The following is a 113,133-nucleotide window of genomic DNA, read 5'->3' as shown; positions in this document are numbered from 1 at the left end:
TCGCGCGCCTCCAGCGCGGGCAGCGCAACGCGCGCGGCGGTGAGCGCATCGACCATGTCCTTGGACTGCTGGTCGGCCACGAGGTAGGGGTGGTAACCGAGCCGCGAGCGGTCGTAGCCCGCATAGTTGGGCGCCACGACGATATAGCCGTGGGCGGCAAACGTCGCCGCCAGCTGCAGCCCGGCCGCCGCGCCCGGCCGCGTCAGGTCGGAAATCTCGGCCTGGTTGTAGGCGCGCTCTGGATCGGTGCCATGGCCGTAGAGCAGGATCGGGCGTGGACCCGTACAGGCGGCGCCACTGCCGCGCGGCAGCATCAACGCCGCCGTGGCATTGGTCTGCTCGCCGCGGGCTCCCACCGTGGCGTATTCGATCGAATGCACCTGCACGCCGCAGACCGGTGCGCCGGCCTGCGCCAGCAGCTCCCGCCCCGCAGGTGTGGTGCCGAGCCGGGCCTGCAACTCGGGCGCTGACGCATCGAGCGTGCGCGGCGGCGGAGACTGCAGCAGCAGGCCGCGCTGCGTGCCCGGTTGAACCCCGGGTTCATCGTCCTCGCCACCGCAGGCCGCAAGCGCCAGGACCGCCGGGATGACACCCAGCTGCCAGATGGACCTCCAATGCATCCTCATGCCGTACCTCCCTCGTCTGGTGTGATGGGCCAGGCGTGGCGCCGGCCTCGAAACACCTTATCGGGCGGCGAGGTCGCCGGCCACCCATTCCACCAATGCCTCCAAGGTCGGACGTGCGGCCGCCGCGCGCGGGTCGTTGACCAGCGCCACCAGCACATAGCGCCGGCCGCTGGCCGCATGCACGAAGCCGGCAATGGCCGAGGCGTCGCGCAAGGTGCCGGTCTTGAGGTGGGCCTGGCCGCTGGCACGTGCCTGGCTGCGACGCAGCGTGCCATCCACGCCCAGCACCGGCATCGAGGCCAGGAATTCGGGCATCACCGGCGAGGCCCAGGCGAGCTGCAGCATGCGCGCCAGGCCCTGCGCCGTGACCCGCTCCTCGCGGCTCAGGCCCGCGCCGTTCTCCACCACGGGCACGGCCTGAGCGCCGACCCGCTGCTGCCACCACTGGCGCAGCGCGGCCTGCGCGCTGTCCCAGCTCCCCACCCCGCTGCGCTGCCAGCCCATGGTCAGGAAAACCTGCTGCGCCATGACGTTGTTGCTATATTTATTGATATCCCTGACCACCTGGGCGAGGGTTTCCGACTCGATCACCAGCGCCGGCGCGAGCCCGGCCGGCACCCGGCCGTCGCGCACCACGCCGCCGAACTGGCCGCCGAGTTCGCGCCACATGCCTTCGATGGCGCGCGCCGCGAAGCGTGCGCCGTCGACCGGCGCCACCGACCAGTTGCGCTCGCCGCAGGCCGCGGGATAGCTGCCGGCGAAATCCATGCGCCCGGGCAGCTCCAGCGAAGCCTGCAGGCGCGTATGCCAGTCGCCGCAGGGCGTGCCTTCGGGCGCCAGCGGCACGCTGGCCTGCAGTGCCATGCCGGCCAGCGGCGGGTCGTACTGGATGCGCGCCAGGCCCCCCTTCACGTCCGGCAGAAAACCCATCACCAGCGACTTGTAGTTGACCAGCAGTGCATCGGGTGCAACGTTGTAGGGCCGCAACGGCTCGCCATCGAACAGCCCCGGGTCGTGCGCGGCCAGCGCAAAGGCCGAACGGTCGAGAACGATGTCGCCCTCGATGCTCCGCACGCCCATCGCCTGCAGCCGGCGCAGGGCGAGCCACAAGCGCTCCATCACCAGCCGCGGATCGCCCTGGCCCTGGATGTAGAGCGGGCCGCGCAGCACGCCGGCCTGCACCGGTCCGCCAAAGTAAAAGGGCGTGCGCCAGGTGTAGGCCGGGCCCAGCTGGTCGAGCGCCGCAAACGTGGTCACCAGCTTCATGACCGATGCCGGATTCATCGGCCGCTCGGGCTGCCACGACAGGCGCGGCTTGGCACCCCTGGGTTCGGCTTCGACGACCAGCACCGACAGCGCGTCGGCGGGCAGCTGGGCCCGCGCCAGCGCGGCGGTCACGGCCGGCGGCAGGGCCGGGGCCGCGGACGGCGGCAGCGCCTCGGCGGCCAGGACCGCCGGGGCGCACAGCGCCATCGACAAAGGGATGCCCACGAGGGCAAGGAAGCGGGCGCGCAGGCGCGCCGGGACTGACGGCAGAGGCATGCGTCCAGTTTAGGGCCCGGCCGACGGATGCGTGCGCACCGGGCTTTCCCGGCTTGGCGCACAAGCCGCGCCGCGGGCACCGATAATCAAGGACTTGCGCATCTGCGGCCGCCCGGCCGCCGCCCAGCCGCCTCTTCCGGCCCCCTCCATGAACCTGCTTGCCTTCGACACCAGCACCGACATCCTTTGCATTGCCGTCCAGCGCGGCGATGCGCTCTGGCAGCACCGCGGGCCTGGCGGTGCCCAGTCATCGGCCCAGTTGCTGCCGGCCATCCGCCGGCTGATGGACGAAGCCGGTCTCGAGTTCAAGCAACTCGATGCCATCGTCTTCGGCCGCGGCCCGGGATCGTTCACCGGCCTGCGCACCGCCTGCGCCATCGCCCAGGGCCTGGCCTTTGGCGCCGATGTGCCGGTGCTGCCGGTCGACACGCTGCTGGCCGTGGCCGAGACCGCGCGCGCCGAACATGGCTGCACCGAGCTCGTGGCCGTGCTCGATGCGCGCATGAACGAGGTCTATCACGCCGCCTACCGCTGGCACGACGGCGCCTGGCAGTCCGCAGGCGAAGCCGGGGTCTGCGCCCCCGAACTGCTGCAAGTGCCGGCGGGCTGGAGCGTGGCGGGCAATGCCCAGGCCGCCTATGGCGAACGCCTCGCGCCCGAAGCCCGGCACCTCGTGGCGCTGCCGACTTCTGCGGCATTGCTGCGCCTCGCGCCCGCACTGCTCGCAGCCCAGGGCAGCCTGCCGGCGGCCGCGGCCCTGCCTTTGTATATCCGCGATAAAGTCGCGCAGACCACCGCCGAACGTGCCGCCGCACGCCTTGCCGCCACGCCATGAGCCCTGCCCGCCTGCCCGCCGACCAGCAAGCCATCCGCTTCGTGCCGCTGACCGAAGCCTGGCTGGACACGCTGCTGCCTGTGGAACAGCAGGCCTACAGCCATCCCTGGACGCGCGGCAACTTCATCGACGCGCTGGCCGCGGGCTATGAAGCGCAGCTGCTGGTTGATTCGGAGCAGCAGTTGCTGGGCTACTTCGTGGCCATGACGGTGCTCGACGAAGTCCATCTGCTGAACCTCACCGTGGCCCCCGCGCACCAGCACCGGGGCTGGGCCCGCGTCATTCTTGACGGCCTGGCACTGTGGTCGCGCCAGCGCCAGGCCGCCTGGCTGTGGCTTGAAGTGCGCACCAGCAACGCGCGCGCGCGTTCGATCTACGAAAAGCATGGCTTCCAGCAGATTGCCGAGCGCAAGAACTATTACCCGGCGGCCGATGGCCAACGCGAGCACGCCATCATCATGAGCCTCAACCTATGGCCCTGAATCTCGACCTCCGCCAGCGCGCCATGCTGCAGGAAATGGGCATCACGGTCTGGCAACCCGAACCGCGGCCAGAAGCCCCCGAGCCCATGGCCGCGGCCACCGCGGCGCCGCCGCAGCGGCCCGCGCGCGCCGAACCGCCGCCGGCCCAGCCGGCGCCGCGCGCCGCGCCCGCCATGCCCGCCCCGGCCGCGCCCCGTCCCCAGCCTTCGGCAGCTGTCCAGCCCGCCGAAGGCGCTGCGGCCATGGGCTGGCGCCTGCATCCCGCGCGCCCGGTATATGCGCCCTTGGCGGATGCTTCGGCCACGGCCGATGGCGGCTGGCTGATCCTGCTGGAGCATCCCACGGCCCAGGGTGTATCCGCGCCGGCATCCGCTGCGGCGACCGGCACGGCCCTCGAGGGCGATGCCGCGCGCCTGCTGGACAACATGCTGCGCGCGCTGCGCCTGCACCGGCACCCGCGCGTCTGGAGCGCGGCGCTGGAGCGCGAAGGCGCCCAGGCCTCGGCAGCGGCCGCGGACTGTCCGCCGCTCGACGCCGGCCTGCAGGCCATGGTGCAGGAGTTGCAGCCCGCGCGCATCCTGGTGCTGGGCCTGGCCGCGGCACGCGCCGTGCTCGGCCGCAGCGACGCGCTGGGCCGGCTGCGCGCCGAGCCGCACCGCGTGGCGGGCCGCCCCGCCGTGGTCACCTACGATCCCGGCTACCTGCTGCGCGCCGCGCACGCCAAGCCCGCGGCCTGGGCCGACCTGTGCCGAGCCCAGGCGCTCGCACATCCGCCCGAGACACGCTGATGACAACCCGGATAACCGGTGCGCGCAGCCCTCGTGCCGCGCGCCCGGTGCGTCCAATGCCATAATTGCGGACTTCAAGAACAACTGGAGATTGCTCCGTGGAAACCTACCCTAGTTGGTAGCTTTCAACTCCCATTGCGCTGCTGCGGGGGTTGAAAGCAAGACCTCATTCACCGCCGCACGTAAAAAAAGATATGGGAGTGAGCAATGCTCAACATCTTTACGCTGACCAATGGCCGCCTGGTCCAGGGAGAAATCGACTCGCTGGAAGACCTGGCACGGTTTCAGCCCATCTGGGTCGACCTGGAGTCGCCCACGCTCGAGGAAAAGCGCTGGATCAAGCAGCACTACGGCCTGTCGATCCCCGAAGACGCGATGGACGAGGACATCGAGGAATCGGCGCGTTTCTATGAAGAAGACAATGGCGAGCTGCACATCCGCAGCGACTTCCTGATCGACGATGACGACGACCCGCGCTCGGTGCGCGTGGCCTTCATCCTGAACCAGCACAACGCCGAGCTCAAGAGCCGCGGCGTGCTGTTTTCCATCCACGACGAGGACGTGCCGGTGTTCCGCCTGCTGCGCATGCGCGCGCGCCGCGCACCGGGCCTGCTCGAGGATGCGAAGGAAGTGCTGCTCAAGCTGTTCGATGCCGACGCCGAGTACTCGGCCGACACGCTCGAGCGCATCTACGACGCGCTGGAAAAAGTCAGCACCCAGGTGCTGTCCGGCGAGGTCGACGATGCGCGCGCCAGCGACGTGCTGTCGGCCATTGCGCGCCAGGAAGACATGAACTCGCGCATCCGCCGCAACGTGATGGACACGCGCCGCGCGGTAAGCTTCATGATGCGCAGCAAGATGCTCAACGCCGAGCAGTTCGAGGAGGCGCGCCAGATCCTGCGCGACATCGAATCGCTCGACAGCCACACCGCCTTCCTGTTCGAGAAGATCAACTTCCTGATGGATGCGACCGTTGGTTTCATCAACATCAACCAGAACAAGATCATCCGCATCTTCTCGGTGGCCAGCGTCGCGCTGCTGCCGCCGACGCTGGTGGCCAGCGCCTACGGCATGAACTTCAAGTTCATGCCCGAGCTTGAATGGACGCTGGGCTACCCGTTCGCGCTGCTGCTGATGGCGGCCAGCGCGGTCGGTCCCATGCTCTACTTCCGCAAGCGCGGCTGGTTGAAATAGGAAGCACCCCCTGAGCGCCTGCGGCGCTTCCCCCTCTCATCCTTCGGTGGAGGGGGACGGCAGCCTCGGTGCGGGGCGGCCCTTCCTCGCTGCCCCTGACCTGGGACAGGCCAGTTGCATAGATAGCGATCAGCTGGGCAGATGGTATTTCATGTCAGGTGTGAAGAAGCCGCTGCAGGAATCCTGTGAGGATCTGCTGCGCATACCGGCTCGCGACATCGCGCACGAATTCCGTGAAGTCGACCGCGGCGCTGTCGTCGGCGCCATCGGAAATGGTGCGCATCGCGGCAAACGGCACGCCATAGTCGTGGCAGGTCTGCGCCACGGCGGCACCCTCCATCTCCACCGCGAGCACCGCGTGGCCCGCGGCCTCGAGGCGGTGGCGCAACGCCTGCGAAGCCTGGGCGGTGCCGACGAACTGGTCGCCGCTGGCCACCAGCCCATGGTGCGCGCGCAGCGGGTTGCCCACGCAGTCCCGGCTGGCCGCATGCAGCGCCGCGCTCATGCCCGGATTGCAGGCCAGGCGCGCACGGCCATAGCCGGGTAGCTCCCAGCGCGGGAACAGCGGCGAGGCATCGAAATCATGCTGCAGGTATTCGCTGGCGACAACCACATCGCCGACGCGCACGCCCGGGCCCACGCCCCCGGCGACGCCGGTGAAGACAATGCGCGTGGCGCCGAAGCGCTCGATCAGCGCCGCGGCCGTGGTCGCCGCGGCCACCTTGCCTATGCCCGACAGCGCGCAGACCAGTTCATGCTCCACGCCCTGGCCCTGCCAGCGCCCCTGCCAGAACTGCCGGCCGGCGTGCCGCGTGGCGCGCAGGCCATGCAAGCCCTCGACCCAACCCGCCTGCTCTTCGGGCAGGGCACTCAAAATCGCAATCGTCATCTGCTTTTCACGCTGAAAGATAAAACCGCCGCACAGGGCGGCGGTTGCCATTGTGCGGCGATTGCAGGAAGCAGGTGCGGCACGGGCCTATGTCGCTCAGCTGCTGCGCAGCTCGCGGCGCAGGATCTTGCCCACCGGGGTTTTCGGCAGCTCGGTGCGGAATTCAATGATGCGCGGCTGCTTGTAGCCGGTGAGATGCGAGCGGCAGAAGTCGCGCACCGCCTGCTCGGTCAGCGCCGGATCCTTCTTCACGATCACCAGCTTCACCGACTCGCCGGTCTTTTCGTCGGGCACACCGACCACCGCGCATTCGAGCACGCCCGGGCATTTGGCGACCACATCCTCGACTTCGTTGGGGTAGACGTTGAAGCCGCTGACCAGCACCATGTCCTTCTTGCGGTCGACGACCTTGAAGAAGCCGTTTTCATCGATGGTGCCGATGTCGCCGGACTTGAAGAAGCCATCGGCCGTGAAGGCACGCGCGGTTTCATCGGGCAGCTGCCAGTAGCCGGCCATCACTTGCGGTCCCTTGATGGCGATCTCGCCGGGCTGGCCGGGCTGCGTCACATCGTTGCCCGCATCGTCGATCAGCTTCATGTAGGTGCTGGGCAGCGGCACGCCGATGGTGCCGGTGAACCGGCTCACGGTGACCGGGTTGCAGCTGACCGACGGACTGGTTTCCGACAGGCCGTAGCCCTCGCAGATCGCACAGCCGGTCTTCTCGAGCCACAGCTGCGCGACCGCGCTTTGCACCGCCATGCCGCCACCGACCGACACCTTGAGGTGCGTCCAGTCGACGGTGTTGAAGTCCGGGTGGTGGGCCAGGCCGTTGAACAGCGTGCTCACGGCCGGGAAGCTGTGGAAGCGGTGCTTGGACAGTTCGGCCAGCGTGGCCTTGAGGTCGCGCGGATTGGGGATGAGCAAGGTCTTGCCGCCGGTGCGCATCGACAGCATCATGTTCACCGTGAACGCGAAGATATGGTAGAGCGGCAGCGCACAGACGCTGGTCGGCTGCTCGCCGCTCGGGATCTTGTCCATGACCGGCGCATTCCAGGCTTCGGACTGCAGCACGTTGGCGATGATGTTGCGGTGCAGCAGCACCGCGCCCTTGCTCACGCCCGTGGTGCCGCCGGTGTATTGCAGCAGCGCGATGTCGTCGGGCAGCAGCTGGGGCGCCTGGAAAGTGGCCCCCGCGCCCTTGGCCAGCGCATCGTTGAAGCGCACCGCGCCCGGCAGCTGAAATGCCGGCACCATCTTCTTGACCTTGCGCACCACATAGTTCACCAATGCGCCCTTGAACAGGCCCAGCTGGTCGCCCATCGCGCAGAGCACCACATGCTTGACGGCCGTGGCGGCAATGCAGGCCTGCAGCGTGGTGGCGAAGTTCTCGATGATGATGATGGCCTTGGCGCCCGAGTCCCGCAGCTGGTGCTCGAGTTCGCGGGCGGTGTAGAGCGGGTTCACATTGACCACCACGAAGCCCGCGCGCAGCACCGCGGCCACGGCCACCGGATACTGCGGCACGTTGGGCATCATCAGCGCCACGCGGTCGCCTTTGACCAGGCCCAGCCCCTGCAGGTACGCCGCCAGGGCCCGGCTCTGTGCATCGGTCTGGGCGAAGGTCAGTTCCTTGCCCATGAAGCTGTACGCCACCCGGTCGCGGTATTTCGTGAAGGCCTCTTCCATCAGGGCCACCAGCGACGGATATTGCGTCGCGTCGATTTCCGCAGGCACCCCTTGGGGGTATGCGCTCAGCCAGGGACGATCACTCATGGTCTAGAAACCTCCAGTAGTTGTTGCCAATGCTCGAAGCATTGTCAGCCGAGCCCTGGAAGCTCGCAGTCTGTAGTTACCCTAGGACCAAACGCACAGCGCCGCTCAGACCGAACCGGGAAACGGCGGCAGCACCAGCGCACCATCGATGGATGACAGGCTGTCGCGCGCGGCGCTGGCCACGGCCTGCGCCCAGTCGCGCAACTGCCGGCCCTGGCTGCCCTTTTCCGGCTGCAGCAGGCGCTGGTCGGCAAGGATCTGCAGTTCCACCATGCCGCCGTCCTCGGTGGCAAAGCGGTAGCTCAGGTGGCTGTAGGGCAGCTGCGGCAACTGGCGGCGCTGCTCGAGCCAGGCCTGGGTCTCGGGCTTGGTGCGCTTGAGCCACTGCTGGGCCTGCGCGTTGCGCCGCAGGCGCAGGCAATCCATGCGATCGGGGCTGCCTGCGGCCTCGTCGAACATGAGTACATCGAGTTCGCGCGGGCAACTCACGCCCCACGACACGGAACGCCAGAACAGGTTGGAGGCATTGCTGCGCACCAGCACCACCGCCAGAGGCTCCTGTTTTGCGCCTTGCAGCACCAGTGCCCGGCTCTTCAGCGCCACCTGGGCACCGGCGCTGGGCAACGGCGCCCAGGCCTCGTCGGCTGCGCCCAGGTCGGCCCAGGCTCCGGCAGGCAGCGCCAGCTGCGCACGACCTGCGGCGTAATGGCCGGCGGACGGCACGGAGGATGTCTGTGTGGCGCATCCCGCCAAAACCAGCAAGACCCCTGCTCCCAAAAGCGCAAAACGCGCTCCCATTCTCTTCATTGCGAGTCTCCCTGCGCAAGGCACAGGCGCATCGCCTGCCCCATGGATTTTTCAGCCAACCGCCATGCTGCACGCAGGCCGGCAAAAAGGCAACGGATACCCGTCACGCAAATGAAAAAAGCCCCCGGGCTGGAAGGCCAGGAGGCTATTGGATTGGCATGCGCGGTGAGATCAGTTCACGACCTGCTTGAGCGTGCCGTCGGCATACATGCCGGCGATGACCTGCAGGTTGTGGCCCTTGATCTTGCCGGCCTGGCCTTCGCAGCCGAATTCAATGTAGCGCTGCTTGCAGATCTGCTTGGCGGCTTCGCGCGCGGGCTTGAGCCATTCGCGCGCATCGAACTTCTCGGGGTTCTCGAACAGGAACTTGCGCACCGCGCCGGTCATGGCCAGGCGGATGTCGGTGTCGATGTTGATCTTGCGCACGCCGTACTTGATGGCTTCCTGGATTTCCTCGACCGGCACGCCGTAGGTTTCCTTCATGTTGCCGCCGTACTGGCGGATGATGGCCAGCAGTTCCTGGGGCACCGACGACGAGCCGTGCATCACCAGGTGGGTATTGGGCAGGCGGGCGTGGATTTCCTTGACGCGCTGGATCGACAGGATGTCGCCCGTGGGCTTGCGCGTGAACTTGTAGGCGCCGTGGCTGGTGCCGATGGCGATGGCCAGCGCGTCGAGCTGCGTGGCCTTGACGAACTGCGCGGCTTCCTCGGGGTCGGTCAGCATCTGGCTGTGGTCCAGCTTGCCGACGGCGCCGATGCCGTCTTCCTCACCGGCTTCGCCGGTTTCCAGCGAACCCAGGCAGCCGAGTTCGCCCTCGACCGTGACGCCCACGCGGTGCGCCATCTCGACGACCTTGCGCGTCACGTCGACGTTGTAGTCGAACGAAGCCGGGGTCTTGCCGTCTTCCATCAGCGAGCCGTCCATCATCACCGACGAGAAGCCCAGGTCGATCGCGCCCTGGCAGATCGCGGGCGACTGGCCGTGGTCCTGGTGCATGACCAGCGGGATGTGCGGATATTGTTCGACCGCGGCCTGGATCAGGTGCTTGATGAAGGCTTCGCCCGCATACTTGCGCGCGCCGGCGCTGGCTTGCAGGATCACGGGTGCGCCGACCTCATCGGCGGCAGCCATCACCGCCTGGACTTGCTCCAGGTTGTTGACGTTGAAAGCAGGAATGCCATAGCCGTTTTCGGCAGCATGGTCGAGCAGTTCGCGCATCGAGACGAGGGACATGTCGTGGATCCAATTCAGGGTGGTAAACAGCCCGCGCAGCACATTTGCCGTACGCGGCCCACCCGCGCCGCGGCGTGAGTCCGGGCCCAGCGGCGGTAACCGCTGTGTAACCCGGGATTTTAGCCCGACTCAAAAGCCCGCACCAGCACCATCCATGCGCCACTGCACTTACCACCAATCGCTGGTGAATGAGTGAGAACGTTGGAAACTGGCGCAGCCCAGCATGGGGGCGGATGGCCGCCCCGCAGCGAGGAAGGGCCGCCCCTAGGCGGGCCGCCCCCCGCACCGAGGCTGCCGTCCCCCTCCACCGAAGGTTGAGAGGGGGAAGCCGGGGCGGCCCCGCCGCGTAGCGGCTCAGGGGGTGCTTTAGCTTGCCCTGCAGATCTGCAGCATATTGGTGCCGCCGGGCTGGCCCATCGGCAGGCCGCAGGTGATTGCATAGACATCGCCCTGCTGCACGATGCCGCGGGCCTTGAGATGGGCTTCGGCCTGCTCGAGGGCGGTGTCGCGGTCGGCCGAGGTGTCCATCAGCAGCGGGCGCACATTGCGGTACAGCGCCATGCGGCGCTGGGTCTGGACCTTGGGCGTGAGCGCGTAGATGGGGATATGGATGCGCCGGCGGCTCATCCACAGCGCGGTCGAGCCGCTGTCGGTCATGGCCACGAGGGCCTTGGCGCCCAGGTGGTGGGCCGTGAACAGCGCGCCCATGGCAATGCTCTGGTCGATGCGGCCAAAGGTGCGGCCCGTGAAATCGGCGTCGCGCTCGACATCCTCGGCGGCTTCGGCGGCGGTGCAGATGCGCGCCATTTCCTCGACGGTCTCCAGCGGATACTTGCCGGCCGCGGTCTCGGCGCTGAGCATCACGGCATCGGTGCCGTCGAGCACCGCATTGGCGACGTCGCTGACCTCGGCGCGCGTGGGCACCGGGTTGGTGATCATGCTTTCCATCATCTGCGTCGCGGTGATGACCACCTTGTCCATGTCGCGCGCCATGCGGATCATCTTCTTTTGCAGCGCCGGCACGGCAGCATTGCCGACTTCGACCGCCAGATCGCCGCGCGCCACCATGATGCCGTCCGAGACGCGCAGGATGTCTTCCAGATGCGGAATCGCCTCGGCGCGCTCGATCTTGGCAATCAGGCCGGGCTTGTGGCGCCACGGCGTGCCGGCGACGTTGCACAGCTGGCGCGCCATTTCCATGTCGGTGGCGTTCTTCGGGAAGCTCACCGCGACGTAGTCGGCCTGCAGGCCCATCGCGGTCTTGATGTCTTCCATGTCCTTGGCGGTGAGCGCGGGCGCGGTCAGGCCGCCGCCCTGCTTGTTGATGCCCTTGTTGTTGGACAGCTCGCCGCCGAGCTTGACGGTGGTGTGCACCTCCTCGCCCAGCACCGCATTGACGGTCAGCACGATCAGGCCGTCATTGAGCAGCAGCAGGTCGCCGGCCTTGACGTCGCGCGGAAGTTCCTTGTAATCCAGGCCCACGCCCTGCAGGTCGCCGGGTTCGGTGCGCGAGGCATCCAGCACGAAGGGCGCGCCCGCGACCAGCATCACGCGGCCTTCGGCGAACTTGCCGACGCGGATCTTCGGGCCCTGCAGGTCGGCCATGATGGCCACCTCGCGGCCGGCGCGCTGCGCGGCGGCGCGCACCATGGCGGCGCGGTCGATATGGTCCTGCGCCGTGCCATGGCTGAAGTTGAGCCGCACGACGTTGACGCCGGCGCGCACCATCTGTTCCAGCAATTGCGGGTCGCTCGAGGCGGGACCCAGGGTGGCAACAATCTTCGTGGCGCGGGACAAGGGCTTGGTCATGAGGCTTTCGCGAGAGAGGAATCGGAATTCAATTCTCACACGGAAGCAGTTACAAACCGGGTACGAAATTAGCACCCCCACGCTCGCCCACTGCGTGTGGCTCGCTGCCCCTAAGCGGGCCTCCCCCCAGGGGGCCGTCCGCCGCCTTGGGACGGCCCGGCGGCGGCGGCAACCACCACCCTCCCTCACCGCGTGTGGTCGCGCCGGGGGGAGCAGCCCCCCAGTGCCTCCCTACAGCACTGGCCCAATCAACCCATGCGACAGCAGGAAGGTCACCATGTGCGCCAGGATGGCCGCTTCGAGGCCGAAGCGCCAGCACAGGAAGCCGGACAGCAGCCCGTAGACCACCTTGCCCAGCACCACATGCAGCTGCAGCAGGCCGGGCAACGGGCCCAGCAGCCAGTAGGTCAGCAGCCAATGCAGCGCCGCCCAGAGCAGCGCGCACAGCACGATGGCGGTCCAGCCCATGGTCGGCGATGGCGGCAACTTGCCGCCGGCCAAGCGCCAGAGCGCCCAGAACACGCAGGCCAGCAGGCCCCAGCGCACCAGCAGCTCGTTGGTCAGGCTGCCATACAGCAGCTTGGACAGCAGCGGCATGGTGTAGAGCGGTTCGGCGGCCTTGAGGCTTTCGGGCCAGACGATGGCCAGGGTCACCAGGCAGGCGGCGCCGGCCACGCCCCCGGCCACGCCCGGCAGCCAGACGCGGCGGAAAGCTTCGCGCGGCGAGCGACCGGCGATCCAGGTGGTCAGGACCGGCGCCGCCATGCCCACGCGCGGCGCAAGCAGCACACCGATGCCCACCGCCAGCGCCAGCACCATCGACAGCCCCGCCATCTGCAGCAGCGGCAAGTGGCCTGGCAGCGGCGCCAGCGCATGGCTGTAGCGCCAGTCGGGAATGATGGACCAGACCAGGGCCGAGATGCCCGGCATTCCCAGCAGCCAGAGCACCGTGAAAATGCGCCACTGCAGGCGCGGTGGCGCGGAAGTCAGGCTGGAGGCGTCGGGCATGGAGAACAGTCAGGAAGGAAGAAGACGCAGGCTGCCGCGGGCGCCGTGGCTGGCGCGGCTCACGCCAGGTCGCGCATCAGCGCCTCGATCTCGTCGGCCTTGACCGGAACGTCGCGCGTGATCAGCTCGCAGCCCTGCTCGGTGACGATGGCGTCATCCTCGATGCGGATGCCGATGTTGTGGAACGCCTCGGGCACATCGGCGCTGGCGCGCAGATAGAGGCCCGGCTCGATGGTGGTGCACATGCCCGCGCGCAGGATGCGGCTCGGACGCTGGCGCAGGCTTTCCCCCGTGGCCGGATCGCTGCGCGGCGGGGCGGTGTCCTCCGCATTGGGCTCGACATAGCTGCCGCAATCGTGCACGTCCATGCCCAGCCAGTGGCCGGTGCGGTGCATGTAGAACGGGAAATAGGCACGCGTGTCGATCACGTCCTGGGCCGTGCCGACGCGGTCGGCATCGAGGATGCGCAGATCGAGCAGGCCCTGCGCCAGCACCGCGAGCGTCGCGTCGTGCGCATCGCTGAAGCGCGCGCCGGCGCGCGTGGCGGCAATTGCCGCATCCTGGCTGGCCAGCACCAGGTCGTACACCGCGCGCTGCGGGCCGGTGAACTTGCCGTCGGCCGGGAAGGTGCGCGTGATGTCGCTGGCATAGCCATCGAGTTCGCAGCCGGCATCGATCAGCACCAGTTCGCCAGGGCGCACCAGCGCCTTGTCGGCCTGGTAATGCAGCACGCAGGCGTTGGCACCCGCGGCAACGATAGAACCATAAGCCGGATATTGCGAGCCCTGCTGGCGGAATTCATGCAGCAGTTCGGCGTCGAGGTGGTACTCGCGCACCTCCTCGCCCGCGCGCAGCATGCGTGCCGAACGCTGCATGGCACGCACATGCGCCTTGGCGCTGATGCGCGCGGCGCGGCGCATGATGTCCTGCTCGTGTGCATCCTTGACCAGGCGCATCTCGTCCAGCAGCGCACACAGGTCGCCCTGGTGGATCGGCGACTGCACGCCCATGCGCACGCGGTTGCGCACCTGGGCCAGCCAGGTTTCCACCTGAGCGGCCAGCCCGGCGTGGGTGGCAAATGGAAACCACACGCACTCGGTGTTTTCAAGCAGCCGCGGCAGCCGGGCGTTGATGTCGGCGCTGGAGAAGGCCTGGTGGACACCCAGCGTGGCCACGGCCGCCTCGGGACCCAGCCGGTAGCCGTCCCAGATCTCGCGCTCGAGGTCCTTGGGCTGGCAGAACAGCGTGCTCTGCCCATCGCCCTTGAGCACCAGGCACGCGTCGGGCTCGGTGAAACCGGTCAGGTAATAGAAGTAGCTGTCATGCCGGTAAAGGAAATCCGTGTCGCGGTTGCGCTGGCGCAGCGGCGCCGTGGGGATGATGGCCACGGCCTGGGGTCCCAGTTGGGCAGCCAGGCGCGCGCGGCGTTGGGCATAAACAGAGGTCATGCCGGCTATCGTACTGCGCACTTGCTTGCAAATGTATCCCCCGATTTATTGGATTGACCACTATTTGCAATCTTCTCTGCGGTGCGTTCAGTAAGCGCCCCTGTCCTACAGGGGCAGCGAGGTGTTCAACAACTGCAGCCGCTCGGGCGTGCCGACGTCGGTCCAGCGCCCTGAATAGACCGATGCGCCGACCCGGCCCGAGGCCATGGCGCGGCGCAGCAGCGGCCCGAGCGCGGCGCGTACGCCCTGCGGATTGCCGGCCGGAATATCGCACCAAGGGGTGGCAAACAGCTCGGCACGCAGCAGTGCGATGGTGCTGTAGGTCCAGCGCGGGCGCGGATCGCCGGCGGGCAGATCGAGCGCCAGGCCTTCGGCGCTGAGACCGAAGTCGCCCAGTGGATGGTGCTCGGGGTTGGGCACCAGCCACAGATGCGCCAGCTGCTCGCTGGCGGCGAACGCCGCGGCTGCGGCAGCATCGAACGTGAAATCGGGCGCGAACACATCGCCCGCGGCCAGCCAGAACACCGGCCCGAGCTGCGGCAGCGCGCGCGCGATGCCGCCCGCGGTTTCCAGCGCCGATCCCTGGCCCGACGGATCTTCATCCGAATAAGCCAGCGGCAGGGCCGCACCCGCGGCCTCGAACACCGAACCCAGGCGCGCGGGAATCTGCGCGCCAAGCCAGCCGGTATTGATCACCGCGCGCGGCACGCCGGCCGCCGCCAGCGCCTGCAGATGCCATTGCAGCAGCGGCTGCCCCTGCACTTCGAGCAGCGGCTTGGGGCAATGGTCGGTGAGCGGGCGCATGCGCTCGCCGCGGCCTGCGGCCAGCAGCATTGCCGGCGGCTGGAGCAGCGCCGATGGCGCGAAAACAGGGGCAGAAGACATGCGCGGGGAACTCCGAAAAAGGCAGGCTGGCCAGGGGTTTGACCATGGGCTGCACTGTAGTGCATTGCCCCGCGTTGCCGGGCAAAACCAGCCGCCGCTTAAAATGCCGGGCTTCCCCTGACAAATACTCTCCTTTTTGGAGCGCCCAGATGGCCAACACTCAACAAATGGCGAATGCAATCCGTGCACTCGCAATGGATGCCGTTCAACAAGCCAACTCCGGTCATCCCGGCGCCCCGATGGGCATGGCCGACATGGCCGTGGCTCTGTGGAGCCGCCACCTGCAGCACAACCCGGTCAACCCGCACTGGGCCGACCGCGACCGTTTCATCCTGTCGAACGGCCATGGCTCGATGCTGATCTATGCGCTGCTGCACCTCACCGGCTACGACCTGCCGATGTCCGAGCTGAAGAACTTCCGCCAGCTGCACAGCAAGACTGCCGGCCACCCCGAAGTGGGCATCACCCCCGGTGTCGAAACCACCACCGGCCCGCTGGGCCAGGGCATCACCAATGCCGTCGGCTTCGCGCTGGCCGAGAAGCTGCTGGCTTCGGAGTTCAACCGCAAGGGACACGAGATCGTCAACCACCACACCTATGTGTTCATGGGTGACGGCTGCCTGATGGAAGGCATCTCGCACGAAGCCGCCGCGCTCGCCGGTGCCTGGAAGCTCAACAAGCTGATCGCGCTGTACGACGACAACGGCATCTCCATCGACGGCCAGGTCGCGCCCTGGTTCATCGACAACACCGCCCAGCGTTTCGAAGCCTACGGCTGGAACGTGGTCGGCCCGGTCGACGGCCATGACGTCGACGCCATCGACGCCGCCATTGCGCACGCCAAGCAAAGCGCCACCAAGCCCACGCTGGTGATCTGCAAGACCAGCATCGGCAAGGGCTCGCCCAACCGCCAGGACACCGCCAAGGCCCACGGCGAACCCCTGGGCGGCGAGGAAATCGGCCTGACGCGCGCCGCGCTGGGCTGGACGCACACGCCGTTCGAGATTCCGGCCGACGTCTACGGCGACTGGGACGCCAAGTCCACCGGCGCCAAGACCGAAGCCGCCTGGAACAAGAAGTTCGCGTCGTACGCCAAGGCCTTCCCCGAACTCGCCTCCGAGTTCACGCGCCGCATGGCGGGCGACCTGCCGAAGAACTTCGCCCAGGTCGCGGTCAACACCGTGGTCGACACCATCGCCAAGGGCGAGACCGTGGCCAGCCGCAAGGCCAGCCAGATGGCGCTCGAAGCCTTCACCGCGGCCCTGCCCGAAATGCTGGGCGGCTCGGCCGATCTGACCGGCTCGAACCTCACCAACACCAAGAGCACGCCAGCGCTGCGCTTCGACGAAGCCGGCGCCGTGGTGAAGAACGAATACGGCGTGGGCGGCCGCCACATCAACTACGGCGTGCGCGAGTTCGGCATGGCGGCGATCATGAACGGCATCGCGCTGCACGGCGGTTTCATTCCTTACGCCGGCACCTTCCTGACGTTCAGCGACTACAGCCGCAACGCCATCCGCATGGCCGCGCTGATGAAGCAGCGCGTGATCCACGTGTTCACGCACGACTCCATCGGCCTGGGTGAAGACGGCCCGACGCACCAGTCGATCGAGCACGCCGCCAGCCTGCGCCTGATCCCCGGCCTCGACGTGTGGCGCCCCGCCGACACCACCGAAACCGCTGTCGCCTGGAGCGCCGCGCTGTCGCAGCGCGACAAGCCCACGGCCCTGCTGCTGAGCCGCCAGAACCTGGCCTATGCGCACAAGCGCGACGCCGGCGACATCAGCCGCGGCGCCTATGTGCTCAGCGAACCCGCCGACATCGGCCTCAAGCAGGCCGCCCAGGCCGTGATCATCGCCACCGGCTCGGAAGTGCAGCTGGCCCTGGCCGCGCAGAAGCTGCTGGCCATCAAGAAGATCGCCGTGCGCGTGGTCTCCATGCCCAGCACCACGAGCTTCGACCGCGAAGACGTCAAGTACAAGACCAAGGTGCTGCCCGCCAACCTGCCGCGCATCGCGGTGGAAATGGGCGTGACCGACTTCTGGTGGAAGTACGGCTGCGCGGCCGTGGTCGGCATCGACACTTACGGCGAATCGGCGCCGGCCAACGTGCTGTTCAAGCACTTCGGCTTCACCGAGGACAATGTCGCCGCCACGGTCCAGGCCGTGCTGCGCCAGCAGAAGAAAAAGTAAGCAGGTTTCGTCATTTCACTTCAAGAGGCAAATATGACCATCAAAGTAGGTATCAACGGGTTCGGCCGCATCGGCCGCATGGTGTTCCGCGCAGCGGTGCAGAACTTCGGCAGCGACATTGAAATCGTGGCCATCAACGACCTGCTGGAACCCGACTACCTGGCTTACATGCTCAAGTACGACAGCGTGCATGGCCGCTTCCAGGGCACCGTGGCCGTCGAAGGCAACACCCTGGTGGTCAATGGCAAGTCGATCCGCCTGACGCAGGAACGCGACCCTGCGGCCCTGAAGTGGAACGAAGTCGGCGCCGACATCGTGATCGAAGCCACGGGCCTGTTCCTGACCAAGGAAACCGCACAGAAGCACATCGACGCAGGCGCGAAGAAGGTGATCATGTCGGCTCCTTCCAAGGACGACACCCCGATGTTCGTGTTCGGCGTGAACTGCAAGACCTACGCCGGCGAAGCCATCATCTCCAACGCTTCGTGCACCACCAACTGCCTGGCCCCCGTGGCCAAGGTGCTCAACGACAAGTGGGGCATCAAGCGCGGCCTGATGACCACGGTGCACGCCGCCACGGCGACGCAAAAGACCGTCGACGGCCCGTCGAACAAGGACTGGCGCGGCGGCCGCGGCATCCTGGAAAACATCATTCCCTCGAGCACGGGCGCGGCCAAGGCCGTGGGCGTGGTGATTCCCGAGCTGAACAAGAAGCTCACGGGCATGTCCTTCCGCGTGCCGACCTCCGACGTGTCGGTGGTCGACCTGACGGTGGAACTCAACAGCGAAGCCTCGTACGCCGAGATCTGCGCTGAAATGAAGGCCCAGTCCGAAGGCGCGCTCAAGGGCGTGCTGGGCTACACCGAGGACAAGGTGGTGGCCACCGACTTCCGCGGCGAGTCCTGCACCTCGGTGTTCGACGCCGAAGCCGGCATTGCGCTGGACAAGACCTTCGTCAAGGTCGTGAGCTGGTACGACAACGAATGGGGCTACTCGAACAAGTGCCTGGAAATGGTGCGTGTTGTAGCAGCCAAGTAAGCAGGTTCTGCGCTGACGAGCGCAGGGTGACTGTAGAGCGCCAGTTCCGCAAGGGCTGGCGCTTTTTTCTTGCCTGACGCTCAAGCATGAAATCCTCATAACTTCATGCGAAAGAATGCGTTGGCCGCATAAGCATGGGTCCCTAGACTGGCTGATTCACAGGCGCCTGCGCCTGACGTTCACACCGCCTTTCTCATCCCATGCATCTGCCTGCCCTGACCCGCCGCCGCCTTCTGGCCTCCACCGCCCTTGCCTGGGGCCTCGCTGCCAGCGGCCTGGCCCAGGCCGCCGACCGCACCATCCATATCGTCGTGCCGTTTGGCGCGGGCGCTGTGCAAGACACCGTGCTGCGCGCATTCAGCAATGAACTGGGCCAGGCGCTGCAGGCGAGCATCGTGATTGAGAACAAGCCCGGCGCGGGCGGCACGCTGGGCACGCAGGGCGTGGCGCGCGCCAAGCCCGACGGCAACACGCTGGTCATGGCCGCGGCAAGCCACAACTTCACGGGCCACATGTACCCGCGGCTGGGATTTCACCCGGTCAATGATTTCGAGCCCGTGGCGCTGGTCGCCTCGTCGGGCTATGTGATTGCCGCGCCTGCGGGCCAGGCACGCAATCTGGCGCAATGGGTGGCGGCTGCCAAGGCCAGCCCCACGCCCTGGAACTACGCTTCGGCCGGCAATGGCAGCGCCTCGCATCTGGGCATGGCGTCGTTCCTGGCACAAGCCAAGCTCGAGCAGCAGCACATTCCCTATAAATCCACAGGCGACGCCGTGCGTGAACTGCTGGCCGGCCGCGTCCAGGGCGTGACGGCAGCGACCACCGGGCTGATTGCCTTCAAAGACGATCCGCGCGTGCAGCTGCTGGCCTACACCGGACCGAAGCGCTCGCCCTTCCTGCCCGACCTGCCCACGGTCGCGGAATCGGGTTTCCCGGGCTTTCAGTTCGACACCTGGTACGGACTGCTGGCACCGGCCGGTACGCCGGCAGCCGAAATCGGCAAGCTCAACGCCGCGGTCAACAAGGTGCTGGCCGATCCCGTGGTGCAGGAGCGCGTGCGCAAGCTGGGCGCGGAAACCGCCACCGACACGCCCGCAGGCTTCAAGGCGCTGCTGGCCAAGGACTGGGTGACGGCGGGGAACGTGGTGAAGGTTTCAGGCGCGCGCGTGGAGTAAGGACCGCGGGCCCCTGAAATCCTGCGCCGGGGCCGGCCCGCAAAGGGCCGGGCCCGGCCTCAAAGTTGGATCGTCTTGTGCTCGCCCATGCCCTTGGGCGGTTCGCCAGTGATGGCGGCCTTGGCCATCTTGAACAGCTGGACCAGCTGGTTTTCCTTGACGTCCCAGTACTCGGCCGAGGACACGGGCGCTACCAGCACCGTCAGGTCGGGGTCTTCGACACCGCCCGGGAACCAGGCCTGGGCCGCAGTGGACCAGAGCTTTTCCTTCAGCGCGCGGTCTTCGCTCAGATGCGCGGCGCTGCTGACCGACACATAGCTGTCTTCGCCCGGATCGGCAAAGCTGATCTGGATCTGGTTGTCCTTGGTCACGCATTGCGCCAGATCGGTTTTCTTGTCCAGCAGGAAATAGAAGCTCACATGCTCGTCCATGCCTTCCTTGTTGGCCATGGTCATGGGGCAGGCATGCAGTGCGCCGTCGGGGTGGCGGTGGGTGATCATTGCGAAGCGGATTCCCTTGACCAGTTTCCAAAGGGTTTCGCGTGGATTGTTGTCGGCCATGTGCATCTCCTGGTGAACGCTTGAAAGGGTGATGCACCGACTCTATTCATCCTCCCGCGCGGGGTCTGTCGGAGAACGGCCCCTGCGCTTGTCCCGGCCGCGCAGCCATGAAAAAAGCCCCTTGCGGGGCTTTGCGGGGTGGTGCGGAGAGCATGGCGGCCTCACGCGGAGGCGGCAGCGGTGTTGGCATCGGAATGGAGCAGCTCGATATCACCCTGGCTCACATACAGCTCGAATTCGTCCTTGGCCAGGGTCACGGTGATGGGCTGACCTTCGGATTCCCACGACAGCACCAGGCTGGCGATGGCGGTGGCGACATCCACCGTCTGCCCCGCGGGAATGTCCTCGAGCGGGCCGTCGCCAACGCGGTGCTGCACACGACCCTTGATGCGGGCCTGGAATTTCTCGGGATAAGCGGCGCGAGGCTCAGTGCTGGGAGTGGTCATGTAAATCTCCTGAAAGATGGAAAAGCGCTGGGTCCGCGGACAAGGCACCGATAAGCCAGAGTCTGCCAGCGCGGCAGCAGGCCCGGGCCGGGGATATGGATGCATCTGTTAATTTAACGTCTGTGCGCCATCCTGTTTGTCAGCCATGCGCTTTTTAACGTCCCTGAAGGAAAATGTCCATGTCCGCTGCCTCCTCCTCTCCCCAGCGCCTGAGCACCCGCATGGCCGATGTCGGCGGCCTGCCCGTGCACCGCGCCGTGCCGCAGCGCGCGCTGCGCAAGGTCGGTGCCTGGTGCTTTCTCGACCATCTCGGGCCCGCAGTGCAGCGCGGCGACCACAGCCTGCAGGTCGGTCCGCATCCGCATATCGGGCTGCAGACTTTCACCTGGATGATCGAAGGCGAGGTGCTGCACCGCGACAGCCTGGGTTCGGAGCAGGTGATCCGCCCGGGCCAAGTCAACCTGATGACCGCCGGCCATGGCATTGCCCACTCCGAGGAAAGCCTGGGCAGCCCGCACATCCATGCGGCCCAGCTCTGGATCGCGCTGCCGGGCGGCGAGCGCGGCATGCGGCCGCGCTTTCAGCACTACCCCGACATTCCGCGCTGCAGCCAGGACGGGCTGGAGATCCGCGTGCTGGCCGGTGAAGCGCTGGGCGCGGTGTCGCCGGTACAGGTGCACAGCCCGCTGGTGGCGCTCGATCTGCACCTGCCCGCCGATGCGCCCGCCCCGGTGGCCACCGAACTGGCGCTGCGCGCGGATTTCGAATACGCGGTGCTGGGGCTCACCGGAGAGATCAATGCCGACGGCATGGCGGCAGTGCCCGACGAACTGCTGTTCCTTCCCGCGGGCCGCGGCATCCTGCGCCTGGAATGCACGCCCGGCACGCGGCTGCTGCTGGTCGGCGGCGCGCCCATGCACGAAGACGTTTTGGTGTGGTGGAATTTCGTTGGCCGCACGCAGGAAGAGATCGCCCAGGCGCTGGCCGACTGGCAGGCCGGGCCCGGGCCGGACGGCAAGGGCCGCTTCGGCCCAGCCGTGGCCTCGCCACTGGCGCCGCTCAAGGCGCCGCCCCTCGAAGGCCGGCTGCGCGCCGGCTGAGGGTCCGCTACTCGTCGAGAGGCTCTTGCGTGCGGATGGTTTCGCGGCCGTTCTTGTCCTTGAGGCGGCCCAGATCGGTTTCCAGCGCGCGCATCAGCTTCTCGGTGGCGGCCGTAACAGCGTCCGCCATCTTCTCGGCTTCGGCATTCACCGCGATCGGCTGGCGGCCGTTGACCCGGGTCTCGAGGACGCAGCGCTTGAGGCCGCCCTGGGTCTTGCGCGCATCGGTGTCCGAGAGGAACGCTTCGACCCGCGTGGTGTACTCCTTGAACCGCGACAGGCGCGACTGAAGCTCGCCCTGTACCCATTTCGCCAGTGATTCCCCGCCTTCGACGAGATGGTCCGTGTGCACCTGGATCTGCATGCTCTCTCCTTTGGCTGATTGGTCCGGTACCCATCCTAGCCCAAAAAGCGCGCGCGTCATTGCCCTGACATCGCGTAATGGTTGGACACGCAACCTCGGTTGGCCTACACGCAAGCAGCCCGGGCCGCAAGCATAATCCCAACCATCCGCAGCGAACCGGCGCCCTGCGCCCGCCACCCCGCCATGTCCCTGCCCGCATCGCGACGCCTCAAGATCGGCCTGTCGGCCTGCTTTTCCCACGCCGACCCCGACCGCTCCCTGTTCACCGGCAAGACCCTGCAATACGTCGAGCAGTCGATCGCCCACTGGATCATGTCGGCGGGTGCGATGGTGGTCATGGTGCCCTGCCCCACGGGCGAGACCGCGCGCGGCGACGTGACGCTCGCGCATTACGCCGACTGGCTCGACGGCGTGGTCATGCATGGCGGCGCCGATGTCTGGCCCGGCAGCTATGGCGAGGAGCCGCTGCGCCCCGAATGGCTTGGAGACCGCGTGCGCGACCTGTACGACCTGGCGCTGGTCGAGGCCTTCTCGCAGGCCGGCAAGCCGATCTTCGGCGTCTGCCGCGGGCTGCAACTGATCAACGTGGCGTTTGGCGGCACGCTCTACCAGGACCTGCTGACCCAGGTGCCGGGCGCGCAGGTGCACCGCGATGCCAAGCAATACGACCGCCATGCGCATGACATCGCGCTGGTGTCCGGCTCACGCCTGTCCCAGCTCTACCCGGGCCAGCTGCGCGCACGCGTCAACAGCATCCACCACCAGGGCATCAAGCAGATCGCGCCGAATTTCGAGGTCGAGGCCTGGAGCATTCCCGACCATATCCCCGAAGCCATCCGCCGCGCCCCGCGCCCGGGCGGCGGCTACATCGCGGCCACGCAGTGGCATCCGGAATTCCGCAGCGAGGACGGCAGCACGCTGGACGACTCGGCGCTGCTGGACGACTTCCTGCAGGCCTGCAGCCGCACGCGCACCTTCCCGTTTCCGGGCCACAGCCCGTTCCAGATCCGGGACCGGGCCGCGCGCTTGCTCAAAAGAGCCTTGCTGCGCAGGAGATAACCCCCCACGCTCCCTCACTTCGTGGGGTCGCTGCCTCTATCCCGGCCCCCAAGGGGAGGCACGCCCGCAAATCAATGATGGTGGCCATGGCCGCCATGCACATGGCGGTGGGCGATTTCCTCGGAGGTCGCGGCGCGCACCTCGGTGACCTTGCAGCTGAAGCGCAGCGCGAGACCGGCCAGCGGATGGTTGCCGTCCAGCAGCACCACCGGACCCTTGATCTTCATCACGTGGTAGATCTGTGGCTGGCCCTGGTCATCGGTGCCGCGCAGCTGGCCGCCAACCTTGACGCCTGGCGGGAACTCGGCCTTGGGGATGGTGCGCTGCAGGCTTTCGTCGCGCGCGCCGAACGCGTCCTCGACGGCCAGGTCCACGGTCAGCGCGTCGCCCACGGACTTGCCTTCGAGCGCTTCTTCGACCTTGGCAAACAGGTTGTCATAGCCGCCATGCAGATAGGCCACATCGCCGTCGTCGAGGCGCTTGCCCTGGGGATCGGTGATGGTGTAGTGGATGGTGACCGCAGTGTCTTTGCTGATGTTCATGAATAAGTGTCCGTTCAAGGGCTGCGTCCAGCCCGGCGCCTGAATTGTCCCCGATTGCGGCGCCGTCTGGACGGCCCTGGTCAGTTCCCGTTGCCGCTGGGAGGAACTTCATCCTCGCTCTGGCCCGGATACCGCGCGAACCGGCGTGGCGTATTGCCATGCACCGGGTCCTGCTCGGGCCAGGGCCAGCCGCCGAACTGGGTGCTGCGGTAGTCCTGCAGCGCCTGCATGATCTCCTGCTCGGTATTCATCACGAACGGGCCGTAGCGCGCCACCGGCTCGTTCAGCGGCTGGCCCTGCAGCAGCAGGCATTCGACCGGCGTGCTGCCGGTGTTCGCCAGCTGCCAGTCCTGGCCCGCGACGATTTCCAGCGCCGCATGCCGGTCCGCCAGCGCATTGCCGATCTGCAGTTGCTCGCCGCCAAAGAAGTACAGCATGCGGCGCGTGCCCTTGCCACGCGCCGCCGGCAGCGTCCAGGTCGCGCCGGGTTCAAGCAGCAGCGTCCAGATCGCCAGGTCCGATGCGTCCTTTGCCGCCCAGGATTCGGGCGGCGGCGGCAGCGCGGCAGCGGCGCCTTCGAGCGCGCCGGCCACCACCGTGACCGTCGTGCACTTGCCGCCCGCGTCGGTGTGCACCAGGCGCGGAATGCGCTCGTCCCAGAACATGGTGAAGTGCGGCGCCACCATCTTCGAGGCCGCGGGCAGGTTCAGCCAGATCTGGAACAGTTCCAGCGGATTGGGCTGGTCGGTATTGAGCAGCGGGAACATTTCCGAGTGCACCACGCCCTTGCCGGCCGTGAGCCACTGCACGTCGCCGCGGCCGAAGCGCGCGGCCGCGCCCAGCGAATCGGAATGGTCGATCAGTCCCTTGCGCACCAGCGTCACGGTCTCGAAGCCGCGGTGCGGGTGGCCTGGGAAACCGGGCACGCTGTCGCCGTGGTACATGCTCCAGCCGTCCTTGCGGCTGAAGTCGCTGCCCATCTGCCGGCCTTCGAATTCCACCGACTGCACGCCCATGCGGCCGTCGCCGGCCGGGTAGCTGTCGTCATGGTGGGCACAGAACAGAAAGGGATCGAGCGTGGGCCATTGCGGGCCCAGGGGCTGGGCGCGCAGTACGGGTTGGGTGGCGGTGGTCATTGGCGGCTCCTTGCAATGGCCGGCCCAGGGCGCATGCGCCACGGGCCGAAACGAAAAAGATATGCCCATTAGATGCGACCATCCGCCGCAAAGAGAAGTTCCACGCGTGGGACGGTGTGTCGCGCCAGGCCGGTCGCGGCAGGTCTAGCCGCGCGGCGCTACCCGCGCGGCGGAATCTCCAACCCGCGCTGCACCGCCGGGCGCTGCTGCCATTTTTCCAGCACGCGGCGCAACTCGCCGAAGTTCTCCCAGCCAACGATGTCGGCGGCCCCATAGAAGCCCACCAGGTTGCGCACCCAGGGCAGGATGGCGATGTCGGCAATGGTGTAGTCGCGGCCCATGATCCAGTCGCGGCCTTCGAGGCGCTGGTCCAGCACCTTCAGCAGGCGCTGCGCCTCGGCCACGTAGCGGTCGCGCGGGCGCTTGTCCTCGTAGTCCTTGCCGGCAAAGCGGTGGAAGAAGCCGAGTTGGCCGAACATCGGGCCGACGCCCCCCATCTGGAACATCAGCCACTGCAGCGTCTCGTAGCGCGCCACCGCGTCCAGCGGCATGAACTGCCCGGTCTTCTCCGCCAGGTAGACCAGGATCGCGCCCGACTCGAACAGCGCCAGCGGCTTGCCGCCCGGGCCATGCGGATCGAGGATCGCGGGAATCTTGTTGTTCGGGTTCAGCGACAGGAACGCGGGCGACAACTGGTCCTGCTGGTCGAAACGCACCGTATGCGCCTCGTACGGCAGGCCGGTCTCCTCGAGCATGATCGACACCTTGACGCCGTTGGGCGTGGGCAGCGAGTACAGCTGCAGGCGTTCCGGGTGTTGGGCCGGCCATTTGCGGGTGATGGGAAACTGGGACAGATCGGTCATGGACATCAAGGCAGGGTTGCTGTGGACAAACGACTGCCGCAGGCACGGCAGTCCCCGACGGCCAGTGCGTGGCGCCGGCCTTGCTGCATGGTACGCGCCCTTCAGCGTGGCTGCTGCGCCTTGCGCTCGAGCGCAATCTCCAGGCCCTGGGGCGTGACGCGCATCGCGCCGGGTTGCATGTCGAGCGCATCCATCAGCGCCAGGTCCTTTTCCTGCATCTGGTAGAGCACCAGATCACCCAGCGCCTGCTCGGCAATAGACGGGCCGTAGGTGTTGAGCATCTCGGTCAGGGCCGGCGGCAGGCCATCGAGCGCCAGGCTGTGGACCTTGACGCGCTGCGCGCGCACGGTGCGGTCCGACGCTTCATAGCGCAGCGCAAAGTCGGCTTCCATGCGGCCGTCGTAGCTCTGCTTGAGCACCGGCCCCGACAGCGTGGCCGTGAGCTGCGCCTTGAGCAGGTCGGAGGCCGGCAGCAGTTGCAGGCGCGGTGCCTGCAGCTGCATCTGCAGCAGCCCCGCCACTGGATAGGGGCGCGGGAAATGCGCGGCCACGGCCTGCTGCAGTTTTTCGGGCGACACCATCACATGGCGCGGCAGCGACTTGCCCGAACAGGCAGTGGACAGCAAGGCGGTGGACACCAGGGAACCCAGCAGAAAACAGCGGCGAAGCATGGCAGACAGACTTGTGAGAGATCAACAAAAGGCAACAAGGATAGCGCCTGCACGCGCAGGCCGCTGTCTGTGGCTTTTGGTGCGCCCCCTGCGCACAAAGTTCCCGCTGTCGGCCCGGCCCCGCGGTCCGGCGCCTCAGCCGGTCACTGGGGCGCGATCTTGGCCGCGCGTATCACCTCGCCCCAGCGCTTGACTTCCGACGCCAGCAGCGTTGCGGCCTCCTGCGGGGTACTCGACTGCGGATCGACATTCAGATCCTGCAGCTTCTTCTTCACGTCAGGCGAGTTCAGCGCGGCAACCACCACCTGGTTCAAGCGTGCGATCACTGCCGGCGGCGTCTTCGCGGGCGCGGCCAGGCCATTCCAGCTGCGCGCCACGTACCCAGGCAGGCCGGCTTCCTTGGTCGTCGGCACATCGGGCAGCACCGGCGCACGCCGGTCGCTGGTCACCGCAAGTGCGCGCAAGGCCTTGGACTGGATCTGCGTAAGCACGGGCGCGACGATTTCCACGGCGGCGTCGATCTGACCACCGCGCAGCGCCGTGACCACGGCCGGAGTGCCGTTGAACGGAACGATCTGCACCTCGGCGCCCGAGGCCGACTTGAACATTTCCGCCGTGAGATGCTGGGTGCTGCCGACATTGATCGAGCCCAGGTTCAACCGGCCCGGATTGGCCTTCGCGAACGCCAGCAGTTCGCCAAAGGTCTTGAAGCGTGAATTCGCCGCTGTGACCACGGCCAGATCGAAGTAGCCAATGGTCGATATCGGCGCGAAGTCCTGCAGCGTCTTGAACGGCAGGGTCTTGAACAGGCCTTCGCTCACGGCCGTGCCATTGGACATCAGCAGCAGCGTATGGCCGTCGGGCTCGGCCTTGGCCACGGAGTCGCCCGCGACGATGCCGCCCGCGCCCGGCTTGTTCTCGATCACCACGGCCTGGCCCAGGGACTCGGCCATCTTCTGCGCCACCACGCGTGCGGTCACATCGGCCACGCCGCCCGCCCCGAACGGCACCACGATGCGTACCGGCTTGGTGGGAAAGCTCTGGGCGATAGCCATGGGCGAGAGGAACGCGGCAGCCATCAGGGTGCCGAGGAGATGTTTGATTTTCATGGCGGTATGTGCAGTCGAAGAGGTTCTGCCAGGGGCCCGGGCCCTGCGCTGGCAAAGCACGCTTAGATATGCCAGAACCGCATATCTAGCGCACTGCATTATTGACCCTGCGCGTGCAGCATTGGGCAATTTCCAACAGGGGTAAACCCTAGGCTTCTCGCAACATCGCACCGCTTCCCCGAGGCATCCTCCGTCTTCATTCGGCATTTCTCCCTATGCAGATAGTCCAATGCCGACACCACAACAGATCAAAAACGCCATAGCCATATATCAGCTATGCCTTTCAAGCATAAGTCGTGACCAAAAACCCAAAGAAACTCGGCGCTGCGTTTTACCCACAATTACATCGAGGAGACACAAATGCACAAAATTTCAGCACTTGCCATCGCGGCTTTGAGCGCAAGCCTGCCCGCACTGGCACAGGCCCAGCAAGCTCCGGCGCAGAGCAGCCTCACCATCTATGGCATCGTGGACGTCGCCATGCGCTCCCAGACCGGCTTCACCGCAAGCTATGCGAACGCGCCAGACAACTCCAGGGTCATCAACAGCGGTGTGGGTCCCACCAGCCGCTGGGGACTGCGTGGCCAGGAAGACCTGGGCGGCGGCCTCAAGGCCACCTTCAACCTGGAATCCACGCTCGGCGTCGACACGGGCACTTCCGGCTCGGCCGCGGGCTTTTTTGATCGTGCAGCCATCGTCGGCCTGACCGGCAACTGGGGCGCGGTCACCGCGGGCCGCCAGAACACCTTGGTCGCGGACTCGGTGACGCTCATCGATGCGATCGGGCTGCGCTTTGCCTCCCTGAACCCCAACATCCAGGTCACAAGCCTGACCGGCCACCGCCTGGGCATCGAGTACGGCACGACCAACAGCACGGGCGCATCCAACCGCGTCAACAACTCGGTCAAATACTCGGGCACGTTTGGCGGCGTGACCGCGCGCGCAATGTACAGCTTCGGCGAGTCCGCGATATCGAGCCGGCGCCAGGAGTCCCGGGGCCTGGGCCTGAACTATGCAAACGGCGGCCTGGTGCTGGTCAGCGCCTATACCCAGTTCCAGGACGCCAACGGACTGGAGCTCGATGCGGCCAACATCGGCGCGGCGTGGAAGACCGGCGACCTGCGTCTCACGCTGAACTTCGGCCGCAACCAGGGCGACACCAGCACCACGGCGCAGACCACGAACAAGGTGCTGGCACTGGGCGGCACCTACCCTCTGACCCAGCAGCTCAGCCTCAACGGCGGCTACTACAAGGTGGACCGCGAGCGCACCGGCCTGAACAAGGATGGCTACACGCGCGTCATCGGTTTTGTCGACTACCAGCTGTCGCGCCGCAGCAGCCTCTACCTCGAACTCGACACCACGAAGTGGAAGGCCGGCTACCAGGGCGTGGGCAACAAGGACCGTTCAAACGGCATCAGCCTGGGCATCACGCACTTTTTCTGAAGACCGCAGCGGGGCCCGCCGGCGCTGGCGCCGGCGACCTACGCGGCTGCGCGTGGCGCAGCGGCACAATGAAACTTTGCCGCTTCCGGAACACTGTCCATGCCCCAAGCCCTGCCCACAGACCCGCGCATCGCCGAACTGTTCACCTACTGGTTCGGTGCTGCCGCCCCCACCGATGCCGATGCGCTCGCGCGCCAGGCGCTGTGGTTCACCAAATCGGCCGCCACCGATGCCGAGATCGGCTCGCGCTTCGGCCCGCTGGTCGAGCAGGCGCTGTCGGGCGCGCTCGACGGCTGGGCCGGCACGCCAAAGGGGCGCCTGGCGTTGATCCTGCTGCTGGACCAGTTCACGCGCAACCTGTTCCGCGGCACGCCAAAAAGCTTTGCCGGCGATGCGCAGGCGCTGCAACTGGCGCTGGACGGCATTCTCGAAGGCCACGACACCGACCCGGACGTGCCCAGCGTGGCACGCATCTTCTTCTACCTGCCGCTGGAGCATGCCGAAGACGGGCCGCTGCAGGCGCAGAGCGTGGGCCTGTTCGGCAAGCTGCACGAGTTGGCCACCCCTGACACGCGCAGCTTCTTTGCCGGCACGCTGGATTACGCGCACAAGCACCAGGACGTGATCACGCGCTTTGGCCGCTTTCCGCACCGCAATCCGATCCTGGGCCGGCCCAGCACGCCCGAGGAACAGGAATACCTGGCCCAGCCTGGCGCGGGGTTCTAGCCTTCAGCCGGCGGTGGCCGGCACGCGGCGCTCGTCGGGCGCGCGCTTGGGCCGGTCGCGCCAGCGCAGGGCCCAGCGTTCGATGGTGTAGAACGACAGTGCCGAAAGCGCAATCGAGATGGCCAGCCCGGCCACCACGACCACGGGCCAGGAATACTCGGCCCGCAGATAGCGCACCACCGGGTAATGCCACAGATAGACGCCATACGAGAGCCGGCCCAGTTGCACCAGCAGCGGCGCGCGCAGCATCTCGTAGACCAGGCCGCGCTGCTGCTGCACCGCCACCAGCAGCACCAGCGCCGCGCATTCGACCACCGTCAGGCCCCAGACCATCACCGCCTGGTTGTCCCATTCGAGGCGCATCAGCAGCGGAATTGCAAGCGGCAGCCACATCACGTGCGGCATGCGCTTTTGCAGCGCCTGGATCCACACCGGCTTCTCGATCACCAGCGCGGCCAGCAGGCTGCCTGCCAGCAGGCCCGAAGCGCGGGTATCGAAACGGAAGAAGATTTCATAGAAATGCTGGTCCTGGCCGACCCAGAACAGGCGCCACAGCGTGCTCAGCAGCCACAGCAGCAGCACGGGCCGCCACAGCTGCCCCGGCTGGACCTTGCGCAGCAGCAGCACCAACAGTGGCGGCCACACCAGATAGAAGTGTTCCTCGACCGATAGCGACCACATGTGCAGCAGCGTTTCGGGACTGTCGAAGAAGGCGATGCCGTAATCGGCGAGATAAAGCGCAGAAACCAGCGCGTCCTGGTGGACATCGTCCAGGTCGGGCCAGAGCAGCGGGGCAATCAGGACATAGGCCGCCAGGAACAGCAGCAGCGCCGGCATCAGCCGGAAGAAGCGCCGGCGGTAGAAGCGCCAGTAGTCCAGGCGGTCATTGCTCTGGAACTCCTGCAGCAGCAACGAGGTGATCAAAAACCCGCTGAGCACGAAGAACAGGTCGACGCCCAGGAACGCGCCCTCGAACATCGGCACATGGGCATGCGACAGCAGCACCAGCACGATGGCCACGCCGCGCAGCCCGTCAAGGGCTGGGTTGTAGCGCAGTTTGAAGTCTTGCAAAGCCAAACCCGGGGAACCTTTCATTCGACGGGCACGGCCCGGCTGACAACAGGGGAAAAGCAGATGCACGGCAGGCGTAGCCTGCGCACGCTCGGCCAGCACTGGCTCCATTCATCGGCAGCAGTGCGAACAACGGCACACGACGCAAAAGCGGGTGAATTGGACGCCTATGACCCAGGTCTTGCAGATGCTGCGGCCCGCCGGAAGCGGTGGCACAGCGTTGCGGCTGGTAGGCGCCGAGAAAGCTGAAAAAGATCAGCTGTGTTTCATTCTAACCACGGTTTCAGCTCAAGTCCGTGCTATGAAATTTAAAGGCAATCAAAAGGACCAACAAGGGAAAAAAGCCTACAGCGCCTGTAAGCAATAGTAGAAAGCTGGGTGCTTGCGGCGCGAGGGAAACGCCAAATGCTGCAGGCTCCGGGAGAGCCGGTGCAGCAGGACTTGTATCGAATGAAAAATGATGCAACGTGGCCTGGCAGCCACCGGCGCCGGCAGGTGCCGTGGGGCTTGGCGGCGCGGGCGGCTGCCGCTTTGCCGGGGCCCTGCGCTCAGCGCTTGACGATGGACCAGCCTGCGTGCTGGTTCTGCTTGTCGTTCTCGTAGTCCCAGATCGTGCCGCACTGGTCGCACTGGTAGCGCGTGACGGTCACCAGGCCCGAAGCGCGTTCTTCCTTGCGGTTGCCATGCTGCTGCAGCTCGACATGGCCAGGCGCGCGGCGCCAGTTGCGCTGGATGCCCGCGCAGGAGGCGCACAGTTCAGGCGATTGGTCGGACGTGGCGGAGCGGTTCTGGGTCATGGCGGTCGGGAGCGTAAGTGGCAGGTATCGGCGCGGCACACGAACACCGCAAGGGGCGTGATTGTGCCGCAAGCCCTGCGGCGCAGCATCCTGCAGGGTGAAAGCGCCTGGCGTTCAGGCTGCCGGCCGGGCCGCTGCCAGCGCCTGCAGCTGCCGGTGCGGCGCGCTTTCCAGGTCCGGCGGCAGCTGGTGCTTGGCCTGCAGGTAGTGGTGGGTGAACACGTCGAAATAGGCTTCGAGCGCCTGCGCCGCACGCGTGTCGCCACCCAGCTCCAGGCACAGCGCCGCGACCTCGGCGGTGCAGAAATGGTCGCCGCGGCGGGAGCGGCGCAGCTGGTAGCGCGACACCTGTTCGGCCAGCAGGCTCAGCACCGGAAAACGGTTCAGGTAGGGACTCTTGCGGAACATCTTGCGCGCTTCGGGCCAGGTCGCGTCCAGCAGCACGAACAGCGGGCGCCGGCCTGCGCGCGCCGCGGGCTCGACCGCATGCACCACGCGCGCCTGCTCCGCATACTCGCCGGGAAACACCACCAACGGCTGCCATTGCGGATCGTCCAGCAGCGCCAGCAGCGCCGGGTCGACCTCGGTACGCGACCAGCCGAACGCAAACGTGTCCTGCACCACATCCGCCACGAGCCAGCCGGTGTTGCTGGGCTTGAGCGGCTCGGTATCGGCCATCAGCAGGCAGACGCCAGCCTGCGTGGCCTGCGTGGGACGCAGCGCGCACAGGCAATGGCTCGGACGCAGCCGGCAACCCGCGCAGCGCTCGCCGCGCGGCCCGCCGCGCGCCAGGAAGGGCTTGACGCTGCGCGCCAGGCGTGCCGTGCGCAGCCGCGATACCGCGTGGGGCGGGGTGTGCTGGTCCATCAGCGGGCTGCGCATTCGAGCTCGAACAGCGGCACCTCGGCAGCGCGGCTCAGCCAGATGCCGCCGCCCAGCTCGATGAAGCCCTGCGACAGTCCACGCCGGTAGAGCGCCGCGCGGTGGCGGAACAGCCGCGGGTCGGTCAGCGTCTCGTCGAGGATGTCGCGCTCCCAATCCTCGTGCGATACCGCCTCGATATACAGGGCGCCGCGGCTCAGGCGGGAGAAATTGTGCAGTGCGTGCTTGAGGTCGGCAGCGCTCAGATAGGGCAGCACGCCCTGACAGATGACGAAGTCGAAGGGTTCATCGGCGCGGTAGTCGACCACCGATCCGCGCTCCCAGCCAAAGCGCTCGCACAGATAGGCGCTGTATTCGACGCCGTGGAACGTGGCGTCGGGGAAATGCCGCGCGATGATGTCGCGCCACAGTCCGATGCCGCAGCCGACGTCGAGCACGCGTTGTACCGGCACGCGCAGGTACTTGAGGTAGCTGCAGACGAAGTTGCCCAGGCGCTCCATGTGCTGGGGGTCGACCACGCTGGTCTTCTTGTCGAAGTAATAGCGCTCGTAGTACGCCTCGTCGAACCAACTGTCACTTGCAGATTTCACGCCCACTCCTTGCGCCATGGCGGCGCCTCTTCCCAAGCAGCCGAGTATCGCCCAGCACCCGGCCCTGGCGCCGGCCCCGGGTCTTTACGCTGCGCCCGGGCGGCTGCATCGCGCCTTTTTCACGGTTGGCCATGCGCGGTTTTCCCACACCCGGTGCGCCTGCCCCCGTCTACGCTCTAGAGACTCCCCTGCGGGGACGGAGAGACGGCCATGAAACACTCCAGAGCGCACCTCGATGCCGCTGCAGCGCGCGAGCGCCTGGCCCTGAACCAGGCTGGCCTCGAAGCCGCCAGGAGCGATCTGCAGACCGGCGCCGTGACCCCGCATTTCGGCCTCTGGCGCGAGGAAATCATTGCCCTGCTCAACGATGCGCTGGCCACCGAATGGGTCTGCGTGCTGCGCTACAGGCGCCACCATTTCACCGCCGTCGGGCTGGCGTCGCCCGCCATTGCCAGCGAGTTCATGGTGCATGCCAACGACGAGGCCCGTCACGCCGACCGGCTTGCGCGGCGCATCGTGCAGCTCGGCGGCGAGCCCGACTTCAACCCCGACACGCTGACCCAGCGCAGCCACGCCGCCTACAGCCCGGTGCGCGACCTGCAGGCCATGCTGCGCGCCAACCTGATTGCCGAGCGCGTGGCCGTCGAGGCCTACAGCCAGATGGTGGCCTTGATCGGCGACAAGGATCCGACCACGCGCCGGCTGCTGGAGTCCATCCTCGAACAGGAACAGCACCACGCCGAGCAACTAGCCGACTGGCTGGCGCCCGCATAACGCCACGCGGCACAGGGCCAAACGGCCGCTGCCAGAGGCAAGGCGGCGGCGCCTGAGCAGCTTCGGGCGTTTTCAGCCACACTGCGCGCTTTGGATTTTCAGCAGCCTGGCCTGCTCAGCACCGTGCGCTTTTCCGTGAATGACTTGAAGCTGCCCGCCCGCGTGGCGGCCGCATGGCAACATGCGCAGGCCCGGCCCTGGTTCCCGACGCGCGCGCGCCTTGCCGCGCTGCGCCGCCCCACGCGGCGCCAGTGGCTGTGGGGCCTGGCGGCGCTGCCCGCTCTGGGCTTGCTGTATGTGCTGGTGCTGATTCCCTTCACCCCGGGCATCCGCGACATCCGCAAGGCCCGGCTCGAGCAGCCGGCGCAGATCCTGAGCCAGGACGGCAAGGAACTGGCCGTGTTCAAGCGCAGCAACCGCGACTGGGTGGCGCTCGAACAGATCGCGCCGGCCGTGGTCAAGGCGCTGATTGCCACCGAGGACCACCGCTTCTACCAGCACCATGGGCTCGACTGGCGGCGTACGGCCTCGTCGCTGGTCTACACGCTGAGCGGCGACCGCCAGGGCGGCTCGACCATCACGCAGCAGCTCGCGCGCAACCTCTACCCCGAGGAAATCGGCCGCGCGCCGACGCTCACGCGCAAGCTCAAGGAAGCCATCACCGCGTTCAAGATCGAGGCGCTCTACTCCAAGGACGAAATCCTCGAGACCTACCTCAACACCGTTCCCTTCCTCTACAACGCCTATGGCATCGAGATGGCGGCGCGCACCTATTTCGACAAGCCGGCGAAGCAGTTGAACGTGATCGAATCGGCAACGCTGGTCGGCATGCTCAAGGGCACGAGCTACTACAACCCGGTACTCAATCCCGAGCGCTCGGTGGCGCGGCGCAACACCGTGCTGTCGCAGATGGTCAAACGCGACGAACTCGATGCCGCCACGTTCGAGCAGTTGAAGAAGCGCCCGCTGCGCATCGACTTCGAACGCCAGGAAGAACCGACGGGCCCGGCGCCGCATTTCACGCAGCAGCTGCGCAAATGGCTCATCGCCTGGGCCGACAGCAACGGCTACAACATCCACACCGACGGCCTGGTGGTGCACACCACGCTCGACATGCGGCTGCAGGCCTGGGCCACCCAGGCCGTGGCGCGCCAGGGCCGCACGCTGCAGGGCGTGGCCAATGCCGGCTGGAACCAGCGCGGCGGATGGAGTGCCGACAATCCGCTGGTCCAGATGCTGGTGCGCGAGTCGGCTGAATTCCGCAAGTCGAAGCTCGGCCCCGACGAGGCGCTGCAGGCCCTGCTCAAGGACCAGGCCTTCATGCGCCGGCTGCGCGCCGACAAGCTGCGGCCTGAAGCCGGCTTCCTGGCCGTGGACCCGGCCACGGGTGCGGTGCGGGCATGGGTCGGCAGCCGCGACTTCAGCCTGGACGGTTTCGACCACGTGCAGCAGGCGCGGCGCCAGCCAGGCTCGACCTTCAAGCCGTTTGTCTATGGCGCCGCGCTCCAGCAAGGCCTGCGCGCACAGGACCAGCGCCCCGACCAGGCGGTGGAAATCACGCTGGCCGGCGGCGAGGTCTGGCGCCCGGCCGATGCCGGCCCCCCGAGCGGCAGGGACATGACGCTGGCCGACGCGCTGGCCTATTCGAAGAACACCATCACCGCCGAGTTGATGCAGGAAGTCGGCGTGGGCCGGGTCGTGCAACTGGCGCGCGCGCTGGGCGTGCGCCAGAGCCCGCTGGAGCCGGTGCCGGCACTGGCGCTGGGCAGCAGCCCGGTCACGCTCAAGGAAATGGTCAGCGCCTATGGCACGCTGGCCAATGGCGGCAGCTATCACGAACCGATGTGGGTCACGCGCATCGAGAACCGCGACGGCGAGGTGCTCGCGGAATTCGCGCCGACGAAGGCCGAACAGGTGTTCGACGCGCGCCTCAGCTATGCGCTGGTCGACATGCTGCGCGGCGTGGTCGACAAGGGCACGGCGCGCGCCATCCGCCAGCAATACGGCATCCGCGCCGATGTCGCCGGCAAGACCGGCACCACGCAGAACAATGCCGACGGCTGGTTCATCCTGATGCATCCTGAACTGGTGGTGGGCGCCTGGGCCGGCTTCAACGACAGCCGCATCAACCTGCGCAACGAGCAATGGGGCCAGGGTGCGCGCAGCGCGCTGCCGATTGTCGGCGACTTCACGGCGCGCGCGCTGCGCGCACGCGTGATCGACGCCAAGGCGAAGTTCACCGAACCCGTGGAAAACCACTGGTGGAGCGGCCTGGGCGCAGCATTGCAAAGCCGCTGGAACGACTGGTGGGCACCGGCACCGCCCATCCCAGGCGATACGCCGAAGCTGCGGCCCCAGCCCCGTCCCGACGCCGCGCCGGCGCAACCCGAGCCCGAACCGGCTCCCGAGCCGCCGCAGCGCATCACCGTGGTGCCGGCCACCGGCCTGCCCATGCCGGGCGAAGCCATCGAGGAAAGCACGCCGCTGCTGCCGCTCACGCGCGGCAGCCTGTACTCGGTGCCGGCCGACGCGCCCGCCGAAGCCTGGACCGCGCCCTAGGCGCAGCGCCTCGGCAGGGCGCGCAGCCGTCTGGCTTGCGCCCGGCCCCGGCCCTGGCTCGCGCGCGGCAGGCGGGTGCCCACAATCGGGCAATCCCCCGCCCTGTCCGGAGATGCCATGAGCGCGAACCTGCCCACGACCGTCACCTTTGCCATCTATCTGCTGGCCATGCTGCTGATCGGCTGGTTCGGCTGGCGCGCCACTGCCAACCTGTCGGATTACATCCTCGGCGGCCGCAGCCTGGGAAGCGTGGTCACGGCGCTGTCCGCGGGCGCCTCCGACATGAGCGGCTGGCTGCTGATGGGCCTGCCGGGCGCGGTGTTCGTGTCGGGGCTGTCGGCGTCGTGGATTGCCATCGGCCTGTGCGTCGGCGCGTGGTGCAACTGGCGCTTTGTCGCGGCGCGCCTGCGCGTCTATACCGAGAAGGTCGGCAACGCGCTGACCCTGCCCGACTACTTCACCAACCGCTTCGAGGACCGCAGCCAGCTGCTGCGCATCGTCACGGCTCTGGTGATCCTGGTGTTCTTCACCATCTACTGCGCGTCGGGCGTGGTCGCGGGCGCGCGGCTGTTCGAGAGCATGTTCGGCATGGACTACCGCCTGGCGCTATGGGTTGGTGCGTTTGCCACCATGGCCTATGTACTGGTCGGCGGCTTCCTGGCCGTGAGCTGGACCGATACCCTGCAGGCCTCGCTGATGATCACCGCGCTGATTCTCGCGCCCCTGATGGTGATCCATGCCGATGGCGGCGTGGCCGCAAGCAGCGCGGTCATCGAGCGCACACGTCCGGGCGCGTTCGACATGATCGCCTCGCTCGACACCGTTGCCATCGTGTCGTTGCTGGCCTGGGGCCTGGGCTACTTCGGCCAGCCGCACATCCTGGTGCGCTTCATGGCCGCCGAGTCGGTCCGGCGCATTCCCACGGCGCGGCGCATCGGCATGAGCTGGATGGTGCTGTGCCTGGGAGGTGCGGTGGCCGTGGGGTTCTTCGGCATTGCGTTCTTCGGCCAGCGCCCCGAACTGGCTGCCAATGTGGCCGGCAACGCCGAAACCGTGTTCCTCGAAGTCGCCAAGCTGCTGTTCAACCCCTGGATCAGCGGCATGCTGCTGGCCGCCATGCTGGCCGCGATCATGAGCACCCTGTCCTGCCAGTTGCTGGTCTGCGCCAGCGCGCTGACCCAGGACCTGTACAAGGCCTTCCTGCGCCGCGATGCAGGCCAGCGCGAACTGGTCTGGTTCGGCCGTGCCATGGTGCTGGCCGTGACCCTCATCGCCATCCTCATCGCCCAGGACCCGGACAGCCGCGTGCTGGGCATGGTCAGCTACGCCTGGGCCGGCTTTGGCGCGGCCTTCGGCCCGCTGGTGCTGCTGAGCCTGGTCTGGCCGCGCATGACGCGCAACGGCGCGCTTGCCGGCATGGTGGTGGGCGCGCTCACGGTGCTCGTGTGGCGGCACTACCACTGGTTCGGGCTCTATGAACTGGTGCCCGGCTTTGCCTTCGCCACGCTGGCCATCGCCGCCGTGAGCCTGCTGGACAAGCCGCCGTCGGCGCGGCAACGGGAACTCCATGCGGAAGTGGACCGGGAGATCGCGCAGCTTGGCAGCTGAAAGGGTCCCGTTGACAAGCGGCTGTTCAAAAACCGGTCGTGCCGAGCTTGTCTAAGCAGGGCCGGGTTCAAAACCGTTCGTGCTGAGCCTGTCGAAGCATGGACGGCCAGACCTCTAGCGCACCCGGCTCACTCCGGCATCGACCGTACCAAACACCGTCACCCCGCTGCCGCCACTCTCCGAGGATGCCACCCCGCCCGCGCAGCCCGCCAGCCCCGCAACGCATGCCAGCGCCGCGCACCATCGAATGCAAATCTTCATGAAAACTCCCGTCAACAAGCCCCGATGCTAACCAGCGCACGCACAAGCCGGTAACGGGATGTGCGGCAGCTATTCGAGATAGCGCTGCGCGAGTTGCGCGCGCGCGGCGCGGTCCATGCCCAGCACCTCGGCGAGGTAGCGGTCCATGCCGCCATGGTCGCGGTCGACCAGCTCCAGTGCACTGTCGAGAAATGCGTTCTGCACGCGCCACAGCACCTCGAGCACCTCCTCGGGCAGCCGGCCCGCCACGGCCGCCACCGGCCGCTGGTAATGGACGTTGGTCAGCAGGTAGTCTTCCATGATCTGCTCGCGCGAGACGCCCAGCGCGTACAGGATCAGCGCCGCGGCCCAGCCCGTGCGGTCCTTGCCGGCCGTGCAATGGAACACCAGCGGCGCATCGCTTTGCAGCAGCAGCTGGAACAGGCGCGCGAAGCGGTCGGCGTTGTCGCGCACGAAGCTGCGGTAGGTGTCCTGCATCAGCCCCACGGTATCCGCGGCCGTGAGCTGGTGGCCCGCGGCCAGCAGTTCCTGGGTGCGCTGCACCACGGTCGGCTCGACCATGAACGCATGGCGCTGGAACTGCGGCCAGGCATAGCCCTGCACCGCGCACTCGTTGGCGCCGCGGAAGTCGACGCTGTGGCCGATCTTCAGCGCGGCCAGCGCCCGCAGGTCGGCCGCCGACAGGCCCGCGAGGTGGTCGGAGCGGAACAGCCGCCGCCATTGCAGGCTGCGGCCGTCGGCGGTGGTGTAGCCGCCGAGGTCGCGGAAGTTGCTGCTGCCTTCGAGGCGCAGCACACGGGCCGGCAGACTGGTGCCGGATGGAAGCGGGGATGCAGTCGTAGAAGCCATGGCCACAGCGTAGCGCATTGCGCGCCGCGCCGTGTGTAGCTCAGATGACTGCCATCAAGCGAGATGCTTTCCAACGATGCCGGCCAGCTCGAACATCGTGATCTGGTCCTTGCCGAACACCGGTTTGAGCTTGGCGTCGGCGTTGATGGCGCGCTTGTTGGTCGCATCCTGCAGGTTGTTGGCCTTGACGTAGTCCCAGACCTTCTTGATGACCTCGGTGCGCGCGACCATGTCGCCGCCGATCACGGCCGCCAGCTCGGGGCTGGGCGTGAGATTCGACGCGACCTTGCGCGGGGTCTTGGCCGCGGCCTTGGCAACCGCGGTCTTTGCCGCCGGCACCTTTTTCGCTGCCGCCACCTTCTTGGCCGCCGGCGCCTTCTTGGCCGGTGCGCCCGCGGTCTTGCGTGCCGGGTACTTCGAATCGCGCTTCTCGAACTCGAAATTCACCTTGCCCTCGGCCGCATCCCAGACCAGGAAGGCCTTGAACGCGCGGCGCGTGCGGTTGGAGACGAACTTCTCCAGCAGGTCGGTCTTGCCGGTCGCGAGCAGCTTGGCCATCTGCTCGCGCTCGATCGGCTGCTGCAGGATGATCTGGCCGCTCTTGAAGTCGCAGCTGGGCACGGCCTGGGCCGGCGTGGGCACGGCCTTGGAACAGACATAGTTGCTGCCATGCTCGAACACCGGCGCGCCGCACTTCGGGCAGGGGCCGAGCGGCTGCTGGCGCGTGAAATCGACGATCTCGCCCGTGTCCTCGGCGTTGGCGTCATCGCCGAAATCGAACTCGAGCTTGTAGTTGTTGTTCTCCTCGTCGCGCACGATGGCGACTTCGGCCACGAACGGCCAGCCGGCCTTGGAACGGAAACCTTCCAGCGGGCCGATGCGCCGGTCGCGCAGCAGGGCTTCGGCCTCGTGCGTCTCGAAGGTGCGCCCGGCCGGGGACTTGGTGAACGAGAAGCCGCAGCCGCTGCTCTTGCCGTCGGCGCCGGTGCAGGCGTAGCGGCGGTAGTTTTCCTTGACCACGCCGCCGCAGTTCGGGCAAGGCGTGTTCAGCGTCGCGTAGTCGCCGGGAATGGTGTCGCGGTCGTATTCCTTGGCCTTCTTCACCAGGCGCTCGGTCATGCCGGCGATTTCCTGCATGAAGGCTTCGCGCGACAGCTGGCCCTTTTCCATCTGCGACAGCTTGTACTCCCACTCGCCGGTGAGCTCGGCGCGCGACAGCTCCTCGACGCCCAGGCCGCGCAGCAGCGTCATCAGCTGGAAGGCCTTGGCCGTGGGAATCAGCTCGCGGCCTTCGCGCAGCATGTATTTCTCGGTCAGCAGACCTTCGATGATGGCTGCGCGCGTGGCTGGCGTGCCCAGGCCCTTTTCCTGCATTGCCGAGCGCAGTTCCTCGTCCTCGACCTGCTTGCCCGCGCTTTCCATCGCGCCCAGCAGCGTGGCTTCGGAGTAGCGCGCGGGCGGCTTGGTCTTGAGACCCTTGGGATCGACGGCCTTGGCCAGCGGCTGCTCGCCGGGCTGCACCGGCACCAGGTTCTGGCCCTTGTCGCCGTCCTTGGCGTCCTCGACTTCGTGCGCGGCTTCCTTGCCGTAGATCGCCAGCCAGCCCGGCTTGACCAGCACCTTGCCTTCGGTCTTGAAGTGGTTGTTCTCGACACGGCTGATGCGCGTCGTCACCTGGTGCTCGGCGCTCGGGAAGAACACCGCCATGAAGCGGCGCACCACCAGGTCATAGAGCTTTTGCTCGGCCTCGCTCAGGCCGCTCGGCGCCTGCGTGGTCGGGATGATGGCGAAGTGGTCCGACACCTTGCTGTTGTCGAAGATGCGCTTGCTCGGGCGCACGTAGTTGTTCTGCAGGGCCTGCTGCGCAAACGGCTCGAGGTGGCGCATGCCGCTCTTGGCCAGCATCTCGAAGGTCTGCTGCGCCACGGGCAGGTAATCCTCTGGCAGCGCACGCGAATCGGTACGCGGATAGGTCAGGGCCTTGTGGCGCTCATAAAGGCTTTGCGCGATCGACAGCGTGGTCTTGGCCGAAAAGCCGAACTTGCCGTTGGCTTCGCGCTGCAGGCTGGTCAGATCGAACAGCAGCGGCGAGGCCTGGGTCGTGGGCTTGCTTTCCTCGGTCACCACGGCCGGCTTGCCGCGCGCGGCCTGGGCAATCGCCTGGGCTTCGGCCAGGCTCCACACGCGGTCGGCGCGCAGCTCGGCGTCTTCGCTTTTCTTCCATTGCGGATTGAACCACTTGCCCAGGTACTCGCCGGCCTGGGCACCGAAGGTGCCGTGGATCTCCCAGTAATCGCGGCTCACGAACTTGCGGATCTTCTCCTCGCGCTCGACGACCACCGACAGCGTCGGCGTCTGCACCCGGCCGACGGTGGTCAGGAAGAAGCCGCCATCGCGCGAATTGAACGCCGTCATGGCGCGCGTGCCGTTGATGCCCACCAGCCAGTCGGCCTCGGAACGGCTGCGCGCGGCGTCGGCCAGGCCCTGCATCTGCTCGTTGCTGCGCAGGCTCTCGAAGCCCGCGCGGATGGCTTGCGGCGTCATCGACTGCAGCCACAGGCGCTGCACCGGCTTGCCCAGCGGCTTGTTGCCGCCCGCGTACTGCTCGATCAGGCGGAAGATCAGCTCACCCTCGCGGCCCGCGTCACACGCGTTGACCAGGCGCGTGACGTCCTTGCGCTTGGCCAGCCGCACCACGGCATTCAAACGGCTCTTGGTCTTGTCGACGGGCTTCAGGTCGAAGAAGGGCGGGATCACCGGCAGATTGGCAAAGCTCCATTTGCCGCGCTTGACGTCGAACTGCTCGGGGGCCTGGATTTCCACCAGGTGGCCCACGGCGCTCGTCACCACATAGCCGTCGCTCTCGAAATGGTCATCGTGCTTTTCGAACTTGCCCGCGACAGGGGTCAGCGCCCGGACAATGTCCTGCGCCACGGAAGGCTTCTCGGCAATCACCAGTGTTTTTGTCATTGTGTGTTCTCGTCATTTCAAGCGCCCTCCCTCAAGGGCTGGCAAGCGCTTCTACAATCCATTCTCACGCGTGCACGCGCACGCGCATGTGTGCATATTCAAAGTATCAGAGATTCCAATGCCCCGCACCCAGCCCTCTTCGCCGGCCTCGCGCCGCATCCAGACCCGGCGCTCCGGCGTGCATGGCAAGGGGGTCTTTGCCGTGCAGGATATTGCCGAGGGCGAAATCCTCATTGAGTACACGGGTGAAATCATTTCCTGGCAGCAGGCCCAGGACCGCCACCCGCACGATCCGCTGCAGCCCAACCACACCTTCTACTTCCACGTCGACGAAGACCGCGTGATCGACGCCAACTTCGGCGGCAACTCGTCGCGCTGGATCAACCACAGCTGCAACCCCAACTGCTACACCGACGAGCAGGACGGCCGCATCTTCATCCGCGCGCTGCGCAACATTGCGGCCGGCGAGGAGCTGAACTACGACTATGGCCTGATGCTCGAAGAACGCTATACCGCCAAGCTCAAGGCCGAGTATCCCTGCTATTGCGGCGCTGCCAACTGCCGCGGCACGCTGCTCGCGCCCAAGCGCGGCTGGCGCCCGCCGATGCCTGGCGACCAGCTGGAGCGCGCCGCATGAGCCTGCCTGCCCACCCCATCCGCTGGCCCGCCGAGACGCTTTGGCAGGCCGTGAGCCCGCTGCTCGAGGGCTTCAGCGTCGAGATCCTGCCGGAGATCGATTCCACCAATACCGAGCTGATGCGCCGCGCGCGCGCCGGCCGCTGCGAACCCATCTTGCTGGTCACCGAAAGCCAGACCGCGGGCCGCGGCCGGCTCGGCCGCCAGTGGGTCAGCGGCATCGGCGATTCGCTGACCTTCTCGCTGGGCCTGCCCATGGACCCGGTCGAATGGTCGGGACTGTCGCTGGCCGTGGGCGTGAGCCTGGCGCAAAGCCTGCAGCCGCAGCTGCCCTCTGCGGGCGATGCGCGCGCACGCCTGGGCCTCAAATGGCCCAACGACCTCTGGCTCGAAGGCGACCGCAAGCTTGGCGGCATCCTGATCGAGACCGCCAACGGCATCGGCCCCGGCGGCCCGTCGCGCTATGTGGTGATCGGCATGGGTCTCAACGTGCGGGCACCCGCGGCCGAAGGCCTGTCGACCAAGCCGGCCAGCCTGCACGACATCGACCCCGCGCTCGACGCCCCCACGGCGCTGGGCCGCATCGTGCCGCCGCTGGTCCAGGCCCTGCAGGCCTTTGAACAGCACGGCTTTGCACCGGTGCGCGCGCGCTTTGCCGAACGCGACTTGCTGCAAGGCCGTGTCGTCAACCTGAGCGACGGCCAGAGCGGCCTGGCCCAGGGCGTGGGTCCCGATGGCGCGCTGCTGGTGCAGACCGACGCGGGCCTGCGCGCCGTGACCAGTTCGGACATCAGCGTGCGGCCCCGCACCGCGCCCACTGCCTGACAGAAAGGCCTTCGATGCTGCGCATTGCCCTGTTGATCCTGCTGCTGGCCAATGCCGGCTATTTCGCCTGGAGCCAGGGCGCGCTGGCCAGCCTGGGCTGGGCCCCGGAGCAGCACCGCGAGCCCGAGCGCCTGCAGCAGCAGCTGCGCCCCGAAACGCTGCAATTGAAGCTCCCCGCCGCGGCGCAGGCCGAGGCACCGGCCGCGGCGCAGGCGCCAGCGCCCGCGCCCGCGGTGGCTGAAGCGCCGGCCGAGCCCGCCCCGGCCCCTGACGGCCCGGCCCAGTGCCTGCAAGCCGGCATCTATGACGACGACGCATCGGACACGCTGCGCCGCGCGCTGGTGCTGCAGTTGCCCGAAGGCAGCTGGAAGCTCGATGCCATCACCCAGCCCGGCCGCTGGATGGTCTACATGGGCAAGTTTGCGGACAACCAGGCGCTGGAGAAAAAGCGCGCCGAACTGGTGGCACGCAAGCTCGACCACGACCGCGCGGGCGGTACGCTCGAACCCGGCTTGTCGCTGGGCCGCTTCAGCAGCGAAGAGGCCGCCACGCGCGAGCTGACGCAGTTGGTGCGCCAGGGCGTGCGCAGCGCACGCGTGGTGCAGGAGCGCCCCGACAAGCATGGCTTCATCCTGCGCCTGCCCACGGCCACCCCGGCGCTGCGCGCGCAGGTCGAGGCGCTGCCGGCCTTCGGCGCCAAGCCGCTGCGCGCCTGCGCGTCGTGATCGCGGCACCCGCCGTCCCGATCCGCTCACCCTGGGCGGGCCCCCCTGGGCCTGTCGAAGGGTGTCCCCGGAGCTCGACCCAGCCCGTCCATCCTTCGACAAGCTCAGGACGAACGGTTGTTGAGCCGCGCACCCTGGGCGGGCCCCCCTGAGCCTGTCGAAGGGTGGGTGTCCACCGCCAACAAAAACGGCCCGGGAAAACCGGGCCGTTTTTTCATGCGCAGCAAATGCTCAGGCGCGCGGGTCCAGCGCCATCAGGTCTTCGACCAGGGCTTGCAGGTCCCTGGTCAGGCGCAGGTAGCCCGCCTGGTCGAGTTCCAGCGTCTGCTCGTCCATATAGATCTTGCGGTTGATCTCGATCTGGATGCTGTGGCGGTTGTCGGCCGGGTTGCCATAGCGGCGCACCAGCTCCACGCCCTTGTAGGGGTGGTTGTAGTCGACGCTGTAGCCGCGCTCGCGCAGGAAGCTGCAGATGCGCTGCGACAGGCGCGGGTCGGCCGTGCTGCCGTCGCGGTCGCCAATCACGAAATCGGCGTGCACCAGGCCCGGATGCAGCGTGGCATGGCTGGCCGCGACCGCGGGCATCGAGTGGCAGTTGATGTGGATGCTGTAGCCATGGCGCGCATGCGCCGCGTCGATCGCCTTGGCCACGGCCGCGTGGTAGGGCTTCCAGCAGCGCTCGATGCGCGCCAGCAGTTCGTCCACCGACAGCGCGCGCTCGTAGATCGGCACGCCGGCGTCGGTGAACTTCCAGATCAGGCCCTTGCCCAGCCGCACCTTCTGCAGCACCACCGGGTCGTCGGTGACCGGCAGCGGCCAGTCGCCGTCGATCATGCCGCAGTCGATTTCCGTGGTGTCCCGGTTGGCATCGAGATAGATGCGCGGAAAGTGCGCCTCGACCCAGCTCACGCCCAATGCGGGCGCAAACGCATAGATCTTCTCGACATGCGTGTCTTCGGCCTGGCGCAGCGTGGCCAGCGGCAGGCACGACCCGAAGTCCTCGGGATACCAGGTACCGCTGTGCGGCGAATCCAGCACCACGGCGCTGGTGCCGGGGACGCTGGTCACCATCTGGGCCGGAGCGGGCGCATCGGCAGCGCCGGCGGCGCCGGGCTGGGCATGCTGGAAACGTTGGCTGATCAATTGCAAGACGGGATGCATAAGCAGACTGAGAGTGAGGGTGTCGTCCCCCTCCCCACAGAGGAAAGGGGGAGGCCGCGCAAGCGGCTGGTGGGGGTATTAATCCAGCTGGATCTTTGCGTAGGCAGCGACCTGCTTCATCTTGGCGATCTCGGTCTCGATCTGCTTGGTGAAAGCGGCCGTGCTGGTACCGGTGGGGTACAGGCCTTGAGCGGCCATGCGCTGCTTGACCACGTCTTCCTTCAGCGCCGCGGCAACGGCTTTCTGGATGCGCGCGACCTGGGCCGCGGGCATGGACTTGGGTGCCACCAGGCCGAACCACGAAGGATCGTTGATGTCCTTGTAGCCGAGTTCGGCGTAGGTCGGCACATTGGGCAGCACGTCGAGGCGCTCGGGCCAGCTCACGGCAATCGCGCGGACCTTGCCAGAGTTGATCTGGGCCAGCGACGAAGCCACCTGGTCGAAGTACACGGGGACCTGGCCGCCGAGCACGTCATTGATGGCCGGGCCCGCGCCGCGGTAGGGGATGTGCAGCATGTCGGTGCCGGTGGCACGCTTGAACAGCTCGCCCCACATGTGGCCGATGGTGCCGTTGCCGGGCGTGGCGTAGCTGACCTTGCCGGGGTTGGCCTTGAGGTAGGCGACCAGTTCGGCCATGTCCTTGACCGGCAGGGCCTTGGGATTGACCACGATCACGCCCGGGGCCTTGACCATTTCGGTCACGCCGACGAAGTCCTTGGTGGCGTCGTAGGGCAGCTTGGACAGCACGGCGGGGTTCACGCCATGGGTCGACAGCGTGGCCACGCCCAGCGTCAGGTTGTCGGTGGCACGCGCCACTTCGGACATGCCGATCGAGCCGCCGGCACCGGCGCGGTTCTCGATCACCACGGGCTGGTTCAGCAGGCGGCCCAGCACGTCCTGCAGGTTGCGCACGACCATGTCGGTCGAGCCGCCCGGCGGGAAAGGCACCACGATGCGCAGGGGCCGGCTATTGTCCTGCGCAAAAGACATTCCAGGAACGACAGTTGTGGCAGCGAGGGAGGCAATAAAGTGACGACGTTGCATGGTGAAATTTTCCTTTTCGATAACAAAGATTAACGGAATTCGTGGTACAGACAAAGCAATACCTATGCCTGTTATTATTCCAAATCGGAATATATTGAAGCTTTTCCAGCATCCCTAGTCCACCTCCGTGATTCCCCGCCATGACCAGTTTGCGCCGACTCAACCCTCCCGTGCACCTGCTGCGGGCTTTCTCCACCGTGGTGCGTTTCGGCGGGGTTTCGCGCGCCGCCGAGGCGCTGCATCTGACGCAGAGCGCCGTGAGCAAACAGGTGCAGGAACTCGAGAAATGGGTCGGCGTGATGCTGTTCGAGCGCAACCGCAAGCGCCTCACGCTGACCCCGGCCGGCGAGCGCTACGAACGCGCGGTGCGCGCCTTGCTGTCGCAGCTCGAGGCCGCCACGCTCGAGCTGATCACCAGCGACGACCGCAGCGGTGCGCTCTACCTGTCGGTGCTGCCCACCTTCGGCGCCAAGTGGCTCATTCCGCGGCTGCCGCAGTTCCAGCAGCGCGAGCCGCAGGTCACGCTGCATTTCGTGCCCTATGTGCACGGCTATGACTTCGAGAGCCCGACACTCGACTGCTCCATCCTGTTCGGCGACGGCCACTGGCCGGGCGCGCGCGCCCACTATCTCGTCGGCCAGCAGGTGGCGCTGATCGCGCCGCCGCTGGGCAGTCCCGGCGCGCTGGATCTGCGCCAGCCCGCAGACCTGATCGCCTGCACGCGGCTGCGCCATGTGACCATTCCCGATGCCTGGGCACAGTGGTGCGAGGCCCATGGCGTGAGCGGCATGCGCGCTTTGGATGGTCCGCAGTTCGACCAGTTCCAGAGCATCATCCGCGCGGTGATGGCGGGCATGGGCGTGGCCCTGGTGCCGCGCTGCCTGGTGCAGGATGAAATTGCCTCGGGCCTGGTCACCGAGCCGCTGCCCGGCTATACCAGCCACCTCGGCTACTGGTTCCTCTATCCCGAGGGGCGGGCCCAGCATGGCGCGTTGGCCTCGCTGCGCGACTGGCTGCTGGAATCGGCCGCGCAATCGGCCGCCGCGATGCTCGCCGCCAGCCGCGCCGCCGCGGTCAAGGCGGCGGGCGCGGACCGCAGCTGAACCCAGGTCCGCATCAGGGCAACGCGGCCAGCGCCGGCAGCGCCCGCAACGCCGAAAAACGCACGCTGAAGCGCGCCCCCGGCGGCAGCTGCTGCGGACGCGCCGCATCGAGCGACACCTGGGCGCCATGCTGGCGTGCAATCTCCTGCACGATGGGCAGGCCCAGCCCGGAGCCATCGGCCTGCGTGCCGAGCGCGCGGTAGAACGGCTGGAACACTAGCGCGCGCTCCGCCTCGGGCACACCGGGCCCGGTGTCCTCGACCTCGAGCAGCAGCATGCGTTCGAAGGTGTCGGCCAGCAGCCGCACCGTGACCACGCCGGGCTGCTCCGGGGTGGACGGCGTGTAGTTGATCGCGTTGTCGACGAGGTTGCGCACCAGCTCGGTCAGCAGCGTTGGATTGCCTTCCATCCAGACCCCGGGCGCACCCGGCTCGGCGCCGTCGTAGCCCAGGTCGACATGCTTGTCGAGCGCGCGCGGCACCGAGTCGCGCACCACGTCGATCACCAGCTGCGCGAGGTCGCAGCGCTGCTTTGCCATGGCCGCGCCCGTGCCTTCGACGCGCGCCAGCGCCAGCAGCTGGTTGACGGTGTGGCTCGCGCGCATGCTGGCGCGGCCGATCTGCTGCAGCGAGCGCTTGAGTTCCTGCGTACTGGTGCCCTCGCGCTGCGCGAGGTCGGCCTGCATGCGCAGGCCCGCCAGCGGGGTCTTGAGCTGGTGCGCGGCATCGGCAAGAAAGCGCTTTTGCGTCGCCAGCGATTCGTTCAGGCGGCACAGCAGGTCGTCGACGGCATTGACCAGTGGCGCGACTTCCAGCGGAACATCCTCGAAGTTCAGCGGCGACAGGTCGTCGGGCTTGCGCGCGCGGATGCGCTCCTCGAGCCGGTGCAGCGGCGTGATGCCGCGCGCCAGCGCCATCCACACCAGCATCACCGCCAGCGGCAGCACAACGAACTGCGGCAGCATCACGCCGCGGATGATCTCCCCGGCCAGCGCACTGCGTTGGTCGCGGGCCTCGGCGACCTGCACCAGCGCCAGTGGCTGGCCGGGTTCCGGCAGCGGCACCCACAACGCCGCCAGGCGCAGGTCCACGCCGCGCAGTTCGGCGTCGTACAACTGGACCTCGCCATTGCGCCGCTCGGCATCGGTCCAGGGCGGCCGCGGCAGCGCGCTTTCGCCCGCCGCCAATCGGCCCTGCGGGTCCAGCACCTGGTAGAAAACGCTGTCGGCAGCGCTCGCGCGCAGGTTGTGGCTCAGCGCCTGCGCCAGGCTGAACTGCAATTGCCCCTGCTGCACCTGCCGCGCCAGCACGCGCACGTCATATTCCAGCGCGCGGTCATAGGGCTGGTTGGCCAGTCCCTGCGCCACCAGCCAGGTCAGGGCCAGGCTCACGGGCCACAGCAGCAGCAAGGGCGTGAGCATCCAGTCCAGGATGCCGCCAAACAGCGAATACTGCTCGCGCTGGAAGAGTTTCATGGCGTATCGGGAAGCACGCGATTGGCGGTCTGTTCGTCCTGAGCGGGAGAAGCGAGACACGTCTCGCCAGACGTGACCAAGAAACAGCAAGGCCTCTGCTGGTTCCCCGTTCGTCCTGAGCCTGTCGAAGGATGAACGCAGGGCCTCCATACAGTAGCCACGGCTTCTTTGCGGCACGCCCTAAAACGCCCTTCGACAGGCTCAGGGCGAGCAATGTGCGAGGAAGTCGCTGCCTCCCAGCAGTCAGCCATGCTCAATCGCGGATCTTTTCGAGGCAATATCCCAGCCCCCGCACGGTCGCAATGCGGATCGGCCCATGCTCGATCTTCTTGCGCAGGCGATGGATGTAGACCTCGATCGCGTTGTTGCTCAGCTCCTCGCCCCATTCGCACAGGCGCTCGACCAGCTGGTCCTTGCTGACCAGGCGGCCCGCGCGCTGCAGCAGCACTTCCAGCAAGCCCAGTTCGCGCGCCGAAAGCTCGACCATCTTGCCGTCGATGGTGGCCACCCGGCCCGACTGGTCATAGACCAGCGGCCCATGCTTGATGGTGCTGCTGGCGCCGCCCATGCCGCGGCGCGTCAGGGCGCGCACGCGCGCTTCGAGCTCCTGCAGGCTGAATGGCTTGGCCATGTAGTCGTCGGCGCCGAAATCGAGCCCCTTGACGCGTTCTTCGACGCTGTCGGCGGCCGTGAGGATCAGCACCGGCAGGCCGTCGCCGCGCCCGCGCAGCCGGCGCAGCACTTCGAGGCCATGCATCTTCGGCAGGCCCAGATCGAGGATCAGCAGGTCGAACTCGCTGCTGGTCATCAGCACCGACTCGGCTTCGCTGCCGCTGGCCACATGGCTGACCACGGCGCCCGAGCCGCGCAGGCTGCGCAACAGGCCATCGGCAAAGACCTGGTCGTCCTCGGCAATCAAGATGCGCATGCGGATATTTCCCTGAATGGACACGGCAGTGCAAGACCGCCGGGGGTTTGGTCGATTCTAGGGGTGGATGGCGCCGCCCGGCCTGGGGTTTTCGCGCTATGCCGGCTTGCCGCTGCTGGCGGCATAGACCTCGAGCCCGAGCGCCACCACGGTCGCGACCTCGTCCCCGACTTCGGCGCGGAACTCGGCCTCGGCCTGGGCCACGGCCGCCTGGAACGCCTGCAGCCAGCTGAGCCCCGTGGGCGTGAAGCGGATCCAGCGCGTGCGCCGGTCACGCGCATCGGGCTCGCGCGTGACCAAGCCCCATGCCAGGCACTGCTCGACCAGATCGGCCATCGCCTGCTTGCTCATGCCGGCGCGCTCGGCGAGATCGGTCAACCGGTCGCCGGCCAGCGACAGATGGCGCGTGATGTGGATGTGCGCGGCGCTGACCTGGTCGCGCGCCGCAAGGTTGGACAGCGCCAGCGGCACCTCGAGCGCATGCGCCATCAGCTGCATGACACGCGCATCGAAGCGGCGCATCGAATGCCCGAGCAAGCGGCCCAGATGGAGCTGGCGCCAGTCATCGGAATAGGAAGTGGAAGGTGAAAGGGATGCCATGAGTAATTGTCAGGGAAACTGACTAAAAATCATCTATACAGAAAAGTACAACCCTCATAAACTACTGTTCAAGCATCCAGGCTGGCAGTAACAACAGACCGTCGGTGCTCTCCAAAATCATTGCTTTATCAGGAGTTTTTCATGGACGTCACCACAGTCAAGGGCAGCAACCCCGCCACCGCAGCCAACAGCGAAAAAGCCAAGGCCCTGCAAGCCGCGCTCGCGCAGATCGAAAAACAGTTCGGCAAGGGCACCATCATGCGCCTGGGCGAAGGCGAAGCCATCGAGGACATCCAGGTCGTTTCCACCGGCTCGCTGGGCCTGGACATCGCCCTGGGCGTCGGCGGCCTGCCGCGCGGCCGCGTGGTCGAGATCTACGGCCCGGAATCGTCGGGCAAGACCACGCTCACGCTGCAGGTCATTGCCGAAATGCAAAAGCAAGGCGGCCAGTGCGCGTTTGTCGACGCCGAGCATGCGCTTGACGTGCAATATGCGCAGAAGCTGGGCGTGCAGCTATCCGACCTGCTGATCAGCCAGCCCGACACCGGCGAACAGGCGCTCGAGATCGTCGACAGCCTGGTGCGTTCGGGTGCCGTCGACCTGATCGTCATCGACTCGGTGGCGGCGCTCACGCCCAAGGCCGAAATCGAAGGCGAAATGGGCGATGCGCTGCCCGGCCTGCAGGCCCGCCTGATGAGCCAGGCGCTGCGCAAGCTCACCGCGACGATCAAGAAGACCAACTGCATGGTCATCTTCATCAACCAGATCCGCATGAAGATCGGCGTGATGTTCGGTTCGCCCGAAACCACCACCGGCGGCAATGCGCTCAAGTTCTATGCCTCCGTGCGCCTGGACATCCGCCGCACCGGCACGATCAAGAAGGGCGACAACGCCATCGGCAACGAAACCCGCGTCAAGGTGGTCAAGAACAAGGTCAGCCCGCCGTTCAAGACCGCTGAATTCGACATCCTGTTCGGCGAGGGCATCTCGCGCGAAGGCGAAATCATCGACATGGGCGTCGAAGCCAAGATCCTCGACAAGTCGGGGGCCTGGTACGCCTACCGCGGCGAGAAGATCGGCCAGGGCCGCGACAACGCGCGCGAATTCCTGCGCGAGAACCCGGACCTGGCGTTCGAGATCGAGAACCGCGTGCGCGAAAGCCTGGGCGTGTCCCTGCTGGCCGGCGCCACCCCGGCTCCCGCCGCCGGCGGCAAGCCGGCCAAGGCCGACAAGGGCGCGGACAAGGCCGCAGCGGCCACTGCACCCGCGGGCGAGTAAGCAGTGAAGCCCGGGCTGGGCCGCGTAGGCCCGGCCCGGGCTTTTGCTTTTGCATTGCCATGGGCTTCGACACCCTCTCCCTCAAGGGCCGCGCGCTGCGCCTGCTGGCGCAGCGCGAGCATTCCCGGCTCGAACTCGAACGCAAGCTGGCGGCCCATGTGGCCGAAGGCGACGATCTCGCCGCGACGCTCGACGAGCTGGAAGCGAAGAATTTCATCAATCCCGAACGCGTCGCGCAATCGCTGGCCTACCGCCGCGGCAGCAAGCTGGGCACGGCGCGCGTGGTTCAGGAAATGCGCAGCAAGGGCCTCGACGACGACACGGTGCGCGCCGCGACCCAGGAACTGCGCGCCACCGAATGGCAGCGCGCGCATGCCGTCTGGCGCCAGCGCTTTGGCGCACCTGCAGAAACACCACAGGACCGGCTCAAGCAGATGCGCTTTCTGGCCAGCCGGGGGTTTTCGGGCGATGTGGTGCGCAAGGTGGTGGCCGGGCAGCAGCCCGAGGAATAGCTTTGCGGCCGCAGGAATGACAAACCGTTCGTGGTGAGCCTCTCTGGCCGGGCGCGTCGAACCATGAACTGCCTGCCTCGCGCAAACGCAAGCCGCGGGCACTTGGCGCGCGACCTATCGGCCGCGCCGCCCTTACACCCCCAGCATCAATTGCAGGTTCTGCACCGCCGCGCCGCTCGCGCCCTTGCCCAGGTTGTCGAGGCGGGCGATCAGCACGGCATGGCGGTATTGCTCGTTGGCGAACACGCGGATTTCAAGCTTGTTGGTATTGGCCAGCGTGTCGGCGGCAAGCTTGCCGTCGTCGGTTGGCGGCAGCACCGAGACCCATTGCTCGGGCGTGGCGGTGCGCGCGTAATGGCTGGCCAGCGCGTCATGCAGGTCGGCGGCCTTGGGCGCGCCGGGCAGCAGATCGAGGTGCAGGGGCAGATGCACCAGCATGCCCTGAGCGAAATTGCCCACGGCGGGAATGAACAGCGGGCGGCGCGTGAGGCCGGTATAGCGCTGGATCTCGGCGATGTGCTTGTGCGACAAGCCCAGCGCATAGGCTTCATAGGGCGCGGCGGTGCCGGCCTCGTAGGCTTCGATCATCGGACGGCCGCCGCCGGTATAACCCGACACCGACGGCAGGCTGACCGCGAAGTCCGCAGGCAGCAGGCCGGCATCGACCAGCGGGCGCAGCAGCGCAATGGCGCCGGTGGCATAGCAGCCGGGGTTGGAGACGCGCGCCGCGCCCTTGACGGCTTCGAGCTGGCCGTCGCAGAGCTCGGGAAAGCCGTAGACCCAGCCGGGGGCGGTGCGGTGCGCGGTCGAGGCGTCGATGATCTTGATGCTGCGGCCGGTTTCCGCCGTGATGGCATCGACCATGGCCACGGTCTCGCGCGCGGCGTCGTCATGCAGGCACAGGATGACCAGGTCCACGCCCGCAATCAATGCGCGCTTGGCGGCTGGATCCTTGCGCAGTTCGGGCGCAATGCTGACCAGCTCGATCGCGGGCATGGACTGCAGCCGCTCGCGGATCTGCAGACCCGTGGTGCCGGCTTCGCCATCGATGAACACTTTGGACATGGGAAATCTCCTGCAATCGGTCCAGGCCTCGCGCTACAAGCGCCACGCAAAAGCCAGTATATGGGTTAGTAGTTTTACACCAGGGATGGTGCATCGCAGCATGATACATTTCCGGGCTGCCATGTCCCATGCCCGCGGCCAGACAGCATTATGGCAACCGGGTAAACCACCATTCCTGAGAGAGAGACAGCTCATGAAGATTCATGAATATCAAGGCAAGGAAATCTTGCGTACGTTCGGCGTGCCCGTTCCGCGCGGCATCCCTGCATTCACAGTACAAGAAGCCGTCGAAGCGGCTCAGAAGCTCGGCGGCCCGGTGTGGGTCGTGAAGGCCCAGATCCACGCGGGCGGCCGCGGCAAGGGCGGCGGCGTCAAGGTTGCCAAGAGCATCGACGACGTCAAGCGCCTGGCTGGCGAAATCCTCGGCATGCAGCTGATCACGCATCAGACCGGCGCCGAAGGCCAGAAGGTCCGCCGCCTGTACATCGAAGACGGCGCAGATATCCAGCAGGAATACTACCTGTCGGCCGTGACCGACCGCGCGACGCAGAAGGTTGCGTTCATCGCTTCGAGCGAAGGCGGCATGGATATCGAGGAAGTGGCCCACTCCACGCCCGAGAAGATCATCACCGTGATGGTCGACCCCCTGCAAGGCTTCACCCAGGCCAACGGCGAAGAGCTGGCCAAGGGCATCGGCATGCCGCAAGACTCGGTGGCGCAGTTCATCGACGTGTGCCAGAAGATCTACAAGTGCTACATGGACACCGACGCGTCGCTGGTTGAAATCAACCCGCTGAACCGCGACAGCAAGGGCACCATCACCGCCCTGGACGCCAAGTTCAACTTCGACCCCAACGCACTGTTCCGCCACCCCGAAATCGTTGCCTTCCGCGACCTGGACGAAGAAGATCCGGCCGAAGTCGAAGCCTCGAAGTTCGACCTGGCCTACATCTCGCTGGACGGCAACATCGGCTGCCTGGTGAACGGCGCCGGCTTGGCCATGGCCACCATGGACACCATCAAGCTGTTTGGCGGCGAACCTGCCAACTTCCTGGACGTGGGCGGCGGTGCCACCCCCGAGAAGGTCACCGAAGCCTTCAAGATCATGCTGAAGAACCCCAAGGTCGAAGGCATCCTGGTCAACATCTTCGGCGGCATCATGAAGTGCGACACCATCGCCACCGGCGTGATCACTGCCTGCAAGGCCGTGAACCTGCAAGTGCCGCTGGTCGTGCGCATGAAGGGCACGAACGAGGAACTGGGCAAGAAGATGCTGGCCGAATCCGGCCTGCCCATCATCTCGGCCGACACCATGGCCGAAGCCGCCACCAAGATTGTCGAAGCCGTCAAGTAACCGACCCTGGAGCCAACACATGTCGATCTATATCAACAAAGACACCAAAGTCATCACCCAGGGCATCACCGGCAAGACGGGCCAGTTCCACACCGAGAAGTGCCAGGAATACGCGAACGGCAAGAACTGTTTCGTGGCCGGCGTGAACCCGAAGAAGGCTGGCGAGTCGATCTTCAACATCCCAATCTACGGTTCGGTCAAGGAAGCCGCGCACCAGACCGGCGCCACCGTGTCGGTGATCTACGTGCCGCCCGCAGGCGCTGCCGCTGCCATCTGGGAAGCCGTCGAAGCCGACCTGGACATGGCGATCTGCATCACCGAAGGCATCCCCGTCCGTGACATGCTCGAAGTGCGCAACCGCATGAAGGCCAAGGAAGCCGCCGGCGGCAAGAAGACCCTGCTGCTGGGCCCCAACTGCCCCGGCCTGATCACGCCCGACGAGATCAAGATCGGCATCATGCCCGGCCACATCCACAAGAAGGGCCGCATCGGCGTGGTCTCGCGCTCCGGCACGCTGACCTATGAAGCCGTGGCGCAGCTGACCGAACTGGGCATTGGCCAGTCGACCGCTGTCGGCATCGGTGGCGACCCGATCAACGGCCTGAAGCACATCGACGTGATGAAGGCTTTCAACGACGATCCGGACACCGACGCCGTGATCATGATCGGTGAAATCGGCGGCCCCGATGAAGCCGAAGCCGCCATGTGGTGCAAGGCCAATATGAAGAAGCCCATCGTCGGCTTCATCGCTGGCGTCACCGCCCCTCCGGGCAAGCGCATGGGCCACGCCGGCGCGCTGATCTCCGGCGGCGCCGACACGGCAGATGCCAAGCTCGCCATCATGGAAGAGTGCGGCTTCACGATCACCCGCAACCCGTCGGAAATGGGCCGCCTGCTCAAGGGCCTGATCTGATCCACGGCGGCTGACGCCGCCGCGCGCACCGCTGCCCGGGAGCCGGTGCGCAAGACAAGGGATGGATGCCGGTGCGCAATGGCGCGCCTGCACCATCCCTTTTTTTCATGCCGCAGGGCATGCCGTGCGGGCCGGCAAATACCCCATCCACGTGGCCGTGGCAAGATGCGCTTGCGTCCAATGTCAGGCGCATGCCGCCGCACACAGAATGCAGGGGCATTCCCGCCCCCTGGACAATTGCATCCCCGCGCGCCTGCGGGCCGTTCCCACTACCCCCTCCATCCGTGTTCCTGAGCCTTCGCCGCCCTCCTCCGCCAGAGTCGCAATGGCGCTACGCCTTCGTGCAGCGCACCGACCGCGGCCTGGTACGCGCCAACAATGAGGATGCCGTGCATGCCGAGGCGGGCGCTGCCTGGTCGCTGGCCGTCCTGGCCGACGGCATGGGCGGCTACCAGGCGGGCGAGGTCGCCAGCGCACTGGCGGTGCAATGCGTCGTGCAATCGCTGCAGCACAGCGCCGCGCAGCCCGCGCCCTCGTCCGTGCCGGCACGCATGGCGGCCGTGCACCGCGCACTCGAGCAATGCGTGCAAAAGGCCAACACCGCGGTGCGCGCACATGCCGCGCGCCATCCGGAATGCGAAGGCATGGGCACCACCGTCGTGGCCGCGGTGTTCACGCAGGACCGGCTGGTCGTGGCCCATCTCGGCGACTCGCGCGCCTATCTGTGGCGCCGCGGCACGCTGCGCCAGCTCACCACGGACCATTCCTGGCTGCAGGAGCTGATCGATGCAGGCCATATCAGCGTCGAGGCCGCGGCGCAGTCCGGCCAGGGCCACCTGATCACGCGCGCGCTGGGGGTGAGTGCACGCGCCCAGCCCACGCTGTACGAAGAACCGCTCGAAGCCGGCGACCGCGTGCTGCTGTGTTCCGACGGCCTCAGCGACATGCTGGGCGCGGCCGACATCGCGGCGTTGCTGGCCCTGCCCCAGCCGCTGAGCCTGCAGGCCGACCAGTTGATTGCGCAGGCCAATGCCAGGGGCGGGCATGACAACATCAGCGTGATCATCGCGGCTGTAGAACCCGCGCCTGCGGACCAGGACCACTGAAGCGCCTGCGGCTAAACTCACGCCTTGCCGCGCGGCCCCGCCCGCGGCGTCGCGTTCCACCACCCGCAGGAGTCCATGCATGCCCCGCCTGGTCATTTCAATCGATGGCGCCATCATCAAGGAAGTCGCGCTGACCAAGGAGCGCACCACGCTCGGGCGCCGGCCCTACAACGACATCGTGATCAGCAATCTGGCCGTGAGCGGCGAGCATGCACTGCTGCATTGTGTGGGCGGCCGCGTGCACATCGAAGACCTGCAAAGCACCAACGGCACCTATGTGAACCAGCAGCGCATCGCGCGCCAGGAACTGCAGCATGGGGATCTGCTGAACATCGGGCAGTATGAGATGCGCCTGCAGCTGAGCCCCGAAGAGTACACACAATGGGGCGCCGCAGCGGCGGCCGCGCAGCCGGCGTGCCTGCGGCTCGAAGGCGACACCCCGCGTGAGGTGGCCCTGCTCAAACCCGTAACCACCCTGGGCAAGCCCGGCGTCGCGGTGGCCACCATCACGCGCAAGTCCTCGGGCTTCATGCTGGCACGCACCGAGGGCGCGGATGGCAGCCTGCGCCTCAATGGACTGGGGGTCGGCGCCGATGCCAGGCCATTGCAGCATGGTGACCTGATTGAACTGGCAGGCAGCCGGCTGCACTTTTTGCGGCTTCAAGCCGGGGCCTGACGCTCTGCTCCGCCCCAAAGTGACATGTTTTGTCCTTGAGTCAATGAATTTGACAACTTTGTCACATAGAAGCGGCATTCTTGTCAGAGAATGTTTGAACTTCGCAGAATTTGCAACAAAGTTTTGCAGCGAGGCAGGTTCTTCCTCTGAGCGCGTGATGGCATGACAATTGCTGATACAGGTTACCTAATTTTTCTACCCAGGAGCTTTCCATGAAGCGTTCAATCCAAAAAGGTTTTACCTTGATCGAACTGATGATCGTTGTGGCGATCATTGGTATTTTGGCGGCCGTGGCGCTGCCGGCTTATCAGGATTACACGATCCGGGCGCGCGTGACGGAAGGCTTGAGCTTGGCTAACGCGGCCAAGACCGCGGTTGTCGATGCTTTCAATAACCGTAACAGTGGTGAGGTCGAAGCTTACAATGGAACTGCAGCTCAAGCTGCCCCAGCAACCGCAGGCAATACGGTATATGCCTATAGCTACACTGCGGGCACTAACGTTGCCTCGATCGCTATCGCGGCGATTCCGGCTACTCCCGTTATTGGTTCGGGACGTATTTCTATCACTTACGCTGGTCAAGTCGCAACTGCGCTGGGAAATCCTCTTTTGCTGACTCCTGGCAGTGGCACGGTCACCAACTCTGGTGTTCCTAGCGCTGCCATGGTTGTGGGCGCTCCTGTCGTTTGGGGCTGTGGCATTGCAACCGCTGCAGCTTTCAAATATCTGCCTGCAAACTGCCGCTTTGTGGTTGCCGCAGCAGCAACGTGATTTTCATTTAACAGCATGTTAAGTGCTGGAAAATTTAGGCATCGCAGTGTGCTAATGATAAAAAAGGGCCGCGCGGCCCTTTTTTATTTCCAACAGCATTTATAACAAGGACGCAAATCATGCTCAACGGAAGAATTTTAGCTGCCATCATTAATGCAGCACTTTCGCTTGTTATTGCGATTGTCATTTCATTTATTGTCTTCAGGATCTGGTTTCCTAGCCCCCTTGTTAATCTAACAGAAAGCACTTCACTCTATTGGCTGGTCACTATCATCAATGTGATCTGCGGCCCTTTGTTGCTTTATATCATTTGGAATTCGAAGAAGTCTCGGCGCGAGTTAATGCTCGATGCGTCAGTCGTTGTTGCTATACAACTCATTACACTCGTATATGGTGTTTGGACGATTTATCAAATTCGCCCTGTTCACATTGTTTTTGAAACCGATCGTCTGCGAATGATAAATGCTATCGAAATTGATCCCGATGATTTAGCAAAAGGGCCTGACCGTTGGAAACGCCTACCATCGATGGGCCCAGAACTACTGAGTACGAGGACCCCAAAAGATGGCGATGAAATGCTGCGAAGCATCGATTTATCGCTGGCAGGTAAAGAACCTTCGCTGCGGCCTGAAATGTGGGAAGAATATGGTCCAGCCAAGGGAAAGGTTCGAGCAGCGAGCAGAAATCTTGCAGAGCTAGTTGCGGTATATCCGGACAAGCAGACGGAAATAAAACGGCTTGCGCAGAAGTTCAAGGTACCGCATGAATCCATCGTCTGGCTGCCCTTCACCAGCGTTCGGTCCATGGACTGGGTGGCGTTGATTGACGCGCGCAACATGGAGCCTTTCACCTATATTCCGGGTGACGGGTTCATTCCGCGCCGGTAGACACTTCCTGCACGTGCTTGAAAAACTGGACGTTCTTGCTTCGACAAGCTCAGCACGAACGGAGGTGGTTTTCGCGCAAGCGACGAGTGAGGCATCAACTGATGCGTGCAAAAAATTTCGCTTTCGCGCATCATCCAACCAATAGCTATTTCCCCTGCCATCAAGAATGGCTCACGAGGTGCAAGCCGCATCCAGATCTTTATCCAGGAGCTTCAATGAAACGCACCCTCCAACAAGGTTTCACCCTGATCGAATTGATGGTGGTGGTAGCGATCATTGGCATCCTGGCCGCCGTGGCCTTGCCCGCTTATCAGGATTACACGACCCGGGCTCGCGTCAGCGAAGGCCTTACGTTAGCCACTACAGCCAAGGCAGCGGTGGCGGAAACACTGTCCACGGCCACTACCGCCGGTGTGGCCCCCTATGCCGGGACCGGCGCGGCGACTGTACCGACCTCAACCCTGGCAGCGTATACCTACGAATATGTCGCAGGCTCCAATGTCGCTTCGATTGCCATTGCCGGCATTGCAGCCCTGGCCACACCAGTGATGGGCGATGGCCGGATCACCATCACCTATGCGGGACAGGTGGCTGGATCATTGGGTGCACCGATTTTGCTGACTCCTGGCAGCGGCACCGTGACCAATTCGGCACTTCCATCCAATCCCATGCGTGCGGCTCAACCGATTGTCTGGGGTTGCGGAATTGCCAATGCGGCGGCTTTCAAGTTTCTGCCAGCTAATTGCCGCTATCTGGTGTCGTGATGCGTTTCCGAGCACCGGACGTTCATCCTTCGACAAGCTCAGGACGAACGGTCACAGCCCGTTCACCCTGAGCCTGTTGAAGCGACCCTGTCTAAGCGACCCTGTCTAAGCGACCCTGTCTAAGCGACCCTGTCTAAGCGACCCTGTCTAAGCGACCCTGTCGAAGGGTGTTTCAACTCAAACGTAGCGCCGGATAGGTTGATTTAGGGGAAACGTCAATCAGCCTTCCACCTGCCAAGACCCCGACTTTCCCCCGTGCTTCTCCAGCACCCGCACGCCGGAGATAGTCATCCCCCGGTCCGCGGCCTTGCACATGTCGTAGATCGTCAGCAGGGCAATCTGCACCGCCGTCAGTGCTTCCATTTCCACACCGGTCGGGCCCACGGTTTCCACGGTGGCGCGGCATTCGACGGTGTTGCCGGCTTCCTTCAATTGGAATTCCACGGCGACACGCGTCAGCGCCAAGGGGTGGCATAGCGGGATCAGCTCGCTGGTTTTCTTTGCGGCCATGATGCCGGCAATGCGCGCAATGCCCAATACATCGCCTTTCTTGGCGGAGCCCGACGCAATCAGCGCCAGCGTGGCCGGCAGCATCTCGATGCGGCCTTCGGCGATGGCGAGGCGGTGGGTGGCGGGCTTGGCGGCGACGTCGACCATATGGGCCTGGCCCTGGGCGTCGAAATGGGTGAGTGGTGAGGTCATGGCGGTGGGGCGGCACCCCGCTGTGCGGGTGTCCGATGGAACGTTAAGACAATCAGGGCATCATAGCGGGGTGTGTCACTGCCAGCACCGGTCCGCGGCTGCTGCTCCAGGTTCAAAGAATGCCTTCTTTTCCACAACACCCACGGCGCCTGCTGGCTGCGCTGGCGCTGGCCGGCGCCGGCTGGCTGCCGCTTTCCGCGTCGGCCCAGCTGCAGCTGCCCACGCTGGGCGACGGCGCGTCCATCACCACCAGCGACGAGCGGCGCATGGGCGACCGCATCATCCGTTCGCTGTACCGCGACCCCGACTATCTCGAGGATGGCCCGCTGCAGGAATATGTCGAGGGCATCTGGAAACCGCTGCTGGCCGCGGCGCGTGCGCGCGGCGAGCTGTCGCCCGAGCTGGACGAGCGCTTTGCCTGGCAGATCCTGCTGGGGCGCGACCGGTCGATCAACGCGTTTGCGCTGCCGGGCGGCTACTTCGGCGTGCATCTGGGGCTGATCGGCGTGGTCGGCACGCGCGACGAACTGGCGTCGGTGCTGGCCCACGAGCTGAGCCATGTGAGCCAGCGGCATATCGCGCGCATGATCGCGCAGCAAAGCCGCCAGTCGCCGCTGGTGATCGGCTCGATGATCCTGGGCGCGCTGGCCGCCGCCAAGAGCCCCGGCGCGGGACAGGCGCTGATGATTGGCGGCCAGGCGCTGACGGCGCAGAACCAGCTCAATTTCTCGCGCGACATGGAGCGCGAGGCCGACCGCATGGGCTACGGCCTGATGGCGCCCGCGGGCTTCGCGCCGCAGGGCGCGATCGGCATGTTCGACCGGCTGCAGCAGGCGAACCGGCTCAACGACAACGGCAGCTGGCCCTATCTGCGCAGCCACCCGCTGACCAGCGAACGCATTGCCGACATGCAGTCGCGGCTGCCCGCGGGCCAGCGGGCGGCGCAGCCCGCGCCTTCGCTCGAACACGCCATGATGGCGGCGCGCGCCCGCGTGCTGTCGCGGCCCGGGGTCGATGTGCTGCGGCAGTGGACGCGCCTGCCCGAATCCAGCGGCTTTGACGAGACGCCCCAAGGCCAGCGCGTGGCCGGGCTGTATGCCGCGGTGCTCGCGCATATGCAATTGCAGGATTGGGGGCCGGCGCGCGCCGGGCTGCCGGCGCTCACGCAGGCGCTGGCGGGCGACGCTGCAGGCCTGCGCCAGGCGGCGCTGCTGGCGGCGGAGCTGGAGCTGGCCGCAGGCCAGCCGCAGGCCGCGCTGGACGCCTTGGCACCGGCAATGCAAGCCGACGACAAGGCCGACAAGCCCACCAGGCCGGTGCTGCTGCTGCGCACGCAGATCCTGCTGCGCCTGGGCCAGGCGCAAGCCATGGCCCAGCCGCTGCAGACCTGGGTCACGCTGTATCCGCGCGATGCCGCTGCGTGGCAGACGCTCGCGCAGCTATGGCAGGCACAGAACCAGCCGCTGCGCGCCCTGCGTGCCGAAGGCGAGGCCCAGGCCGCGCACTACGACTACTCGGCGGCAGTGGACCGTTTTCGCGCCGGCCAGGAGCTGGCGCGGCGCAGCGGCTCGCAAAGCGACCACTTCGAGGCATCGATCATCGACACCCGGCTGCGCGCCACCGAGGAGCTGTTACGGGAACAGGCGGCGCAGCGCTGAATCGATGACCAGGCCCAGCGCCGAATAGATCAGCGAGCCCAGGAAGGCGGCGCCAAAGCCGCTGACCTGGATATCTGCCAGCACGTTGGCCGCGATCCAGAACATCAGCGCGTTGACGACAAACAGAAACAGGCCGAGCGTGAGCAGCGTCACGGGCAGCGTGAGCACCACCAGCACGGGCCGCAAGACGGCGTTGAGCAGGCCGATGACCAGCGCCGCGATCAGCGCCGAACCAAAGCCATGGATGGTCACGCCCGGGTAGATGGCCGCAACAGCCAGCAGCGCGACGGCATAGAGGAACCATTGGAGCAGGAGTTTCATGCTGCCAGCATAGCAGCGCGGGAGCGCGGGTGTCTTGCGCGTCGGGTCGATCCTTCGACAGGCTCGGGATCAGCCCGGACGCACCCTGGCTTACACCAGCGTTTCCTCCAGCATCCACGCCAGCAGGCTGCCCATGCCGGCGATCAGGCCCGAAGGGCCCCAGCGCGACTGCGGCTTCTGCACCGGGGCCTCGCGCTTGGGACGGCGTGCATCGACGACCTGGACCTGGCCATAGGCCTGCTGCAGTTCGCTCAGCAGTTCGGGCAGCGGCTGGCGCGCGAGCAGCGGTGTCACGTCAGCCGGCACAGACGCATTGGACGTCTGCAGGCTGGGCGTGAGTTGCGAAAACAGCTTGTCGGCCCACTGGTTGCGCCAGTTCTCGCGGGTCCGGTGGCTGGCCCACTTGCTCGCGCGGTGGGTGACGCGCGGCGCGCAGGCGACCAGCAGCCAGCGCGGGCTGGTGGCCTCGAACGTGGCGGCCAACGACGTGAGCAGCGGCAAGGCATGCGCCGCATCGTCCACATAGACAATGAAGGTGGTACGGTTCAAGAGAACTCCGGTGTGGCTGTGCCAATGAAAAAGGCAGGCCTTTTGGGGGGCCTGCCTTGGCAAGAAGGAAGGCTTGCGGCGGCCTGCGCCGCAAGCTCTGCCCGGTCAGGCGTGGCCCGAACCGTGGGTCACCTTGGGACGGCGCGAGGCGACGAACTTTCCGATGACCAGCACCAGCAGCGCGCCGGCGATCTGGGCGCCGTACTTCAGCGCGGTGGTCTGCTCCAGCTTGGGCATCCAGAGCCACTTCTCGGTGTTGGCGAAGACCGGATCGGACACCAGCATGCCGCCCGCGATCCAGCCCAGCAGCATGCCGCCGGCAACGATGATCAGCGGGAAGCGGTCCATCAGCTTGATGACCAGCTGCGAGCCCCAGACGATGATCGGGATCGAGATCAGCAGGCCCAGCGTGACCAGCAGCATCTGGTGGTCGCCCGAGCTTTGCGCGGCGCCGGCAATGGCAATCACGTTGTCCACGCTCATCACCAGGTCGGCAACGATGATGGTCTTGATGGCGGCCAGCAGCTTGTCGCTGCCCTGGATGCCGTCATGTGCGTCTTCTTCGGGAGCGATCAGCTTGACACCGATCCAGACCAGCAGCAGCGCGCCGACGAACTTCAGGAACGGCAGGGCCAGCAGCGTCATTGCAAACGCGATCAGGATCACGCGCAGGATGATGGCACCCGCGGTACCCCAGATGATGCCCTTGCGGCGCTGTTCGGGCGGCAGCTTGCGGCAGGCCAGTGCGATCACCACCGCGTTGTCACCGCCGAGCAGGATGTCGATGATGATGATCTGTCCCAGGGCTATCCAGAACGGCGTATGCGTGAGGAAGTCTAAATCCATAAAAACCTCGTTGTCGAATGCCAAAAAGCAGCAGGAACCTGGAGGTAATGAGCTGGTCCAGGCACCTGCGCGTCGGTTGGAAGCAGGTGCATGGATCTCTCACGCATCTTCCTGCGACAGCCAGAGCAGGAAGCTTGGGCCGAAGGGAAATGCTTTGACAGACCAGTGCACCGGTCTCTCAAAGGTCTTGCTCGGCACCGTGCAGCACGGAACCCGGGAGGCCGGAAGCTTGCGCTTCGTATTGACGACCTCGACGCTTGTGCGATTCGCCGGCAGGACCTGCCGGGCTTCGCAACGAGAGCTACTCCCCTTCGAAGCTTGCAATTTGAACACATTTGGCAAAGCTTTCGGCATAAACCTGTTTTTTTGCCGGATGAAGCCTGCGCCAAAGCCCATGGCGGCCTCACACCCGCGGCCCGGCGCTTATCATCCGGGGCCGCATTGTCCGCACCACCCATGGCAGGAATCCACATCACCGACATCGAGGCCGCCATCAACTACTGGCGCCGCAGAAAACCCTCGCCCGACGGCGTGCTGCTCGCACCCGAGGCTCGGGCGCTGGCCGATGTCTATGCGCTGATGATCTACCGCCACGCCAGCGAAGTGGCGGCGGACGACGTGCCCTCACATGCCCAGGCCGCGTGGCTGGCGTGGTACGACACCACGCCCGACACGCCCTGCATCGCGATCTGCTCGACCAGCCAGGGCGACAACCTGTGCAAGGGCTGTGGGCGTACTTTCGAGGAGGTGCAGCTGTGGCCGGGGTTCGACCCGGTGGAAAAACGCGCGGTCTGGCGGCGCATCACTGTCGAGGACACAGCCTGGCGCTTCAACCGCTATGCCGAGCGCGCGGCCGAAAACAAGTCCGGAACGGGGCGCTGAAGGGGGTGGAGGGCATGGGCCGGCCCGTCCATGGTTCGACGGGGCCGCCCAGGCAGGCTCACCCCGAACGGAGCCGCAAGCGCTTGACGCCCCGCCGCCGGCCTGGATGCGGCGTTATTTCCAGCGGACCGGCTCGACCGTCACGCTGCCGAGCTTGCTGCTGAGCGTGATCGCGCCTTCCTGGATGGTGGCCTGCAGCTGCATGCTGCGCTCGGCCAGCTGGGCCAGTTCAGGGGCCGCCTCGGACGGCAGGCGCCAGACTTCGAGCTTGGGCAGGCGGCTGAACTTGCTTTCAATGCCGCGCCACCAGACGTCGGCCGAATGCGCGAACGGATAGAGCAGCACCTGGTCCGACTTGCTGCAGGCCTTGGCAATGGGCTTGTCTTCGGGCTGGCCGACCTCGATCCACAGGCGCTTGCGCCCCGTGAAGTCGGTCAGCGAGACGTCCGGATCATCGGGATCGGACAAGCCCGCGCCGAACCCCAGCGTGGCGTCGCCATTGCACAGGTCGTTGAGCTGGTGGGCATTGAGCGCCAGCGCCACCAGGCGCACCATCATGCGGTCGTCGGTCTCGCTCGGATGGCGTGCCAGCGTCAGCGCATGGTCGGCGTAGTAGCCATGGTCGATGTCGGCAATCTGCAGGTTTGCCTTGAAGATGGTGGATTTGAGGGCCATGGGCGGGAGGCTCGGAAAAAAGAAAAGATTCCACAAGGGAATCAAAAGCAGGAGCTGCAGCTGACTGCGTCAGTTACGCCCTAAAACGCCCTTCGACAGGCTCAGGGCGAACGGAGTGCATGGGCTTGATGCCTGTTCATCCTTCTTCCCGAGCCTGCCAAGGCGGTGCCGCCCAAGAAATGGACGGACCAGGCAGAGCCTTTTAGACCCGGCGGGCCAATTCGGCAGCCTTGCCGACGTAGGAGCCAGGCGTCATGGCCAGCAGGCGGTCCTTGTCGGCCTGGGGAATTTCCAGGCCGTTGATCAGGCGGTGCAGGTCTTCGGCCTGCACGGTCTTGCCGCGCGTGACTTCCTTGAGCTTTTCGTACGCGCCCTGCACGCCATAGCGACGCATCACGGTCTGGATCGGCTCGGCCAGCACTTCCCACGCGTTGTCGAGGTCTTCGGCCAGGCGTTCCTCGTTGAGTTCGAGCTTGTTCAGGCCGGTCATCAGCGAGGTGTAGGCGAGCGTGGCATAGCCCAGCGCGACGCCGATGTTGCGCAGCACCGTGGAATCGGTCAGGTCGCGCTGCCAGCGGCTGATGGGCAGCTTTTCCGACAGGTGCTTGAGCAGCGCATTGGCCAGGCCCAGATTGCCTTCGGCGTTCTCGAAGTCGATGGGGTTGACCTTGTGCGGCATGGTCGAGGAACCGATTTCGCCGGCTTTGAGGCGCTGCTTGAAGTAGCCCAGCGAGACGTAGCCCCAGATGTCGCGTGCCAGGTCGATCAGGATGGTGTCGGCGCGTGCCACGGCGTCGAACAGCTCGGCCATGTAGTCGTGCGGCTCGATCTGGATCGAATAGGGCTGGAAGGTCAGGCCCAGGCCGTTGGGTTCGGGGCTCTCGATGACCTTCTTGCTGAAGGCTTCCCAGTCGAATTCGGGCCAGGCCGACAGGTGGGCGTTGTAGTTGCCCACGGCGCCGTTCATCTTGCCCAGGATCTTGACGTTGGCGATGCGCTCGACGGCGGCCTGCAGGCGCACGACGACGTTGGCGATTTCCTTGCCGACCGTGGTCGGGCTCGCGGTCTGGCCGTGGGTGCGGCTGAGCATGGGCACGTCGGCGTACTGGTGCGCCATTTCGCGCAGCTTGAGCACGATGCGGTCCAGTGCCGGCAGCACGACCATGTCACGGCCGACGCGCAGCTGCAGCGCGTGGCTGGTGTTGTTGATGTCCTCGCTGGTGCAGGCGAAGTGCACGAATTCAGCGGCCTTTTCGAGTTCGGGACGGGCTTCGAACTTGGATTTGATCCAGTACTCCACGGCCTTGACGTCGTGGTTGGTGGTCTTCTCGATTTCCTTGATGGCTTCGGCATCGGTTTCGCTGAAGTTCTTCACCAGCCCCAGCAGATAGGCGCGCGCACCCGCGGACAGCGGCTTGAATTCTTCGAAGCCGGCGTCGGACAGCGCGATAAACCAGGCAATCTCCACCTGCACGCGGCGGTGCATGTACCCCTGCTCGCTCATGATCGGGCGCAGGGCGGAGAGTTTCGCGGCGTAACGGCCGTCGAGCGGAGAGAGGGCGGAAATGTGGGACAGGCTCATGCCCTCAATTGTAGGTGGCCGTACAAAACCCGTGCCTGCCATGGCTGCCGATAGAATCGTCCAGCCGGCACTTGCCGGGTCCCGCGCATGGAAGCTCGCCCTATGAAATTGATCGGTACCACCAGCAGTCCCTACGTGCGCAAGGTGCGCATCGTCATGGCGGAAAAAAAGCTCGACTACCAGTTCGAGATCGACAACGTGTGGGCCGCCGATGCCGCCGCCAGCCCGGCCAGTCCGCTGGGCAAGGTGCCGCGGCTGCAGATCGAAGGCCATGAGTCGCCGCTGTTCGACTCGCGCGTGATCGTCGAATACCTCGACACCCTGTCGCCCGTGGGCAAGCTGCTGCCGCCGAGCGGCCGCGAGCGCGCCGACGTCAAGACCTGGGAAGCGCTGGCGGACGGCCTGCTCGATGCCGGCGTGCTCGCGCGCCTCGAGGCCACCTGGCCCGGACGCAGCGAGGGCGAACGCAGCCAGGCCTGGATCGACCGGCAGATGGGCAAGGTCGACGCCAGCCTGCAAGCGATGGCCAAGGCGCTGGGCGACAAGCCGTTTTGCTGCGGTATCCACATGTCGCTGGCGGATATCGCCACCGGCTGCGCGCTGGGCTGGCTGGAATTCCGCTTTCCCGAGCTGAGCTGGCGCGACGACCACCCCAATCTCGCGCGCCTGGCCGACAAGCTGGCGCAACGCCCCAGCTTCAAGGACACTCTGCCGGCCTGAACTACCGCGCAAACAAAAAAATGGCCACCTTCGGGTGGCCATTTTCATTGCATAAAAAAGTTGCGAAGCATCCCGAAACGAATAAAGAGAGGGAGGGAGGAGAAGCGCTTCAGGGGGTCGATATGGACGATGTCCAACAAAGGCTTCGCAACAGTAAACGATTCATTGCACATGGGCATTTACCCGTGCAAGCTCATGTATTGAGGACCAGTCTGCGCCAAAGTTCCGCGATATGCAGCCCCAAAAATGTAACCAACTGCTTGGCGGCGTTGACATTCGGGCCAGGGACGAAGCCAGAAAAACAAGGTGTAAGCGCTAGCTCCACCAAGGACACAAAACACTCGCCCGGCCGATAGGGCGCATCAGGCCCGGGCGATATGTATTGAATTTCTAACGTTTTTTTTCAAATATGTGCGCTCAATCCCGGCGTCGGGCTGGGTTCGGCCGTGCCGGGTACACCGAAAACCGCGCGCCACAGCGTCAGCACCGCATCGCGCAGGGGTGCCGCGGTCTGCGGATCGATCTTGCCGCTGGCCTCGTCCAAACGCGCGTTGTGCTGGATGCGACGCAGCGCGCGGTAGGCATCGGCCGCGGCCCGGCCCACGCCCTCGGGCAGCAAGCCAGCCTGTTCGGCATGCCGCAGCAGCGCGATATTGCCGACGTTGCCGCGCAATTGCGGATGCTCGCCCGAGCACAGCAGCACCAGATACTGCACGGCGAACTCCACATCGACCATGCCGCCCGGGCTGTGCTTGACGTCGAACAGTTCACCGCGCGCCGGGTGGGCGGCGCGCAGGCGCGCGCGCATGGCCACGATTTCCGCGCGCAGCATCTCGGAGTTGCGCGGCGCCGAGATCACAGCCTCGCGCACCGCGTCGAACTTCTCGCGCAGCGCATCGCTGCCCAGCACGAAGCGCGCGCGCGTCATGGCCTGGTGCTCCCAGGTCCAGGCGGTGTTGCTGCCGCGCTGCTGCTGGTATTTGGCATAGGCATCGAAACTGGTGACCAGCAGGCCCGAGTTGCCGTTGGGACGCAGCGCGGTGTCGATCTCGAACAGGTCGCCTTCGCCGGTCTTCACGGTGAGCCAGTTGATCAGCTTGCGAACCAATGCCGCATAGACCTCGGGCGCGCGCTCGTCGTCGTCGTCGAACACGAAGACGATGTCGAGGTCGCTGCCGTAGCCCAGTTCCTTGCCGCCGAGCTTGCCGTAGCCGATGATGCCGAACTGCGGATGCTCGCGGTGGCGGCCCTTGAGCCGCTCCCAGCACCACTGCACGGTGACGCGCAGCACGCTGTCGGCCAGCGCGCTCAGGTCGTCGGCCACCTGCTCGACGGTGATGCGGTTCTCGATGTCGCGCGTCAGCGTGCGGAAGATTTCCGCATGGTGGGCGCGGCGCAGCAGGTTCAGCAGGGTTTCGTCGTCGTCCTCGCCCGTGGTCTTCAGCGAGGCCAGGCGCAGCGCCAGTTCGCGCTCGAAGTCGGCGGCAACGAAGCGGTCGTTCAGGATGGCATCGCTGGCCAGTTCGTCGATCACGCCCGGGTGCTGCAGCAGGTAGCGCGCGGGCCAGCGCGCCGCGCCCAGCAGGTGCAGCAGGCGTTCATGCACCGCGGGGCGCTCGAGCAGCAGCGCGAGATAGCTTTCGCGGCGCAGCAGCGGTTCGAGCCAGTTGATCAGGCGCACGCCGGCCTCTTCGCCGACGCTGCCGTCGGCCACCCACTGCGCGGTGCGCTGCACCAGGCGGAACAGCCGCGCGCGGGTTTCATCGCGCAGGCTGGTGACGCGCGGATGGTCGCGCCACTCGGCCACGCGGGCCGACAGCCGCGGCGGCAGCTGCGCGATCAGGTCGTCGACTTCCTGGGGCGAAGCCACGGTGAGCGCGCGCGGGCCGTTGCAGTGGCCGTTGCTGCACTGCGGGGGCGCATTGCCGCCGAGCAGGGTGTCGAACTCCTCGGCAACGAGTTCGCGGTGCGCATCGAGCTGGTGCAGGAAGCGGCTGCAGTCGGGGTAGCCCATGGTCTGCGCAATCCACAGCAGGTCGTCGTCGCGCGTGGGCAGCACATGGGTCTGCTGGTCGTCGAGGTACTGGATGCGGTGCTCGACCTGGCGCAGGAAGGTGTAGGCCTGGGCCAGCGCTTCGGCGGTTTCCGCCGACATCAGGCCGGCACGCGACAGCCGCTGCAACGCTTCGAGCGTGGGCCGGCAGCGCAGTTCGGGAAACTGCCCGCCGCGCACCACCTGCAGCAACTGCACGGTGAATTCGATCTCGCGGATGCCGCCGCGCGACAGCTTGACGTCGTTGGCGCGGCCCGGATGGCCGGCGCTGCGCTTGGCCGCGTGCTCGCGGATCTGGCGATGCAGCGAGCGCAGCGCGTCGAACACGCTGTAGTCGAGGTAGCGGCGGAACACGAAGGGCAGGACCACGGCGCGCAGCGCCTGGACCTCGGGCGAGCGCACGGTGTCGCGCGGCGCCACCACGCGGCTCTTGAGCCAGGCAAAGCGCTCCCACTCGCGGCCCTGGGTCTGCAGGTAATCCTCGAGCGCGGCCAGCGACACCGCCGGCGGCCCGGAGTTGCCGTTCGGGCGCAGCGCCAGGTCGACGCGGAACACGAAGCCGTGCTCGGTCACCTCGCCGATCAACGCGTAGATGCCCTTGACCGCGCGCGCGAAATATTCATGGTTGGAGATGCGCCCGCGGCCGTCAGGCTGGCCCGCGGTCTCGCCTTCGTGCTCGTAGACGTAGATCAGGTCGATGTCGCTGGACACGTTGAGCTCGCGCGCGCCGAACTTGCCCATGCCGACGATCCACAGCGGCACCGCCTGGCCTTCGGGGCCGGTGGGTGTGCCATGGCGGCCGTCGAGCTCGTGGCGCACCTGGCAGCAAGCCCGGTCCAGCGCCACCTCGGCCAGCTGGGTCACGGCCTGCGTGACCACGGCCAGCGGCGCGTGCTGGGCGCAGTCGAGCTGGATCAGCCGCTCCATGACCAGCTGGCGCAGCACGCGCAGCCCGGCGGACAGGTCCATACCCTGGGCCAGCAGCGCATCGAGCGCCTGCTCCATGCCGGCGCGCGACGGCACGCCCACAGGGAAAAGCGCCAATTCCCCCGCATAGCGCCGGTGTAAGCGTTGGTAAAAGCGGGAGTGCGCAAGGCGCTCAACAGCTTCGGGGGCGAGCTCGGAAGGAGAATAGTCAACGGTCTGCATGCGCAATACAGGAATAGCGGCGGACCGGCTGCCTGACCCGATGCTGCGGTTGCAGCCCGCGGGTGATAATTCCTGGCATTGACCTGCCCACCAATGATCGAACCCCAACCGCACCCCTCACGCCTCATCCATTGGATGGCAGGCATCGCGCGGTGGTCATTGGGATTGCTGCTGGCCTTCTGGCTGCTGCTCGCCACCGTGTGGGGGGTGCTCCATGGCTTCATTGTGCCGCGAATCAGCGAGTACCGTCCGCAGCTCGAAACCCTGGCCGCGCGCACCCTGGGGATACCCGTGCGCATCGGCGCGCTCACGGCGCGCAGCGAAGGGCTGATGCCGGTCGTCGAGCTGGGCCAGGTGGAGCTGCTCGATGCCGAGGGCCGCACCGCGCTGTCGCTGCCGCGCGTGGTGGTGGCGGTGTCGGCGCGCTCGCTGCTGCGCCTGGGCGTCGAGCAGTTGTACATCGATGCGCCGCAGCTCGAAGCGCGGCGCGATGCGGCGGGACAGCTCTGGATCGCGGGGCTCCCCCTGCCCGCGGCCGGCGATGGCGACAGCCCCGCAGCCGACTGGCTGTTCTCGCAGACCGAGATTGCCATCCGCGGCGGCGCGCTGCGCTGGAGCGACGCGCTGCGCCAGGCGCCACCGCTGTCGTTGACCCATCTGGACCTGGTGGTGCGCAACCATGGCTGGCGCCACCAGCTGCGCCTCGATGCCACGCCCGAGGACAGCTGGGGCGGGCGCTTCACGCTGAGCGCGCAGTTCCGCGAGCCGCTGCTGTCGACGCATGAGGGCAACTGGCGGCGCTGGAGCGGCCAGGCCTATGCGCATTTCGACCGGCTCGACGTCGCACGGCTCGGCCAGTATGTCGATCTGCAGGGAGCCAGCGTCGCCGAGGGCCGCGGCGCCTTGCGCGCCTGGGTCGACGTGCAGCGCGGCCAGGTCGCAAAAGTCACCACCGATCTGCAACTGGGCGCGGTCGAGGCACAGCTGCGCCCCGACCTGCCGCCGCTGGCGCTGCGGGCGCTGCAGGGCCGGCTCATCCTTGAGCGCCTGCCCGGCGGCTTTGCGCTGCAAGGCCAGTCGCTGGGCTTCGAGACCGGCGACGGCCTGCGCTGGCCTGCGGGCCAGTTCATGCTGCGCCACAGCCAGGCCGATGCCGCGGCCGCCGAACTCGGCGCGCTGGGCGAGCACGGCGAACTGCGCTTCGAGCAGCTGGACCTGGGCATTGCGGCCCAGCTCGCGAGCCGGCTGCCGCTCGATGAAGCCGCGCGCCGCCGCCTGCTGGCGCTCGCCCCGCGCGGCCAGGTCAAGTCCTTGCAGGCCAACTGGCGCGGGCCGATCGACCAACCCCGGCAATACCAGGTCAGTGGCGAGATCCGGGACCTCGCACTCTCGCCCCAACCCGCGGCCAAGGGCACCGGCGTGCCCGGTGTCGAAGGCCTGCAGGCGCAGTTCAAGCTCGACCAATCGGGCGGCACGGCCCAGCTGGGCATGACCGGCGGCACGCTGCACTTTCCTGGCGTGTTCGAGGAACCGGCAGTGCCGCTCGACCACCTGAGCGCCGGGCTGCGCTGGCAGTTGCAGGGCGACCAGGTGACGGTGCAGGCGCGCGACCTGCGCTTCGGCAATGCCGACACCGAGGGCGAGGCCCAGGCCAGCTGGCATACGGGCCGCGATGCGGCGGCGCGCTTTCCCGGCGTGCTGTCGCTGACCGGCACGCTGCGCGACGCCGACGGCAGCCGCGTGCACCGCTACCTGCCGCTGGAGATTCCCGCCAGTGCGCGCCACTACGTGCGCGACAGCGTGCAGTCCGGCCGCGCGAGCCGCGTGCGCTTCCAGGTCGAGGGCGATCTCGCCAAGATGCCGTTCAAGCAGCCCGGCAGCGGCGAGTTCCACATTGCCGCCGATCTGCATGACGTGACCTACGCCTATGTGCCGCCGTCGGTGCAGTCCGCGGGCGAGAAACCCTGGCCCGCGCTGACCCAGCTGTCGGGCGAACTGGTGTTCGACCGCGCCTCGATGGCCGTGCGCAACGCCCAGGGCCGCGTCGACGGCCATCCGCGCATGCAGCTCCAGCAGGTCCAGGCCAGCATTCCCGACCTCGCGCACACGCGTGTCGGCGTCAAGGCCCAGGCGCGCGGCGAGCTGGCCGAGATGCTGGGTTTCGTGGCGGCCTCGCCCGTCGCCGGGTTCACGCAGCACGTTCTGGACAACGCCCAGGGCAGCGGCGCCGCCCAGCTGCAACTGCAGTTGGAACTGCCGGTCAGCGAACTCGAACATTCCAAGGTCCAGGGCAGCGTGGCGCTGGCCGGCAACAGCCTGCGGCTGATGCCCGAAGTGCCGCTGCTGAGCCAGATCCAGGGCAACGTGCAGTTCTCCGACACCGGTTTCTCGCTCACCGGCGTGCAGGCCCAGGCGCTGGGCGGGCCGGTGCGTTTCGAGGGCGGCCTGCAGCTGCTGCCCGCATCGGCGCCCGCTACCCAGTCGCCGCTGAAGCTGCATGCCAGCGGCACGGCCAGCGCCGAAGGGCTGCGCGCGGCCACCGAGCTGGGCGTGCTGGCCGACATCGCGCGCGCCGCCCAGGGCCAGGCCGACTACCTGCTGGATCTGGGCCTGCGCCGCGGCACGCCCGAGATCACCGTCACCAGCGGCTTGCAGGGCCTGGCGCTGGACCTGCCCGCGCCGCTGGGCAAGCCGGCCGCGGCCACGCTGCCGCTGCGTTTCGCCCACACCGTGGCAGCGTCGGCGCTGGCGCCCGCGCCGGCCAATGCCGACGCGCCACCGCTGCACGATGAGATCGCGCTGCAATGGGGCGATGCGGCCAGCGTGCGCTATGTGCGCGATGCGGCCGCCAGCCCGGTTAAGGTGCTGCGCGGTGCAATTGCCGTCGGCAGCCCCGCGCCGCCGCTGGAACTGCCGGCGCGCGGCGTATCCGCCCAGGTGGCGCTGGCCGACGTGGACATCGACGCCTGGCACAAGGCCGTGCAGCGCATGCTGCCGCAGGAGGGGGCGGCCCCTGCCGGGGCGGCCCAGGCCGACGACGCGCTGCAGGCCTATCTGCCGGACACCGCGACGCTGGGCGCGCAGCGCCTGCTGGTCCACGGCCGCACGCTGCACGCATTGCGCGCCAACGGCACGCGCCATGGCGGCCTGTGGACCGCGAAGGTCGAGGCGCGCGAGCTCAGCGGCTTTGTCGAATACCGCGAGGGCCACCCGGCCGATCCCGCGGGCCAGGTCTATGCGCGGCTCGCGCGGCTTTCGGTGCCGCAAAGCGCGGCCGGCGAGGGCGCGGCCGGCGAATTCGAGGCGCTGCTGAGCGAGCAGCCGCGCAGCCTGCCGGCGCTGGACATCGCCGTCGAGGCGCTGGAACTGTTCGGCCGGCCCATGGGCCGCTTCGAAGTCCAGGCACGCAACCGCGAAAGCCCGGCCGATGCCGCGCGCCGCGAACCCGCGCGGCGCGAGTGGCAGCTGACGCAATTCAACATCACCAGCCCCGAAGCACGGCTCGTGGCCAGCGGCAGCTGGGGGCTGCAGCCCGGCGCGCCGGCACGGCCGCGCACGGCGCTGCGCTTCGCGCTCGAGATCGGCGATGCCGGCGCCCTGCTGACGCGCCTGGCCATGCCCGGCGTGATCCGCAACGGCCGCGGCCGGCTGGACGGCGAGGTGGCCTGGAACGGCTCGCCGCTGGCGCCCGACTACCGCTCGATGAACGGCCAGATGCACCTGGACATGGTTTCGGGCCAGTTCCTGCAGGCCGAGCCCGGCCTGGCCAAGCTGCTGGGCGTGCTGAGCCTGCAAGCCCTGCCGCGGCGCCTCACGCTCGACTTCCGCGATGTGTTCAGCAAGGGCTTCAGCTTCGACTTCGTGCGCGGCGACGTGCAGATCGCGCAAGGCATCGCGCGCACCAACAACCTGCAGATGAAGGGTGTCAACGCCGCGGTGCTGATGGAAGGCGAAGCCGACATGCAGAAGGAAACGCAGAACCTGCATGTCGTGGTGGTGCCGGAAATCAATGCCGGCACGGCCTCGCTGGTGGCCACGGCCATCAATCCAGTCGTCGGTCTGGGCACTTTCCTGGCCCAGGTGCTGCTGCGCGGTCCGCTGATCGCCGCCGCCACCAAGGAGTTTCGCATCGACGGCTCCTGGTCCGACCCGCAGGTCAACCCCATCCCGTCCACCGCCCGGTCGCGCACGGCCGACGCACCCGCCGCCCCTGGAGAGAACCCGCCATGAAAGTCGCCGCCCTGCAGATGGTCTCCACGCCCGACGTGGCCGAAAACCTGCGCGTTGCCGCACAGCTGCTGCAGCAGGCACGCGACGCAGGCGCGGAGCTCGCGGCGCTGCCCGAGTACTTCTGCGCCATGGGCCTGCGCGACACCGACAAGCTCGGCTACATGGAAGCGTTCGGCCAGGGGCCGATCCAGGACTTCCTGGCGCGATCGGCGCGCGAACTGGGGCTGTGGATCGTGGGCGGCACGCTGCCGCTGGTGGCCGACGACCCGCAGCACGTGCGCAACAGCACGCTGGTGTTCGCGCCCGATGGCGCCTGCGCCGCGCGCTACGACAAGATCCACCTGTTCCGCTACGACAATGGCCGCGAGCGCTATGACGAAGCCCATGTCATTGCCGCGGGCCAGACGCCGGTGCATGCCGACATCACCGACCGCAGCGGCGCCTGCTGGCGCCTGGGCCTGAGCATCTGCTACGACCTGCGTTTTCCCGAGCTGTACCGCGCCCATGCACAGCAGGGCTGCGACCTGCTGCTGGTGCCCAGCGCGTTCACCCACACCACGGGCCAGGCCCATTGGGAAGTGCTGCTGCGCGCCCGGGCGATTGAAAACCAGGCCTATGTGCTGGCGCCCGCGCAAGGCGGCCAGCACCCCAACGGCCGCCATACCTGGGGCCACAGCCTGCTGGTCGACCCCTGGGGCCAGGTGCTGGACGTGCGCGACCAGGGCCCGGGCCTGGTGCTGGGCCAGCTCGAGCGCACGCGCCTGGCGCAGGTCCGCGCCCAGTTGCCCGCACTGCAACACCGTATCCTGTAATCCATCGCGATGAGCTTTCCTGGTCCGTTTCCCGGCAGAAAACCCGCTGCCGACACCATGTCCTTCCCCGACAGCACGCTGGCGGGCGCCGAAACCATGCCGGCGCGCTGGCCGTGGCGCCGCTGGCGCAGCGCCTGGCGCCGCTGGTCGCTGTGGACGGTGCTGGTCGCGCTGGTGGTCAGCATGCTGATCACGCTGGTCTGGCTCGCGGGCCGCTACGAGGCGGTGCAGGTGCAGGACCGGCTCGAGCGCGATGCCGCGAACGCCGTGGCCGACATCCGCACGGCGCTCAACCGCAACCTGCAGGACCTGCAGGCGCTGAGCAGCCAGGCCGACGACCTGCAGGAATGGCGCGCGCGCGCCGCCGAGGTGCTGCAGGTGCGGCGCGAGATCCTGCGCATCGAATGGCGCGACGCGCGCCTGCGCCTGCAGGCATTTGCCGAGACGCCCTACCGGCCCATGCAGTGGGAGGACGGCCAGCGCGACGACAGCCAGTCGCATGCCCAGCTGACCTGTGCCAATGCGCGCCGGCTCAACGGCCCGGCGTACTCGTCGAGCTATTTCCAGCTGCTGAGCGAAGGCCTGGGCTCGGAAATGATGGAAGTCTGCCTGCCGCTGTCGCACAACGGCCGCTACGAAGGCTTCATCCTTGCCACCTATTCGCTGCAGAGCATCCTGATCAACCAGGTCAGCAAGAACCTCTCGCACAGCCAGGAGGTCTCGTTCACCGAGCCCGACGGCACGCGGCTGGCGCTGGTCGGCGCGGCCTGGCGCGGCACGCGCGTGTTCACCGCGCAGCAGATCCTCGACCTGCCGGGCAACATGCTGATGCTGCGCCTCGACCACTGGCACCGCGCGCCCAGCGTGTTTCCGAACGTGCTCACGGCGCTGGTCACGACCATGTCGATCGCGCTGGGCACGGTGCTGGTGATCCTGGTGCGCGACAACCGCCGCCGGCTGCGCGCCGAGCGCGACCTGGGCGAGGCGCTGGCGTTCCGCAAGGCCATGGAGGACTCGCTGATCACCGGCCTGCGCGCGCGCGACCTCAAGGGCCGCATCAGCTACGTCAATCCGGCGTTCTGCGAGATGGTCGGGTTCACTTCCGAGGAATTGCTCGGCCTGAACTTCGCGCCCTATTGGCCGCCCGAGCTGTCCGAGGAATACCACCAGCGCCAGCTCAAGCGCCTGGCCGGCAAGGCGCCGCCCTCGCGCGAAGGCTATGAATCGGTGTTCATGCGCAAGGACGGCACGCGCTTTCCGGTGCTGATCTTCGAAGCCCCGCTGATCAGCGCGCAGGGCCGGCACACGGGCTGGATGAGCGCCTTTCTCGACATCAGCCAGCAGCGCCGCATGGAGGAGCTCTCGCGCGCCTCGCAGGAGCGCCTGCAGGCCACGGCGCGGCTGGCCACCGTCGGCGAGATGGCCTCGCTGCTGAGCCACGAGCTGACCCAGCCGCTGATGACCATTGCCAGCTATGCCGCGGGATCGCTCAACATGCTCGGCCACGAGCCGGCCGGCGACAACGCCGGCGCGCTGCGCCAGCAGCTGCAGGACCTGCGCACCGCCATGCAGCGCATCGCCCACCAGGCCGAACGCGCGGGCCGCGTGATCAAGAGCGTGCGCGACTTCGTACGCCGGCGCGACCAGTCGCGCGAGCAGGTGCATGCCAGCGAGCTGATCGACGCGGTGCTGCCGCTGGTGCGCATGCAGGCGCGCAAGCTGGGCGTGCGCGTCATCACCCAGCTCGACAGCGACCTGCCGCCGGTGCTGTGCGATCCGACCATGGTCGAGCAGGTGCTGCTCAACCTGGCGCGCAACGGCACCCAGGCCATGGACGGCGTCGACACCCACCCGCGCGAGCTCACGCTGCGCGTGCGCCACATCACCACCAGCGCGCATGCGAGCTGGCTCGAGTTTTCCGTGATCGACTGCGGCAGCGGCATCGACGAAGCCGTGGCCGAGCAGCTGTTCACGCCGTTCTTCACCACGCGCGAGGAAGGCATGGGCCTGGGCCTGAGCCTGTGCCGCACCGTGATCGAGCAGCACGGAGGGACGTTGCGCCACAGCCCCAATCTGCCGCGTGGTACGGTATTCAGTTTCACGCTGCCCGCACCCCCATTGAATTGAACCCATGGAACCCGTACAAAACGCCACCGTCTACATCGTGGATGACGACGCCGATGTGCGCGAAGCCCTGGCCTGGCTGCTGCGCTCGCGCCGGCTGCTCAGCGAGTCCTTCGACTGCGCCGAATCCTTTCTCGAGATGCTGCAGTCGCAGTCGCCGGCGCGCCATCCCTGCTGCCTGCTGCTCGACATGCGCATGACCGGCATGAGCGGCCTGGCGCTGTTCAACCAGCTGCTGGCAGAAGGACAGCTCGCGGCAATGCCGGTGATCTTTCTCACCGGCCATGCAGACGTGCCCACGGCCGTCGACACCGTCAAGCGCGGCGCGTTTGATTTCTGCGAGAAGCCGTTTTCGGACAATGCGCTCGTCGACCGCATCGAGCAGGCACTGGCGGCGTCGGACCAGCACCTGGCGCGCATGCGCGAGCGCGATGCACTGCGCACGCGCCTGACCGAGCTGACCGACCGCGAGCGCGACGTGATGCGCCTGGTCGTCGAAGGCATTCCCAACAAGCTGATTGCCGACCAGTTGGACATCAGCGTGCGCACGGTCGAAGTGCACCGCTCGCGGGTGTTCGACAAGATGCAGGTGAAGTCGGCCGTGGAGCTGGCGAATCTGCTGCGGCACGACGGCTGAAACGGCAAAGGCCCCGCGCGGGGCCTTTGGCAGGGCGCTGCAGGCAGCGCCCGGGGTCAATGCGGCGCTCAGCGTGCCTGGCGTTCGCCCACGAAGATCTCGACGCGGCGGTTGCGCGCGCGGCCTTCGTTGGTGCTGTTCGAGGCAATCGGCTCATACGAGCCACGGCCATCGGTCTGGATGCGGGTGCCGCCCACGCCGCGCGAGGTCAGGTAGTTGCGCGTGCTGTTGGCGCGCTGCAGCGACAGCGGGTTGTTGATGGCGTCGGTGCCGGTGCTGTCGGTGTGGCCGATGATGCGCACGTCGGTGTTGACGTTGTTGCGCAGGCTGTCGGCAAAGCGGTCGAGCACCGGAGCGAAGTTGCTCTTGATGTCCGAGCGGCCGGTGTCGAACGAGATGTCGCTGGGGATGTCCAGCTTCAGCTGGTTGTCATTGGTCTGCGACACCGCAATGCCCGTGCCCTGGGTCGCGGCTTCCATTTCGCGCTTTTGCTTTTCCATGTTCTGCGACCAGATGTAGGTGCCCAGTGCACCCACGCCCGCGCCCACCACGGCGCCGGTGCCGGCCTTGCCGCCCGTGGCCGAGCCCAGCACCGCGCCAGCCAGCGCGCCCACGCCGGCACCGGTGGCCGTGCGGCGCTGGGTATCGGTCATGCCGGTGTTGGCGCAACCCGTGATGAGCATGACTGCAGCCGTTGCCGCTACCAAGATGTTTTTGCGCATAGTGGACTCCTTCTTGAATGATTGGTGCTCTGATGGCATGTGCCCGGGAGCTGGTGGCAGCCAGCGTAACAGCCCTGTCCGGGCACTTCCGTAGGACAGACGCGATATCAGGGCGGCGGCTGCCGGGGCGGGGCGGCGTCATCGGCCGCAGACGCCGGGGGCTTGAGTTCCCCGCGCGTGCGCCCGGAAAACATGGTCCACCAGACAATAGCGATCAAAACGACCAATGCCAGCAACGCTTCAAGCAAAATCAGTCCCATGAATCTCAACCTCCTGCGCCTTGCGACAATGGCGTTGATTGTAGGAACCCTTGCCGCGTGTTCCACACGCCCCATTGCCACGGCCGATCCTTCCCCCATTCCGGACCTGCAGCCGCATGCCACCAGCCCCGCGCCGCTGGCCGGCGCGCCGGTGGCATTTCCCAAGAGCCGCTGGCAGCCGGTGGCCTGGAGCGAGCTGCCAGGGTTTGAAACCGATGCCCTGCACGAAGCCTGGAACGCCTGGGTCAAGAACTGCGAACGCCCGACGGCGGCCTTTGCCGGGCTGTGCAGCGAAGTGCGGCGCCTGAGCATTGCCTCGGGCGAGGAACAGCGCGCCTGGATGCAGGCCAAGTTCCAGCCCTACCGCGTCGAGGCCGGCGACGGCAACGCCGACGGCCTGCTGACCGCCTATTACGAGCCCCAGCTCGATGCCGCGCGCCTGCCCGGCAACGGCTACAACGTTCCGCTGTACCGCGTGCCCGCGGGCTTCGGCACGCGCAAGCCCTGGTATACGCGCCAGCAGATCGACACCCTGCCCGAAGCCCAGGCGGCATTGGCCGGCCGCGCGATTGCCTATCTGCGCGACCCGGTCGATGCCATGATCCTGCACATCCAGGGCTCGGGCCGGCTGCGGCTGACCGAAGCCAACGGCCAGGTGCGCCAGGTGCGCGTGGCCTATGGCGGCACCAACGACCAGCCCTACAAGAGCGTGGGCCGCTGGCTGCTCGACCAGGGCCTGGTACGCGACGCGACCTGGCCCGGCATCAGCGCCTGGATCGCCGCCAACCCGGCGCGCGTCAACGAAATGCTGTGGAGCAATCCGCGCTATGTGTTCTTCCGCGAGGAGCCGCTGGAAGGCCTGGATGCGGAGTTCGGCCCCAAGGGCGCGCTGGGCGTGCCGCTGACGCCGGGCCGCTCGATTGCCGTGGACCGCCAGAGCATTCCCTATGGCACGCCGGTCTGGCTGTCGACGCCCGGTCCGACGGTGGCGCTCAACCGCATGGTGTTCGCCCAGGACACGGGCAGCGCCATCCTGGGTGCGGTACGCGCCGATTACTTCACCGGCTGGGGCGTCGAAGCCGGCGAGATCGCGGGCCGGCTCAAGCAGAACCTGCGGCTGTGGACCTTCTGGCCACGCCACCTGACGCCGGGCGCCAGCCGCTGACGATGCATGCCGACGCCACGCCAGTAAGACACTTAAATAGCCAAATACTATTTAATTTGCATTTTCGATAGATAAATCACTACACTACCCCGACCTTTGCGCCGACCCACAGGCGCGGGCGCTTCTGGCGGCGCGGGTATGTAGCAGCGCAAAGAATGAAAGCTGCCTGGCGGCCAGATTTCATTCCTTCACTGCAATCCATCGACATGCCTTTTCATCCCAACAATTCCACCGCACTTCCCCCCGCCGCACCGCGCGCCGCGCCTGGCGCCCGTTTCGACCCCTGGGCTTGCGACGATCTTGACGGCACCGACAGGCTGGACCTGGAGGGAGCGATCCTTGCGGAACTGGAGTTCACCATCGCGCCACGCCAGCCCGTCCCGCCCTCGGAGTGGATGATTGCCCCGGCACAGCGCCCGTCGGTGATCGAGATCACCACGCACATGCCCGCCGCGCGCCCCTCGGACCAGGAGACCTTTTCGCCGCTTCACCTGCGGCGTGCCGGCGTGCAGGACGACCCGCTGGCGTCGCCCGCCATGACACAGCCCGGCATGCGGGATATCGCCGGCACGCCGCTGAACAGCCCGCCCGCGGGGTCGCATCCGCAACGCATCGTGGCCAACGGTTTTTCGTATTCCGACGAGCTGCTGTCCAGCCCTGGCGGCAATCATCCGCCGCTGAACCTTCCTTCACCGGAGTTCGACAGCATCCATCAGGTCATGCGGATTCCACGGCCGCCTGAATCGATGGTGCCGCCGTCGATGCCGGGCCAACCCGTGTCCAGCATGCTGGGCAATCTCCCCGAGATACCCGGCACGCCAGACTCCGTGGGATTCCAGGCCGACATTGCCATGCCGGCTTTTTCCATGACCTTCAACATCGCCACGCTCACGCCTGCGCGGCCGACGACCACGACGACCACCACCTCCACGCCCCAGAGCGCACCGCCCATCCTGGAGCGGCTGCCGGCCGTCCCGCCCGCGCACGACCTGGCACATCGACAGGACGATCACGTGTACCTCCACGCGCTGGTGAGCGAGCGCAGCCATCTGTCCTTGCTGGAAAGTGGCTTGGGGGAACTGCACAACTTCGCGCCGGGCGGGCAGGAAACCCAGCAACTGACAAGGTACGTGTTCGATGCGTACGAGACGCACCTGCGCAACCGGCAGCTTGCCGTTACCGAGACGGCGCGCGATGGCACCAGCAGCGACACCAGCAGCGATGACGAAGCCGTGGAGTTCGTGGGCAGCCCTCCCAATCCCCACGCCATGTAAGCAGTGCGGGAGCGGCCCTTGCGGCCTAGGAAGACTCGGCGAAGTAGCGCGTGACGCGCGGCGGCCCTTCGCCCACGTGGAAGGCCAGCTTGCGGTCGCGCAGCGAGACGTCGTAGGCCGTCACGCGGTCGAAGCGGCGCAGGTGCTCGGTCCAGGATTCATCGATGATCTGCTCGACGAAGCGCTCGGGCTGGCTCATGCTGTGCAGCAGGCTCCAGCCGCGCGCGCCCTGGCGCATGCGGCTGCGCCGGCTTTCCTGCATGAGCTGTCGGAACTCCTGCGCGCGCGCCGGGTGGATGATGTACTCGATGGTCACCACCACGCGCCCGGCCTCGGGCGCCATCGTCGCCTCGGGCGCCTTGAAGGCCTGCGACGGGCTCAGGTCTTCCTCGATCTGCCGGTCGGATGAAAAGCGCTGCACCAGCAGCATCGCCACCACGCCGCTGACGGCCGCGATGATCAGGCTGGTCGACACCGTGGTGATCGATGCCACCTGGCCCCACAGCGCCGCGCCCATCGCCGTGCCGCCCATGATGGACATCTGGTAGATCGACATGCCGCGCGCGCGCACCCAGTTGGGCAGCGACATCTGCGCCGCCACGCCGAGCGTGTTGGCCGTGGAGATCAGCGCGATGCCGGCCAGCAGCATGGCGATCACCGCCACCGCCAGATGCGGCGCCAGCGCCACGGTGATCGTGGCCAGCGCCTGTGCGCTGACGCCGGTCAGGATCAGCTTCTCGCGCGGCAGCGCCTGGCGCAGCCGCGGCAGCAGCGTCGCGCCGATGATCGCGCCCGCGCCCATCGAGGCCAGCAGCAGCGTGAAGGTGCTCGCGCCGCCCTCGCCGCCGGCATGCAGTCGCTGCGCGACCAAGGGCATCAGCGCCATGATGGCCGTGGTCTGGAAGAAGAAGCAGATGGTGCGCAGCAGCACCGCGCGCATGCGCGGCGACTCGCGCACGAACTGCAGGCCGACGCGCATCGCGCTGGGCAGGCGCTCGCGGCCCAGCGGGCTGTCGGTATGCTGGCGCTTCCAGCGGATCAGCACGAAACCCGAGATCACCGACAGCGTGGCGTTGAGCACGAACACCCAGGCGCTGCCCAGGCTGGCGATGATCGCGCCGGCGACCAGCGGGCCGATGATGCGCGAGGCATTCATGGCCACCGCGTTGAGCGCCATGGCCGAGGGCAGCTGCGGCTTGGACACCAGTTCGGGAATCAGCGCCGAGAACACCGGCCAGCGCATCGCCAGGCCAATGCCGTTGGCAAACGTGAGGGCCAGCAGCAGATAGGGCGTCATGTAGCCCGACAGCACGGCCAGGCACAGCACGACGGCCACGGCTGCGACCCAGAACTGGGTGACGATGAAATAGCGCCGCCGGTCGAGGATGTCGGCCAGCGCGCCGCTGGGCAGGCCCAGCAGGAACACCGGCAGCGTCGACGCCGACTGCACCAGCGCCACCAGCACCGGCGAGGTGGTGAGCGAGGTCATCAGCCAGGCTGCGGCCACGTCGTTCATCCACATGCAGGTGTTGGCCGCGACCCAGACCAGCCACAGCATGCGGAACGTGGGCTGGGTCAGCGGTGCCCAGACCGCCTGCGCCGCCTTGGACTGCGCGGCCTGGCTCGCGGACGCCTGGGCGCTGGCGCGGTCGGCATCGGCCATGCGCGACGGGTCTTCGAGCAGCGCCTCGCGATGCGCCCCCCCTGGCGGGCCCGAGGCATGGCCGGATTGCATTTGCGGGAGCGGGGGCGATGGTGGCGATATCTCTTCTGGCATGTCACCGGATTCTGCGGGCAAAGCGGGTTTTTTGCTTGCCCGGCTTCGTTTCATTTACCGGTTGTAGCCATTGCCCTGCCCCGGGCGCAGCAGATGCGCGAGCGGCAGCGCGGCGCTGGCCTTGATCTCGCCGAGCGAAAAGCTGGTCTGCACGTCCTTGACGTTGGGCAGGTTCAGCAGCACGTTGCGCGCGAACTGCGCAAAGCTGTCCAGGTCGCGCGTCACCACCTGCAACTCGAAGGTGCCCGAGCCGCTGATGTAGTGGCAGGACACCACTTCGGGGATCTTGCGGATCGCCTCCTCGGTCTCGAGCGTCAGCGGCCCGGAGGTGCGCACCACGTCCAGGCGCACGAAGGCCAGCACGCCCAGGCCGATCCGGTGCCGGTCGATCTCGGCGTGGTAACCCTTGATGAAGCCCGCCTCCTCGAGCGCGCGCACGCGGCGCCAGCAGGGCGCGGCCGACAGGCCCACGCGCTGGGCGAGCTCGGCGTTGGTCAGGCGCGCATCGGCCTGCAGCTGCGTGAGGATGGCCACGTCGAATTTGTCCAAAGTATCCAAAATTACCCACTCCTGAGCAAGAATCTTTCTGAGGATAGCCAAAACAGCGCAAATAAAGCAATCACTTATCCTCAGCACAGGAATACACTGGACTGACATAAAAGCTCAAAAAGCTGCCGTCCATGGCAATTCCATACCGATGGAGACAACACGATGAATGCCCCCCTGCCCGAGCACCTGCGACGCGCGCTCGAAACCGTCACCCTCGACGACAAATACGTGCTGCCCCAGGGCCGCGCCTTCATGAGCGGAGTGCAGGCGCTGGTGCGCCTGCCGATGCTGCAGCAGCAGCGCGATGCCGCCGCCGGCCTGCGCACCGCGGGCTTCATCAGCGGCTACCGCGGCTCGCCACTGGGCACCTATGACCAGGCGCTGTGGGCCGCGCGCAAGCACCTCGCGCAGCACGACATCGTGTTCCAGCCCGGCGTCAACGAGGAACTGGGCGCCACCGCCGTCTGGGGCACGCAGCAGCTCGACCTCTACCCCGACAAGAAGAAGTTCGACGGCGTGTTCGGCATCTGGTACGGCAAGGGTCCGGGCGTGGACCGCTGCTCCGACGTGTTCAAGCACGCCAACATGGCCGGCACGGCACAGCATGGCGGCGTGCTGGCGATTGCCGGCGACGACCACATCAGCAAGAGCAGCACCGCCGCGCACCAGAGCGACCACATCTTCAAGGCCTGCAGCACGCCGGTGTTCTTTCCCAGCAGCGTGCAGGACATCCTCGACATGGGCTTGCATGGCATTGCCATGAGCCGCTTCTCGGGCCTGTGGTCCGGCATGAAGACCATCCAGGAGGTGGTCGAGTCCTCGTCCAGCGTCTCGATCGATCCGGATCGCGTGAAGATCGTGCTGCCCGAGGATTTCGTGATGCCGCCCGGCGGCCTGCACATCCGCTGGCCCGATGCGCCGCTGGAGCAGGAAGCGCGCATGATGGATTACAAGTGGTATGCCGCGCTGGCCTATGTGCGCGCCAACCGACTCAACTACAACGTGGTCGAGGGCCCGCATGACCGCTTCGGCCTGATTGCCAGCGGCAAGGCCTATAACGACATGCGCCAGGCGCTGGTCGACCTGGGGCTGGACGATGACGTCTGCCGCCAGCTCGGTATCCGCGTGCACAAGGTCAACGTGGTCTGGCCGCTCGAAGCCACGATCACGCGCGAATTCGCGCGCGGCCTGCAGGAAATCCTGGTGGTGGAGGAAAAGCGCCAGGTCATCGAGTACCAGATCAAGGAAGAGCTCTACAACTGGCGCAGCGACGTGCGCCCGAACGTGCTGGGCAAGTTCGACGAAGGCGAAGGCGATACCTCGGGCGGCGAATGGAGCCAGCCCAACCCGAGCCAGAACTGGCTGCTGCGCGCCAAGGCCGACCTCACGCCGGCCATCATCGCCAAGGCCATTGCCAAGCGCCTCACCAAGCTCGGCGTGCCCGAAGACATCGTTGCGCGCATGAACCAGCGCCTGGCGGTCATCGATGCGCGCGAGCGCGCGCTGGCCGCGCCGCTGGCCGAAACCGGCGAGCGCCAGCCCTGGTTCTGCAGCGGCTGTCCGCACAACACCAGCACGCGCGTGCCCGAAGGCTCGCGCGCGGTGGCGGGCATCGGCTGCCACTACATGGTCAACTGGATGCCCGACCGCAACACCTCGACCTTCACCCAGATGGGCGGCGAGGGCGTGACCTGGGTGGGCCAGCAGCCGTTCACCACCGAGGGGCATGTGTTCGCCAACCTCGGCGACGGCACCTACTTCCACAGCGGCCTGCTGGCCATCCGCCAGAGCATCGCGGCCGGCGTCAACATCACCTACAAGATCCTCTACAACGACGCGGTCGCCATGACCGGCGGCCAGCAGGTCGGCGAGCGCCCCGAGGGCCATTCGGTGGCGCAGATCGCGCACAGCCTGCGCGCCGAAGGCATCGTGAAGCTGGTCGTGGTCACCGATGATCCGTCCAAATACGAAGGCCGCACCCACCACGTCAAGGGCAGCGCCGCGCGCGCCGGCCATCCCGAGCTGCTGGACGACCTGCCCCACGGCGTCGAGGTATTCCACCGCGACGAGCTCGACCGCATCCAGCGCGAACTGCGCGCCATGCCCGGCTGCACCGCGCTGATCTACGACCAGACCTGCGCCACCGAGAAGCGCCGCCGCCGCAAGCGCGGCACCATGGCCACGCCCGACCGCGTGGTGGTCATCAACGAACTGGTCTGCGAAGGCTGCGGCGACTGCTCGGTGCAGTCCAACTGCCTCTCGGTCGAGCCCGTCGAAACCGAGTTCGGTCGCAAGCGCCGCATCAACCAGAACACCTGCAACAAGGACTTCTCCTGCCTCAAGGGCTTCTGCCCGAGCTTCGTCACGGTCGAAGGCGGCACGCTGAAGAAAGCCAAGAAGGAAAAGAAGGGCCAGCTCGAGCTGCTGGCGCCGCTGCCCGAACCGGTGCTGCCGCTGGCCGAGAGCGCCTGGGGCATCGTGGTCGGCGGCGTGGGCGGCACGGGGGTCATCACCATCGGCTCGCTGCTGGGCATGGCCGCCCACCTCGACGGCAAGGGCGTGGTCACGCAGGACGCGGGCGGCCTGGCGCAAAAGGGCGGAGCGACCTGGAGCCACATCCAGATCGCGCAGCGCCCCGAGGCCATCTACACCACCAAGGTCGATACCGCCAAGGCCGACCTGGTGATCGGCTGCGACCCGATCGTCGCGGCGCACAAGTCGACGCTGGCCGTGATGCAGCCGGGCCGCACCTTCGTCGCGCTCAACGACCATGCCACGCCCACGGCGGCGTTCGTGCACAACCCGGACTGGCAGTTCCCCGGCGGCAGCTGCGCCAGCGCCATCGAGGGCGCGGTCGGCACCGGCCTGGTCGGAAGCTTCGATGCCGAGCAGGCCGCCGTGCAGCTGCTGGGCGACAGCATCTACACCAACCCGCTGCTGCTGGGCTATGCCTGGCAGAAGGGCCGCGTGCCGCTGTCGCATGCGGCGCTGATGCGCTCCATGGAGCTCAACGGCGTGCAGGTCGAGAACAACAAGGCGGCGTTCGAATGGGGCCGCCGCTGCGCCCATGACCTGGCCGAAGTGCAGGCGCTGTACCAGGCCAGCCAGGTCATCCACTTCGCCAAGAAGCCGGCGCTGGCCGAGATCGTCGCCCGGCGCGTGGAATTCCTCACCGGCTACCAGAATGCCGGCTATGCCGACCGCTACCGCGCGCTGGTGGCCCAGGTCGAAGCCGCCGAGCAGCCGCTGGGCAAGGGCACGCGCCTGTCCGAAGCCGTGGCGCGCTACCTGTTCAAACTGATGGCCTACAAGGACGAGTACGAAGTCGCACGGCTGCATACCGACCCGGCCTTCACGGCCAAGCTCGGCCAGATGTTCGAGGGCGACTTCAAGCTGGTGCACCACATGGCACCGCCGCTGCTGTCGCAAAAGGACGACCAGGGCCATCTGCGCAAGAAGGCCTTCGGCCCCTGGGTGCGCAATGCGTTTGGCGTGCTGACCCGGCTGCGCGGGCTGCGCGGCACGCCCTTCGATGTGTTCGGCTACACCGCGGAGCGCCGCATGGAGCGCGCGCTGATCGAGGAATACCGGGCCGACATCGCCGAGCTGCTGCAGGGGCTGAGCGCAGAGCGCCTGGCGCTGGCGGTGGAGATCGCCAGCCTGCCCGAAGGCATCCGCGGCTACGGCCACGTCAAGGAACGCCACCTCGAGGCCGCGCGCGCCAAGCGCAAGGAGTTGATGGCGCAATGGCGCGCACCGGCGCGGGTGGCGGGAGAGACCTCGCAGCGCAGCGCTGTGACGCACTGAGGTTGGAAGGGGGAGGCTCCTCCTTCGACCGAGCCGCGCAGGATCGAGCCGTGGTGGACCGGGGCGCGCGGGACCGGGCCGCGCAGGCAAGCTCACCACGAACGGTTTTCACCGTTCGCCCTGAGCCTGTCGCAGGGCGAACGTCCTATCCTCCAGTACCTGGCCTCTCCCCAGGGAACTTGTCACGCCCGCCCGGCCCAAAGCCTGGCGGGCGTGGTGTTTTCCGGGAGCCAAATACCCAGATGGCTGCGGGTCGGCCCTGTGGCCGATGAGAAACACCCGCATACAATGTTCCGTTACCCGTCCGGCGCAACGCGCGCCTGGAGCGCCTCTTTTTTCGACCATCCACTCCTGGAGTCCTGACCGTGTTTATTTCTTCCGCTTTTGCCCAGACCGCCCCTGCCGCTGCTGCCGAGGGCGCAGGCGTCATGGGTTCGCTCACCGGCATGCTGCCGCTGGTGCTGATGTTCGTGGTGCTGTACTTCGTGATGATCCGCCCGCAGATGAAGCGCCAGAAGGAACACCGCGCGATGATCGACGCGCTGGCCAAGGGCGACGAAGTCGCCACTGCCGGCGGCCTGCTGGGCAAGGTCACGGGCCTGTCCGACGGCTTCGTGCAGGTCGAGATCTCGCCCGGTGTCGAAGTGCAGATGCAGCGCAGCGCCGTGACGCAAGTGCTGCCCAAGGGCTCGGTCAAGTAATTTTTCGCTGTCGAAGACCTGTGTCTTCCCCTGGCCTGGCACCTGAACGCAGGCTGCCGGGCCCTGCTTTCTGAGAGATACGAGCGCGATCATGAACCGATATCCGGTCTGGAAGTACGCGATCATCGTGATCGCGCTGCTGGTGGGTGTGCTGTACACCCTGCCCAATTTTTTCGGTGAAGCGCCTGCGGTGCAGGTGTCTTCGGCCAAGGCCACCGTCAAGGTGGATACCGCTGTGCTGCAGCGTGTCGAGGAGGCGCTCAAGGCCGCGAATGTCGTGCCTGACACCTTGTCGCTGGAAGGCACCTCGGTGCGCGCGCGCTTCAACACGCCCGACGAGCAGCTCAAGGGCAAGGATGCGATCCAGCGCGCGCTGGTGCCCGATACCAATGACCCGGCGTTCATCGTGGCGCTGAACCTGGTGTCGCGCTCGCCCCACTGGCTCACCGCCATCGGCGCCAAGCCCGTGTACCTGGGCCTGGACCTGCGCGGCGGCGTGCACTTCATGCTTCAGGTCGACATGCAGGCCGCGCTGACGAAGAAGGCCGAGTCCTTCACCGGCGACCTGCGCAGCAGCCTGCGCGACCGCAACATCCGCCACGGCGGCATTTCGCGCGAAGGCCAGAACATCGAGATCCGCCTGCGCGACGAAGCCTCGCTCACGGCCGCGCGCAACCTGATTGCCGACCAGTACCCCGACCTGCAGACCACGAGCCAGCCCGATGGCACCGACTTCCGCCTGCGCGCCTCGATCAAGCCCGAAGCGCTGCGCAAGGTGCAGGACCAGGCGCTCAAGCAGAACATCGTGACGCTGCACAACCGGATCAACGAACTCGGCGTGGCCGAGCCCGTGATCCAGCAGCAGGGCCTGGACCGCATCGTCGTGCAACTGCCCGGCGTGCAGGACACCGCCAAGGCCAAGGACATCCTGGGCCGCACCGCGACGCTGGAAGTGCGCATGGTCGACGAATCCAGCGAGGCGCGCGCCGCCGAGATGGGTTCGGGCCCGGTGCCGTTCGGCGCCGAGAAGTACCTGGACCGCAACGGCCAGGCGGTGATCGTCAAGAAGCAGGTCGTGCTGACCGGCGAGAACCTGACCGACGCCCAGCCCGGCTTCGACAGCCAGACGCAGGAACCCACGGTGAACCTGACGCTCGACGCCAAGGGCGCGCGCATCTTCAAGGACATCACGCGCGAGAACGTCGGCAAGCGCATGGCCATCGTGCTCTTCGAGAAGGGCAAGGGCGAAGTCGTGACGGCGCCCGTGATCCGCGCCGAGATCAGCGGCGGCCGGGTGCAGATCTCGGGCCGCATGACGACCATGGAAGCCAACGACACCTCGCTGCTGCTGCGCGCCGGCTCGCTGGCCGCACCGATGGAAATCATCGAGGAATACACCATCGGCCCGAGCCTGGGCGCCGACAACATCGACCGCGGCATCCACTCCGTGGTCTGGGGCTTCGTTGCCATTGCCGCCTTCATGTGCGTCTACTACCTGATGTTCGGCGTGTTCTCGACGGTCGCGCTGTCCATCAACGTGCTGCTGCTGCTGGCCATCCTGTCGATGCTGCAAGCCACGCTGACGCTGCCCGGCATCGCCGCCATGGCGCTGGCGCTGGGCGTGGCCATCGACTCGAACGTGCTGATCAACGAGCGCATCCGCGAGGAGCTGCGCGGCGGCGCCTCGCCGCAGGCCGCGATCAACGCCGGCTACCAGCATGCCTGGGCCACGATTCTCGACTCCAACGTGACCACGCTGATCGCCGGCCTGGCGCTGCTGGCCTTCGGCTCGGGCGTGGTGCGCGGCTTTGCCGTCGTGCACTGCATCGGCATCCTGACCAGCATGTTCTCGGCGGTGTTCGTCTCGCGCGGCCTGGCCAACCTCTGGTACGGCAACCGCAAGAAGCTCAAGCAAATCTCGATCGGCCAAATCTGGAAGCCCGAAGACGCATCTGAGATGCGCTCGGTCGCGGCCAAGAAGTAAGGAGGAAGAGCATGGAATTCTTCCGCATCAAAAAAGACATCCCGTTCATGAAATACGCGTTGGTGCTCAACGCGATTTCGCTGCTGACTTTCGTGCTGGCGGTGTTCTTCCTGCTGACGCGCGGCCTGCACCTGTCGGTCGAGTTCACGGGCGGCACGGTGATGGAAGTCGCCTATGTGCAGAGCGCCGACGTGGGCAAGGTCCGCGAGACCATCTCCGGGCTGGGCTACGCCGACGTGATCGTGCAGAACTTCGGCACCTCGCGCGACGTGATGATCCGCCTGCCGGTGCAAAAGGGCGTGACCTCGGCGCAGCAAAGCGAGCAGGTGCTCACTGCGCTCAAGGCCGCCGACCCTGAAGTCACGCTGCGCCGCACCGAATTCGTCGGCCCGCAGGTCGGCGAGGAGCTGGTGCACAGCGGCCTGATGGCGCTGGGCATGGTGGTGCTGGGCATCGTGATCTACCTGGCTTTCCGCTTCGAGTGGAAGTTCGGCGTCGCGGCCGTGATCGCCAACCTGCATGACGTCGTGATCATCCTGGGCTTCTTCGCGTTCTTCCAGTGGGAGTTCTCGCTGGCGGTGCTGGCCGGCGTGCTGGCGGTGCTGGGCTACTCGGTCAACGAGTCGGTCGTGATCTTCGACCGGATCCGCGAAGCCTTCCGCAAGTTCCGCAAGCTCAGCACGCCCGAGGTCATCGACCACGCGATCACCTCGACCATGAGCCGCACCATCATCACCCACGCTTCGACCGAAGCCATGGTGCTGTCGATGTTCTTCTTTGGCGGCCCCAGCCTGCACTACTTCGCACTGGCGCTGACCATCGGCATCCTGTTCGGCATCTACTCCTCGGTGTTCGTGGCGGCCGCCATTGCCATGTGGCTGGGCGTCAAGCGCGAAGACCTGGTGAAGGCGCCGAAGAAGGACCATGACGCCAACGACCCGAACGCAGGGGCGGCCGTGTAGCAACAGGGCCCATGGCTTCCCCGCCCCCGCCCCCCGCCGCGCCAGCCACCGGGCTGGTGCGCCAGGCGCGCCAGCAACTGGCGCAGGACCTGGCGCAGGCGCTTCCAGACCTGGCGCTGCGGCTGGATGCGTTTCTCGAACATCTTGCCGACCAGGTCGGCACGCAGCGCGAGATGCAGGCGCACCGCGATGTACTTGAACGCTGGCGCGCGCAGCAGTCGGCCTGGGTGGCCGCCTGCGGCAACGCGCTCGAGGCGGCGCTTTCCGCCTCGCTGCTGCCCGCCGCGGCCACGCGCGGCAACGCGCCGCTGCCGGATGCCTTCGAGCTGCTCAGCGACGACGCCATCGAGAACCAGATCCAGGCCGCGCGGCTGGCGCTGGCGGCCGATGAAATGGCCGGCAGCAGCTTCGAGGCACTGCGCCTGCGCAGCCAGTGGCTGCAGCACCACGAACTGGCCGCCGACGACCTGCTGCGCCCCGAAACCTTCTGCGAACTGCTGGTCGACCAGTGGCGTCTCGCCGGGCTGCCGCGCGCCGACCTGCAGGACGTGACCGCACCGCTGCAGACGGCACTGGGCGAGCTGCTGCAGACCGCCTATGCGGCGCTGCACGAACTCTATGACCGCGAGGGTGTGCCGGCGTCACGCGAACTGGCGGTGCTGCGCCGCCATCCGGACACCGTCCAGCCCGCGCTGCAGCTGCCCGCGGCCCCGGCCAAGGCCGCCGCGCCAGCCCACCCGCTGCTGCGCGCGCGCCACCGGGCCCAGGAGGTGGTGCAGCAGCTGCGCCAGCTGCTGTCGCCGGGCCGCGCCGGCAGCGCGTCGGCAGCGCCGGGCCCGGCGTCGCAAAGCCTGCTCCAGGCATTGGCTGAACAGGCGCCCGCCGAAGCTTCATGGCAGTCGGAGATGTCGGCCATGGGCACGGCGTCCGGCGGCGTGGAAATCAGCCAGCTGGCGCGCGCGCTGCGTCAGCGCTCCAACAGCTGGAAGCAGCAGGCCACGGCGCCCGGCGACCGCGCGGCCATCGAAGTGGTGGCGCTGATGTTCCAGAGCATCCTGGCGCAGGACCGCATTCCGCCGTCCATCCGCGTATGGTTTGCGCGGCTGCAGCTGCCGGTGCTGCGCGTGGCGCTGGCCGAGCCGGATTTCTTCAGCAACCTGCAGCATCCCGTGCGGCTGCTCATCGACCGCATGGGGGCCTGCGTGCTGGGCTTCGACGCGACCAGCATGGGCGGCAGCGTGCTCGAGGCGGAGATCGCGCGCATCGTGCAGACCATCGAGCAGTTTCCCGAAACCGGCCAGCGCGTGTTCCAGCTCGCGCACCAGGAGTTCGAGAAGTTCCTGGCCGGCTACCTCACGCAGGAGCAGCCCAAGGCCAGGATCGTTTCGGTGGTGCAGCAGATGGAGGAAAAGGAAACGCTGACCATCCAGTACACCATCGAGCTGCGCCGTCTGCTCAAGGACATGCCGGTACGCCCCGAGCTGCGCAATTTCCTGTTCCGCGACTGGGCCGAGGTGCTGGCGCTGTCGGCGGTGCGCGTGGGCGCGGCGCATGACCAGACCCTGGCCTTCAAGCGGGCGGCCAGCGACCTGGTCTGGGCCGGCAGCGCCAAGCCCACGCGCGAGCAGCGCGCGCAGTTGATCCGCAGCCTGCCCGGGCTGCTGCAGTGCCTGCGCGAGGGGCTCACGCTGATCGGCATGTCCGCCAGCGCCCAGGCCGAGCAGCTCAAGCGCCTCACCGATACCCTGGCCGAGGCCTTTGTCGCCAAGACCGCGGCCATTGCGCCCGAGGATCTCGAGGCCATGGCGCGGCGCCTGAGCCATCTCGAAGAATTCATGAGCGCCGAGGGCCTGCCCGGGGACACGCCGCTGTCGGCCGAAAACCTCGAGAAACTGCTGGGCGTCGACATTGCCGGCTTGCAGGTGCTGGGCAACACGCCGCAGCCGGTCGACGCGCCCCAGCTGCAATGGGCGCGCACGCTGCAGCCCGGCAGCTGGTTCACGCTCGACCACAACGGCACCAGCCTGCAGGTGCAATATTCCTGGCACAGCAACCAGCGCCAGCTGCACCTGTTTGCCACGCTGGACGGGCAGTGCTATCTGATGCCGCTGCAACGGCTTGCCGGCTATCTGCAGTCCGGCCTGCTGGTGTGGCACGACGCCGAAGGCGTGACGCTGCGCGCGACGCGCGATGCATTGGAGAAGATCGAAGCGAATCCGGAGCGGCTGCAGGCCTAGTCAGCCACGCTCGACGCGCTGGAACAGGCCGCCCGCCAGCCGCGCCACCCGGCCCGCGAGTTCCAGCTCCAGCAGCGCTGCCTGCAGTTGCGCCGCGCTCCAGCCGGTGCGCGCCACGAGTTCATCGAGCCCGAGCGGATCGAAGCCCAGCGCGGCCAGCAGTTCCCTTTCCATGGCCGTCGCGCGCGGGCCGGCGGGCGCGGTGGCGGGCGCGGCGGCTTTCGGCAGGCCCTGGAGCTCTTCCAGCACGTCCTGTGCGGTCTCGACCAGTTTCGCGCCCTGGCGCAACAGCGCATGGCAGCCGCGCGACTGCGGCGCGTGGATCGAGCCCGGAATGGCAAACACCTCGCGCCCCTGCTCCAGCGCCAGCCGCGCAGTGATCAGCGAGCCCGATGCCAAGGCCGCCTCGACCACCAGCGTGCCTTGCGCCAGCCCGGAAATGATGCGGTTGCGCTGCGGAAAATGCGCGGGCAGCGGCGGCGCGCCGAGCGGGTACTCGCTGACAAGCAGGCCCGCGCGCGCAATGCGCTGCGCGAGCGCCGCATGCCGGCGCGGATAGGGTTGGTCCAGCCCCGTGCCCCAGACCGCAATCGTGGCCGGACCCGCATCGGCCGCGCGCCCGGCCTGCGCGGCCTGCAGCGCACCTTCGTGGGCCGCGCCATCGATGCCCAGCGCCATGCCCGAGACGATGCACAGGCCGGCCGCGCACAACTCGTGCGCCAGGCGCTGCGCGTCGATCAGGCCCTGGGCACTGGGATGGCGGCTGCCGACCACGGCCAGCGCGCGCTGCTCGGGAAACAGCGGCGCCGCGCCCTCGAAAGCCCGGGCGGCGCCGGCGACATGCAGCAGCAGCGGAGGATCCTCGGTGGCCAGCAGGCCGGCCGGGTAGCGCGCATCGCCAAGCGTGATCAGCGCATGCACCAGTCCCTCGGGCGCCGACTGCAGCCATTGCGTGCAGGCCTGGATGGCGTCGCGCTGCGCTGGCGCGAGGGTCAGCAGCGCAGCCATCTGCGCCGGGTCGAGCACGCTGCGCAAGGCCGTGGGCGGGTGCGTGAACACCGCCGGCGCCGAGCCGCACAGCGCGAGCAGGCGCCGCGCCAGCGCGCGGCTGATGCCCGGCGTCTGCGCCAGCCTCAGCCAGGCCGAGAGTTCGTCCTGGTCCAAGGCCTGCGGGTCCATGGCTGCCCGTTCAGCGCGGCGCGACCAGGTGGTCGCCGACCACAACGGGCCGCCGCACCTCGAGGATCAGCGCATAGGACACGCGGTCGAAAGTGCGAAACACCATGGCCAGGCCATTGCGCTCGCGCGGCAGCTGCATCTGTTCGCGCTGTTCGGTGGTCTTGTCCTGGATCACATCGCCCTGGGTCACGAGCTGCAGCACCTGGCCTGCGGCCATGGCGTCGCGCGTGCCGCGGTTGATGGCGATCACCTGGTTCTGCGCCGCGTAGCGGATCGCGGAATCGCCGTAGAGCGAGACCACGCGCGCGTTGACCTCGCCCCGGGGCGCGTGCGGCACATAGTTCGAGTAGCTGCGCTCGGGCGCGGGCAGCAGCCGGTCGCCCGCATAGATCTCGCTTTTCGCATCGGTGATGTCGATGGTCGCCGGCACCCGGTTTTCACGCAGCTCGCCCTTGGCGTCCTGCAGCGTCACCAGGGTCTCGCCCTCGACCAGTTCGGCCTTGCCCATGTACTGGGCTTCATAGCCCAGGATCTCGCCCGTGTCCGGGTCCGTGAGCGGCAGGGCTTCGCGGAAGATGCGCCAGGAGCGCGTGGCCGCCGAGTCGGGCCGCGGCACGAGGTCGGCGCTGCCGCGCACATAGGCGCGGTCGCCCGTGGCCATGATCACGCGTTCGTCGGTCGTGGCGACGATGCGCGGCGCCTGCGCGAGCCGCTCGGCATCGACCACCAGCGGCTGCACCAGGAAGGGCTCGATCAAATGCGCGGGCAGCGTGGGCAGCGCCATGTCGGCCAGGCTCTCGCTGCGCGTGCGCGGCGACAGCCGCACCGTGGGCGTGCCCTGCGCGCCGGCGCCACCCATGCGCAGGCGCGCATAGCCGTTGCTCTTGTCGAGGTAGAGCACCTGGCCGGGATAGATCAGATGCGGATTGGCAATCGCTTCGAGGTTCATGCCCCAAAGCTCGGGCCAGCGCCAGGGCCGGCGCAGGAACATGCCGGAGATGCCCCACAGCGTGTCGCCGCGGCGCACGGTGTACTCGTCGGGGGCGGTCGAGGACAGCTCGCTCAGCGGCACGCCCTGCTGCGCCACCTGCCGGGCGGTGGCGCGCTGCGCAGACGTCACCGGATAGTTCTGGGCATGCAGCGTGGACAGCGCGGCCAGCAGCATGGCCCCGACGCCGACGGTCCGCGCATTGGAAAATGCCGTCATCTCACTCCCTCAATTGGTCTCGCCGCAGCCGGGCAACACGTAACAAAGCTTCACGGATTCTCGGCGCAAGGCCTTGATCAGGCAATGATTATTGGAGCGGTGCCCAGCGAATAAACGCAAAAGTGGCGAAAATAGCGACATCATTTTCTTGGCTGCCATGGCAATTCTTCCCATCCTCTGCTTTCCCGATCCACGCCTGCACAAGGTGGCCCAGCCGGTCACCGTGGTGGATGAACGCATCCAGGCGCTGGTGGCCGACATGCTCGCCACCATGTACGACGCCCAGGGCATCGGCCTGGCCGCGACCCAGGTCGACGCGCACGAGCGCGTGGTGGTCATCGATGTGTCCGAGGAGCGCGACCAGCCGATGACGCTGATCAACCCCGAGATCCTCTGGGCCAGCGAAGACAAGCAGGTCGGCGACGAAGGCTGCCTGTCGGTGCCCGGCATCTATGACGGCGTCGAGCGTTCGACCTCGGTCAGGATCCGCGCGCTCGATGAAAAGGGCCAGTCGCGCGAGATCGAGGCCGAAGGCCTGCTGGCCATCTGCATCCAGCACGAGATGGACCACCTGATGGGCAAGGTGTTTGTCGAATACCTGTCGCCGCTCAAGCGCAACCGCATCAAGACCAAGCTGCTCAAGCAGCAAAAGCAGGACCGGTGATGGACTTGCGCCCGGTGCTGTTGCAATGGGCGCGCCGGGCAGTTTGGGGCGTCGCCGGGCTGTGGCTCAGCGGATGCGCCATTGCCGAATGGCAGAAGATCGGCACGCCGCGTGCCGAAGTCCTCAAGGACATGGGCCGGCCCACGCTGACCGTGCCCCTGCCCGCTGGCGGCGAGCGCCTGCTCTACAGCCGCCAGCCTGCGGGCCAGCAGGTTTACCACTTCGACTTCGATGCGCAGCAGCGCCTCGCGCGCGTGCAGCAGGTGCTGACCATGCAGCAGTTCTTCGCGTTGCGCAATGACGTCGATACGCGCGCCAGCGTGCTCCAGCAGTTCGGCCCGCCCGCGCTGGTCGAGGGTGTGGCCAGCTTCAAAGGCGACATCTGGACCTACCGTTTGCTGGACAATGGAGCTTCACGCCAGGCCCATGTGCACATCGACCCCGCGGGCGTGGTGCGCCGCGTAATGTTCACCGACGAAGTATTCAACGACAGCGACCCTCTCGACTGAGAGGCCGCGCCTTTCCCCTTGTGATTGCATGAACGTCATCTTTGCCGGTACGCCGGAATTCGCCAGCGTGGCCCTGCAGCGTCTGCTCGATGCGGGCTTTCGCGTGCCCCTGGTGCTGACCCAGCCCGACCGGCCCGCGGGCCGCGGCATGAAGCTCCAGGCCTCGCCCGTCAAGCAGTGCGCGCAGGCGCATGGCATTGCCGTGAGCCAGCCGCGCAGCCTGCGCCTCGACGGCAAGTATCCCGAAGACGCGGCCGCGGCGCAGCAGGCGATTGCCGCCGCGCAGGCCGACGTGATGGTAGTGGCTGCCTATGGCCTGATCCTGCCGCAATGGGTGCTCGATGCGCCGGCCAAGGGCTGCCTCAACATCCACGCCAGCCTGCTGCCGCGCTGGCGCGGCGCTGCGCCCATCCACCGCGCGATCGAAGCCGGCGACCGCGAGACCGGCGTCACCATCATGCAGATGGATGCGGGCCTGGATACCGGCGACATGTGCCTGGTGGAGCGCCTGCCCATCGGCCCGGATGCGACCACCGCCAGCCTGCATGACGAACTCGCGCTGCTCGGCGGCCGGCTGATCGTCGAGGCGCTGGAGATGAGCGCCTGCGGCGGCCTGCCGCGCACGCCCCAGCCCGCCGAGGGCGTGACCTACGCGCACAAGATCGAAAAGGCCGAGAGCTGGATCGACTGGCGGCTGCCGGCCGCGGCCATCGACCAGCGCGTGCGCGCATTCACGCCCTTCCCCGGCGCCGCGAGCCAGTGGCAGGGCGAAACCATCAAGTTCTGGGAAGGCCGGCCCGCGCCGCGCGCGCAGGATGCCGCGCCCGGCACGGTGCTGGCCGCCGATGCCGCAGGCGTGGTCGTGGCCTGCGGCGAGGGCGCGATGCGCTTCACCCAGCTGCAGCGCGCGGGCGGCAAGCGCCTGCCCGCGGGCGACTTCCTGCATGGCTTTGCGCTGCCCCCGGGCGCGCAGCTCGAAGCCGCGCCATGAACCAGCGTTCCGCAACCGGCGCCCAGGCCGCCGCGCTGGCGCAGCGCGCGCTGGGCATTGCGCGCGACCCGGCCTTCCAGCTGGGCATGCGCGACCTGAGCGGTGTCTCGCTGGGCATTGCCGCCTGGGCGCTGGTCACGGGCGTGGCCATGGTCAAGAGCGGCATGTCCGTATGGATGGCGCTGTTCATGTCCTTCGTGGTCTACGCCGGCAGCGCCCAGCTGGCCGTGCTGCCGCTGATGATCGCGGGCGCGCCGCTGTGGGTGGTGTGGTTCACCGCGTTCTGCGTGAACCTGCGCTTCGTGATCCTGAGCAGCATGTGGCGCAGCTATTTCGCGCATCTGGCGCGCCGCCACCGTCTGGCGCTGAGCTATTTCAGCGGCGACGTGATCTTTGTCGCATTCTTCAAGCGCTATCCGGGCGGCGAGCGCAGCCCGGAGCAGCTGCCGTATTTCTGGGGCGCGGCCGCGACCAACTGGACGGTCTGGCAGGCGTTCTCGGTGGCCGGCATCTTTCTTGCCGACCAGGTGCCGCTGTCATGGGGCCTGGGATTTGCGGGCGTGCTGGCGCTGCTGGGCGTGCTGTATTCGATGCTCACCGACCGCACCACCTGGAGCGCGACCGGCGTGGCCGCGGCCGTGGCCGTGGCGGCGTTTGCGCTGCCGCTCAAGCTCAACATCCTGGCGGCGATCGCAGCGGCCGTGGCCGTGGGCCTGATGATGGAAAACACCGAACGCCGGCTGCGCGAGTGGCGCGCCGGCCCGGCGAAGCTGCGCGCGCCCGATCCGGCACGCGGCGAGCGCAATCCGGTGCTGCCGCTCGATGACGAGGAGCCGCGCCCATGATGGACTCCTGGTGGCTGTTTGCCCTGAACTGCCTGGGCCTGGGCGCGATCACGCTGATCACGCGCGCGTTCTTCATGTTTCCCGAGCGCGAAGTGCCGATGCCGCACTGGCTCAAGCGCGGCCTGAAGTACGCGCCCCTGGCCGCGCTGGCGGCGGTGATCGCGCCCGAGCTGGTCATCACCCAGGGCGCGCTGATCCAGACCCTGCTCGACGCGCGCCTGCCGGCGGTGATCTGCGCCACGGCTTATTACTTCTGGAAGCGCGGCATTCTGGGGACCATCGTCGTGGGGATGGCGGTTTACCTGCCGTTGCATATCGGGCTCGGATGGTGAAATTGCCGCTTTGGCCCTTCGACAGGCTCAGGGCGAACGGTTCATTTTTCCGTTCGCCCTGAGCCTTGTCGAAGGGTGCAGGGCCGCGGCGTACCGCAACTCCACGCCCTACAATGTCGGCGCCTTTCCCTCAACGTCTCACTGCCTGCTGCCAGGCAATCCGCTGCCATGAACATTCTTCGCTTCTCCGATCTGTGCGCCCAGGGCAAAGCCCAGGGCCAGCGCGTCTTCATCCGTGCCGACCTGAACGTTCCGCTCAACGACGCGGGTGAGATCACCGAGGACACGCGCGTGCGTGCTTCGGTGCCCTGCATCGAGATGGCGCTCAAGGCCGGCGCGGCGGTGATGGTCACCAGCCATCTGGGCCGCCCGACCGAAGGCCAGTTCCAGCCCGCCGACTCGCTCGCACCGGTCGCCAAGCGCCTGTCGGAGCTGCTGGGCCGCGAAGTGCCCGTGGTCGCGGACTGGGTCGACGGCGTGCAGGTCGCGCCCGGCCAGGTCGTGCTGCTGGAGAACTGCCGCGTCAACGTCGGCGAGAAGAAGAACCAGGAAGCACTGGCGAAGAAGCTGGCCGCACTGTGCGACATCTTCGTCAACGACGCGTTCGGCACCGCCCACCGCGCCGAAGGCACGACCTACGGCATCGCCCAGTTCGCGCCCGTGGCCTGCGCCGGCCCGCTGCTGTCGGCCGAGATCGATGCGCTGCAAAAAGCCCTGGCCGCGCCCGCGCAGCCGCTGGTGGCCATCGTGGCCGGCTCCAAGGTCTCGACCAAGCTGACGATTCTCGAAGCGCTGTCGCACAAGGTCGACCAGCTGATCGTCGGTGGCGGCATCGCCAACACCTTCATGCTGGCCGCGGGCCTGAAGATCGGCAAGTCGCTGGCCGAACCCGACCTGGTGCCCCAGGCCAAGGCGGTGATCGACGCGATGGCCGCGCGCGGCGCGCAGGTGCCGATTCCCACCGATGTGGTGGTCGCCAAGACCTTTGCCGCCGACGCGCCCGCGACCATCAAGGCCGCGACGGAGGTGGCCGATGACGACCTGATCCTGGACATCGGCCCCGACACCGCGAAGCGCCTCGCCGAACAGCTCAAGGCCGCGGGCACCATCGTCTGGAACGGCCCGGTGGGCGTGTTCGAGTTCGCGGCGTTCGAGAACGGCACGCGCATCATCGCGCAGGCGATTGCCGAATCCAAGGCCTTCAGCATTGCCGGCGGCGGCGACACGCTGGCGGCGATCGCCAAGTACGGCATCGAAGACCAGATCGGCTATATCTCCACCGGCGGCGGCGCGTTCCTCGAAGTGCTCGAAGGCAAGAAGCTGCCGGCCTTCGAAATCCTCGAAAAGCGCGCCAACGGCTGATTGCCGCGCCAACGCCCTGCTTCGAAGCCCCGCATGCCGGGGCTTTTTGCATCCCGGCCTTAAAATCGCGCCCCATGACTTTCCTCGACATGCTGCGCAACGCCGGCTCGCAAAACCAATCCATGCTGTGCGTGGGCCTCGACCCCGAACCCAACCGCTTTCCCGCGGCCATGCAGGGCGATGCCTCGAAGATCTTCGATTTCTGCGCCGCCATCGTCGATGCCACCGCCGATCTGGTGAACTCGTTCAAGCCGCAGATCGCCTATTTCGCGGCGCACCGCGCCGAAGACCAGCTCGAGCGCCTGATGGCCCACATGCGCGCCGTGGCACCGCACGTGCCGGTGATTCTCGACGCCAAGCGCGGCGACATCGGCTCGACGGCCGAGCAGTACGCCAAGGAAGCCTTCGAGCGCTATGGCGCCGATGCCGTGACGCTGTCGCCGTTCATGGGCTTCGATTCCGTCGCGCCCTATCTGAAGTACGAAGGCAAGGGCGCCTTCCTGCTGTGCCGCACCTCCAACCCGGGCGGCGACGACCTGCAGGCGCGCACGCTGGCCGATGTGCCGGGCAGCCCCAAGGTGTTCGAGCATGTGGCCGCGCTGGCGCAAGGCCCGTGGAACCTCAACGGCCAGCTGGGCCTGGTGGTGGGCGCGACGCGCCCGCACGAGATCGAGCGCGTGCGCGAGATCGCCCCTACGCTGCCGCTGCTGATTCCGGGCGTGGGCGCGCAGGGCGGCGATGCCGTGGCCACGGTCAAGGCCGGGCTGCGCGCGCACGGCAGCATCATCGTCAACTCGTCGCGCGCGATTCTCTACGCGTCGTCCGGCGCCGACTTTGCCCAGGCCGCGCGCGCGCAGGCCGAAGCGACGCGCGAGACCTTGCAGCAAGCGGCGCGCGAAGCGCAACGCTGATATGAAGCACCCCCTGAGCCGCTCACGCGGCTTCCCCCTCTCAGCCTTCGGTGGAGGGGGACGGCAGCCTCGCTGCGGGGCGGCCCTTGCTCGCTGCCCCTGGGCTGGTGCAGGCCAGTTTTATAGGATTCATGCAATGGTCGACACCATGCTGCGTTAAGCAAGGCACTGGTTATGCAGATCAAGTGGCTGGAAGACTTCCTGATGCTGGCCCAGGAGCGCAGCTTCACGCGGGCCGCGGAACTGCGCCATGTGACGCATCCAGCGTTCGGACGCCGCATCCGCGCGCTCGAGGCCTGGAGCGGCACGGCGCTGGTCGTGGCCGGCAGCAGCCCGGTGCGGCTCACGCCCGCGGGGGAGGCCTTTCTCGAGACCTGCGAACTGATGACGCGCACCCTCGCGCAGTCGCACGAGGAGCTGCAGACCATTGCCGGGCGCCAGGCGCAGACCATCCTGCTGGCCACGGGCCGCACGCTGGCGCGCACCATCGTTGCCGACTGGCTGCTGCGCCTCGGGCCGCTGCTGCAGACCAGCCCGCTCACGGTCTACACGCGCACGCTGCACGAGGCCGTGACCATGCTCGAGCAGGATGAAATCCACTTCTCGCTGATCTACCACCACCCGGCCATTGCCGTGCGCTGGGACGCGCGCCAGTTCAGCTACGTGAACATCGCCAGCGACCGGCTGGTGCCGGTGTCGCGCGCCAACCCCGAGGGCCAGGCGCGGCACAGCTTTGCCGCGCCCGGCAGCGTGCCCTATCTCGCCTACCCGCACCGCATGGCGCTGGGCCGGCTGGTCGAGGACCATCTGTCGCAGAACCCCGATGCGCCGCGGCTGCAGCGCATCCTCGAATGCGACTCGGCCGATGCGCAATACGAGTATGTGCACAAGGGCCTGGGTGTGGCCTGGCTGCCCTGGTCGATGGTGCATGCCGACTGCAAGGCGCGGCGCCTGGCGCTGGCCGGCACACGCAACATGGAAGTGCGTTTCGATGTGCGCATGTACCGCGCCAAGCGGCGGCTGAGCGCGGCAGCCGAGGAATTCTGGAATCGTGTGACACAACGCTAGCCGCGTTCGATGTGCCACAACGGCACGGCCTGGTGCCGTTATGGCACCAGCCAAGCGCGCAGGACTTTTTACATTCGACGTTATTCAATCCAGGAATCGTCCCATGCAAAATCGTTCTATCCTGCGCCGCACTGCCCTCGCCTGCGGTATCGCTCTGCTGGCAGCCGGTTCGGCCTTCGCCGATGCCTCGTACCCCAACAAGCCGATCACCATGGTCATCGGCTATCCGCCGGGCGGCAGCACCGATCTCGTGGGACGCATGGTCGGCACCGAACTCGCCAACCGCCTGGGCCAGCCGGTGGTGATCGAGAACCTGGGTGGCGCGGGCGGCGCGATTGCCGCGCAGAAGGTCGCCAAGTCCGCACCCGATGGCTACACCATCATGGTCGGCGCGAACAACGAACTGGCCATTGCGCGCCTGATCAACAAGAGCCTGAAGTACACGATCAAGGACTTCACGGCGATCGGCATGGTGGCTTCGCAGCCGCTGGTGCTGGTGGCGTCGCAAAAGGCCGGCGTGAAGAACACCGACGAGTTCATCGCCGCGGTCGCCAAGGCCCCGGGCCAGACCAGCTACGGCAGCTCGGGCGTGGGCACCTCGCTGCACCTGGCCGGTGAACTGGTCAAGGAACAGGGCAAGCTGCAGATGACGCACATCCCCTACCGCGGTGTCGCGCCCCTGACCACCGACCTGGTGGGCAACAACATCGAGTACGGCATGTTCGTGCTCTCCAGCGGCCTGCCGCAGATCCAGTCGGGCAAGGTGATTGCGCTGGGCACGACCGAAGCCAAGCGCTCGGCCATCACGCCGAACATTCCTGCGCTCGCCGAAAATCCGGCGTTCAAGAACGTCGACATCAGCGTCTGGTTTGCACTGATGGCCCCGCCCAACCTGCCCAAGCCCATCCAGGACAAGCTGAAGAAGGCGCTGAACGACACGCTGGCCTCGGCCGAATTCCGCAAGAAGCTGGCCGCCACCGGCTCGGTGGTCTCGGATGCCAAGCTCGATACCGACAAGTACATCGCGTCCGAAATCGCCAAATACACCAAGATCGTTGAATTCGCCAAGATCGAAGAATGAGCACACTGCAATTTGACCTGCCGGCGCCCGACATCGGCGCCTGGCGCGCGGGCAATACCGGCACCGAAGGCGTCTGGCGTTTCGATTCGGGCCTGCCCGGACGCAACGTGATGATCACCTCGCTGGTGCATGGCAACGAACTCAGCGGCGCCTGGGCCGTCAAGGGCCTGCTCGAAGCCGGCCTGCGCCCGCTGCAGGGCACGCTGACGCTGGTTTTTGCCAACCTGCAGGCCTTCGACCGTTTCGATGCCAATGCGCATGACGCATCGCGCTTCACCGACGAAGACCTGAACCGGCAGTGGAGCGACGAGCGCATGGACGCGGCCGACAGCAACGAGCGCCGGCGCGCCGCAGCGCTGCGCCCGTTCGTGCGCCAGACCGACTGGCTGCTCGACCTGCACTCCATGCACGAGCCCTCGGCGCCGCTGCTGCTGACCGGCGTGCAGCCGCGCAACCAGCTGCTGGCCAAGCAGATGGGCGCGCCCACGCATGTCGTGATCGATGCGGGCCACAAGGACGGCACGCGCCTGCGCGACTACGGCCGCTTCGGCCTGCCCGACGAGCAAGCCGGCGACTCGCGCACGCTGCTGGTCGAGTGCGGCTTCCATGGCGACCCGGCCAGCCGCGACATAGCCCAGGACCAGTGCCTGCGCTTCCTGCTGGCCTCCGAAGTCATCGACCAGGCCGAGGCCGACCGCCTGCTGCCCGGCTGGCGCCTGCCCGACCCCGCCCCCCAGCTCGCGCTGACCGTGACCGGCCCGGTGGTGGCCAAGAGCGCGGCTTTCCGCTTCAACGCCCCGTTCACCGGCCTGGAGCACTTCGCCAAGGCCGGCACGGTCATCGGCGACAACGACGGCGAGCCCGTGCTCACGCCCTACGACGACTGCGTGCTGGTCATGCCCTCGGTACGCCAGGCGCGCGCCGGCGTGACGGTGGTGCGTTTTGCGCGCTGCGCGCCGCTCTAAACCACGCTGTGGATAACTTGGTGCGCACGCCGCGCTGAGATGTCCTTTCCAAGAAAAAAGCCTCCATGCCAAAAAGCATGGAGGCTTTGTTTTGGGGCGCCTGGCTTACTGCGCGCCCACCTGCACCGTCATCGGCTTGGCAAAGATGGTGTAGCTATAGGTGCCGGTGCCCATCTTGTGGGTGTAGCCGGGCAGCACGGTGGCCGTGCCGGCGGCGGTGAAGGTCACGCGGCCATCGCTGCCCACGGTGTGCGCGGGCGAGCCGTCCAGCACCACCATCTGGTTGCTGAAGGCCGAACTGAGCGTACCGACCTGGGTGGTGAGGTCGACCGCGGCGGCAAACGGGCTGCCGATCGTGGCGCTGGCCGTGGCCGCCGTGCTGATGGCCACCGGGAAGTCCTTGGCCCAGTACGCGTGGTCGGTGGTGATGCCGTGCGTGCCGTAGCTGTAGAAGCGGTAGAAGTCGTTCTCGGTGTTGATGGTCCAGGGCCAGAAGGTGGTGCCGCGGTGCTTGCCGGCTTCCATCGTGGCCTGGGTCAGGCCAGCGAACGAGGGGTTGTAGGTCGACGAGTAGAGCTGCGTGCCATTGAGGATGTTGCGCAGGTTGACCGCCACATCGCCGGCATCGGCCGAGCTGTTGAGGAAACCGGTGCTGATCTCGGGCAGGGTCTCGGCCATGCGGTTGAGCTGGTCGCCGCTGAACGAGATCGCCACCACCTGGTCCCTGACGCCGGCCTTCTCGAGTTCTTCCTTGAGCAGCGGCACGATGCCCGCGGTGGTGCTCTTGAGCTCGATGAAATGGCTCACGTTGCGGCCCTTGAACTCCGCGAAGAACTCCTGCAGCGTGGGCACCGAGAGGCCGCTGGGCTTGGTCTTGAGCTGCTTGACCTGGGCCAGCGTCATGTCCTCGATGCGGCCCGTGCCGTTGGTGGTGCGCGTGACGGTGTCGTCATGCATGATGACCAGATGCCGGTCGGTGGTCATGTAGATGTCGTTCTCGACCGCATCGGCCCCGGCAGCCACGGCCGCGCGCGCGCCCTCGAGCGTGTTCTCGTCGGTCGTGCCGGGCATGCCGCGGTGGCCCGTGACCAGCGGCTTGCGCAGCAGCGTGTTAGCCGGCAGCTGCTTGAGCACCGCGCTGTAGACGCCGGCGTTGGCCGCGATCACGCCATTGACACCCGTGGTCAGCACTTCGGCGGCCGCGGCCGGCGTGGTGGCCGTCGACTTCGCCCAGGGCGTGAGCAGCAGGCGCTGCAGGTGGGCGACCGTCGTGCGGTTGGTCATGGCGGCGGGCAGCACCGCGATCTTGGCCTTGGCGCGGTTGGTGGCGCTGACCACCTGCAGGATGTCCTGTGTGGTGTTGCCCAGGATGGAGACGCCCGAGAAGTCCACCGCGGTGCGCACCGCGGGAATGGCGCGGCGCGCGCTGGCCAGCAGCTCGACGTTGTCCGACAGCAGGGTCACATCGCCCAGGTCGTTGTTGCTGCGCGCGAACTGGGCCAGCGCGGTCACGGTGGCGCTGTCGGCAATGCGCAGCACCGGAATGGTGTTGCGGTCGGCCTGGGCGAAGTAATGCGCAAGCGAAGCCAGGCTTTCACCGCTTTCGCTGCGCAGGTTCAGGCTGCTGTCGATGACGAACAGCGCGTTGCTCGCGCCGCTGCCTGCCAGCTGCGTCTGCGCCGACATCGGCTGCACCAGCGTCGGCGCCATCGAGGCCGGCGTGCCCGTGTCCTGCACGGCAATCACCTTGCTCACGTCGGGCAGCGCCGTCAGCTGCTGCGTGACCTTGATGCTGTCGACGCGCATGATCGCGCCCGTGGTCTGCAGGCCGACGCCGCCCTTGGCCATGGCTTCGTCCAGCGTCATGTCATGCGTCAGCATGTTGTCCAGGTACTGGCGCACGCGGTTGCCGTGGACGATCACCGTGGCGGTATAGGTCTTGGCCGGGTCGATGTTCTCGCTGAAGGCCTTGGTGCCCGTGACCAGCCACTGGCCGTTCTTGCGCTGCGCGAACTCCGTGCCATTGCTGGCCGTGGCGGTGACGCGCACCGCGAACTGGTAATAGGGGTCGTAGGGCCGCGCGTTGTCCGCGCCCGAGGTGCGGTACATCACGCTGGCCCAGCGCGTGGCGTTGTTGGGCGACTCGATGGTGAACTGCGCGTCGATGCGGTAGTTGCTCAGCGCCTGCAGGGACGCCGGCAGCACCACCGCCGTCATCTCGCTGCTGTGGGCGCGGCCGTCGATGATCAGGCTGCCGTCGCGCACGGACACCGTGCCGCGGTTGCCGGCCGGCGCGCTCCAGCCCGCGGGCAGTGCCGTAAGGCCATCGAAGCTTTCGTCGATGTAGACCTCGGCCACGGGCGCGGGGGTCTCGGGCGTGGGCTCCTCGGGCGTGGGCGTTTCGGGCGTCGGAGTTTCGGGTGCGGGGGTCTCGGGCGTCGGCAGCGTGGGCGTGGTGGGATCGGTCGGGGCCGGGCTGGCGTGGTTGTTGTCGCCGCCGCAAGCTGCCAGGCTGATGGCCAGAAGGGCCGCGGCCACCGTCTTCGATTGATTCATCTCGTCCTCTTTTTTGCGAAAAGTCCGAATCTACGGGCGTTGCATGACACCGGTATGGCGCACGTGTGACAAACGGGCGTGAAAAGTTCCTGCGCCAGCCTGTGGATAAAAATGTGGACAAGGTCACCGCAGCCGCGCCGGCGCCAGCCGTTCGGGCAGCACGCCCTGGGCCGCGAGGCCTGCATCCAGCGCCTCGCCCAGCAGCAGGTTGCGCGCCAGCAGGCCGGCCGCATAGGCGGTCTGAATGCCATAGCCTCCCTGTGCGGCCAGCCAAAAGAAGCCTGGCTGGCCTCGCGCCGGTGGCGCATCCCAGCCGATCACCAGTTCGCCGTCGGCGACAAAGGAGCGCAGCCCGGCCCAGGTATGCGAGGGCCGGCGGATCTGCATGGTCGTGTTCTGCTCGATGTGGAAAATTCCGGTGGCAACGTCGATTTCCTCGGGCACCACGTCATGCGGCGTGGTGGGATCAGCATTGGCCGGCGAGCCCAGCATCTGGCCTGCATCGGGCTTGAAATAGAAGCTGTCGTCGACCCCCATGACGGCAGGCCAATGCCGCGCATCCACGCCCGCGGGCGCAGCAAAGGTGAATGCGCTGCGGCGCTTGGGCACCAGCCCCAGCGGCACGACGCCGGCCAGCGCGGCCAGCGCGTCGGCCCAGGCGCCCGCGGCATTCACCACCTGCCGCGCCGCGATCCGGCTGCCGTCGGCCAGGCCGATCTGCCAGCAGGCATTGCTCGCATCGCGCGCCAGCGACACCACCTCCGCCGCGCAGCGCAGATGGCCGCCGCCCAGACGCAGGCCGCGCAAAAAGCCCTGGTGCAGGCCGTGCACCTCCATGTCGCGCGCGTTTTCATCGAGAAAGCCGGCCACGATCACGTCGGCGCGCAGGCAGGGCACCAGCGCCAGCAGCTCGTCCTGTTCAAGCCAGCGCACGGCCTGGGAATGGCGGCGCGCCTCGGCATAGGCCGCGTCCAGCTCGGCGCGTTGGTCGGCACGTGCGACATAGAGCGCGCCGCGTGGGGACAGCACCGGCTCGGGCATGAAATCGGCGGGCGGGGCGGTGTAGAACGCGCGGCTGGCGCGCGTCAGCGCCTGCACCTGGGGCGGACCGTAATGCTCGAGATACAGCGCCGCCGAACGGCCCGTGGAGTGATAGCCGGGCTGGGTCTCGCGTTCGAGCACCAGCACCGACGCACGGCCGGACAGCTGCCAGGCAACGGATGCGCCCGCAATGCCGGCGCCGACCACCACGAAATCAATGGGAGACATGGAACCTCCTCTGGCCGCTATGGTTGCCCGCGGCATGGCTGGTGCCTGTCGGCGCACAGGCGCATGGCAAGCCAGCGCCGGCCGCCTTATGCCAGATACCGCCGCAGGTAATGCCCGGTATGGCTGCCCTCGTGCGCCGCGATCTGCTCCGGTGTGCCCGTCGCCACCACGGTGCCGCCGCCCGCGCCGCCCTCGGGGCCCATGTCGATCAGCCAGTCGGCGGTCTTGATCACGTCGAGGTTGTGCTCGATGACGACGATGGTATTGCCTGCGTCGCGCAGCTGGTGCAGCACCTTGAGCAGCAGGTCGATATCGGCAAAGTGCAGACCGGTCGTGGGCTCGTCGAGTATGTAGAGCGTGCGCCCGGTATCGCGCTTGCTCAGCTCCTGCGCCAGCTTGACGCGCTGCGCCTCGCCGCCCGACAGCGTGGTCGCGCTCTGGCCCAGGCGGATGTACGACAGCCCCACGGCCAGCAGCGTCTGCAGCTTGCGCGCGATGGCCGGCACGTCCTGGAAGAACGCATGCGCGTCCTCGACCGTCATCTGCAGGATCTGCGCGACGTTCTTCCCCTTCCACAGCACTTCGAGCGTCTCGCGGTTGTAGCGCTCGCCCTGGCAGACGTCGCAGGGCACGTAGACATCGGGCAGGAAGTGCATCTCGACCTTGACCACGCCGTCGCCCTGGCAGGCCTCGCAGCGGCCGCCCGCGACGTTGAAGCTGAAGCGCCCCGGGCCGTAGCCGCGCTCGCGCGCGATCGCGGTTTCGGCCATCAGGTCGCGGATGGGCGTGAACAGGCCGGTATAGGTCGCCGGGTTGCTGCGCGGCGTGCGGCCGATCGGCGACTGGTCGACATTGATGACCTTGTCGAAGTACTCGATGCCCACCACCTCGTCATGCGGCGCGGGCTCTTCGCTCGCGCGGTAGAGCTGGCGCGCGACCTCGGCATAGAGCGTGTCGTTGACCAGCGTGCTCTTGCCCGAGCCCGAGACGCCCGTGACGCAGGTCAGCAGCCCAACAGGAAACTCCACCGTGACGTTCTTCAGGTTGTGCCCGCGCGCGCCGACCACGGTGATGGCCTGCAGATCGCCCTGGCGCGCCACATGCTCGGCCTGGCGCTCGGCGCGGCGCTGCGCCGCGGCCGAGACCGGAAAGCGCGACTTGCCCGGCGCGGGCGCGGGTTCTGCCGACTTGACCACGGGCAGCCAGGGCGTGCGCCGCTTGGGCACCTCGATGGTCTGCGTGCCCGCGAGATAGCGGCCGGTGGGCGAATCGGGGTTGGCCTTGACCTGCTCGAACGTGCCCTGCGCCATGACGCGGCCGCCATGCAGGCCCGCGCCCGGGCCCATGTCGATGATCTGGTCGGCGGCGCGCATCATGTCCTCGTCGTGCTCGACGACGATCACGCTGTTGCCGATGTTGCGCAGGTGTTCCAGCGTCGCGATCAGCCGGTCGTTGTCGCGCTGGTGCAGGCCGATGCTGGGTTCGTCAAGCACATACATCACGCCCGTGAGGCCGCTGCCGATCTGGCTGGCCAGGCGGATGCGCTGGGCCTCGCCGCCCGACAGCGTCTCGGCGCTGCGGTCCAGGCTCAGATAGCTCAGGCCGACATCGTTGAGGAACATCAGCCGCGAAGTGATCTCGCGCACCACCTTGTCGGCGATGTCGGCCTTGGCGCCGTGCAGCTTGAGACGCGCAAACCAGGCATGGGCCTCGGCCAGCGTGGCGCGGCTGACCTCGTAGATCGCGCGCTGCTCGTCGCCCTCGCCGATGCGCACCCAGCGCGCCTCGCGCCGCAGCCGCGTGCCTTCGCAGTCGGGGCAGCAGCGCGTGCTGCGCAGCCGCGCCAGGTCGTCGCGCACCACGCTGGAGTCGGTTTCGCGGTAGCGCCGCGCGATGTTGGGAATGACGCCCTCGAACGGGTGGTGCTTGATCAGCGGCTTGTCCTTGTGCTTGCCGCTGTCGCTGAAGTAGGCAAAGCCGATGGCCTCTTCGCCCGAGCCCCAGAGCACGGCATTGCGCACCGCCTCGGGCAGTTCCTCGAATGGCTGCTCGATGTCGGCGCCGTAATGCGCGGCCACGCTTTCCAGCATGGTGAAGTAATAGGCGTTGCGCCGGTCCCAGCCCTTGATCGCGCCGCTGGCCAGGCTCAGCGAGGGAAAGGCCACCACGCGCTCGGGATCGAAGGCATCGCTCAGGCCCAGGCCGTCGCAGGTCGGGCACGCGCCCTGCGGCGAGTTGAACGAGAACAGCCGCGGCTCGAGCTCGGGCAGCGAATAGCTGCAGATCGGGCAGGCGAACTTGGCGCTGAACCAGTGCTCGGCGCCGGTGTCCATCTCCAGCGCGATCAGCCGGCCGCCGGCCTCGGCGCCGCCGGCGCGCAACGCGGCCTCGAAGCTCTCGGCCAGGCGCTGCGCGGCATCGGGGCGCACCTTGAGGCGGTCGATCACCACGTCGATCGAATGCTTCTCGTTCTTTTGCAGCTGCGGCAGCGATTCCACTTCGTAGATCTGGCCGTCGATGCGAAAGCGCACATAGCCCTGGGCCTGCAGCTGCGCGAAAAGCTCGGTGAACTCGCCCTTCTTCTCGCGCGCCAGCGGGCCCAGCACCATCAGCTTGGTGTCCTCGGGCAGCGCCAGCGCCGCATCGACCATCTGGCTGATGGTCTGCGACTGCAGCGGCAGGTGGTGGTCGGGGCAGTACGGCGTGCCGGCGCGTGCATAGAGCAGGCGCAGGTAGTCGTTGATCTCGGTGACCGTGCCCACGGTGGAGCGCGGATTGTGGCTGGTGGCCTTCTGCTCGATGCTGATGGCTGGCGACAGGCCTTCGATCAGGTCGACATCGGGCTTGTCGAGCCGGCCCAGGAACTGGCGCGCATAGGCCGACAGGCTCTCGACGTAGCGCCGCTGCCCCTCGGCATAGAGCGTGTCGAACGCCAGGCTGGACTTGCCCGAGCCCGACAGGCCGGTGATCACCACCAGCTGGTTGCGCGGAATATCGAGATCGATATTCTTCAGGTTGTGCGTGCGCGCGCCGCGGATGCTGATGCGCGACTGTGCCAGGGCGTGGCCCAGATAGCGGCCGCCATCACTGGCGCCAACCTGCTCGGAAGAGGGATGGGTGGAGTCGTTCACGGGCGCAGGCGTTCCATGCGGGGAAACCTAGCATGATAGTCAGGCTGGCCCCGGAAATGCGGCGGACTCGCAGATCACGGACAATCGGGCCTGTTATTGCGCAGTCCGCGCGCGCCATCCGTCTGCGCGCCGCCGCTGCCCTCCTCCAATCACTTGCCTTTGTTGCGCGTGCCACAAACGACTTCCCCTCTCTCGGCGGCCGCCGCCGCCCCGGCCATGCCCTCCAACCGCATGACACCGCTCGAGCGCCGTGCCACCAGCAGCCTGGCGCTGATCTTCGCGCTGCGCATGCTGGGCCTGTTCCTGGTGCTGCCGGTCTTCGCGCTCGAGGCGCGCAAATACCCGGGTGGCGACGACCCGGCCATGGTCGGCCTGGCGATGGGCATCTATGGCCTGACGCAGGCGCTGTTCCAGCTGCCGCTGGGCCTGGCCTCGGACCGTTTCGGCCGCAAGCGCGTGATCGTCATGGGCCTGCTGGTGTTTGCTGGCGGCAGCCTGCTTGCGGCGCTCGCCGATTCGCTCACCGGCCTGCTGATCGGCCGCGGCCTGCAGGGCGCGGGCGCGGTGTCGGCGGCCGTCACGGCGCTGCTGGCCGACCAGACGCGCGACAGCGTGCGCACCAAGGCCATGGCGGTCATTGGCGGCTCGATTGGTTTGATGTTCGCGCTGGCGCTGGTCGCCGGCCCGGTGCTGGCCGCCTGGGCCGGGCTGTCGGGCGTGTTCGGCCTGACGTTCGCGCTGGCGCTGGCCGGCG

At 67.1% G+C, this 113,133-nt stretch carries 101 protein-coding genes (2 of these 101 cut by a window edge); 53 read left to right on the top strand and 48 right to left on the bottom strand.

Features of this window, described 5'->3' with window-relative positions; genetic code table 11:
- A protein-coding gene (locus HUK68_RS00775) for an alpha/beta hydrolase family protein (RefSeq protein WP_244146223.1) crosses the window boundary here: on the bottom strand, nt 1–626 show its 5' end (the start). It extends 937 nt beyond the left edge of the window; 626 of the gene's 1,563 nt are visible here — the first part of the coding sequence; it begins with the start codon at nt 624–626; its stop codon lies beyond the left edge, outside the window.
- A 57-nt stretch (nt 627–683) separates the two neighbouring features.
- Nucleotides 684–2,168, bottom strand: a complete 1,485-nt coding sequence (gene dacB, locus HUK68_RS00770) for a D-alanyl-D-alanine carboxypeptidase/D-alanyl-D-alanine endopeptidase (protein WP_175502477.1) — start codon at nt 2,166–2,168, stop codon at nt 684–686.
- A 148-nt stretch (nt 2,169–2,316) separates the two neighbouring features.
- Between dacB and tsaB the strand changes: the two genes are divergently transcribed.
- The 4 genes from tsaB (at nt 2,317) to corA (ending at nt 5,467) form a co-directional block, all read left to right on the top strand.
- Complete coding sequence (gene tsaB, locus HUK68_RS00765; protein ID WP_175502476.1) at nt 2,317–3,003, top strand: tRNA (adenosine(37)-N6)-threonylcarbamoyltransferase complex dimerization subunit type 1 TsaB; 687 nt, start codon at nt 2,317–2,319, stop codon at nt 3,001–3,003.
- Nucleotides 3,000–3,485 (top strand): ribosomal protein S18-alanine N-acetyltransferase, encoded by a 486-nt coding sequence (gene rimI / locus HUK68_RS00760; protein ID WP_175502475.1) that lies wholly within the window; start codon nt 3,000–3,002, stop codon nt 3,483–3,485. The genes tsaB and rimI overlap by 4 nt, the downstream gene beginning before the upstream one ends.
- Nucleotides 3,476–4,273, top strand: coding sequence for a uracil-DNA glycosylase family protein (locus HUK68_RS00755; RefSeq protein WP_175502474.1), 798 nt, complete (start codon nt 3,476–3,478; stop codon nt 4,271–4,273). The genes rimI and HUK68_RS00755 overlap by 10 nt, the downstream gene beginning before the upstream one ends.
- Nucleotides 4,274–4,480: 207 nt before the next feature.
- Nucleotides 4,481–5,467: a magnesium/cobalt transporter CorA gene (gene corA / locus HUK68_RS00750; protein ID WP_175502473.1), complete on the top strand. Its 987-nt coding sequence runs from the start codon at nt 4,481–4,483 to the stop codon at nt 5,465–5,467.
- Between the two features lie 154 nt (nt 5,468–5,621).
- Here corA and HUK68_RS00745 read toward each other — a convergent pair whose 3' ends face one another.
- The 8 genes from HUK68_RS00745 to HUK68_RS00710 form a co-directional block, all read right to left on the bottom strand.
- On the bottom strand, nt 5,622–6,356 hold the full coding sequence (locus HUK68_RS00745; RefSeq protein ID WP_175502472.1) for a 5'-methylthioadenosine/adenosylhomocysteine nucleosidase: 735 nt from the start codon (nt 6,354–6,356) through the stop codon (nt 5,622–5,624).
- A gap of 96 nt (nt 6,357–6,452) precedes the next feature.
- A complete protein-coding gene (locus HUK68_RS00740; protein ID WP_175502471.1) occupies nt 6,453–8,129 on the bottom strand; it encodes a long-chain-fatty-acid--CoA ligase in 1,677 nt (558 codons plus the stop codon).
- A gap of 105 nt (nt 8,130–8,234) precedes the next feature.
- Nucleotides 8,235–8,852 carry a hypothetical protein gene (locus HUK68_RS00735; protein ID WP_175502470.1) on the bottom strand — a complete coding sequence of 206 codons (618 nt, stop codon included), beginning with the start codon at nt 8,850–8,852 and terminating at the stop codon, nt 8,235–8,237.
- Between the two features lie 255 nt (nt 8,853–9,107).
- Nucleotides 9,108–10,172: a class II fructose-bisphosphate aldolase gene (fba, locus tag HUK68_RS00730; RefSeq protein ID WP_175502469.1), complete on the bottom strand. Its 1,065-nt coding sequence runs from the start codon at nt 10,170–10,172 to the stop codon at nt 9,108–9,110.
- Nucleotides 10,173–10,538: 366 nt separating this feature from the next.
- Nucleotides 10,539–11,981 carry a pyruvate kinase gene (pyk, locus tag HUK68_RS00725; RefSeq protein ID WP_175502468.1) on the bottom strand — a complete coding sequence of 481 codons (1,443 nt, stop codon included), beginning with the start codon at nt 11,979–11,981 and terminating at the stop codon, nt 10,539–10,541.
- A 231-nt stretch (nt 11,982–12,212) separates the two neighbouring features.
- Entirely contained in the window at nt 12,213–12,989 is a 777-nt protein-coding gene (locus HUK68_RS00720; protein WP_175502467.1) for an abortive infection protein, read from the bottom strand.
- Between the two features lie 59 nt (nt 12,990–13,048).
- On the bottom strand, nt 13,049–14,437 hold the full coding sequence (locus HUK68_RS00715) for an aminopeptidase P N-terminal domain-containing protein (protein ID WP_175502466.1): 1,389 nt from the start codon (nt 14,435–14,437) through the stop codon (nt 13,049–13,051).
- A gap of 105 nt (nt 14,438–14,542) precedes the next feature.
- Nucleotides 14,543–15,322, bottom strand: coding sequence for a nucleotidyltransferase family protein (locus HUK68_RS00710; RefSeq protein ID WP_175502465.1), 780 nt, complete (start codon nt 15,320–15,322; stop codon nt 14,543–14,545).
- Nucleotides 15,323–15,471: 149 nt separating this feature from the next.
- Between HUK68_RS00710 and tkt the strand changes: the two genes are divergently transcribed.
- From tkt to HUK68_RS00695, 3 genes are all read left to right on the top strand, one after another.
- A complete protein-coding gene (tkt, locus tag HUK68_RS00705) occupies nt 15,472–17,514 on the top strand; it encodes a transketolase (protein WP_175502464.1) in 2,043 nt (680 codons plus the stop codon).
- Between the two features lie 33 nt (nt 17,515–17,547).
- Nucleotides 17,548–18,552 (top strand): type I glyceraldehyde-3-phosphate dehydrogenase, encoded by a 1,005-nt coding sequence (gene gap / locus HUK68_RS00700; protein WP_175502463.1) that lies wholly within the window; start codon nt 17,548–17,550, stop codon nt 18,550–18,552.
- Between the two features lie 200 nt (nt 18,553–18,752).
- Nucleotides 18,753–19,727: a Bug family tripartite tricarboxylate transporter substrate binding protein gene (locus HUK68_RS00695; protein ID WP_175502462.1), complete on the top strand. Its 975-nt coding sequence runs from the start codon at nt 18,753–18,755 to the stop codon at nt 19,725–19,727.
- A gap of 59 nt (nt 19,728–19,786) precedes the next feature.
- Here the strand turns inward: HUK68_RS00695 and HUK68_RS00690 are convergent, their stop codons facing one another.
- Together HUK68_RS00690 and HUK68_RS00685 are read right to left on the bottom strand one after the other, a co-directional pair.
- A complete protein-coding gene (locus HUK68_RS00690; protein WP_175502461.1) occupies nt 19,787–20,287 on the bottom strand; it encodes a pyridoxamine 5'-phosphate oxidase family protein in 501 nt (166 codons plus the stop codon).
- Nucleotides 20,288–20,448: 161 nt separating this feature from the next.
- On the bottom strand, nt 20,449–20,733 hold the full coding sequence (locus HUK68_RS00685) for a hypothetical protein (protein ID WP_175502460.1): 285 nt from the start codon (nt 20,731–20,733) through the stop codon (nt 20,449–20,451).
- 179 nt (nt 20,734–20,912) lie between these two features.
- Here HUK68_RS00685 and HUK68_RS00680 point away from each other — a divergent pair, with 179 nt between their 5' ends.
- Nucleotides 20,913–21,833 carry a pirin family protein gene (locus HUK68_RS00680; protein WP_175502459.1) on the top strand — a complete coding sequence of 307 codons (921 nt, stop codon included), beginning with the start codon at nt 20,913–20,915 and terminating at the stop codon, nt 21,831–21,833.
- Nucleotides 21,834–21,840: 7 nt separating this feature from the next.
- On the opposite strand, the gene HUK68_RS00675 is transcribed toward HUK68_RS00680, so the two are convergent.
- Complete coding sequence (locus HUK68_RS00675; protein WP_175502458.1) at nt 21,841–22,197, bottom strand: HPF/RaiA family ribosome-associated protein; 357 nt, start codon at nt 22,195–22,197, stop codon at nt 21,841–21,843.
- Nucleotides 22,198–22,380: 183 nt separating this feature from the next.
- On the opposite strand from HUK68_RS00675, the gene HUK68_RS00670 reads away from it, so the two are divergent.
- Nucleotides 22,381–23,256: a gamma-glutamyl-gamma-aminobutyrate hydrolase family protein gene (locus HUK68_RS00670; protein ID WP_175502457.1), complete on the top strand. Its 876-nt coding sequence runs from the start codon at nt 22,381–22,383 to the stop codon at nt 23,254–23,256.
- A 71-nt stretch (nt 23,257–23,327) separates the two neighbouring features.
- On the opposite strand, the gene HUK68_RS00665 is transcribed toward HUK68_RS00670, so the two are convergent.
- From HUK68_RS00665 to HUK68_RS00645, 5 genes are all read right to left on the bottom strand, one after another.
- A complete protein-coding gene (locus HUK68_RS00665; RefSeq protein WP_175502456.1) occupies nt 23,328–23,798 on the bottom strand; it encodes an FKBP-type peptidyl-prolyl cis-trans isomerase in 471 nt (156 codons plus the stop codon).
- A gap of 80 nt (nt 23,799–23,878) precedes the next feature.
- The gene (locus tag HUK68_RS00660; RefSeq protein ID WP_175502455.1) at nt 23,879–24,934 is read right to left on the bottom strand and encodes a pirin family protein; all 1,056 of its coding nucleotides are present in this window, start codon (nt 24,932–24,934) and stop codon (nt 23,879–23,881) included.
- 158 nt (nt 24,935–25,092) lie between these two features.
- Nucleotides 25,093–25,797, bottom strand: a complete 705-nt coding sequence (locus HUK68_RS00655) for a glutathione S-transferase N-terminal domain-containing protein (protein ID WP_175502454.1) — start codon at nt 25,795–25,797, stop codon at nt 25,093–25,095.
- Between the two features lie 101 nt (nt 25,798–25,898).
- Nucleotides 25,899–26,435, bottom strand: coding sequence for a DUF1439 domain-containing protein (locus tag HUK68_RS00650; RefSeq protein WP_244146222.1), 537 nt, complete (start codon nt 26,433–26,435; stop codon nt 25,899–25,901).
- Between the two features lie 176 nt (nt 26,436–26,611).
- Entirely contained in the window at nt 26,612–27,577 is a 966-nt protein-coding gene (locus tag HUK68_RS00645) for a Bug family tripartite tricarboxylate transporter substrate binding protein (RefSeq protein ID WP_175502453.1), read from the bottom strand.
- Between the two features lie 360 nt (nt 27,578–27,937).
- Here HUK68_RS00645 and HUK68_RS00640 point away from each other — a divergent pair, with 360 nt between their 5' ends.
- Together HUK68_RS00640 and HUK68_RS00635 are read left to right on the top strand one after the other, a co-directional pair.
- A complete protein-coding gene (locus HUK68_RS00640; RefSeq protein WP_175502452.1) occupies nt 27,938–29,023 on the top strand; it encodes a porin in 1,086 nt (361 codons plus the stop codon).
- Between the two features lie 99 nt (nt 29,024–29,122).
- On the top strand, nt 29,123–29,749 hold the full coding sequence (locus HUK68_RS00635; protein ID WP_175502451.1) for a DUF924 family protein: 627 nt from the start codon (nt 29,123–29,125) through the stop codon (nt 29,747–29,749).
- A 3-nt stretch (nt 29,750–29,752) separates the two neighbouring features.
- Here the strand turns inward: HUK68_RS00635 and HUK68_RS00630 are convergent, their stop codons facing one another.
- Complete coding sequence (locus HUK68_RS00630) at nt 29,753–30,844, bottom strand: acyltransferase family protein (protein WP_175502450.1); 1,092 nt, start codon at nt 30,842–30,844, stop codon at nt 29,753–29,755.
- Between the two features lie 145 nt (nt 30,845–30,989).
- Between HUK68_RS00630 and HUK68_RS00625 the strand changes: the two genes are divergently transcribed.
- Nucleotides 30,990–31,187 carry a hypothetical protein gene (locus HUK68_RS00625; protein WP_175502449.1) on the top strand — a complete coding sequence of 66 codons (198 nt, stop codon included), beginning with the start codon at nt 30,990–30,992 and terminating at the stop codon, nt 31,185–31,187.
- 181 nt (nt 31,188–31,368) lie between these two features.
- On the opposite strand, the gene HUK68_RS00620 is transcribed toward HUK68_RS00625, so the two are convergent.
- The 3 genes from HUK68_RS00620 to HUK68_RS00610 all read right to left on the bottom strand — a co-directional run bounded on the left by HUK68_RS00620 (nt 31,369) and on the right by HUK68_RS00610 (nt 33,089).
- Complete coding sequence (locus tag HUK68_RS00620) at nt 31,369–31,617, bottom strand: hypothetical protein (protein ID WP_175502448.1); 249 nt, start codon at nt 31,615–31,617, stop codon at nt 31,369–31,371.
- Between the two features lie 114 nt (nt 31,618–31,731).
- Complete coding sequence (locus tag HUK68_RS00615) at nt 31,732–32,484, bottom strand: tRNA-uridine aminocarboxypropyltransferase (RefSeq protein ID WP_175502447.1); 753 nt, start codon at nt 32,482–32,484, stop codon at nt 31,732–31,734.
- On the bottom strand, nt 32,484–33,089 hold the full coding sequence (locus HUK68_RS00610) for a class I SAM-dependent methyltransferase (RefSeq protein WP_175502446.1): 606 nt from the start codon (nt 33,087–33,089) through the stop codon (nt 32,484–32,486). The genes HUK68_RS00615 and HUK68_RS00610 overlap by 1 nt, the downstream gene beginning before the upstream one ends.
- Before the next feature lie 210 nt (nt 33,090–33,299).
- Here HUK68_RS00610 and HUK68_RS00605 point away from each other — a divergent pair, with 210 nt between their 5' ends.
- The 3 genes from HUK68_RS00605 (at nt 33,300) to putP (ending at nt 38,030) form a co-directional block, all read left to right on the top strand.
- Nucleotides 33,300–33,863 (top strand): ferritin-like domain-containing protein, encoded by a 564-nt coding sequence (locus tag HUK68_RS00605; RefSeq protein ID WP_175502445.1) that lies wholly within the window; start codon nt 33,300–33,302, stop codon nt 33,861–33,863.
- Nucleotides 33,864–33,986: 123 nt separating this feature from the next.
- Nucleotides 33,987–36,422, top strand: coding sequence for a penicillin-binding protein 1A (locus tag HUK68_RS00600; protein ID WP_175505694.1), 2,436 nt, complete (start codon nt 33,987–33,989; stop codon nt 36,420–36,422).
- 117 nt (nt 36,423–36,539) lie between these two features.
- On the top strand, nt 36,540–38,030 hold the full coding sequence (putP, locus tag HUK68_RS00595) for a sodium/proline symporter PutP (RefSeq protein WP_175502444.1): 1,491 nt from the start codon (nt 36,540–36,542) through the stop codon (nt 38,028–38,030).
- Between the two features lie 330 nt (nt 38,031–38,360).
- Here the strand turns inward: putP and HUK68_RS00590 are convergent, their stop codons facing one another.
- Both HUK68_RS00590 and HUK68_RS00585 read right to left on the bottom strand, forming a co-directional pair.
- On the bottom strand, nt 38,361–39,140 hold the full coding sequence (locus HUK68_RS00590) for a tyrosine-protein phosphatase (RefSeq protein WP_175502443.1): 780 nt from the start codon (nt 39,138–39,140) through the stop codon (nt 38,361–38,363).
- A 54-nt stretch (nt 39,141–39,194) separates the two neighbouring features.
- The gene (locus tag HUK68_RS00585; protein ID WP_175502442.1) at nt 39,195–42,110 is read right to left on the bottom strand and encodes a DNA topoisomerase III; all 2,916 of its coding nucleotides are present in this window, start codon (nt 42,108–42,110) and stop codon (nt 39,195–39,197) included.
- Nucleotides 42,111–42,228: 118 nt separating this feature from the next.
- On the opposite strand from HUK68_RS00585, the gene HUK68_RS00580 reads away from it, so the two are divergent.
- The 3 genes from HUK68_RS00580 to HUK68_RS00570 are packed head-to-tail and all read left to right on the top strand — an operon-like array spanning nt 42,229 to nt 44,296.
- Complete coding sequence (locus tag HUK68_RS00580) at nt 42,229–42,747, top strand: SET domain-containing protein (RefSeq protein WP_175502441.1); 519 nt, start codon at nt 42,229–42,231, stop codon at nt 42,745–42,747.
- Nucleotides 42,744–43,571 carry a biotin--[acetyl-CoA-carboxylase] ligase gene (locus tag HUK68_RS00575; protein WP_175502440.1) on the top strand — a complete coding sequence of 276 codons (828 nt, stop codon included), beginning with the start codon at nt 42,744–42,746 and terminating at the stop codon, nt 43,569–43,571. Before HUK68_RS00580 ends, HUK68_RS00575 begins: the two co-directional genes overlap by 4 nt.
- A gap of 14 nt (nt 43,572–43,585) precedes the next feature.
- Nucleotides 43,586–44,296 carry an SPOR domain-containing protein gene (locus HUK68_RS00570; RefSeq protein WP_175502439.1) on the top strand — a complete coding sequence of 237 codons (711 nt, stop codon included), beginning with the start codon at nt 43,586–43,588 and terminating at the stop codon, nt 44,294–44,296.
- A gap of 231 nt (nt 44,297–44,527) precedes the next feature.
- Here HUK68_RS00570 and HUK68_RS00565 read toward each other — a convergent pair whose 3' ends face one another.
- Entirely contained in the window at nt 44,528–45,457 is a 930-nt protein-coding gene (locus tag HUK68_RS00565) for an N-formylglutamate amidohydrolase (RefSeq protein WP_175502438.1), read from the bottom strand.
- Nucleotides 45,458–45,535: 78 nt separating this feature from the next.
- Nucleotides 45,536–46,501: a Bug family tripartite tricarboxylate transporter substrate binding protein gene (locus HUK68_RS00560; protein WP_175502437.1), complete on the bottom strand. Its 966-nt coding sequence runs from the start codon at nt 46,499–46,501 to the stop codon at nt 45,536–45,538.
- Between the two features lie 140 nt (nt 46,502–46,641).
- On the opposite strand from HUK68_RS00560, the gene HUK68_RS00555 reads away from it, so the two are divergent.
- Nucleotides 46,642–47,604, top strand: a complete 963-nt coding sequence (locus HUK68_RS00555; RefSeq protein ID WP_175502436.1) for a LysR substrate-binding domain-containing protein — start codon at nt 46,642–46,644, stop codon at nt 47,602–47,604.
- A 13-nt stretch (nt 47,605–47,617) separates the two neighbouring features.
- Here the strand turns inward: HUK68_RS00555 and HUK68_RS00550 are convergent, their stop codons facing one another.
- The 3 genes from HUK68_RS00550 to HUK68_RS00540 all read right to left on the bottom strand — a co-directional run bounded on the left by HUK68_RS00550 (nt 47,618) and on the right by HUK68_RS00540 (nt 50,606).
- Entirely contained in the window at nt 47,618–49,078 is a 1,461-nt protein-coding gene (locus HUK68_RS00550) for a sensor histidine kinase (RefSeq protein ID WP_175502435.1), read from the bottom strand.
- Between the two features lie 253 nt (nt 49,079–49,331).
- Nucleotides 49,332–50,006 carry a response regulator gene (locus tag HUK68_RS00545; RefSeq protein WP_159915342.1) on the bottom strand — a complete coding sequence of 225 codons (675 nt, stop codon included), beginning with the start codon at nt 50,004–50,006 and terminating at the stop codon, nt 49,332–49,334.
- Nucleotides 50,007–50,102: 96 nt separating this feature from the next.
- Nucleotides 50,103–50,606 (bottom strand): MarR family winged helix-turn-helix transcriptional regulator, encoded by a 504-nt coding sequence (locus HUK68_RS00540; protein WP_175502434.1) that lies wholly within the window; start codon nt 50,604–50,606, stop codon nt 50,103–50,105.
- A gap of 141 nt (nt 50,607–50,747) precedes the next feature.
- On the opposite strand from HUK68_RS00540, the gene recA reads away from it, so the two are divergent.
- Together recA and recX are read left to right on the top strand one after the other, a co-directional pair.
- Nucleotides 50,748–51,884: a recombinase RecA gene (recA, locus tag HUK68_RS00535; protein WP_175502433.1), complete on the top strand. Its 1,137-nt coding sequence runs from the start codon at nt 50,748–50,750 to the stop codon at nt 51,882–51,884.
- Nucleotides 51,885–51,943: 59 nt separating this feature from the next.
- Nucleotides 51,944–52,396, top strand: coding sequence for a recombination regulator RecX (recX, locus tag HUK68_RS00530; protein WP_175502432.1), 453 nt, complete (start codon nt 51,944–51,946; stop codon nt 52,394–52,396).
- Between the two features lie 132 nt (nt 52,397–52,528).
- Here the strand turns inward: recX and argC are convergent, their stop codons facing one another.
- Nucleotides 52,529–53,461: an N-acetyl-gamma-glutamyl-phosphate reductase gene (gene argC / locus HUK68_RS00525; RefSeq protein ID WP_175502431.1), complete on the bottom strand. Its 933-nt coding sequence runs from the start codon at nt 53,459–53,461 to the stop codon at nt 52,529–52,531.
- Between the two features lie 193 nt (nt 53,462–53,654).
- On the opposite strand from argC, the gene sucC reads away from it, so the two are divergent.
- The 7 genes from sucC to HUK68_RS00490 all read left to right on the top strand — a co-directional run bounded on the left by sucC (nt 53,655) and on the right by HUK68_RS00490 (nt 59,931).
- Nucleotides 53,655–54,815 (top strand): ADP-forming succinate--CoA ligase subunit beta, encoded by a 1,161-nt coding sequence (gene sucC / locus HUK68_RS00520; protein WP_175502430.1) that lies wholly within the window; start codon nt 53,655–53,657, stop codon nt 54,813–54,815.
- A gap of 19 nt (nt 54,816–54,834) precedes the next feature.
- The gene (sucD, locus tag HUK68_RS00515) at nt 54,835–55,728 is read left to right on the top strand and encodes a succinate--CoA ligase subunit alpha (protein WP_175502429.1); all 894 of its coding nucleotides are present in this window, start codon (nt 54,835–54,837) and stop codon (nt 55,726–55,728) included.
- A 284-nt stretch (nt 55,729–56,012) separates the two neighbouring features.
- Complete coding sequence (locus HUK68_RS00510; RefSeq protein WP_244146220.1) at nt 56,013–56,834, top strand: Stp1/IreP family PP2C-type Ser/Thr phosphatase; 822 nt, start codon at nt 56,013–56,015, stop codon at nt 56,832–56,834.
- Between the two features lie 79 nt (nt 56,835–56,913).
- Entirely contained in the window at nt 56,914–57,510 is a 597-nt protein-coding gene (locus HUK68_RS00505) for an FHA domain-containing protein (RefSeq protein WP_175502427.1), read from the top strand.
- A gap of 212 nt (nt 57,511–57,722) precedes the next feature.
- Nucleotides 57,723–58,280 carry a pilin gene (locus HUK68_RS00500; protein ID WP_175502426.1) on the top strand — a complete coding sequence of 186 codons (558 nt, stop codon included), beginning with the start codon at nt 57,723–57,725 and terminating at the stop codon, nt 58,278–58,280.
- Between the two features lie 119 nt (nt 58,281–58,399).
- The gene (locus HUK68_RS00495; RefSeq protein ID WP_175502425.1) at nt 58,400–59,167 is read left to right on the top strand and encodes a hypothetical protein; all 768 of its coding nucleotides are present in this window, start codon (nt 58,400–58,402) and stop codon (nt 59,165–59,167) included.
- Nucleotides 59,168–59,382: 215 nt separating this feature from the next.
- Entirely contained in the window at nt 59,383–59,931 is a 549-nt protein-coding gene (locus HUK68_RS00490; protein ID WP_175502424.1) for a pilin, read from the top strand.
- Nucleotides 59,932–60,150: 219 nt separating this feature from the next.
- Here the strand turns inward: HUK68_RS00490 and moaC are convergent, their stop codons facing one another.
- Nucleotides 60,151–60,633 carry a cyclic pyranopterin monophosphate synthase MoaC gene (moaC, locus tag HUK68_RS00485; RefSeq protein WP_175502423.1) on the bottom strand — a complete coding sequence of 161 codons (483 nt, stop codon included), beginning with the start codon at nt 60,631–60,633 and terminating at the stop codon, nt 60,151–60,153.
- Nucleotides 60,634–60,752: 119 nt separating this feature from the next.
- Here moaC and HUK68_RS00480 point away from each other — a divergent pair, with 119 nt between their 5' ends.
- On the top strand, nt 60,753–62,291 hold the full coding sequence (locus HUK68_RS00480) for a M48 family metalloprotease (RefSeq protein WP_175502422.1): 1,539 nt from the start codon (nt 60,753–60,755) through the stop codon (nt 62,289–62,291).
- On the opposite strand, the gene HUK68_RS00475 is transcribed toward HUK68_RS00480, so the two are convergent.
- The 4 genes from HUK68_RS00475 to HUK68_RS00460 form a co-directional block, all read right to left on the bottom strand.
- Nucleotides 62,265–62,612, bottom strand: a complete 348-nt coding sequence (locus tag HUK68_RS00475) for a phage holin family protein (RefSeq protein WP_175502421.1) — start codon at nt 62,610–62,612, stop codon at nt 62,265–62,267. The two genes, HUK68_RS00480 and HUK68_RS00475, sit on opposite strands and share 27 nt — an antisense overlap.
- A gap of 90 nt (nt 62,613–62,702) precedes the next feature.
- Nucleotides 62,703–63,161 carry a hypothetical protein gene (locus HUK68_RS00470; protein WP_175502420.1) on the bottom strand — a complete coding sequence of 153 codons (459 nt, stop codon included), beginning with the start codon at nt 63,159–63,161 and terminating at the stop codon, nt 62,703–62,705.
- A gap of 105 nt (nt 63,162–63,266) precedes the next feature.
- A complete protein-coding gene (locus HUK68_RS00465; protein WP_175502419.1) occupies nt 63,267–64,007 on the bottom strand; it encodes a TerC family protein in 741 nt (246 codons plus the stop codon).
- 99 nt (nt 64,008–64,106) lie between these two features.
- On the bottom strand, nt 64,107–64,403 hold the full coding sequence (locus HUK68_RS00460; protein ID WP_175502418.1) for a hypothetical protein: 297 nt from the start codon (nt 64,401–64,403) through the stop codon (nt 64,107–64,109).
- Nucleotides 64,404–64,463: 60 nt separating this feature from the next.
- On the opposite strand from HUK68_RS00460, the gene HUK68_RS00455 reads away from it, so the two are divergent.
- Nucleotides 64,464–64,889, top strand: coding sequence for a DUF3717 domain-containing protein (locus HUK68_RS00455; protein WP_175502417.1), 426 nt, complete (start codon nt 64,464–64,466; stop codon nt 64,887–64,889).
- Nucleotides 64,890–65,003: 114 nt separating this feature from the next.
- Here the strand turns inward: HUK68_RS00455 and HUK68_RS00450 are convergent, their stop codons facing one another.
- Nucleotides 65,004–65,564 carry a YaeQ family protein gene (locus HUK68_RS00450; protein ID WP_175502416.1) on the bottom strand — a complete coding sequence of 187 codons (561 nt, stop codon included), beginning with the start codon at nt 65,562–65,564 and terminating at the stop codon, nt 65,004–65,006.
- A gap of 202 nt (nt 65,565–65,766) precedes the next feature.
- Nucleotides 65,767–67,146, bottom strand: coding sequence for an adenylosuccinate lyase (gene purB, locus HUK68_RS00445; RefSeq protein ID WP_175502415.1), 1,380 nt, complete (start codon nt 67,144–67,146; stop codon nt 65,767–65,769).
- A gap of 102 nt (nt 67,147–67,248) precedes the next feature.
- Here purB and HUK68_RS00440 point away from each other — a divergent pair, with 102 nt between their 5' ends.
- Complete coding sequence (locus HUK68_RS00440) at nt 67,249–67,866, top strand: glutathione S-transferase family protein (protein ID WP_175502414.1); 618 nt, start codon at nt 67,249–67,251, stop codon at nt 67,864–67,866.
- 403 nt (nt 67,867–68,269) lie between these two features.
- Here HUK68_RS00440 and glnE read toward each other — a convergent pair whose 3' ends face one another.
- Nucleotides 68,270–71,068 (bottom strand): bifunctional [glutamate--ammonia ligase]-adenylyl-L-tyrosine phosphorylase/[glutamate--ammonia-ligase] adenylyltransferase, encoded by a 2,799-nt coding sequence (gene glnE / locus HUK68_RS00435; RefSeq protein WP_175502413.1) that lies wholly within the window; start codon nt 71,066–71,068, stop codon nt 68,270–68,272.
- Nucleotides 71,069–71,161: 93 nt separating this feature from the next.
- Here glnE and HUK68_RS00430 point away from each other — a divergent pair, with 93 nt between their 5' ends.
- From HUK68_RS00430 to HUK68_RS00415, 4 genes are read left to right on the top strand one after another with little or no spacing between them, the layout of a single operon-like run.
- Nucleotides 71,162–75,298 (top strand): YhdP family protein, encoded by a 4,137-nt coding sequence (locus HUK68_RS00430; RefSeq protein ID WP_175502412.1) that lies wholly within the window; start codon nt 71,162–71,164, stop codon nt 75,296–75,298.
- The gene (locus tag HUK68_RS00425; protein ID WP_175502411.1) at nt 75,295–76,110 is read left to right on the top strand and encodes a carbon-nitrogen hydrolase family protein; all 816 of its coding nucleotides are present in this window, start codon (nt 75,295–75,297) and stop codon (nt 76,108–76,110) included. The genes HUK68_RS00430 and HUK68_RS00425 overlap by 4 nt, the downstream gene beginning before the upstream one ends.
- Before the next feature lie 57 nt (nt 76,111–76,167).
- On the top strand, nt 76,168–78,237 hold the full coding sequence (locus HUK68_RS00420; RefSeq protein ID WP_175502410.1) for a two-component system sensor histidine kinase NtrB: 2,070 nt from the start codon (nt 76,168–76,170) through the stop codon (nt 78,235–78,237).
- A gap of 4 nt (nt 78,238–78,241) precedes the next feature.
- The gene (locus HUK68_RS00415) at nt 78,242–78,871 is read left to right on the top strand and encodes a response regulator transcription factor (RefSeq protein WP_175502409.1); all 630 of its coding nucleotides are present in this window, start codon (nt 78,242–78,244) and stop codon (nt 78,869–78,871) included.
- 68 nt (nt 78,872–78,939) lie between these two features.
- Here HUK68_RS00415 and HUK68_RS00410 read toward each other — a convergent pair whose 3' ends face one another.
- Together HUK68_RS00410 and HUK68_RS00405 are read right to left on the bottom strand one after the other, a co-directional pair.
- A complete protein-coding gene (locus HUK68_RS00410) occupies nt 78,940–79,593 on the bottom strand; it encodes a YiaD family glycine zipper/OmpA-like lipoprotein (protein WP_175502408.1) in 654 nt (217 codons plus the stop codon).
- Nucleotides 79,594–79,700: 107 nt separating this feature from the next.
- Nucleotides 79,701–79,853, bottom strand: coding sequence for a hypothetical protein (locus HUK68_RS00405; RefSeq protein WP_175502407.1), 153 nt, complete (start codon nt 79,851–79,853; stop codon nt 79,701–79,703).
- Here HUK68_RS00405 and mltA point away from each other — a divergent pair.
- Both mltA and HUK68_RS00395 read left to right on the top strand, forming a co-directional pair.
- On the top strand, nt 79,786–81,018 hold the full coding sequence (gene mltA, locus HUK68_RS00400; protein WP_175502406.1) for a murein transglycosylase A: 1,233 nt from the start codon (nt 79,786–79,788) through the stop codon (nt 81,016–81,018). The genes HUK68_RS00405 and mltA overlap by 68 nt on opposite strands.
- 155 nt (nt 81,019–81,173) lie before the next feature.
- The gene (locus tag HUK68_RS00395) at nt 81,174–82,292 is read left to right on the top strand and encodes a hypothetical protein (protein WP_175502405.1); all 1,119 of its coding nucleotides are present in this window, start codon (nt 81,174–81,176) and stop codon (nt 82,290–82,292) included.
- A 25-nt stretch (nt 82,293–82,317) separates the two neighbouring features.
- On the opposite strand, the gene HUK68_RS00390 is transcribed toward HUK68_RS00395, so the two are convergent.
- Both HUK68_RS00390 and HUK68_RS00385 read right to left on the bottom strand, forming a co-directional pair.
- On the bottom strand, nt 82,318–84,027 hold the full coding sequence (locus HUK68_RS00390) for an MFS transporter (protein ID WP_390887771.1): 1,710 nt from the start codon (nt 84,025–84,027) through the stop codon (nt 82,318–82,320).
- A 96-nt stretch (nt 84,028–84,123) separates the two neighbouring features.
- A complete protein-coding gene (locus HUK68_RS00385; protein WP_175502404.1) occupies nt 84,124–84,627 on the bottom strand; it encodes an Lrp/AsnC family transcriptional regulator in 504 nt (167 codons plus the stop codon).
- 153 nt (nt 84,628–84,780) lie between these two features.
- Here HUK68_RS00385 and HUK68_RS00380 point away from each other — a divergent pair, with 153 nt between their 5' ends.
- The 5 genes from HUK68_RS00380 (at nt 84,781) to HUK68_RS00360 (ending at nt 94,309) form a co-directional block, all read left to right on the top strand.
- Nucleotides 84,781–88,425: an indolepyruvate ferredoxin oxidoreductase family protein gene (locus tag HUK68_RS00380; RefSeq protein ID WP_175502403.1), complete on the top strand. Its 3,645-nt coding sequence runs from the start codon at nt 84,781–84,783 to the stop codon at nt 88,423–88,425.
- A 365-nt stretch (nt 88,426–88,790) separates the two neighbouring features.
- Entirely contained in the window at nt 88,791–89,126 is a 336-nt protein-coding gene (yajC, locus tag HUK68_RS00375; protein WP_175502402.1) for a preprotein translocase subunit YajC, read from the top strand.
- 91 nt (nt 89,127–89,217) lie between these two features.
- Nucleotides 89,218–91,110, top strand: coding sequence for a protein translocase subunit SecD (gene secD, locus HUK68_RS00370; RefSeq protein WP_175502401.1), 1,893 nt, complete (start codon nt 89,218–89,220; stop codon nt 91,108–91,110).
- Between the two features lie 11 nt (nt 91,111–91,121).
- Nucleotides 91,122–92,072, top strand: coding sequence for a protein translocase subunit SecF (gene secF / locus HUK68_RS00365; protein WP_175502400.1), 951 nt, complete (start codon nt 91,122–91,124; stop codon nt 92,070–92,072).
- A gap of 11 nt (nt 92,073–92,083) precedes the next feature.
- Nucleotides 92,084–94,309, top strand: a complete 2,226-nt coding sequence (locus HUK68_RS00360) for a DUF1631 family protein (RefSeq protein ID WP_175502399.1) — start codon at nt 92,084–92,086, stop codon at nt 94,307–94,309.
- Here the strand turns inward: HUK68_RS00360 and dprA are convergent, their stop codons facing one another.
- Genes dprA through HUK68_RS00345 form a run of 3 tightly spaced genes read right to left on the bottom strand, consistent with a single transcriptional unit; the run spans nt 94,310 to nt 96,854 of the window.
- On the bottom strand, nt 94,310–95,488 hold the full coding sequence (dprA, locus tag HUK68_RS00355) for a DNA-processing protein DprA (RefSeq protein WP_244146219.1): 1,179 nt from the start codon (nt 95,486–95,488) through the stop codon (nt 94,310–94,312).
- Between the two features lie 10 nt (nt 95,489–95,498).
- Nucleotides 95,499–96,695: a LysM peptidoglycan-binding domain-containing protein gene (locus tag HUK68_RS00350; RefSeq protein WP_175502398.1), complete on the bottom strand. Its 1,197-nt coding sequence runs from the start codon at nt 96,693–96,695 to the stop codon at nt 95,499–95,501.
- Nucleotides 96,696–96,704: 9 nt separating this feature from the next.
- The gene (locus tag HUK68_RS00345) at nt 96,705–96,854 is read right to left on the bottom strand and encodes a hypothetical protein (protein ID WP_175502397.1); all 150 of its coding nucleotides are present in this window, start codon (nt 96,852–96,854) and stop codon (nt 96,705–96,707) included.
- On the opposite strand from HUK68_RS00345, the gene def reads away from it, so the two are divergent.
- From def to HUK68_RS00295, 10 genes are all read left to right on the top strand, one after another.
- On the top strand, nt 96,853–97,359 hold the full coding sequence (gene def, locus HUK68_RS00340; protein WP_175502396.1) for a peptide deformylase: 507 nt from the start codon (nt 96,853–96,855) through the stop codon (nt 97,357–97,359). The two genes, HUK68_RS00345 and def, sit on opposite strands and share 2 nt — an antisense overlap.
- Nucleotides 97,359–97,868, top strand: a complete 510-nt coding sequence (locus HUK68_RS00335; protein WP_244146218.1) for a hypothetical protein — start codon at nt 97,359–97,361, stop codon at nt 97,866–97,868. Before def ends, HUK68_RS00335 begins: the two co-directional genes overlap by 1 nt.
- Nucleotides 97,869–97,896: 28 nt before the next feature.
- Complete coding sequence (fmt, locus tag HUK68_RS00330; RefSeq protein WP_175502395.1) at nt 97,897–98,859, top strand: methionyl-tRNA formyltransferase; 963 nt, start codon at nt 97,897–97,899, stop codon at nt 98,857–98,859.
- Entirely contained in the window at nt 98,856–99,704 is an 849-nt protein-coding gene (locus tag HUK68_RS00325) for an AzlC family ABC transporter permease (protein WP_175502394.1), read from the top strand. Before fmt ends, HUK68_RS00325 begins: the two co-directional genes overlap by 4 nt.
- The gene (locus HUK68_RS00320) at nt 99,701–100,036 is read left to right on the top strand and encodes an AzlD domain-containing protein (RefSeq protein ID WP_175502393.1); all 336 of its coding nucleotides are present in this window, start codon (nt 99,701–99,703) and stop codon (nt 100,034–100,036) included. The genes HUK68_RS00325 and HUK68_RS00320 overlap by 4 nt, the downstream gene beginning before the upstream one ends.
- 168 nt (nt 100,037–100,204) lie before the next feature.
- A complete protein-coding gene (locus HUK68_RS00315; protein WP_175502392.1) occupies nt 100,205–101,398 on the top strand; it encodes a phosphoglycerate kinase in 1,194 nt (397 codons plus the stop codon).
- Between the two features lie 74 nt (nt 101,399–101,472).
- Nucleotides 101,473–102,309 carry an orotidine-5'-phosphate decarboxylase gene (gene pyrF / locus HUK68_RS00310; protein ID WP_175502391.1) on the top strand — a complete coding sequence of 279 codons (837 nt, stop codon included), beginning with the start codon at nt 101,473–101,475 and terminating at the stop codon, nt 102,307–102,309.
- 174 nt (nt 102,310–102,483) lie between these two features.
- Complete coding sequence (locus HUK68_RS00305) at nt 102,484–103,377, top strand: LysR family transcriptional regulator (protein ID WP_175502390.1); 894 nt, start codon at nt 102,484–102,486, stop codon at nt 103,375–103,377.
- Between the two features lie 103 nt (nt 103,378–103,480).
- The gene (locus tag HUK68_RS00300; RefSeq protein ID WP_175502389.1) at nt 103,481–104,458 is read left to right on the top strand and encodes a Bug family tripartite tricarboxylate transporter substrate binding protein; all 978 of its coding nucleotides are present in this window, start codon (nt 103,481–103,483) and stop codon (nt 104,456–104,458) included.
- Entirely contained in the window at nt 104,455–105,423 is a 969-nt protein-coding gene (locus tag HUK68_RS00295; RefSeq protein WP_175502388.1) for a M14 family metallopeptidase, read from the top strand. The genes HUK68_RS00300 and HUK68_RS00295 overlap by 4 nt, the downstream gene beginning before the upstream one ends.
- A gap of 105 nt (nt 105,424–105,528) precedes the next feature.
- Here the strand turns inward: HUK68_RS00295 and HUK68_RS00290 are convergent, their stop codons facing one another.
- The 3 genes from HUK68_RS00290 to uvrA form a co-directional block, all read right to left on the bottom strand.
- Nucleotides 105,529–107,979, bottom strand: a complete 2,451-nt coding sequence (locus HUK68_RS00290; protein WP_175502387.1) for a glycerophosphodiester phosphodiesterase family protein — start codon at nt 107,977–107,979, stop codon at nt 105,529–105,531.
- 123 nt (nt 107,980–108,102) lie between these two features.
- Complete coding sequence (locus HUK68_RS00285) at nt 108,103–109,248, bottom strand: NAD(P)/FAD-dependent oxidoreductase (RefSeq protein ID WP_175502386.1); 1,146 nt, start codon at nt 109,246–109,248, stop codon at nt 108,103–108,105.
- Between the two features lie 86 nt (nt 109,249–109,334).
- Nucleotides 109,335–112,379 (bottom strand): excinuclease ABC subunit UvrA, encoded by a 3,045-nt coding sequence (uvrA, locus tag HUK68_RS00280; protein ID WP_175502385.1) that lies wholly within the window; start codon nt 112,377–112,379, stop codon nt 109,335–109,337.
- A 231-nt stretch (nt 112,380–112,610) separates the two neighbouring features.
- Here uvrA and HUK68_RS00275 point away from each other — a divergent pair, with 231 nt between their 5' ends.
- Nucleotides 112,611–113,133, top strand: the beginning of a protein-coding gene (locus tag HUK68_RS00275) for an MFS transporter (protein ID WP_175505690.1). Its footprint extends 659 nt past the window's final position; only the first 523 of its 1,182 coding nucleotides appear in the window; its start codon is at nt 112,611–112,613; the stop codon falls past the right edge of the window.

Origin of the sequence: Comamonas antarctica (genome assembly GCF_013363755.1) — a bacterium.
GTDB classification, from domain to species: domain Bacteria; phylum Pseudomonadota; class Gammaproteobacteria; order Burkholderiales; family Burkholderiaceae_C; genus Comamonas; species Comamonas antarctica.
The sequence above is the reverse complement of the archived record's forward strand: the minus strand, read 5'-3'. Positions and strand labels throughout refer to the sequence as shown.

Coding starts and splice junctions, on each gene's coding strand:
- dacB (WP_175502477.1), bottom strand. CDS start 2,168: ATGCCTCTGCCGTCAGTCCCGGCGCGCCTGCGCGCCCGCTTCCTTGCC.
- tsaB (WP_175502476.1), top strand. CDS start 2,317: ATGAACCTGCTTGCCTTCGACACCAGCACCGACATCCTTTGCATTGCC.
- rimI (WP_175502475.1), top strand. CDS start 3,000: ATGAGCCCTGCCCGCCTGCCCGCCGACCAGCAAGCCATCCGCTTCGTG.
- HUK68_RS00755 (WP_175502474.1), top strand. CDS start 3,476: ATGGCCCTGAATCTCGACCTCCGCCAGCGCGCCATGCTGCAGGAAATG.
- corA (WP_175502473.1), top strand. CDS start 4,481: ATGCTCAACATCTTTACGCTGACCAATGGCCGCCTGGTCCAGGGAGAA.
- HUK68_RS00745 (WP_175502472.1), bottom strand. CDS start 6,356: ATGACGATTGCGATTTTGAGTGCCCTGCCCGAAGAGCAGGCGGGTTGG.
- HUK68_RS00740 (WP_175502471.1), bottom strand. CDS start 8,129: ATGAGTGATCGTCCCTGGCTGAGCGCATACCCCCAAGGGGTGCCTGCG.
- fba (WP_175502469.1), bottom strand. CDS start 10,172: ATGTCCCTCGTCTCGATGCGCGAACTGCTCGACCATGCTGCCGAAAAC.
- pyk (WP_175502468.1), bottom strand. CDS start 11,981: ATGACCAAGCCCTTGTCCCGCGCCACGAAGATTGTTGCCACCCTGGGT.
- HUK68_RS00720 (WP_175502467.1), bottom strand. CDS start 12,989: ATGCCCGACGCCTCCAGCCTGACTTCCGCGCCACCGCGCCTGCAGTGG.
- HUK68_RS00715 (WP_175502466.1), bottom strand. CDS start 14,437: ATGACCTCTGTTTATGCCCAACGCCGCGCGCGCCTGGCTGCCCAACTG.
- HUK68_RS00710 (WP_175502465.1), bottom strand. CDS start 15,322: ATGTCTTCTGCCCCTGTTTTCGCGCCATCGGCGCTGCTCCAGCCGCCG.
- tkt (WP_175502464.1), top strand. CDS start 15,472: ATGGCCAACACTCAACAAATGGCGAATGCAATCCGTGCACTCGCAATG.
- gap (WP_175502463.1), top strand. CDS start 17,548: ATGACCATCAAAGTAGGTATCAACGGGTTCGGCCGCATCGGCCGCATG.
- HUK68_RS00695 (WP_175502462.1), top strand. CDS start 18,753: ATGCATCTGCCTGCCCTGACCCGCCGCCGCCTTCTGGCCTCCACCGCC.
- HUK68_RS00690 (WP_175502461.1), bottom strand. CDS start 20,287: ATGGCCGACAACAATCCACGCGAAACCCTTTGGAAACTGGTCAAGGGA.
- HUK68_RS00685 (WP_175502460.1), bottom strand. CDS start 20,733: ATGACCACTCCCAGCACTGAGCCTCGCGCCGCTTATCCCGAGAAATTC.
- HUK68_RS00680 (WP_175502459.1), top strand. CDS start 20,913: ATGTCCGCTGCCTCCTCCTCTCCCCAGCGCCTGAGCACCCGCATGGCC.
- HUK68_RS00675 (WP_175502458.1), bottom strand. CDS start 22,197: ATGCAGATCCAGGTGCACACGGACCATCTCGTCGAAGGCGGGGAATCA.
- HUK68_RS00670 (WP_175502457.1), top strand. CDS start 22,381: ATGTCCCTGCCCGCATCGCGACGCCTCAAGATCGGCCTGTCGGCCTGC.
- HUK68_RS00665 (WP_175502456.1), bottom strand. CDS start 23,798: ATGAACATCAGCAAAGACACTGCGGTCACCATCCACTACACCATCACC.
- HUK68_RS00660 (WP_175502455.1), bottom strand. CDS start 24,934: ATGACCACCGCCACCCAACCCGTACTGCGCGCCCAGCCCCTGGGCCCG.
- HUK68_RS00655 (WP_175502454.1), bottom strand. CDS start 25,797: ATGACCGATCTGTCCCAGTTTCCCATCACCCGCAAATGGCCGGCCCAA.
- HUK68_RS00645 (WP_175502453.1), bottom strand. CDS start 27,577: ATGAAAATCAAACATCTCCTCGGCACCCTGATGGCTGCCGCGTTCCTC.
- HUK68_RS00640 (WP_175502452.1), top strand. CDS start 27,938: ATGCACAAAATTTCAGCACTTGCCATCGCGGCTTTGAGCGCAAGCCTG.
- HUK68_RS00635 (WP_175502451.1), top strand. CDS start 29,123: ATGCCCCAAGCCCTGCCCACAGACCCGCGCATCGCCGAACTGTTCACC.
- HUK68_RS00630 (WP_175502450.1), bottom strand. CDS start 30,844: ATGAAAGGTTCCCCGGGTTTGGCTTTGCAAGACTTCAAACTGCGCTAC.
- HUK68_RS00625 (WP_175502449.1), top strand. CDS start 30,990: ATGACCCAGGTCTTGCAGATGCTGCGGCCCGCCGGAAGCGGTGGCACA.
- HUK68_RS00620 (WP_175502448.1), bottom strand. CDS start 31,617: ATGACCCAGAACCGCTCCGCCACGTCCGACCAATCGCCTGAACTGTGC.
- HUK68_RS00615 (WP_175502447.1), bottom strand. CDS start 32,484: ATGGACCAGCACACCCCGCCCCACGCGGTATCGCGGCTGCGCACGGCA.
- HUK68_RS00605 (WP_175502445.1), top strand. CDS start 33,300: ATGAAACACTCCAGAGCGCACCTCGATGCCGCTGCAGCGCGCGAGCGC.
- putP (WP_175502444.1), top strand. CDS start 36,540: ATGAGCGCGAACCTGCCCACGACCGTCACCTTTGCCATCTATCTGCTG.
- HUK68_RS00590 (WP_175502443.1), bottom strand. CDS start 39,140: ATGGCTTCTACGACTGCATCCCCGCTTCCATCCGGCACCAGTCTGCCG.
- HUK68_RS00585 (WP_175502442.1), bottom strand. CDS start 42,110: ATGACAAAAACACTGGTGATTGCCGAGAAGCCTTCCGTGGCGCAGGAC.
- HUK68_RS00580 (WP_175502441.1), top strand. CDS start 42,229: ATGCCCCGCACCCAGCCCTCTTCGCCGGCCTCGCGCCGCATCCAGACC.
- HUK68_RS00575 (WP_175502440.1), top strand. CDS start 42,744: ATGAGCCTGCCTGCCCACCCCATCCGCTGGCCCGCCGAGACGCTTTGG.
- HUK68_RS00570 (WP_175502439.1), top strand. CDS start 43,586: ATGCTGCGCATTGCCCTGTTGATCCTGCTGCTGGCCAATGCCGGCTAT.
- HUK68_RS00565 (WP_175502438.1), bottom strand. CDS start 45,457: ATGCATCCCGTCTTGCAATTGATCAGCCAACGTTTCCAGCATGCCCAG.
- HUK68_RS00560 (WP_175502437.1), bottom strand. CDS start 46,501: ATGCAACGTCGTCACTTTATTGCCTCCCTCGCTGCCACAACTGTCGTT.
- HUK68_RS00555 (WP_175502436.1), top strand. CDS start 46,642: ATGACCAGTTTGCGCCGACTCAACCCTCCCGTGCACCTGCTGCGGGCT.
- HUK68_RS00550 (WP_175502435.1), bottom strand. CDS start 49,078: ATGAAACTCTTCCAGCGCGAGCAGTATTCGCTGTTTGGCGGCATCCTG.
- HUK68_RS00545 (WP_159915342.1), bottom strand. CDS start 50,006: ATGCGCATCTTGATTGCCGAGGACGACCAGGTCTTTGCCGATGGCCTG.
- HUK68_RS00540 (WP_175502434.1), bottom strand. CDS start 50,606: ATGGCATCCCTTTCACCTTCCACTTCCTATTCCGATGACTGGCGCCAG.
- recA (WP_175502433.1), top strand. CDS start 50,748: ATGGACGTCACCACAGTCAAGGGCAGCAACCCCGCCACCGCAGCCAAC.
- recX (WP_175502432.1), top strand. CDS start 51,944: ATGGGCTTCGACACCCTCTCCCTCAAGGGCCGCGCGCTGCGCCTGCTG.
- argC (WP_175502431.1), bottom strand. CDS start 53,461: ATGTCCAAAGTGTTCATCGATGGCGAAGCCGGCACCACGGGTCTGCAG.
- sucC (WP_175502430.1), top strand. CDS start 53,655: ATGAAGATTCATGAATATCAAGGCAAGGAAATCTTGCGTACGTTCGGC.
- sucD (WP_175502429.1), top strand. CDS start 54,835: ATGTCGATCTATATCAACAAAGACACCAAAGTCATCACCCAGGGCATC.
- HUK68_RS00505 (WP_175502427.1), top strand. CDS start 56,914: ATGCCCCGCCTGGTCATTTCAATCGATGGCGCCATCATCAAGGAAGTC.
- HUK68_RS00500 (WP_175502426.1), top strand. CDS start 57,723: ATGAAGCGTTCAATCCAAAAAGGTTTTACCTTGATCGAACTGATGATC.
- HUK68_RS00495 (WP_175502425.1), top strand. CDS start 58,400: ATGCTCAACGGAAGAATTTTAGCTGCCATCATTAATGCAGCACTTTCG.
- HUK68_RS00490 (WP_175502424.1), top strand. CDS start 59,383: ATGAAACGCACCCTCCAACAAGGTTTCACCCTGATCGAATTGATGGTG.
- moaC (WP_175502423.1), bottom strand. CDS start 60,633: ATGACCTCACCACTCACCCATTTCGACGCCCAGGGCCAGGCCCATATG.
- HUK68_RS00480 (WP_175502422.1), top strand. CDS start 60,753: ATGCCTTCTTTTCCACAACACCCACGGCGCCTGCTGGCTGCGCTGGCG.
- HUK68_RS00475 (WP_175502421.1), bottom strand. CDS start 62,612: ATGAAACTCCTGCTCCAATGGTTCCTCTATGCCGTCGCGCTGCTGGCT.
- HUK68_RS00465 (WP_175502419.1), bottom strand. CDS start 64,007: ATGGATTTAGACTTCCTCACGCATACGCCGTTCTGGATAGCCCTGGGA.
- HUK68_RS00460 (WP_175502418.1), bottom strand. CDS start 64,403: ATGGGCTTTGGCGCAGGCTTCATCCGGCAAAAAAACAGGTTTATGCCG.
- HUK68_RS00455 (WP_175502417.1), top strand. CDS start 64,464: ATGGCAGGAATCCACATCACCGACATCGAGGCCGCCATCAACTACTGG.
- HUK68_RS00450 (WP_175502416.1), bottom strand. CDS start 65,564: ATGGCCCTCAAATCCACCATCTTCAAGGCAAACCTGCAGATTGCCGAC.
- purB (WP_175502415.1), bottom strand. CDS start 67,146: ATGAGCCTGTCCCACATTTCCGCCCTCTCTCCGCTCGACGGCCGTTAC.
- HUK68_RS00440 (WP_175502414.1), top strand. CDS start 67,249: ATGAAATTGATCGGTACCACCAGCAGTCCCTACGTGCGCAAGGTGCGC.
- glnE (WP_175502413.1), bottom strand. CDS start 71,068: ATGCAGACCGTTGACTATTCTCCTTCCGAGCTCGCCCCCGAAGCTGTT.
- HUK68_RS00430 (WP_175502412.1), top strand. CDS start 71,162: ATGATCGAACCCCAACCGCACCCCTCACGCCTCATCCATTGGATGGCA.
- HUK68_RS00425 (WP_175502411.1), top strand. CDS start 75,295: ATGAAAGTCGCCGCCCTGCAGATGGTCTCCACGCCCGACGTGGCCGAA.
- HUK68_RS00420 (WP_175502410.1), top strand. CDS start 76,168: ATGTCCTTCCCCGACAGCACGCTGGCGGGCGCCGAAACCATGCCGGCG.
- HUK68_RS00415 (WP_175502409.1), top strand. CDS start 78,242: ATGGAACCCGTACAAAACGCCACCGTCTACATCGTGGATGACGACGCC.
- HUK68_RS00410 (WP_175502408.1), bottom strand. CDS start 79,593: ATGCGCAAAAACATCTTGGTAGCGGCAACGGCTGCAGTCATGCTCATC.
- mltA (WP_175502406.1), top strand. CDS start 79,786: ATGGTCCACCAGACAATAGCGATCAAAACGACCAATGCCAGCAACGCT.
- HUK68_RS00405 (WP_175502407.1), bottom strand. CDS start 79,853: ATGGGACTGATTTTGCTTGAAGCGTTGCTGGCATTGGTCGTTTTGATC.
- HUK68_RS00395 (WP_175502405.1), top strand. CDS start 81,174: ATGAAAGCTGCCTGGCGGCCAGATTTCATTCCTTCACTGCAATCCATC.
- HUK68_RS00390 (WP_390887771.1), bottom strand. CDS start 84,027: ATGCAATCCGGCCATGCCTCGGGCCCGCCAGGGGGGGCGCATCGCGAG.
- HUK68_RS00380 (WP_175502403.1), top strand. CDS start 84,781: ATGAATGCCCCCCTGCCCGAGCACCTGCGACGCGCGCTCGAAACCGTC.
- secD (WP_175502401.1), top strand. CDS start 89,218: ATGAACCGATATCCGGTCTGGAAGTACGCGATCATCGTGATCGCGCTG.
- secF (WP_175502400.1), top strand. CDS start 91,122: ATGGAATTCTTCCGCATCAAAAAAGACATCCCGTTCATGAAATACGCG.
- HUK68_RS00360 (WP_175502399.1), top strand. CDS start 92,084: ATGGCTTCCCCGCCCCCGCCCCCCGCCGCGCCAGCCACCGGGCTGGTG.
- dprA (WP_244146219.1), bottom strand. CDS start 95,488: ATGGACCCGCAGGCCTTGGACCAGGACGAACTCTCGGCCTGGCTGAGG.
- HUK68_RS00350 (WP_175502398.1), bottom strand. CDS start 96,695: ATGACGGCATTTTCCAATGCGCGGACCGTCGGCGTCGGGGCCATGCTG.
- def (WP_175502396.1), top strand. CDS start 96,853: ATGGCAATTCTTCCCATCCTCTGCTTTCCCGATCCACGCCTGCACAAG.
- HUK68_RS00345 (WP_175502397.1), bottom strand. CDS start 96,854: ATGGCAGCCAAGAAAATGATGTCGCTATTTTCGCCACTTTTGCGTTTA.
- HUK68_RS00335 (WP_244146218.1), top strand. CDS start 97,359: ATGGACTTGCGCCCGGTGCTGTTGCAATGGGCGCGCCGGGCAGTTTGG.
- fmt (WP_175502395.1), top strand. CDS start 97,897: ATGAACGTCATCTTTGCCGGTACGCCGGAATTCGCCAGCGTGGCCCTG.
- HUK68_RS00325 (WP_175502394.1), top strand. CDS start 98,856: ATGAACCAGCGTTCCGCAACCGGCGCCCAGGCCGCCGCGCTGGCGCAG.
- HUK68_RS00320 (WP_175502393.1), top strand. CDS start 99,701: ATGATGGACTCCTGGTGGCTGTTTGCCCTGAACTGCCTGGGCCTGGGC.
- HUK68_RS00315 (WP_175502392.1), top strand. CDS start 100,205: ATGAACATTCTTCGCTTCTCCGATCTGTGCGCCCAGGGCAAAGCCCAG.
- pyrF (WP_175502391.1), top strand. CDS start 101,473: ATGACTTTCCTCGACATGCTGCGCAACGCCGGCTCGCAAAACCAATCC.
- HUK68_RS00305 (WP_175502390.1), top strand. CDS start 102,484: ATGCAGATCAAGTGGCTGGAAGACTTCCTGATGCTGGCCCAGGAGCGC.
- HUK68_RS00300 (WP_175502389.1), top strand. CDS start 103,481: ATGCAAAATCGTTCTATCCTGCGCCGCACTGCCCTCGCCTGCGGTATC.
- HUK68_RS00295 (WP_175502388.1), top strand. CDS start 104,455: ATGAGCACACTGCAATTTGACCTGCCGGCGCCCGACATCGGCGCCTGG.
- HUK68_RS00290 (WP_175502387.1), bottom strand. CDS start 107,979: ATGAATCAATCGAAGACGGTGGCCGCGGCCCTTCTGGCCATCAGCCTG.
- HUK68_RS00285 (WP_175502386.1), bottom strand. CDS start 109,248: ATGTCTCCCATTGATTTCGTGGTGGTCGGCGCCGGCATTGCGGGCGCA.